105 protein-coding genes, 1 tRNA gene, 1 pseudogene and 1 riboswitch (2 of these 108 cut by a window edge) are annotated in these 113,545 nt (G+C 59.1%); of the genes and pseudogenes, 58 read left to right on the top strand and 49 right to left on the bottom strand.

Annotated elements, in window-relative coordinates; all coding sequences use genetic code 11:
- From glyS to def, 6 genes are all read right to left on the bottom strand, one after another.
- Positions 1 to 1,069, bottom strand: partial view of a glycine--tRNA ligase subunit beta gene (gene glyS / locus CFB02_RS14700; RefSeq protein WP_088558583.1) — the 5' portion only. The gene continues 1,013 nt to the left of window position 1, outside the view; the window shows 1,069 of its 2,082 coding nt (coding positions 1-1,069); the start codon lies at positions 1,067 to 1,069; its stop codon lies off the left edge, out of view.
- Between the two features lie 2 nt (positions 1,070 to 1,071).
- Positions 1,072 to 2,097 carry a glycine--tRNA ligase subunit alpha gene (gene glyQ / locus CFB02_RS14695; RefSeq protein ID WP_088558582.1) on the bottom strand — a complete coding sequence of 342 codons (1,026 nt, stop codon included), beginning with the start codon at positions 2,095 to 2,097 and terminating at the stop codon, positions 1,072 to 1,074.
- Positions 2,098 to 2,201: 104 nt separating this feature from the next.
- Positions 2,202 to 3,605, bottom strand: coding sequence for a Trk system potassium transporter TrkA (gene trkA, locus CFB02_RS14690; protein ID WP_088558581.1), 1,404 nt, complete (start codon positions 3,603 to 3,605; stop codon positions 2,202 to 2,204).
- Positions 3,602 to 4,903 carry a 16S rRNA (cytosine(967)-C(5))-methyltransferase RsmB gene (gene rsmB / locus CFB02_RS14685; protein ID WP_088558580.1) on the bottom strand — a complete coding sequence of 434 codons (1,302 nt, stop codon included), beginning with the start codon at positions 4,901 to 4,903 and terminating at the stop codon, positions 3,602 to 3,604. The genes trkA and rsmB overlap by 4 nt, the downstream gene beginning before the upstream one ends.
- Position 4,904: 1 nt before the next feature.
- Positions 4,905 to 5,840 (bottom strand): methionyl-tRNA formyltransferase, encoded by a 936-nt coding sequence (fmt, locus tag CFB02_RS14680; protein WP_088558579.1) that lies wholly within the window; start codon positions 5,838 to 5,840, stop codon positions 4,905 to 4,907.
- Between the two features lie 92 nt (positions 5,841 to 5,932).
- On the bottom strand, positions 5,933 to 6,436 hold the full coding sequence (def, locus tag CFB02_RS14675; protein WP_088558578.1) for a peptide deformylase: 504 nt from the start codon (positions 6,434 to 6,436) through the stop codon (positions 5,933 to 5,935).
- Positions 6,437 to 6,854: 418 nt separating this feature from the next.
- Here def and CFB02_RS14670 point away from each other — a divergent pair, with 418 nt between their 5' ends.
- The 8 genes from CFB02_RS14670 to CFB02_RS14635 all read left to right on the top strand — a co-directional run bounded on the left by CFB02_RS14670 (position 6,855) and on the right by CFB02_RS14635 (position 13,554).
- Positions 6,855 to 7,871: a LysM peptidoglycan-binding domain-containing protein gene (locus tag CFB02_RS14670; RefSeq protein WP_088558577.1), complete on the top strand. Its 1,017-nt coding sequence runs from the start codon at positions 6,855 to 6,857 to the stop codon at positions 7,869 to 7,871.
- Positions 7,872 to 7,942: 71 nt separating this feature from the next.
- Positions 7,943 to 9,085 carry a DNA-processing protein DprA gene (dprA, locus tag CFB02_RS14665; RefSeq protein WP_088559261.1) on the top strand — a complete coding sequence of 381 codons (1,143 nt, stop codon included), beginning with the start codon at positions 7,943 to 7,945 and terminating at the stop codon, positions 9,083 to 9,085.
- Positions 9,086 to 9,130: 45 nt separating this feature from the next.
- Positions 9,131 to 9,703, top strand: a complete 573-nt coding sequence (locus CFB02_RS14660; protein WP_088558576.1) for an L-threonylcarbamoyladenylate synthase — start codon at positions 9,131 to 9,133, stop codon at positions 9,701 to 9,703.
- A gap of 8 nt (positions 9,704 to 9,711) precedes the next feature.
- Positions 9,712 to 10,638, top strand: a complete 927-nt coding sequence (hemF, locus tag CFB02_RS14655) for an oxygen-dependent coproporphyrinogen oxidase (RefSeq protein ID WP_088558575.1) — start codon at positions 9,712 to 9,714, stop codon at positions 10,636 to 10,638.
- Positions 10,631 to 11,458, top strand: coding sequence for a shikimate dehydrogenase (gene aroE, locus CFB02_RS14650; protein WP_088558574.1), 828 nt, complete (start codon positions 10,631 to 10,633; stop codon positions 11,456 to 11,458). Before hemF ends, aroE begins: the two co-directional genes overlap by 8 nt.
- A 54-nt stretch (positions 11,459 to 11,512) precedes the next feature.
- Positions 11,513 to 12,286, top strand: a complete 774-nt coding sequence (locus CFB02_RS14645; RefSeq protein ID WP_088558573.1) for a motility protein A — start codon at positions 11,513 to 11,515, stop codon at positions 12,284 to 12,286.
- Between the two features lie 4 nt (positions 12,287 to 12,290).
- Positions 12,291 to 13,124, top strand: a complete 834-nt coding sequence (locus tag CFB02_RS14640; RefSeq protein WP_088558572.1) for a flagellar motor protein MotB — start codon at positions 12,291 to 12,293, stop codon at positions 13,122 to 13,124.
- Between the two features lie 112 nt (positions 13,125 to 13,236).
- The gene (locus CFB02_RS14635; RefSeq protein ID WP_088558571.1) at positions 13,237 to 13,554 is read left to right on the top strand and encodes a PA4642 family protein; all 318 of its coding nucleotides are present in this window, start codon (positions 13,237 to 13,239) and stop codon (positions 13,552 to 13,554) included.
- Positions 13,555 to 13,561: 7 nt separating this feature from the next.
- On the opposite strand, the gene CFB02_RS14630 is transcribed toward CFB02_RS14635, so the two are convergent.
- The 4 genes from CFB02_RS14630 to CFB02_RS14615 form a co-directional block, all read right to left on the bottom strand.
- On the bottom strand, positions 13,562 to 15,112 hold the full coding sequence (locus tag CFB02_RS14630; RefSeq protein ID WP_088558570.1) for a sulfatase: 1,551 nt from the start codon (positions 15,110 to 15,112) through the stop codon (positions 13,562 to 13,564).
- Positions 15,109 to 17,214, bottom strand: coding sequence for a glucans biosynthesis glucosyltransferase MdoH (gene mdoH / locus CFB02_RS14625; RefSeq protein WP_227519234.1), 2,106 nt, complete (start codon positions 17,212 to 17,214; stop codon positions 15,109 to 15,111). Before mdoH ends, CFB02_RS14630 begins: the two co-directional genes overlap by 4 nt.
- Positions 17,207 to 17,452 (bottom strand): hypothetical protein, encoded by a 246-nt coding sequence (locus CFB02_RS14620; RefSeq protein WP_088558569.1) that lies wholly within the window; start codon positions 17,450 to 17,452, stop codon positions 17,207 to 17,209. Before CFB02_RS14620 ends, mdoH begins: the two co-directional genes overlap by 8 nt.
- Positions 17,453 to 17,518: 66 nt before the next feature.
- Complete coding sequence (locus CFB02_RS14615; protein WP_088558568.1) at positions 17,519 to 18,055, bottom strand: gamma carbonic anhydrase family protein; 537 nt, start codon at positions 18,053 to 18,055, stop codon at positions 17,519 to 17,521.
- Between the two features lie 225 nt (positions 18,056 to 18,280).
- On the opposite strand from CFB02_RS14615, the gene prlC reads away from it, so the two are divergent.
- Complete coding sequence (gene prlC, locus CFB02_RS14610; RefSeq protein ID WP_088558567.1) at positions 18,281 to 20,326, top strand: oligopeptidase A; 2,046 nt, start codon at positions 18,281 to 18,283, stop codon at positions 20,324 to 20,326.
- A 57-nt stretch (positions 20,327 to 20,383) separates the two neighbouring features.
- Positions 20,384 to 20,638 (top strand): YheV family putative zinc ribbon protein, encoded by a 255-nt coding sequence (locus tag CFB02_RS14605; protein WP_041645867.1) that lies wholly within the window; start codon positions 20,384 to 20,386, stop codon positions 20,636 to 20,638.
- Between the two features lie 320 nt (positions 20,639 to 20,958).
- Here CFB02_RS14605 and CFB02_RS14600 read toward each other — a convergent pair whose 3' ends face one another.
- Together CFB02_RS14600 and CFB02_RS14595 are read right to left on the bottom strand one after the other, a co-directional pair.
- On the bottom strand, positions 20,959 to 22,281 hold the full coding sequence (locus CFB02_RS14600; protein ID WP_088558566.1) for a Na+/H+ antiporter family protein: 1,323 nt from the start codon (positions 22,279 to 22,281) through the stop codon (positions 20,959 to 20,961).
- A 116-nt stretch (positions 22,282 to 22,397) separates the two neighbouring features.
- Entirely contained in the window at positions 22,398 to 22,628 is a 231-nt protein-coding gene (locus CFB02_RS14595; RefSeq protein WP_014578892.1) for a DUF1653 domain-containing protein, read from the bottom strand.
- 158 nt (positions 22,629 to 22,786) lie between these two features.
- On the opposite strand from CFB02_RS14595, the gene CFB02_RS14590 reads away from it, so the two are divergent.
- A complete protein-coding gene (locus CFB02_RS14590) occupies positions 22,787 to 24,583 on the top strand; it encodes a diguanylate cyclase (protein ID WP_172835834.1) in 1,797 nt (598 codons plus the stop codon).
- 14 nt (positions 24,584 to 24,597) lie between these two features.
- Here CFB02_RS14590 and CFB02_RS14585 read toward each other — a convergent pair whose 3' ends face one another.
- From CFB02_RS14585 to CFB02_RS14555, 7 genes are all read right to left on the bottom strand, one after another.
- The gene (locus CFB02_RS14585) at positions 24,598 to 24,984 is read right to left on the bottom strand and encodes a DoxX family protein (protein ID WP_062783591.1); all 387 of its coding nucleotides are present in this window, start codon (positions 24,982 to 24,984) and stop codon (positions 24,598 to 24,600) included.
- Between the two features lie 16 nt (positions 24,985 to 25,000).
- The gene (locus CFB02_RS14580; RefSeq protein WP_088558565.1) at positions 25,001 to 25,450 is read right to left on the bottom strand and encodes a group I truncated hemoglobin; all 450 of its coding nucleotides are present in this window, start codon (positions 25,448 to 25,450) and stop codon (positions 25,001 to 25,003) included.
- A gap of 2 nt (positions 25,451 to 25,452) precedes the next feature.
- Positions 25,453 to 26,328: a DUF3034 family protein gene (locus CFB02_RS14575; RefSeq protein ID WP_088558564.1), complete on the bottom strand. Its 876-nt coding sequence runs from the start codon at positions 26,326 to 26,328 to the stop codon at positions 25,453 to 25,455.
- On the bottom strand, positions 26,325 to 28,679 hold the full coding sequence (locus CFB02_RS14570; RefSeq protein ID WP_088558563.1) for a putative bifunctional diguanylate cyclase/phosphodiesterase: 2,355 nt from the start codon (positions 28,677 to 28,679) through the stop codon (positions 26,325 to 26,327). Before CFB02_RS14570 ends, CFB02_RS14575 begins: the two co-directional genes overlap by 4 nt.
- Positions 28,679 to 29,344: a methylamine utilization protein gene (locus CFB02_RS14565; RefSeq protein WP_088558562.1), complete on the bottom strand. Its 666-nt coding sequence runs from the start codon at positions 29,342 to 29,344 to the stop codon at positions 28,679 to 28,681. Before CFB02_RS14565 ends, CFB02_RS14570 begins: the two co-directional genes overlap by 1 nt.
- Before the next feature lie 16 nt (positions 29,345 to 29,360).
- Positions 29,361 to 30,011, bottom strand: a complete 651-nt coding sequence (locus tag CFB02_RS14560) for a hypothetical protein (RefSeq protein WP_088558561.1) — start codon at positions 30,009 to 30,011, stop codon at positions 29,361 to 29,363.
- Positions 30,012 to 30,217: 206 nt separating this feature from the next.
- Positions 30,218 to 31,546 carry an MATE family efflux transporter gene (locus tag CFB02_RS14555; protein ID WP_088558560.1) on the bottom strand — a complete coding sequence of 443 codons (1,329 nt, stop codon included), beginning with the start codon at positions 31,544 to 31,546 and terminating at the stop codon, positions 30,218 to 30,220.
- 202 nt (positions 31,547 to 31,748) lie between these two features.
- On the opposite strand from CFB02_RS14555, the gene coxB reads away from it, so the two are divergent.
- Genes coxB through CFB02_RS14535 form a run of 4 tightly spaced genes read left to right on the top strand, consistent with a single transcriptional unit; the run spans position 31,749 to position 36,035 of the window.
- Positions 31,749 to 32,873: a cytochrome c oxidase subunit II gene (gene coxB / locus CFB02_RS14550; RefSeq protein ID WP_008176717.1), complete on the top strand. Its 1,125-nt coding sequence runs from the start codon at positions 31,749 to 31,751 to the stop codon at positions 32,871 to 32,873.
- Between the two features lie 57 nt (positions 32,874 to 32,930).
- Positions 32,931 to 34,514, top strand: a complete 1,584-nt coding sequence (gene ctaD, locus CFB02_RS14545; protein WP_088558559.1) for a cytochrome c oxidase subunit I — start codon at positions 32,931 to 32,933, stop codon at positions 34,512 to 34,514.
- A 14-nt stretch (positions 34,515 to 34,528) separates the two neighbouring features.
- On the top strand, positions 34,529 to 35,131 hold the full coding sequence (locus tag CFB02_RS14540) for a cytochrome c oxidase assembly protein (protein WP_088558558.1): 603 nt from the start codon (positions 34,529 to 34,531) through the stop codon (positions 35,129 to 35,131).
- A 16-nt stretch (positions 35,132 to 35,147) separates the two neighbouring features.
- Positions 35,148 to 36,035 (top strand): cytochrome c oxidase subunit 3, encoded by an 888-nt coding sequence (locus tag CFB02_RS14535; protein WP_088558557.1) that lies wholly within the window; start codon positions 35,148 to 35,150, stop codon positions 36,033 to 36,035.
- Between the two features lie 9 nt (positions 36,036 to 36,044).
- Here the strand turns inward: CFB02_RS14535 and CFB02_RS14530 are convergent, their stop codons facing one another.
- Positions 36,045 to 36,248 (bottom strand): twin transmembrane helix small protein, encoded by a 204-nt coding sequence (locus CFB02_RS14530; RefSeq protein WP_088558556.1) that lies wholly within the window; start codon positions 36,246 to 36,248, stop codon positions 36,045 to 36,047.
- 80 nt (positions 36,249 to 36,328) lie between these two features.
- Here CFB02_RS14530 and CFB02_RS14525 point away from each other — a divergent pair, with 80 nt between their 5' ends.
- The 6 genes from CFB02_RS14525 (at position 36,329) to hrpB (ending at position 43,063) form a co-directional block, all read left to right on the top strand.
- Positions 36,329 to 37,066 (top strand): SURF1 family protein, encoded by a 738-nt coding sequence (locus tag CFB02_RS14525; protein WP_088558555.1) that lies wholly within the window; start codon positions 36,329 to 36,331, stop codon positions 37,064 to 37,066.
- Entirely contained in the window at positions 37,059 to 37,697 is a 639-nt protein-coding gene (locus CFB02_RS14520) for a hypothetical protein (RefSeq protein WP_088558554.1), read from the top strand. The genes CFB02_RS14525 and CFB02_RS14520 overlap by 8 nt, the downstream gene beginning before the upstream one ends.
- A 64-nt stretch (positions 37,698 to 37,761) precedes the next feature.
- A complete protein-coding gene (locus tag CFB02_RS14515) occupies positions 37,762 to 38,823 on the top strand; it encodes a COX15/CtaA family protein (RefSeq protein ID WP_088558553.1) in 1,062 nt (353 codons plus the stop codon).
- The gene (gene cyoE, locus CFB02_RS14510; protein WP_088558552.1) at positions 38,820 to 39,740 is read left to right on the top strand and encodes a heme o synthase; all 921 of its coding nucleotides are present in this window, start codon (positions 38,820 to 38,822) and stop codon (positions 39,738 to 39,740) included. Before CFB02_RS14515 ends, cyoE begins: the two co-directional genes overlap by 4 nt.
- A gap of 148 nt (positions 39,741 to 39,888) precedes the next feature.
- Positions 39,889 to 40,560, top strand: coding sequence for an SCO family protein (locus tag CFB02_RS14505; RefSeq protein WP_088558551.1), 672 nt, complete (start codon positions 39,889 to 39,891; stop codon positions 40,558 to 40,560).
- Between the two features lie 22 nt (positions 40,561 to 40,582).
- On the top strand, positions 40,583 to 43,063 hold the full coding sequence (gene hrpB / locus CFB02_RS14500; protein ID WP_088558550.1) for an ATP-dependent helicase HrpB: 2,481 nt from the start codon (positions 40,583 to 40,585) through the stop codon (positions 43,061 to 43,063).
- Here hrpB and CFB02_RS14495 read toward each other — a convergent pair.
- Positions 43,017 to 43,337, bottom strand: a complete 321-nt coding sequence (locus tag CFB02_RS14495; protein WP_227519231.1) for a hypothetical protein — start codon at positions 43,335 to 43,337, stop codon at positions 43,017 to 43,019. The genes hrpB and CFB02_RS14495 overlap by 47 nt on opposite strands.
- A 141-nt stretch (positions 43,338 to 43,478) precedes the next feature.
- On the opposite strand from CFB02_RS14495, the gene CFB02_RS14490 reads away from it, so the two are divergent.
- Entirely contained in the window at positions 43,479 to 44,297 is an 819-nt protein-coding gene (locus CFB02_RS14490) for a hypothetical protein (protein ID WP_088558549.1), read from the top strand.
- Between the two features lie 3 nt (positions 44,298 to 44,300).
- On the opposite strand, the gene CFB02_RS14485 is transcribed toward CFB02_RS14490, so the two are convergent.
- The gene (locus CFB02_RS14485) at positions 44,301 to 44,513 is read right to left on the bottom strand and encodes a YjfB family protein (RefSeq protein WP_088558548.1); all 213 of its coding nucleotides are present in this window, start codon (positions 44,511 to 44,513) and stop codon (positions 44,301 to 44,303) included.
- 225 nt (positions 44,514 to 44,738) lie between these two features.
- Here CFB02_RS14485 and CFB02_RS14480 point away from each other — a divergent pair, with 225 nt between their 5' ends.
- A complete protein-coding gene (locus CFB02_RS14480; protein WP_088558547.1) occupies positions 44,739 to 45,914 on the top strand; it encodes a type III PLP-dependent enzyme in 1,176 nt (391 codons plus the stop codon).
- A gap of 166 nt (positions 45,915 to 46,080) precedes the next feature.
- Here CFB02_RS14480 and CFB02_RS14475 read toward each other — a convergent pair whose 3' ends face one another.
- The 4 genes from CFB02_RS14475 to CFB02_RS14460 are packed head-to-tail and all read right to left on the bottom strand — an operon-like array spanning position 46,081 to position 50,578.
- Entirely contained in the window at positions 46,081 to 47,283 is a 1,203-nt protein-coding gene (locus CFB02_RS14475) for a CynX/NimT family MFS transporter (protein WP_088559258.1), read from the bottom strand.
- Positions 47,284 to 47,295: 12 nt separating this feature from the next.
- The gene (locus tag CFB02_RS14470) at positions 47,296 to 47,691 is read right to left on the bottom strand and encodes an ectoine synthase (protein ID WP_008176749.1); all 396 of its coding nucleotides are present in this window, start codon (positions 47,689 to 47,691) and stop codon (positions 47,296 to 47,298) included.
- A gap of 50 nt (positions 47,692 to 47,741) precedes the next feature.
- On the bottom strand, positions 47,742 to 49,172 hold the full coding sequence (locus tag CFB02_RS14465; RefSeq protein ID WP_088558546.1) for a GTPase/DUF3482 domain-containing protein: 1,431 nt from the start codon (positions 49,170 to 49,172) through the stop codon (positions 47,742 to 47,744).
- The gene (locus CFB02_RS14460) at positions 49,169 to 50,578 is read right to left on the bottom strand and encodes a DUF2868 domain-containing protein (RefSeq protein WP_088558545.1); all 1,410 of its coding nucleotides are present in this window, start codon (positions 50,576 to 50,578) and stop codon (positions 49,169 to 49,171) included. The genes CFB02_RS14465 and CFB02_RS14460 overlap by 4 nt, the downstream gene beginning before the upstream one ends.
- 97 nt (positions 50,579 to 50,675) lie before the next feature.
- On the opposite strand from CFB02_RS14460, the gene CFB02_RS14455 reads away from it, so the two are divergent.
- Positions 50,676 to 51,038 carry a DUF6164 family protein gene (locus CFB02_RS14455; protein ID WP_088558544.1) on the top strand — a complete coding sequence of 121 codons (363 nt, stop codon included), beginning with the start codon at positions 50,676 to 50,678 and terminating at the stop codon, positions 51,036 to 51,038.
- Positions 51,039 to 51,049: 11 nt separating this feature from the next.
- Here CFB02_RS14455 and CFB02_RS14450 read toward each other — a convergent pair whose 3' ends face one another.
- Entirely contained in the window at positions 51,050 to 51,961 is a 912-nt protein-coding gene (locus CFB02_RS14450; protein WP_088558543.1) for an alpha/beta hydrolase, read from the bottom strand.
- A gap of 219 nt (positions 51,962 to 52,180) precedes the next feature.
- Here CFB02_RS14450 and CFB02_RS14445 point away from each other — a divergent pair, with 219 nt between their 5' ends.
- The 7 genes from CFB02_RS14445 (at position 52,181) to CFB02_RS14415 (ending at position 62,561) form a co-directional block, all read left to right on the top strand.
- Positions 52,181 to 53,593 carry a sigma-54 interaction domain-containing protein gene (locus tag CFB02_RS14445; RefSeq protein ID WP_088559257.1) on the top strand — a complete coding sequence of 471 codons (1,413 nt, stop codon included), beginning with the start codon at positions 52,181 to 52,183 and terminating at the stop codon, positions 53,591 to 53,593.
- Between the two features lie 327 nt (positions 53,594 to 53,920).
- Positions 53,921 to 54,973 carry a TRAP transporter substrate-binding protein gene (locus tag CFB02_RS14440; RefSeq protein WP_088558542.1) on the top strand — a complete coding sequence of 351 codons (1,053 nt, stop codon included), beginning with the start codon at positions 53,921 to 53,923 and terminating at the stop codon, positions 54,971 to 54,973.
- Between the two features lie 116 nt (positions 54,974 to 55,089).
- Positions 55,090 to 55,728, top strand: a complete 639-nt coding sequence (locus CFB02_RS14435; RefSeq protein ID WP_088558541.1) for a TRAP transporter small permease subunit — start codon at positions 55,090 to 55,092, stop codon at positions 55,726 to 55,728.
- Positions 55,728 to 57,092, top strand: coding sequence for a TRAP transporter large permease (locus CFB02_RS14430; RefSeq protein ID WP_088558540.1), 1,365 nt, complete (start codon positions 55,728 to 55,730; stop codon positions 57,090 to 57,092). The genes CFB02_RS14435 and CFB02_RS14430 overlap by 1 nt, the downstream gene beginning before the upstream one ends.
- 13 nt (positions 57,093 to 57,105) lie before the next feature.
- Positions 57,106 to 57,885, top strand: coding sequence for a 3-hydroxybutyrate dehydrogenase (locus tag CFB02_RS14425; RefSeq protein ID WP_088558539.1), 780 nt, complete (start codon positions 57,106 to 57,108; stop codon positions 57,883 to 57,885).
- A gap of 16 nt (positions 57,886 to 57,901) precedes the next feature.
- On the top strand, positions 57,902 to 59,890 hold the full coding sequence (locus tag CFB02_RS14420; RefSeq protein WP_088558538.1) for an acetoacetate--CoA ligase: 1,989 nt from the start codon (positions 57,902 to 57,904) through the stop codon (positions 59,888 to 59,890).
- A gap of 427 nt (positions 59,891 to 60,317) precedes the next feature.
- Positions 60,318 to 62,561, top strand: a complete 2,244-nt coding sequence (locus CFB02_RS14415; RefSeq protein ID WP_088558537.1) for an NADP-dependent isocitrate dehydrogenase — start codon at positions 60,318 to 60,320, stop codon at positions 62,559 to 62,561.
- A gap of 87 nt (positions 62,562 to 62,648) precedes the next feature.
- On the opposite strand, the gene CFB02_RS14410 is transcribed toward CFB02_RS14415, so the two are convergent.
- Entirely contained in the window at positions 62,649 to 63,842 is a 1,194-nt protein-coding gene (locus CFB02_RS14410; protein ID WP_088558536.1) for a cation:proton antiporter, read from the bottom strand.
- Between the two features lie 3 nt (positions 63,843 to 63,845).
- Complete coding sequence (gene ybaK, locus CFB02_RS14405) at positions 63,846 to 64,316, bottom strand: Cys-tRNA(Pro) deacylase (protein ID WP_088558535.1); 471 nt, start codon at positions 64,314 to 64,316, stop codon at positions 63,846 to 63,848.
- Positions 64,317 to 64,538: 222 nt separating this feature from the next.
- Between ybaK and CFB02_RS14400 the strand changes: the two genes are divergently transcribed.
- Both CFB02_RS14400 and CFB02_RS14395 read left to right on the top strand, forming a co-directional pair.
- Positions 64,539 to 65,726, top strand: coding sequence for a GGDEF domain-containing protein (locus tag CFB02_RS14400; protein ID WP_172835832.1), 1,188 nt, complete (start codon positions 64,539 to 64,541; stop codon positions 65,724 to 65,726).
- Between the two features lie 124 nt (positions 65,727 to 65,850).
- Positions 65,851 to 67,137 (top strand): serine hydrolase domain-containing protein, encoded by a 1,287-nt coding sequence (locus tag CFB02_RS14395; protein ID WP_088558533.1) that lies wholly within the window; start codon positions 65,851 to 65,853, stop codon positions 67,135 to 67,137.
- Between the two features lie 10 nt (positions 67,138 to 67,147).
- Here the strand turns inward: CFB02_RS14395 and CFB02_RS14390 are convergent, their stop codons facing one another.
- Positions 67,148 to 67,492 carry a hypothetical protein gene (locus tag CFB02_RS14390; RefSeq protein WP_008176786.1) on the bottom strand — a complete coding sequence of 115 codons (345 nt, stop codon included), beginning with the start codon at positions 67,490 to 67,492 and terminating at the stop codon, positions 67,148 to 67,150.
- 196 nt (positions 67,493 to 67,688) lie between these two features.
- Between CFB02_RS14390 and CFB02_RS14385 the strand changes: the two genes are divergently transcribed.
- Complete coding sequence (locus CFB02_RS14385) at positions 67,689 to 67,940, top strand: hypothetical protein (RefSeq protein ID WP_088558532.1); 252 nt, start codon at positions 67,689 to 67,691, stop codon at positions 67,938 to 67,940.
- Here CFB02_RS14385 and CFB02_RS14380 read toward each other — a convergent pair.
- A complete protein-coding gene (locus CFB02_RS14380; protein ID WP_088558531.1) occupies positions 67,937 to 69,007 on the bottom strand; it encodes a hypothetical protein in 1,071 nt (356 codons plus the stop codon). The genes CFB02_RS14385 and CFB02_RS14380 overlap by 4 nt on opposite strands.
- Before the next feature lie 202 nt (positions 69,008 to 69,209).
- On the opposite strand from CFB02_RS14380, the gene CFB02_RS14375 reads away from it, so the two are divergent.
- Genes CFB02_RS14375 through CFB02_RS14365 form a run of 3 tightly spaced genes read left to right on the top strand, consistent with a single transcriptional unit; the run spans position 69,210 to position 73,686 of the window.
- On the top strand, positions 69,210 to 72,668 hold the full coding sequence (locus CFB02_RS14375) for a response regulator (protein ID WP_264753968.1): 3,459 nt from the start codon (positions 69,210 to 69,212) through the stop codon (positions 72,666 to 72,668).
- 32 nt (positions 72,669 to 72,700) lie between these two features.
- A complete protein-coding gene (locus CFB02_RS14370) occupies positions 72,701 to 73,258 on the top strand; it encodes a hypothetical protein (protein WP_008176794.1) in 558 nt (185 codons plus the stop codon).
- A gap of 14 nt (positions 73,259 to 73,272) precedes the next feature.
- Positions 73,273 to 73,686: a response regulator gene (locus tag CFB02_RS14365; RefSeq protein ID WP_008176796.1), complete on the top strand. Its 414-nt coding sequence runs from the start codon at positions 73,273 to 73,275 to the stop codon at positions 73,684 to 73,686.
- Positions 73,687 to 73,711: 25 nt separating this feature from the next.
- Here CFB02_RS14365 and CFB02_RS14360 read toward each other — a convergent pair whose 3' ends face one another.
- Positions 73,712 to 73,984 carry a hypothetical protein gene (locus tag CFB02_RS14360; RefSeq protein WP_041645887.1) on the bottom strand — a complete coding sequence of 91 codons (273 nt, stop codon included), beginning with the start codon at positions 73,982 to 73,984 and terminating at the stop codon, positions 73,712 to 73,714.
- A 546-nt stretch (positions 73,985 to 74,530) separates the two neighbouring features.
- Between CFB02_RS14360 and CFB02_RS14355 the strand changes: the two genes are divergently transcribed.
- Positions 74,531 to 74,770: a hypothetical protein gene (locus CFB02_RS14355; protein ID WP_008176800.1), complete on the top strand. Its 240-nt coding sequence runs from the start codon at positions 74,531 to 74,533 to the stop codon at positions 74,768 to 74,770.
- A gap of 15 nt (positions 74,771 to 74,785) precedes the next feature.
- On the opposite strand, the gene CFB02_RS14350 is transcribed toward CFB02_RS14355, so the two are convergent.
- Positions 74,786 to 75,319, bottom strand: a complete 534-nt coding sequence (locus CFB02_RS14350) for a hypothetical protein (protein WP_014578938.1) — start codon at positions 75,317 to 75,319, stop codon at positions 74,786 to 74,788.
- A 185-nt stretch (positions 75,320 to 75,504) separates the two neighbouring features.
- Between CFB02_RS14350 and queC the strand changes: the two genes are divergently transcribed.
- Together queC and queE are read left to right on the top strand one after the other, a co-directional pair.
- Positions 75,505 to 76,170: a 7-cyano-7-deazaguanine synthase QueC gene (queC, locus tag CFB02_RS14345; RefSeq protein WP_008176806.1), complete on the top strand. Its 666-nt coding sequence runs from the start codon at positions 75,505 to 75,507 to the stop codon at positions 76,168 to 76,170.
- Complete coding sequence (gene queE / locus CFB02_RS14340; protein ID WP_088558530.1) at positions 76,170 to 76,826, top strand: 7-carboxy-7-deazaguanine synthase; 657 nt, start codon at positions 76,170 to 76,172, stop codon at positions 76,824 to 76,826. Before queC ends, queE begins: the two co-directional genes overlap by 1 nt.
- On the opposite strand, the gene CFB02_RS14335 is transcribed toward queE, so the two are convergent.
- The 4 genes from CFB02_RS14335 to CFB02_RS14320 form a co-directional block, all read right to left on the bottom strand.
- Positions 76,827 to 77,894, bottom strand: coding sequence for an AraC family transcriptional regulator (locus tag CFB02_RS14335; RefSeq protein ID WP_088558529.1), 1,068 nt, complete (start codon positions 77,892 to 77,894; stop codon positions 76,827 to 76,829). It lies immediately after the preceding gene.
- Between the two features lie 156 nt (positions 77,895 to 78,050).
- Positions 78,051 to 78,938 (bottom strand): alpha/beta fold hydrolase, encoded by an 888-nt coding sequence (locus tag CFB02_RS14330; protein WP_088558528.1) that lies wholly within the window; start codon positions 78,936 to 78,938, stop codon positions 78,051 to 78,053.
- Positions 78,939 to 79,066: 128 nt separating this feature from the next.
- Positions 79,067 to 80,686 (bottom strand): ExeM/NucH family extracellular endonuclease, encoded by a 1,620-nt coding sequence (locus CFB02_RS14325; protein ID WP_264753967.1) that lies wholly within the window; start codon positions 80,684 to 80,686, stop codon positions 79,067 to 79,069.
- Positions 80,687 to 80,836: 150 nt separating this feature from the next.
- Positions 80,837 to 81,778, bottom strand: coding sequence for a helix-turn-helix transcriptional regulator (locus CFB02_RS14320; protein ID WP_088558526.1), 942 nt, complete (start codon positions 81,776 to 81,778; stop codon positions 80,837 to 80,839).
- Between the two features lie 232 nt (positions 81,779 to 82,010).
- On the opposite strand from CFB02_RS14320, the gene CFB02_RS14315 reads away from it, so the two are divergent.
- The 7 genes from CFB02_RS14315 to CFB02_RS14285 all read left to right on the top strand — a co-directional run bounded on the left by CFB02_RS14315 (position 82,011) and on the right by CFB02_RS14285 (position 89,618).
- Positions 82,011 to 83,294, top strand: a complete 1,284-nt coding sequence (locus tag CFB02_RS14315; protein WP_014578944.1) for an MFS transporter — start codon at positions 82,011 to 82,013, stop codon at positions 83,292 to 83,294.
- A 162-nt stretch (positions 83,295 to 83,456) separates the two neighbouring features.
- Positions 83,457 to 83,882 carry a MarR family transcriptional regulator gene (locus CFB02_RS14310; protein WP_008176821.1) on the top strand — a complete coding sequence of 142 codons (426 nt, stop codon included), beginning with the start codon at positions 83,457 to 83,459 and terminating at the stop codon, positions 83,880 to 83,882.
- 3 nt (positions 83,883 to 83,885) lie between these two features.
- Positions 83,886 to 85,277 carry a DHA2 family efflux MFS transporter permease subunit gene (locus CFB02_RS14305; RefSeq protein ID WP_088558525.1) on the top strand — a complete coding sequence of 464 codons (1,392 nt, stop codon included), beginning with the start codon at positions 83,886 to 83,888 and terminating at the stop codon, positions 85,275 to 85,277.
- 46 nt (positions 85,278 to 85,323) lie between these two features.
- Positions 85,324 to 85,511, top strand: a riboswitch (yybP-ykoY riboswitch).
- Between the two features lie 4 nt (positions 85,512 to 85,515).
- Positions 85,516 to 86,085 carry a TMEM165/GDT1 family protein gene (locus tag CFB02_RS14300; protein WP_014578946.1) on the top strand — a complete coding sequence of 190 codons (570 nt, stop codon included), beginning with the start codon at positions 85,516 to 85,518 and terminating at the stop codon, positions 86,083 to 86,085.
- A 52-nt stretch (positions 86,086 to 86,137) separates the two neighbouring features.
- A complete protein-coding gene (locus tag CFB02_RS14295) occupies positions 86,138 to 87,184 on the top strand; it encodes a L,D-transpeptidase family protein (RefSeq protein WP_088558524.1) in 1,047 nt (348 codons plus the stop codon).
- 105 nt (positions 87,185 to 87,289) lie between these two features.
- Positions 87,290 to 88,777, top strand: a complete 1,488-nt coding sequence (locus CFB02_RS14290; RefSeq protein WP_088558523.1) for an NfeD family protein — start codon at positions 87,290 to 87,292, stop codon at positions 88,775 to 88,777.
- 37 nt (positions 88,778 to 88,814) lie between these two features.
- Entirely contained in the window at positions 88,815 to 89,618 is an 804-nt protein-coding gene (locus CFB02_RS14285; protein WP_088558522.1) for a slipin family protein, read from the top strand.
- Between the two features lie 41 nt (positions 89,619 to 89,659).
- Here CFB02_RS14285 and CFB02_RS14280 read toward each other — a convergent pair whose 3' ends face one another.
- The 3 genes from CFB02_RS14280 to CFB02_RS14270 all read right to left on the bottom strand — a co-directional run bounded on the left by CFB02_RS14280 (position 89,660) and on the right by CFB02_RS14270 (position 92,544).
- A complete protein-coding gene (locus CFB02_RS14280) occupies positions 89,660 to 89,941 on the bottom strand; it encodes an Lpp/OprI family alanine-zipper lipoprotein (protein ID WP_088558521.1) in 282 nt (93 codons plus the stop codon).
- A 207-nt stretch (positions 89,942 to 90,148) separates the two neighbouring features.
- Entirely contained in the window at positions 90,149 to 90,712 is a 564-nt protein-coding gene (locus CFB02_RS14275; RefSeq protein ID WP_062783497.1) for a L,D-transpeptidase family protein, read from the bottom strand.
- A 107-nt stretch (positions 90,713 to 90,819) separates the two neighbouring features.
- Positions 90,820 to 92,544 (bottom strand): potassium/proton antiporter, encoded by a 1,725-nt coding sequence (locus tag CFB02_RS14270; RefSeq protein WP_088558520.1) that lies wholly within the window; start codon positions 92,542 to 92,544, stop codon positions 90,820 to 90,822.
- Positions 92,545 to 92,614: 70 nt separating this feature from the next.
- Between CFB02_RS14270 and CFB02_RS14265 the strand changes: the two genes are divergently transcribed.
- Positions 92,615 to 92,688: transfer RNA gene (locus CFB02_RS14265), tRNA-Gly, on the top strand.
- 24 nt (positions 92,689 to 92,712) lie between these two features.
- Here the strand turns inward: CFB02_RS14265 and CFB02_RS14260 are convergent.
- From CFB02_RS14260 to CFB02_RS14250, 3 genes and pseudogenes are all read right to left on the bottom strand, one after another.
- Positions 92,713 to 94,023, bottom strand: a complete 1,311-nt coding sequence (locus CFB02_RS14260) for an NAD(P)/FAD-dependent oxidoreductase (RefSeq protein ID WP_088558519.1) — start codon at positions 94,021 to 94,023, stop codon at positions 92,713 to 92,715.
- 177 nt (positions 94,024 to 94,200) lie between these two features.
- Positions 94,201 to 94,806 (bottom strand): TetR/AcrR family transcriptional regulator, encoded by a 606-nt coding sequence (locus tag CFB02_RS14255; protein WP_088558518.1) that lies wholly within the window; start codon positions 94,804 to 94,806, stop codon positions 94,201 to 94,203.
- Between the two features lie 180 nt (positions 94,807 to 94,986).
- Positions 94,987 to 97,095, bottom strand: a pseudogene (locus tag CFB02_RS14250) (4Fe-4S binding protein).
- Between the two features lie 109 nt (positions 97,096 to 97,204).
- Here CFB02_RS14250 and yghU point away from each other — a divergent pair.
- Positions 97,205 to 98,077: a glutathione-dependent disulfide-bond oxidoreductase gene (gene yghU, locus CFB02_RS14245; protein ID WP_088558517.1), complete on the top strand. Its 873-nt coding sequence runs from the start codon at positions 97,205 to 97,207 to the stop codon at positions 98,075 to 98,077.
- A complete protein-coding gene (locus tag CFB02_RS14240; RefSeq protein ID WP_088558516.1) occupies positions 98,074 to 98,634 on the top strand; it encodes a TIGR00730 family Rossman fold protein in 561 nt (186 codons plus the stop codon). The genes yghU and CFB02_RS14240 overlap by 4 nt, the downstream gene beginning before the upstream one ends.
- A gap of 27 nt (positions 98,635 to 98,661) precedes the next feature.
- On the opposite strand, the gene CFB02_RS18195 is transcribed toward CFB02_RS14240, so the two are convergent.
- The 3 genes from CFB02_RS18195 to CFB02_RS14230 all read right to left on the bottom strand — a co-directional run bounded on the left by CFB02_RS18195 (position 98,662) and on the right by CFB02_RS14230 (position 100,023).
- Positions 98,662 to 98,838 (bottom strand): hypothetical protein, encoded by a 177-nt coding sequence (locus CFB02_RS18195; RefSeq protein ID WP_172835831.1) that lies wholly within the window; start codon positions 98,836 to 98,838, stop codon positions 98,662 to 98,664.
- 102 nt (positions 98,839 to 98,940) lie between these two features.
- Positions 98,941 to 99,684: a spermidine synthase gene (locus tag CFB02_RS14235; protein WP_088558515.1), complete on the bottom strand. Its 744-nt coding sequence runs from the start codon at positions 99,682 to 99,684 to the stop codon at positions 98,941 to 98,943.
- Positions 99,685 to 99,690: 6 nt separating this feature from the next.
- Complete coding sequence (locus tag CFB02_RS14230) at positions 99,691 to 100,023, bottom strand: ankyrin repeat domain-containing protein (protein ID WP_008176856.1); 333 nt, start codon at positions 100,021 to 100,023, stop codon at positions 99,691 to 99,693.
- Between the two features lie 114 nt (positions 100,024 to 100,137).
- Here CFB02_RS14230 and CFB02_RS14225 point away from each other — a divergent pair, with 114 nt between their 5' ends.
- From CFB02_RS14225 to CFB02_RS14215, 3 genes are all read left to right on the top strand, one after another.
- A complete protein-coding gene (locus CFB02_RS14225; protein WP_088558514.1) occupies positions 100,138 to 100,761 on the top strand; it encodes a YbhB/YbcL family Raf kinase inhibitor-like protein in 624 nt (207 codons plus the stop codon).
- A gap of 177 nt (positions 100,762 to 100,938) precedes the next feature.
- Positions 100,939 to 101,790: a UDP-2,3-diacylglucosamine diphosphatase gene (locus tag CFB02_RS14220; RefSeq protein ID WP_088558513.1), complete on the top strand. Its 852-nt coding sequence runs from the start codon at positions 100,939 to 100,941 to the stop codon at positions 101,788 to 101,790.
- Between the two features lie 148 nt (positions 101,791 to 101,938).
- Positions 101,939 to 103,651: an ABC transporter permease gene (locus tag CFB02_RS14215; RefSeq protein WP_088558512.1), complete on the top strand. Its 1,713-nt coding sequence runs from the start codon at positions 101,939 to 101,941 to the stop codon at positions 103,649 to 103,651.
- A 7-nt stretch (positions 103,652 to 103,658) separates the two neighbouring features.
- Here CFB02_RS14215 and CFB02_RS14210 read toward each other — a convergent pair whose 3' ends face one another.
- The gene (locus CFB02_RS14210; protein WP_088558511.1) at positions 103,659 to 104,774 is read right to left on the bottom strand and encodes an ABC transporter ATP-binding protein; all 1,116 of its coding nucleotides are present in this window, start codon (positions 104,772 to 104,774) and stop codon (positions 103,659 to 103,661) included.
- A gap of 193 nt (positions 104,775 to 104,967) precedes the next feature.
- On the opposite strand from CFB02_RS14210, the gene CFB02_RS14205 reads away from it, so the two are divergent.
- Both CFB02_RS14205 and CFB02_RS14200 read left to right on the top strand, forming a co-directional pair.
- Entirely contained in the window at positions 104,968 to 105,990 is a 1,023-nt protein-coding gene (locus CFB02_RS14205) for a Fe(3+) ABC transporter substrate-binding protein (protein WP_088558510.1), read from the top strand.
- Between the two features lie 142 nt (positions 105,991 to 106,132).
- Positions 106,133 to 106,825 (top strand): TVP38/TMEM64 family protein, encoded by a 693-nt coding sequence (locus CFB02_RS14200; RefSeq protein WP_088558509.1) that lies wholly within the window; start codon positions 106,133 to 106,135, stop codon positions 106,823 to 106,825.
- A gap of 16 nt (positions 106,826 to 106,841) precedes the next feature.
- Here CFB02_RS14200 and CFB02_RS14195 read toward each other — a convergent pair whose 3' ends face one another.
- A complete protein-coding gene (locus CFB02_RS14195) occupies positions 106,842 to 108,014 on the bottom strand; it encodes an ADP-ribosylglycohydrolase family protein (RefSeq protein ID WP_088558508.1) in 1,173 nt (390 codons plus the stop codon).
- A 43-nt stretch (positions 108,015 to 108,057) separates the two neighbouring features.
- Positions 108,058 to 108,369 carry an EthD family reductase gene (locus CFB02_RS14190; RefSeq protein ID WP_088558507.1) on the bottom strand — a complete coding sequence of 104 codons (312 nt, stop codon included), beginning with the start codon at positions 108,367 to 108,369 and terminating at the stop codon, positions 108,058 to 108,060.
- Between the two features lie 366 nt (positions 108,370 to 108,735).
- On the opposite strand from CFB02_RS14190, the gene CFB02_RS14185 reads away from it, so the two are divergent.
- The 3 genes from CFB02_RS14185 to CFB02_RS14175 all read left to right on the top strand — a co-directional run.
- The gene (locus tag CFB02_RS14185) at positions 108,736 to 110,925 is read left to right on the top strand and encodes an FAD-dependent oxidoreductase (protein WP_088558506.1); all 2,190 of its coding nucleotides are present in this window, start codon (positions 108,736 to 108,738) and stop codon (positions 110,923 to 110,925) included.
- Positions 110,912 to 111,883: a radical SAM protein gene (locus CFB02_RS14180; protein ID WP_088558505.1), complete on the top strand. Its 972-nt coding sequence runs from the start codon at positions 110,912 to 110,914 to the stop codon at positions 111,881 to 111,883. The genes CFB02_RS14185 and CFB02_RS14180 overlap by 14 nt, the downstream gene beginning before the upstream one ends.
- 436 nt (positions 111,884 to 112,319) lie before the next feature.
- Positions 112,320 to 113,545, top strand: the 5' portion of a protein-coding gene (locus CFB02_RS14175) for a sodium:solute symporter family transporter (protein WP_088558504.1). It continues 178 nt past the right edge of the window; the window shows 1,226 of its 1,404 coding nt (coding positions 1-1,226); it begins with the start codon at positions 112,320 to 112,322; its stop codon lies beyond the right edge, outside the window.

Here is a 113,545-nt window from a genome sequence, read left to right as displayed (position 1 = left end):
CCTGGAACACGATGGGCTTGAGGGCGTCGATGCGATCCTCGAGCTTGGTCTTCCGGTCGGTTTCGTAGAAGAACGCGGCATCGGACAGCCGGGGCCGGATCACTTTCTCGTTACCGGAAACAACCTGTGACGGGTCCTTGCTTTCGATGTTTGCCACGGTGATGAACAGCGGCAGCATTTCCCCGTCGGCGGCCACCACGTGGAAGTACTTCTGGTGTTCCTTCATGGAGGAAATCAGGGCCTCCGCCGGAACCTCGAGGAACCGTTCCTCGAAGCGACCCATCAACGGCACTGGCCACTCGTTGAGCGCGGTGACTTCGTCCAGCAGGTCCTCATCAATAACGGCCTTGCCACCGGCTTCCTTCTCGGCCAGCTCGGTGACGCCGGCACGAATCTGTTCCCGGCGCTCGGCGAAATCGGCAATCACATAGCCTTCCTGCTTGAGGACGACTTCGTAATCGTTCGGCGTGGGTACGATCAGGGATTTCGGGCAATGGAAGCGGTGACCGCGGGTCTTGTTGCCCGGAGTCAGGCCCATGATGGGCGCCTCGATCACCTTGTTGCCGAACAGCATTACTACCCAGTGGACCGGGCGCACGAACTCGGTGCGATGGGCACCCCAGCGCATGCGCTTGGGAATCGGCAGGCCAGCCAGGGATTGCTCTACCAGTTCCGGCATCAGCTCTACGGTGGGCTTGCCCTGCTCGACCGTGCGGTAGACCACCCAGGCACCCTTGTCGGTTTCCAGGGTGTCGAGCTGGTCCGGAGTTACACCCAGAGAGGTGGCAAAGCCGGTCAGCGCGCGGGTCGGATTGCCAGCGTCGTCGAATGCCGCCTTGACGGCAGGGCCACGTTTTTCAACCGACTTGTCCGGCTGGGAGTCAGCCAGATCCCGGATGCGCACGGCCAAGCGGCGCGGAGCGGCAAAGGCTTCAACTTTGCCGAATTCGATGCCCGCTTCTTCCAGGCCCCGGGCAATGCCCTGGGTAAAGGCGTCAGACAGCGGCTTGAGGGCCTTGGGGGGCAGCTCTTCGGTGCCCAGTTCGACCAGAAAATCCTGTGTTGCCATGGTTATGCGTTCCCCTGTTCCTGCTGTGCCTTCTTCGCTTTCTTGCCCTTCTTGCTTTTCGCCTTGTCGTCGGCGGCCTCAGCGGCGGCAAGGACTTCCTTGCGCAACGCTTCTGGCGCGAGCGGGAAGCCAAGCGAGCGACGGCTGTCGAAGTACGCCTGGGCAACGGCACGAGCCAGGGTGCGAACCCTCAGGATGAAGCGCTGACGCTCGGTAACCGAGATGGCGTGGCGGGCGTCCAGCAGGTTAAAAGTATGGGAGGCCTTGAGAACCTGTTCATAGGCTGGCAGGGCCAGGCCGGCTTCAATCAGCCGGGCGCTCTCCCGCTCGTGAACATCGAAGCTGTGGAACAGGAATTCGGTGTCGGCGTGCTCGAAGTTGTAGGTGGACATCTCCACTTCCTGCTGGTGGAACACGTCACCGTAGGTAACCACACCGTCAGGGCCTTCGGTCCAGACCAGATCGTAGACGCTGTCCACGCCCTGCAGGTACATGGCGATCCGCTCAAGGCCGTAGGTAAGCTCGCCGGTGACCGGAAAGCATTCCAGGCCACCCACTTGCTGGAAGTAGGTAAACTGGGTGACTTCCATACCATTCAGCCAGATTTCCCAACCCAGCCCCCAGGCACCGAGTGTCGGAGATTCCCAGTTGTCTTCCACGAACCGGATGTCGTGCACCAGTGGATCCAGACCCAGGGCTTTCAGGGAATCCAGGTACAGTTCCTGGATGTTGTCCGGGGACGGCTTGAGCACCACCTGGAACTGATAATAATGCTGCAGGCGGTTGGGGTTTTCACCGTAGCGGCCGTCCGTAGGGCGGCGGCTGGGCTGAACGTAGGCGGCGTTCCAGGTTTCCGGCCCGATGGCACGCAGGAAGGTGGCCGGGTGGAACGTGCCGGCACCCACTTCCATGTCCAGTGGCTGGAGGACCACGCAGCCTTGCTGCGCCCAGAAATTCTGCAGAGCCAGGATAAGGCCTTGAAAGGTCCCGATATCCGGAGTTGTCTGTTTTGTTGCCTTGTCTGTCACGACGGTTGCCTGCTGATCAGTCTGTGTGTGGCGCCCCGGTTGTCCTTCGGGCACTCCGAAAAAAGAAAGGCGCATTATACGCGTGCTGGCTGTGTATTTCTAAGTCAGAAGAAGGTAAGACCCACCTGGAAGAGTTTTTCCACATCCCGGATGCGGGTTTTGTCCACCAGGAACAGGATAACGTGGTCGTCCGGCTGGATCCGGAGGTGATCGTGGGCGATCAGAACTTCATTGCGACGCACGATGGCGCCGATGGTGGTGCCTTCTGGCAGGTTGATTTCATCAAGCCTTTTACCGACCACTTTCGAAGACCGGTGATCCCCGTGGGCAATCGCTTCAATTGCCTCTGCCGCGCCCCTGCGGAGTGAGTGAACGTTCACAACATCGCCCCGGCGAACGTGGGTCAGAAGGCTGCCAATAGTGGTCTGCTGGGGTGAGATGGCCACGTCGATGTCGCCACCCTGAATCAGGTCCACGTAGTCCGGATTGTTGATCAGGGTCAAGACCTTGCGGGCGCCCAGGCGCTTGGCCAGAAGCGACGCCATGATGTTGGCTTCATCATCGTTGGTCACTGCGCAGAACACATCAGTACTCTCGATGTTCTCTTCCAGCAGGATATCCTTGTTGGCGGCGTTACCCTCCAGAACCACGGTCTTACGCAGGTTCTCCGAGAGCATGACGCAGCGCTCGTGGTCCCGCTCCAGCAGTTTGACCTGATACCGGTTCTCGAGGGTATGGGCAAGCCGCTGACCGATATTGCCGCCTCCGCAGATGAAGATGCGCTTGTAGGGTTTGACCAGGGGTTGGAGCTCGCTCATCACCGACTTGATGTGGTCGCCGGCGGCGATAAAGAACACCTCATCCCCGTCTTCGATCACGGTGTCGCCCTCGGGCATGATCGCCCGGTCTTTACGGAAGATGGCCGCCACCCGGGTATCGATCTTGGGCATGTGGGTGCGCAGGTAAGACAGCTCATGGCCCACCAGCGGCCCACCCTTGGTGGCGCGGATGGCCACAAGGCGGGTCAGGCCCTTGGAGAACTCCAGTACCTGGAGGGCGCCGGGGTTCTCGATCAGCCGGGTGATGTGTTTGGTCACCAGATGTTCGGGGCTGATCAGAACATCAATGGGAAAGCCCCGCAGGCTGTCGAGGTCCTTGGTCTGGTCGCGCTGGTAGAAAAGTTCGGATTTCGCCAGATAGGCGTTGGCTCGTACCCGGCATATGGTGGTCGGGGTCTTGTACAGCAGTTTTGCCACCTGGCAGGCGACCATGTTGGTCTCGTCGCTGTTGGTGACGGCAATCAGCATGTCGGCGTCTTCGGCCCCGGCCTGTCGCAGTGCCGTGGGATAGGACGCCGCGCCCTGGACGGTGCGGATGTCGAGCCTGTCCTGCAATTCGCGCAATCGGGCACCATCGCTGTCGATGATGGTGATGTCGTTGGCTTCGTTGGCAAGGTTTTCGGCAAGGGTACCGCCGACCTGGCCGGCACCGAGAATCAGGATTTTCATGGTTCGGGTTTCTCCAGCACGGCGTAGAAGAAGCCGTCATGGCTGTCCGGATCCGGGAGCAGTTGCCGCCCCGCACCCATATCGCGTCCCCATTGAGCCTCCGGCTCAACGAGAATGGCATCGGTCTGCTGCTTGCAAAACCGCCGAATTATACGGTGGTTTTCCTGCGGGAACACCGAGCAGGTGGCATACACCAGCCGGCCTCCGGGTTTCAGGATAGCCCACATTGCGTCCAGCAACCCGAGCTGTATGGCCGCCAGGGGGGTAATGTCCGATTCACGGCGCAATAACTTGATATCAGGGTGGCGGCGAATCACGCCGCTGGCGCTGCAGGGCACGTCCAGCAGAATGCGATCGAATGCCTCGCCGTCCCACCATTGTTCGGTCGCAGCCGCATCCGCCTGTTTCAGGGTGGCGTTGAGGTCAAGTCGATCCAGATTCTCCTGAACCCTGGGCAGGCGATCAGCGGATTCGTCGATGGCGACCACTTCCGCCAGCTCGCCACAGCCCTCCAGAATCGCGCAGGTTTTGCCGCCGGGAGCGGCACAGGCATCCAGAACCCTCTGGCCAGGCGCCAGGTCCATCAGGGTGGTACACAATTGTGCGGCCTCATCCTGCACGCTGACAGCGCCATCGGCGAACCAGGGCAGCCGGTCGACAGGAACCGGAGTGGCCAGTTGAATGCCGTGGGGTGCGAAGCGCGTCGCGTTTGCTTCGATGCCGGCCTCGGCCAGCAGGCCAAGATACTCATCCCGGGCAAAACGGAGGGCATTTACCCGCAGGGTCATGGGGGCCTGAGCATTGTTCGCGTCGAGAATGTGTTGCCAGTCTTCCGGCCAGTTGTGGCGGAGCTTTTCCACCATCCACACCGGGTGGCTGAACCTGGCGGCATCGCCTGCCGGTTCTGGCGCGCCTTCCCGCTCCGCGGCCCTGAGGACACCATTCACCAGCCCGGTCAGGTGGGGTTTGTCCAGGGCCCTGCAGGCTTCAACGGTTTCATTGAGAACGGCGTAATTGGCCTGCTGGCTGAAGCGCAACTGGAACAGGGCAACCAGCATCAGGTGATGGATGATGCGGTCGGGCTTGCGCAGAGGTTTTTTCAACCGGCTGTTGAGCTCGCCGTCGAGGCGGTGAAACCAGCGGCAGGTGCCGTAACAGAGCGCCTGGAGAACCGGGCGTTCATTGGCGGGCAGGCGGTTCAGAGCCGGCGGTAGGCACTGGGACAGGGACTGGCCATTCTCCACGGAAAGCATCACACCCGCGGCGATGGCGCGCATGGGGTGTTGTCGGTCGCCCATCTCAGCGCAGCTCCTGGCCGGGCATGAGCAGTTCCTTGCCGCCATTGATCAGGTCGTTCACGCTCTGGGCGCGGGAGCCCGGCAGCTGGAGACGGGTGATGCGCAGAGTGCCGTTGCCGCAGGCGATGTCGATCCCGTCCCGGTCCCGTTGTACTACGGTGCCGGGGAAAGCGTCGCTGGCGGTAACCAGGGCCTGGGCTTCGTGAATCCGGATACGTTGGTCACCCAGATCGGTGTAGGTTCCGGGCCAGGGGTTAAAGGCGCGAACCAGCCGTTCAATCGCTTTGGCATCTGCGGCCCAGTCAATATGGCCTTCGGTCTTGCTCAGTTTGCTGGCGTAGCAGGCCAGCTGATCGTTCTGGGGTTCCCCGGTGAGTTCGCCCTTCTGAAGAAGCTCCAGGGCCTTGATGATGGCCTGGCCACCGAGTTCAGCCAGGCGGTCGTGGAGACTGCCGCCGGTGTCGTTGTCCTCGATGGTGGTCAGGGATTTCAACAGCATGGCGCCGGTATCCAGGCCCTCGTCCATCTGCATGATGGTGATGCCGGTTTCCGCATCGCCTGCCGCTATGGCCCGCTGAATAGGTGCGGCGCCGCGCCAGCGTGGCAGCAGCGAGGCGTGGATGTTCAGGCAACCGTGGGTTGGAATGTCCAGGACCGCCTTCGGCAGGATCAGACCATAGGCCGCGACAATCATCACGTCCGGATTCAGATCGGCCAATTGCTTCTGGGCGTCGGGCGTTTTCAGTGTTTCGGGCTGGAAGACCGGGATCCCGTGGTCCAGCGCTACCTGCTTGACCGGGCTGGGCTGCAGCTTCCGGCCACGGCCGGCGGGACGATCCGGCTGGGAGTAAACGCCAACGATAGTGTGGCCGGCTGCAATCAGGGCGCGGAGCGCGGTTGCCGCAAAATCCGGTGTACCAGCAAAAACAAGTCGCACGGTGTAGTGATCTCTGTTCCGTTGTATACGAAAAGACCGGGTCGTGACCCGGTCCGGAATAGTGTCTGGTTTTGGGCCAGGCCAAAGCCTGCTCAGGCACTCTTCTTGTGCTGCTTCTCCAGCTTTTTGCGAATGCGGTTACGCTTGAGAGAGCTGAGGTAGTCAACGAACAATCTGCCGTTCAGGTGATCCATCTCATGCTGGATACAGACAGCCAACAGGCCTTTCGCTTCCAGTTCAAACGGTTTGCCGTCCCGGTCCATTGCACGGATCATGCAGTGTTCGATCCGTTCGACGTCTTCGTAGAATCCAGGTACCGACAGGCAACCTTCCTGCATGTATTCCCGTTCACCGTCCAGCACTTCGACCTCGGGATTGATGAACACCCGCGGCTCACTCTTGTCCTCGGACAGATCCATAACGATGATCTGTTTATGCACATTCACTTGGGTGGCCGCAAGGCCAATGCCGGGCGCATCGTACATGGTCTCGAACATGTCGTCGATCAGCTTGCGGTCGGCGTCTGTCACCTCTTCTACCGGTTTGGCAATGGTGCGTAGACGGGGATCCGGGTATTCGAGAATCTCTAGTATCATAGGTCGGTCTTTTAGCCTGTATGTCGGGATGCCCGCGGTATTGTGCCGGCATGCCTTTTGACTTTGCTGCTCTTTGTAACAGTGTGAAACTGATCTCCGAAATGCGACAGCGTACTGCGCAAATTTTCACCTTGCCTCTACTATTATCGGGGCAAGGCCCCAGCTTTCAACGGCTGGAGGGGTTCTCAAGCTTTATACGACTATTATCCAACAATTCGTCGATTGAGTACAAACTGATCAGTTAATAGTTAAAATCTTTCAACGACGGGATAGAATTTACTGGAAGAACAAAAGATAACATCACAATTTGCGAGACTTCTTCTATAGTAACTGGAATAACAACGTAATAAGCTGCAGGTAACTGACTGCATCCCAACAGAATGCAAAGAATCAAGGCACGCGATCAAGGACTTACACAATGAGGAAACTGCTGTACGCTCTGGCAGCAACTACGCTGCTTATAACCTCCTGGGCTCATGCTGCACCGGAGCTGCGGTCCGATCATCCCGAGCGTTACACCGTAGTTAAGGGTGACACCCTCTGGGACATTTCGGCCCGTTTTCTGAACAACCCCTGGTACTGGCCGGAAATATGGCATGTAAACCCGCAGGTCGCCAACCCTCACCTGATTTATCCCGGTGATCGCCTTGCCCTGGTTTATATTGATGGCAAGCCCCGTATTACCAAGGTTGCCAGCAACGATGTCGTAAAGCTGTCGCCCAAGGTACGTTCCGAGCCCATCGATACGCCCATCCCGGCGATCCCGCTTGATGCCATTGGCAGTTTCCTGACGGATACCCGTATTGTCAGCCCGGAAGAAATCAACGGTGCTCCGTATGTTCTCGAAGGTGAAGACGGCCGGATTATCACCGGTGCCGGCGACAAGCTATATGCTCGCGGAGAAAAGCCTGCAGACAAGGTGGGTGTATTCCGTCGCAGCAAGGAGTTCAGGGACCCAGATACTGGCGAGTTCCTCGGTCTTGAGGCGCGCAGTATCGCCCGTGGTGATGTGGCACGTGAAAATGGCGATGTGCTGACCGTAAACCTGACCAGCTCCAACGAAGAGGTTCGCATTGGCGACCGGCTTCTGGTGAGTGAGGACCGTCGCCTGACCACCAGTTTCGTGCCCAGCGCGCCCAGCGGGGACGTTGAAGGTGAGATGATTTCGGTTGACGGTGGCGTAAGCCAGATCGGTCAGTACGATGTGGTTGCCATTAACCGCGGCACCCGGGAAGGTCTGGAAGCTGGCAACGTGATGGCCGTACTGAAAAGTGGCAACCTGGTTCGCGATCCGGTGACCGGAGAAACCATCGAGCTGCCCTCCGAGCGTGCCGGGTTGCTGATGGTGTTCCAGGCCTACGAAAAAATGAGCTACGGTCTGGTGCTGCAGGCCAGCCGCGTGTTGACGGTGGGTGACAAGGTTACCAACCCCTGATTGACTGACTACCGATAGAAGCAATGGCCGGACCAGGAAGGTCCGGCCTCGCTGTTTTCAAGGATGATGCCGTGTTTTCCTCTGCCACAGCCCGATGGCTGTTCCTGACTTGCCTGCCCGGCCTCGGCCGTACCCGTCGGCGTGAACTGCTGGCGGAATTTCCTGACTTGCCCCAAATGCTTTCCTTGAATGCTGCTACCCTGCGGGCCGTGGGCATAACTGCAGACGCCATGGCCGCAATCCAGGCCTGGCAAACGCAGGATGATGCGCATCCGGCGATTCGTGAGGTGCGGACCATAATGCACGATTGCCAGAAGCATGCCGTCGGTATTCTGACCTGGGGAGATACCCACTACCCCGAGCAGCTCCGGCACATTCACGACGCGCCACTGGTGCTCTTTACCCGAGGTGACACGGAGCTCCTGGCACGGGACCAGATCGGCATCATCGGTAGCCGCAAGGCTACGCCCGCCGGTCTGGATCATGCCCGGCGTTTTGCCGCCGAACTGAGCGCCCGCGAGCTGATAGTGACCAGCGGTCTGGCGCTCGGGGTCGATGGCGCTGCCCATGCGGGGGCACTGGATGCGGGGTATCCCACCGTAGCGGTGATTGGCTGTGGCCTGGACCGAGTTTACCCTCACCAGCATCGCCGCCTGGGCGAGCGAGTCGTTGCCGACGGACTTATGATTTCCGAGTATCCTCCTGGCACGCCGGCGAGAGCTGCGCACTTTCCCCAACGCAACCGGATTATCAGTGGCCTGAGCCGTGGCGTGCTGGTGGTCGAGGCGGGCCTGCGCAGTGGCTCCCTGATTACCGCGAGGATGGCGCTGGAACAGGGGCGGGAAGTATTCGCCATTCCCGGCTCGGTGCACAGCCCTGTTGCCCGGGGGTGTCATCACCTGATCAAACAGGGTGCCCGCCTGGTGGAAACGGTGGAGGATATCCTGGAGGAGCTTGGTGCCTGGTGGTCCCCGCCACTGGCAACCGAAGCGGCTGGCACCCCGGAGCCAAAGCCCGGAGGCAAGGGCCCGCTGGCCGGCCTCAACGGCCGTGAAATCGCGGTGTTTGAGGCTTTAGGGTATGATCCACAGTCAACCGATGCACTAAGTTCAGCAACCGGCCTTCCTGCCGATCAGCTTATGCAGTCCCTGTTGCTTCTGGAGTTGCAGGGGCTGGTCAGCTCGGCACCGGGAGGCTTTCAGAAAATCGCCTGAACCCCGTGTGATCATCTAACCGGATCAACGTCTGACACAAGCAGTATGGCCCATTCCCACCCCCTATCTGACTGGCAATTGCACTGCGCTCGCCGCACGGTTCTCGGAGGCGGCGTTATTGCCTATCCCACCGAGGCTGTCTGGGGCCTGGGTTGTGATCCTTGGGACCAGGAAGCGGTGGAGAAGGTTCTGGAGCTGAAGCAGCGCCCGGTCCAGAAAGGCGTGATTCTGGTGGCTTCTTCCCTTGACCAGGTTCGCTTCCTGCTGGATCCCCTTCCCCCTCTGCTGCGGGCCGAGGCAGAGCGTCACTGGCCCGGCCCCGTGACCTGTCTGCTGCCAGACCCGGAGCGACAGGTGCCGGAATGGGTGCGCGGAAAGCACAGTTCCATCGCGGTTCGGGTCAGCGAGCACCCGGTGGTGCGGGCGCTCTGTGAAGCGACGGGCATGCCCCTGGTCTCCACGTCCTGTAATCCGGCGGGGCGACAGCCCGCCCGCCATATCTGGCAGGTGCGCGGGTATTTTGGCGATCAGTTGGACTGGATCGTTCCGGGAGCACTGGGCGGAAATCGCAAACCCAGCCGTATTATTGATATTGTCAGCGGTCAGCAACTTCGTTAGGAGCGTTTATGGCACAGCAACCCGATAGCCAGGCGGTCAAGCAGTATCTGCTGGGCCTGCAGGAGTCCATCTGCAACCGTCTGGAGGCCCTCGATGATGGTGCATCGTTCATCAAGGATGCCTGGGATCGGCCCGAAGGTGGTGGTGGCGTCAGCCGGGTGATCACCGAAGGCCGGGTGTTCGAGAAAGGTGGTGTTAATTTCTCTCACGTCATGGGCGATACCATGCCAGCTTCGGCCACCGCCCATCGCCCCCATCTGGCCGGTGCACCCTGGCAGGCCATGGGTGTGTCCCTGGTAATCCACCCCAACAACCCTTACGTGCCGACCTCCCACGCCAACGTGCGGTTTTTTATTGCCACGCCGCAGAACAGCGAGCCGGTTTACTGGTTTGGCGGCGGCTACGACCTCACGCCTTACTACGGTTTTGAGGAAGACTGTGTGCACTGGCACCGCACAGCCCGCGATGCCTGCGAGCCGTTCGGAGAGGGCACCTACAAGCGCTTCAAGGATTGGTGCGATGATTACTTTTATCTGAAACACCGGGATGAACCCCGGGGTGTTGGAGGTCTGTTTTTTGATGACCATAACACCGGTGACTTTGAGCAGGATTTCGGCCTGATGAAAGCGGTGGGCAACAGCTACATAGACGCCTACGAGCCTATCGTCCGTCGCCGAATGGATCATCCGTTTGGTGACCGTGAGCGGGATTTCCAGCTTTACCGCCGGGGGCGTTATGTGGAATTCAACCTGGTCTATGACCGCGGCACCCTGTTTGGCCTGCAATCCGGCGGTCGCACCGAATCCATACTGATGTCCCTGCCGCCCCTAGTGCGCTGGGACTACAACCGGACCGCCGAGCCCGGTTCGGAAGAAGCCCGGCTGACAGACTATTTTCTGACCGGGCGGAACTGGCTGGAGACCCAACATGACTAACGATCTCTACGCGGTAGTTGGCAACCCCATCAGCCACAGCAAATCGCCGAGGATCCACAGCCTTTTTGCCAGCGAGACCGGTGAGCCGGTTGAGTACACGGCCATCCAGGGGCCGCTGGATGATTTTGCCGGCACGGTGAGGCAATTCTTTGAACGGGGTGGCAAGGGCCTGAACGTAACCGTGCCCTTCAAGGAGGAAGCCTGGAAGCTGGCGGACCGTCGTACCGAGCGAGCCCAGAATGCCGGGGCCGCCAATACCCTGTATCTGGATGACGAGGGCCGGCTCACCGCTGACAACACTGACGGGTGCGGTATTGTGCGAGATCTGGTTGTGAACCACGGTGTTGTCCTCGGGCAGGCACGCATCCTGGTGCTGGGCGCCGGTGGCGCGGTTCGCGGTGTTCTGGGGCCGATCCTGGCGGAGCATCCTGCCGCCATTACCATTGCCAACCGGACGGTTGCCAAGGCTGACGCTCTGGTTAACCTGTTTAAACCCGTGGCGGGCGAGACCGCGCTTTCTGCCTGCGGATTCGAACAGCCCGGGGAGCCCTTTGACGTGATCATCAACGGCACCAGTGCCAGCCTCCAGGGCGATTTGCCACCGCTGTCACCGGAGGTGCTCGGAGAGCAAACGGTGGTCTACGACATGATGTATTCTCTGCAAACCACGACGTTCAATCAGTGGGCGCTGGAACAGGGTGCACAGAACGTTCATGACGGGCTTGGTATGCTGGTGGAGCAGGCGGCGGAATCCTTCCGTATCTGGCGCGGCGTGAACCCTGCCACCGGTCCTGTCATTGAGGAATTGCGTAACGACTGAGCCGCTGCCCCCGGATTGGGCTATGCTCAGGGTCAACTTCCGTAGGGATTTTCGATGGATATTCTTACCCTTGTAGGGCTTGTGGCAGGTGTCCTGATCGTCATCATGGCGATGCTCGCCAATGCCTCTTTCCTGACGTTCCTGAACCTTCCGGGGCTTGCCATTGTGCTGGGCGGAACCTTCGCCGTTACTCTGATCAAATTCCGAATGGCGTCAGTCATGAGCGCCTTCCGCCTGGCCATGTCGGCCGCCTTCACCGACCGTATGGCACGGCCGGCGGAGTTGATCCGGGAAGTCGGTTCGCTGGCCATGGTGGTGCGTAAGGAGGGCATTCTGGGTCTGGAAAACCACCAGACTGACAACGAATTCCTCCAGAAAGCCATCAATCTGTGTGTCGACGGCCACCCGCCGGAACTGGTGGAGGAGGCGCTGGCACAGGAAACCCAGCAGACCGCCGAACGTTACGAAGTGGCCGAGCGGGTGTTCCGGGGCATCGGCGAATCGGCTCCGGCCATTGGCATGCTGGGCACCCTGGTAGGCCTGGTGCAGATGCTCAACACCCTCGACGATCCGTCCTCCATCGGCCCGGCCATGGCCATCGCCCTGCTCACCACCTTGTACGGTGCGTTTATTGCCCAACTGGTTGCCCTGCCCCTGGCCGACAAGCTGCAGCTGAAAGCCGAGGACGAGGCCCGGAACCAGATGCTGATCATCACGTCTATCAAAAACATCATGCGCGGTGAGAATCCCCGGGTAATGACCGAGCTGCTGTCGTCGTTTGTCCACCCGGAGCAGCGCAACGGCCTGGCGCCGGAGCGGGAGGCCTGAGGGTTTGGAACTGGTCCAGAAGAAAAACAGGAAGCGTTTACAGAACCAGACGCCGGCCTGGATCGTCACATTTGCCGATCTGGCCACCCTTCTGCTGACCTTTTTCATACTCCTGCTGTCGTTTGCCGAGATGGACGTGGAGAAGTACCGGGCCATGGCCAATTCCATGGCAGTCGCTTTTGGCTCCAGTAATGTCCTGGCCGATGATATCGGCGGTTCCCCGCTGACCATGATTGAATCCGAGACGGTATCGCTCCCTGAGCCAACGGAGTCCCAGACCAGGGAGCCCGAATTTATTGATGAGCGTGCCGAGGGTGTTGCGCCCACACAGATCCCAGGCGGCGTGATTGATCTGGCCAGCCGAATGATCCGGGAACTGGAGCAGGAAGTGGCGTCAGGAGCGGTCAGTGTCAATTACGACCAGGATCAAGTGGTAATCCGCTTTTCCGAGGAAGCGACCTTCCGGTCCGGCGAGGCGGCGATCAAGCCTGAGATGATTCCGAAGATTGAACGGGTGGTCAATGTGTTGTCGGTTTGTACCGGGGATGTCCTGGTGTCCGGCTACACCGATGACCGGCCCATCTCCAGCGGTCGCTACCGTTCGAACTGGGATCTTTCGGCGGCCCGAGCCGTGTCCGTGGTGCACGAGCTGGTGATGAACCGCCAGGTACCCGCCGACCGCGTGGTGGCGGCCGGTCGTGCCGAGACCAATCCTCTGGCGCCCAACGATTCGCCGGAGAATCGGGCCCTTAACCGTCGGGTGGAGATCGCGATTCGTAATCCCGAGTGCAACGATGACGTCCCGACCGGCGACCTTCCGGTCGAAATCATGCCCTGAGTCTTATATCCGGCGTGAAGCTTCTCATTCGTAATCCATATAACTGTCGTGCTTTCAGGGCTTTATACTGTGCGCCGTTTATTGACTGGCACAGCGGAGCGAGAGAGTAACCATGAGTGGACCGGACAAGCCAAAAGTGATTGGCGAAGAATGGAGTGATGAGCGGGTCAGAAGTTTTCTGGCTATCCAGCCCTGGGATGCTGCCGAGAACCCTGACTTCAACGCCCTGTTGAAAGCCTATCAGGCCATGCGGGCCGAAGATTTCGAGCGCTTTATCGGCTTTTTTGTTGCCGAGGGTCGGGATCTGGATGCCGCAGGCCCAGACGGGGAGACCATTCTTGACCTGATTTCCCGTCATCGCCGCAGTGTCGATTATGCCCGGGCGCTGGAGAACGCCGGCGCCAAGAAAGCGGCCGCCGCCAGGGATTGATCGGGCTTCAGAGTTCCCCGAAATGCCGGTGTAAAAACGGGCGGAATTGGCTCATGGTGGCGCCTGCAGTCTCCGGATCGGGCCGGATACCGGGTTGGAATCCCGGAAGCTCGCCGGACAGGAAAGGTTCCACCAGCGATGGGTCGGCGCTGATGACATGAACCACCACATCCCGGCTAGCATCTTCGCCGGTGATCAGTGGCGCTGGCTGATGGTCGCCCAGAATGATCATCAGGGCGTCCTGGCGCAGGTAGTGGGCGGCGAAGCCTCCGGCAACTTCCAGGGCATAGGCAATCGCCTGACCGTAATGTTCCCGGACCCGGTCCGGATCGCGCCACAGCGAAACCGGCGCCTCGCCAGCACCCTCCCAGCGCCGGAACACTTCACCGTTGCCGATGCTTTGCCAGTCATCAAGCACCGGCAGGATCGGCACCCAGGGGGCGTGGCTGCTGATCAGCGCCAGCTCAGCAAAGAGCGGCCCCTCATTCGCATTGCGAATGTCCTGAAACCGGTGCCAGGTGTACTGGTCGGGCATGGTGACCCAGTTGAATGGCGGCCCCTGATAACCCAGATCATCGTGATCGTAAATCCGATCGTAGCGGAAAAGCCGGCCCTCGGGCCAGGCCCGGGTGATAGCCGGCATCACGGCGACAGTGCTGTGCCCTGTACTGCGGAAGTCATCGATCAGCGTGGCGTAACCGGAGCTGAGGAGGGTTTCGTAGGCAAGCTGGTTGTGGATCCACTGGCCACTCAATACGGATAGATGACCAAGCCAGGATTGGCCACCCTGGATGGGTGATTGCAGCCGGCCAGTCACCACCGACAGCCCGGCCGCGTCGATCGACCGGCCCAGGGCCTCAAGGCCCGGATTGACGAGTGACCGGTAGCGCTCGTCCGTGACCGTCGACACCCCGTAGGATTCGATAAAACCCAGAATGACATCGGTATCTGCCAGCCTTGGCAGGGGCGTTGCCAGGCCTTCCCGGCCTGGCTGCGCACTCAATTCGTTGGCAAAGTCCCGGGTTGTCTGGTGAGTGTGGGTGATCAGGGAGGCCTGATTGGCAACGAAGGCCAGCGCCGGGCTGCCAATCCAGGGCGTGATGGCCCCGGCCAGAAACAGGCCGACCACAAACCAGAGCGGTTTGCCCAGGTGTGCCGGCGAGTGGTGCGCCAGCCGTTCCAGGCCATGGCGAAACAGCCAGCCCACGCCTGCAAGCAAACCCAGCAGAGCGGTGAGGGCCGCAACCGCCAGAAGCGCTCCCAGGTTTGTGTTGAGCAGATTCCAGGCCGCATCCAACAGGCCAATTTCAAGATACAGGTTCAGGCCGCGGCCAAGACTCTCCCGAACCAGGGCATCTGCCAGAACAAGCAGGAACAGAAACGCGTAGGCGACGGCCAGCAAACGAGCGACGCGGTATCTCCGCTGAGGATCCCTGAGCCCGCAAATGATGGCCCACAAGATCAGGGCCTCCAGAGAAAGCCAGGGGGTGTTACCCGGCAATGCCAGGGACGGAAACAGGAACAGCCCGTTCAGCAGAAAAAGCCAGACCAGTATCACGAAGCGACCTCAACCCAGGCGATCTGTTCCTGCCGACGGGGCAGGGGCACCGGTATCGGCGAGTCTCCCTCAACCGATTGTGCCATACGAGTCAGTGTTTCCCGCCAGGGTGATTCATGGGAGGCATGCCAGACGCGCCAATGCAGGGCGGCTAACGCCTCCGGATGTTTGCAGATCAGGCTGAGCTCCCGGTGAGTCAGGCCCTGCTTGCCTTCCGTGGCGCAGCGATCCACCAGAGACGCCAGGGCCCGCGCTTTCTTGCCCCGTAATGGTGAGGCACTTCGCCTGTGGTCCCGGGCGGAAACGGGAGACAGAACCATCTGTTCGAACCAGTCCAGGCCGCCCGGTGTCCGATGACCCATAGGTGCGGGACCGGCAAGATCAATCACCCTCGTTGTCCGGTAATCTTCGGGCACCGCCAACCATTGCCCTTCCCCCGGTTTTCGGCTCAGCCACCAGGCCAGAGCAGGTGAAAACAATACCGGTGCCAATACGGGCAGGGCCCAGGGTGTCAGCGACGGCGCGTGCCATTGGATCAGGCTGAGCGCCGCAACGGCGGAAGCCAGCAGGAGGGCAAAGTGCCGAAGGCTGAGCCCCGGCTTGGCACCGCCGGACCGGTTCTGTCCCTGCCAGCCAACTCTGAGATTCGACAGCGCGCTCCCAACATGGAAGGTGTGAATCAACATCCGGATGGGGGCCAGCGCCAGTGCTGCGAGCGTCTCCATCAGCGTGTTCCCCGAGAGCCTGAGCAGCCCGCCAAACCTGGAAGTCCGCTTTGCCAGCGCGTGGTCCGTTATCGCAAGCAGCCGGGGGCCGAACAGCAGCACCGAGGTCACCAGGACCAGCAGAAAGCCCGGACCAGAGTCGGTGTCCGTGGTAGCCATGACGCCCGGCAAAGCCGGCGTCGAATCGGCCAGCGCCACATAGCCTGACAAGCCCAGGAAAACCAGCCAGAGCGGAGAGGCCAGGTACGAGAAAATTCCGGTTAACAGCGCCATCCGGTGGGCGAGCCGGATCTTCCCCAGGGTTGCCAGTAGCCAAAGATGCTGGAGGTTGCCACGGCACCAGCGCCGGTCCCGGATCAGGTCATCCTCGAGGGTCGGCGGTGATTCCTCAAAACTGCCGGCGATGGCCGGTTCCAGCCAGACCTCGTAGCCGGCCCGTCCCATCAGTGCCGCTTCGATAAAATCATGGCTGAGTACCGGCCCCCGGAACAGACCGGGCCCGCGAAGCTTGCGAAGACCACAGTGGGCCATGAACGGCGCTACCCGGATGATTGCATTGTGGCCCCAATAGGTGGCCTCTCCCAGCTGAATGGCGGCCAGTCCGGCTCCGTAGAGCCTGCCATAACAGCGGTTGGCGAACTGTTGCAGACGCGCAAACCGGGTTTCTGCCCGGGCAAGGCGGGGTGTGGTCTGGATAATCCCCGCTTCGGGCCGGGCCTCCATGAGCTGTATCAGGCGGGTAATGCAGTTGGCACTGAGCAGGCTGTCGGCATCCAGAACCACCATGTAGCGGTAGCGACGACCCCATCGACGCAGAAAATCGGCGATGTTGCCGCTCTTGTAGTTTAGATTGAGGTTGCGTCGCCGGTAAAACAATTGCTGACCGGGCGCCAGTTCTGAGCGTATCCGGTCGCAGGTCGCCTGTTCCTCGAGCCAGATTTCTGGGTCCCGGCTGTCCGAGAGCACATAGAAATCAACGGAATCCTGTTGTCCCGTTCGTTCGAGATCCCGGATGATTGCTTTAAGACCGCCGAGGGTGCGCTGCACCGGTTCATTGCAGACAGGCATCACGACGGCGGTAGGCGCGACCGTTGCGTTTTCGGGCGTAGACTGGTCAACGCGGCTCGACAGGCTCCAGGGGTCGCCGCCAAAGCGGAGCGCAAAAAAGCCAAAAACGGCGGTCCAGAAGCCCACGCCGATCCACGCAAAGAGGAGCCCGAAGACGGCCAGCAACGTGGCAGTCGTTCCGCTATTCGCCTGCTCCGGCACTGTCTGGGCAAACAAATAGACGCCGGCCAGGGTTTGAGCGGCCACCAGGAAAACAAGCAGAAGGCGACGCCGGAACGCGACCGGCCGCCAGCAAGCGGGGCTATTCACGCGGGTAACCGATACTGGCCCGGGTAATGGGTGGCAGAGGGCGTCCCTGGCATGGCCCGGGCAGGGTAAACCACTCCGGCATCCGCGCCAGCAACTGCCCGTTGCTCAAGGCCGGGTTTTCAGCGGCGTGCACTTGCAACAGGTTGTGTAACCGCGCCCGGGTTTCGGGACCGGTATCGTGGCCTGCCGCGCGCAGGTAGAGCAACGCTCGATCAAACGGTTGGTCCGGTGTGTCCACAGTGGTCTCCGGGATGAAAGGTTACGTCGAAAGATACGGCCACGGCGGTGACTTCAGACCACTGGCTTACTGATCGTTAAGATACTCATTCTTCAGGCGGACATAGTTGGTGGCGGTGTATTTGAAGAACCCGCGCTCCTTCTCCGTCAGCACCCGGCCTTTCTTGCAGGGCGACCCCACGTAGAGATGCCCGGATTCGAGTGTCTTGCCGGGCGGAACCAGACAGCCTGCGGCAACAATTACCTCATCCTCCACCACGGCGCCATCCATGATGATGCAGCCCATGCCAACTAGAACCCGGCTGCCAATGGTGCAGCCGTGTAGCAGTGCCTTGTGGCCCACCGTTACATCGTCGCCAAGCGTGAGCGGATAACCGCCGGGGTTGTAGTCACTGGCGTGGGTGATGTGCAGAACCGATCCATCCTGGATGCTGCATCGATGTCCGATACGGATTTTGTGCATATCGCCACGAACAACGGTCATCGGCCAGATGGAAACATCATCGCCGGTTTCCACATCGCCAATCACCACGGCACTTGGATCGACCCATGCCCGTTCCCCAAAATGTGGCGTGATACCCTTGTGTGAACGTATATTCGTCATTACATAGTACCTGTTCGAGTGAAATTGAACGCGTATACCCGGAGGCCCGGGGCGCCTGTGGGAGAGGTCCTTCCAAAACTGTCTGTCGCCATGGATGGCGACAGTCAAGCGTCACATGGACGTGCCGCCAGGAGCGTGTTTTGGAAGGACCTCTCCCACAGGTGCCAGCCCCATAGAATTAAGAAACCAAACTACCCAAGATTCGACGAACTGAGAAGGGGACCTATGAATAACCCGTTACTGACCGACGACCTGTTGCCGAAATTTGACCATGTCCGCACCGAACACATGGAAACGGCAATTGACCAGATTCTCAGTGAAAACCGGATGAAAATCAGCCAAATCGCGGAGCAGGACGATCCCACCTGGGAAACTCTGGCGCAGCCGATGCAGTCGCTGGATGACAAGCTGAGCAACGCCTGGTCGGTGATTTCGCACCTGAACGGCGTGATGAACAACGACGAGCTGCGAAAGGTGTACAAGAACTGCCTCGAGAAGCTCACCGAGTACAGCACCGAGGTGAGCCAGAACGCAGCCCTGTGTGACGCCTACAAGAAGCTGGCCGACCGGGACGATTTCAAGAACCTGAACGAGGCCCAGCGCAAGTCCGTGCAGAACACGCTCCGGGATTTCCATCTGGGCGGCGTTGATCTGCCGGAAGACAAGAAAAAGCAGTATGCCGACTTGTCCCGGGAGCTGTCCGAGCTGTCCAACAAGTTCAGCGATAATGTGCTGGATGCTACCCAACACTGGTTCAAACATATCACCGATGTCGATGAACTCGCCGGCGTCCCCGAGACCGCTATTGAAAGCGCCAAACAGGCCGCACGCCAGAAAGACCTGGACGGCTATGTCATCACCCTGGATTTTCCCAGTTTCTTCCCGGTCATGACCTACTGCGACAACCGGGATCTGCGTCGGGAAGTCTATGAAGCCTTTGTGACCCGCGCTTCCGACCAGGGCCCGGATGCTGGCCAGTGGGACAATACCCCGGTGATGGCGGAAATCCTCAAGCGCCGCCACGCCCAGGCCAAGCTGCTGGGCTTTGACAACTATGCCGAGCGCTCCCTGGCCACCAAGATGGCCCGTAGCAGCGACGAAGTGCTGGACTTTCTGAACCAGCTGGCGGCCAAGTCCAAGCCTCAGGCCGAGAAAGAATTTGCCGAGCTCAAGGCGTTCGCGAAAGACGAGTACGGCGCCGAGGAACTGCAGGCCTGGGATATCGGCTATTACAGTGAAAAGCTTCGCCAGAAGCGCTACGACATCTCGCCGGAAACCCTGCGTCCCTGGTTCCCGGTGAACAAGGTGGTGCCCGGATTGTTCCGTGTGGCTGAAAAGCTGTTCGATGTCCAGATTGAAGCGAAGCCAGAAGTGGAAACCTGGCACGAGGATGCGACGGCCTACTGCATAAGTCGCAACGGCGAGCCCCTGGCCTGGTTCTATCTCGACCTCTATGCCCGCCAGGGCAAGCGAGGCGGTGCCTGGATGGCCGATTGCCGGGTGCGCTGGCGCAACCTGCGTGGCCAGCTCCAGTTGCCGGTAGCCTTCCTGACCTGCAACTTCACCCCGCCGGTGAATGGCAAGCCGTCACTGCTGACCCACGACGAAGTGACCACCCTGTTCCACGAATTCGGCCACGGCCTGCATCACATGCTGACCCAGGTCGATGTGCTGGACGTCTCGGGTATCAATGGTGTGGCCTGGGATGCGGTGGAACTGCCCAGCCAGTTCCTGGAAAACTGGTGCTGGAATCCGGAATCGTTGGGGCTGATCGCCTCGCACCACGAGACCGGTGAACCGCTTCCGGAGGATCTGCTGCAGAAACTGCTGGCGGCCAAGAACTTCCAGTCCGGCATGGGCATGGTGCGCCAGCTCGAATTTTCCCTGTTCGACTTCCGCCTGCACGCTGAATTCACCGACGAAGCGCCCACCAACCCGCTGGATATGCATCGCAAGGTGCGCAGCGAGATTGCCGTGGTGGAAGCCCCGCAATTCAACCGCTTCCCCAACTCCTTCTCGCACATCTTTGCTGGTGGCTATGCGGCTGGCTACTACAGCTACAAGTGGGCGGAAGTGCTGGCGGCCGATGCCTTCTCCCTGTTCGAAGAGAAAGGCATCTTCGACCCGGAAACCGGCAAGGCCTTCCTCCATAACATTCTGGAGAAAGGCGGCTCACAGGAGCCTATGGAACTGTTCAAGGCTTTCCGGGGTCGCGAACCGCAGGTGGATGCGCTTTTGAAACAAACCGGCATCACGGACGAAGCTGCCTGACCCAATTTGAGCCGGCAGTCGTAAAGGCTGCCGGTTGTTCCAAACGGGAGTATTTTTATGGCGAGTCCAAAACGTTTTATCGCCGGCGCCGTCTGTCCCCGCTGTGCGGAGATGGATAAGATCATGATGTTCACCACCGACGACGATGACCAGGTTCGCGAGTGCGTGGCCTGCGGCTTCACCGATGCGGTGTCTGACGCCGAACAGCCGTCCAATCCGGAGCTCGAGACGCGGGTGAACAAGCGCAAGAATGAGGACGATCACACGGTCAAGCAGGTCGTGTTCTTCAAATCTTCTGCCGACGACGAGTAAGCTGTTCTTCCTAGCATGCAGGTTTGCGGGCGGAGAGGCCATGGGAATGCTTTTCTTCTGGGGAAAAGCAACTCGCTTCGCTCAGACATCTTTTCCCCGCCAGAAAAGCACACCCACACCCTCTCGGTTTTACTCAAAAGATATCTCTTTAAGACAAAATCTTTTCTGCGATATCTGTTGCTTCCTATGTGAGGGGGCCGGGATATTTTCCCCGCCGGAAATTGATGTCTGAGCGCAGCGAGTTGCCATTTCCAAGGGGAAAATATCCCGGCCCCCTCGCAACTCCCCTCAACAAGCAGGCTACAGAAAAACCTCCCAGCTCAAAGAACCATAGCCGCCAACCACCCAAAGCCAAGCAACGGCAAGTTGTAGTGCAGGAACGTCGGCACCACGGTATCCCAGATGTGGTTGTGCTGGCCGTCGGCGTTCAGGCCGGCGGTGGGGCCGAGGGTGGAATCGGAGGCTGGGGAGCCGGCATCGCCCAGGGCGCCGGCGGTGCCGACCAGGGCCACGATGGCCAGGGGGCTGAAGCCGAGTTGCAGGGCCAGGGGCACGTATAAGGCCGCGATGATCGGGATGGTGGAGAAGGACGAGCCGATACCCATGGTAATCAGCAGACCTACCACCAGCATCAGCAGTGCGGCCATGGCCTTGTTCTCGCCGATCACGCCCACGGAGCTGTCCACCAGGCTGGTGATTTCCCCGGTTTCACGCATCACTTCGGCAAAACCCGACGCGGCGATCATGATAAAGCCGATCATGGCCAGCATCTTCATGCCCTCGGTGAACAGATCGTCGGCCTCCTTCCAGCGAACCACACCGGACAGGTTGAAGAGCACGAAACCGGCCAGGGCGCCCAGGATCATGGAGCCCAGCCAGAGCTGCACCACGAAGGCGGTAACGATGGCCAGCAAGGCCATAACCAGGGTGCGCGGGCTATAGCTGGTGTCTACCCGCTCGGCCTTGGTGATGGTTTCCAGGTTATAGGTGCGACCACTGCGGTAGCTGAAAAAGACCGAGATCAGCAAGCCGCACAGCATGCCCAGTGCCGGCAGCGCCATGGCTTTCATGACGCTCAGACCGGAGGCGTCGACGCCGTTGGCGTTGATCTTGGCGATCAGGATTTCATTCAGGTAGATGCCGCCGAAGCCGACGGGCAGGAACATGTAGGGTGTGATGAGGCCGAAAGTCAGCACGCACGCCACCAGGCGGCGGTCCATGTTCAGTTTGGCCATCACGTAGAGCAGCGGCGGTACCACCAGGGGGATGAAGGCGATGTGGATCGGCAGGATGTTCTGGGACGAGATGGCAATGGCCAGCAGCAGGCCGATGATCAGAAAGCGGATGCCGTGTACGGCGGCGCCTTCCTCCTGACGGCCCACGAGGGCCACCGCCCGGTCGGCCAGGGCGTGAGCGAGGCCGGATTTGCCGATGGCAACGGCGAAGGCACCGAGCGTGGCGTAGGACAGTGCCACGGTGGCACCGCCGCCGAGGCCGCTATTGAAGGCTTCGATGGTGGCTTCCAGGGACATTCCTGCAATCAGGCCACCGGATACGGCACCGATGATCAGGGCAACAACAACGTGGATGCGGCACAAACTCAGGACGAGCATAATCGCGACCGCGGCGACGACGGCATTCATGGCAAAACTCCGGGTAGGAATTAATGGTTGTCCCGGCCCCTTGTGGGGGCCGGCATCATGAAAAGCGCGGTAATGTGCAGGAAATGGTCGCGGTAGTCAAAGCGGTTGTGTAACGGTCAGGCTTCATCAAGGCGGGCAAAGCGGGGCACCTGTTCGCCGGCAACTTCCACGGTTTCCCGGAACATGGACAGAGGGCGCACCCAGAGGCTGTAGTCACCGTAAAGGCAGCGGTAGACCACCATCTGCTCTTCGGTCTCGCTGTGCCGGGCAACGCCGATGACTTCGTAATCCTTGCCCTTGTAGTGTCGGTATTTACCCGGACGTATCTCGTTCTTGCGCTCGGTCATTATTGGCCTCAATGGATTCGGGCTATGCTGGCCCTGTCGTTACGGAGGACGTATCACGCGCAACAGTCTAAACTGGAAACAATTGCAGGGATGCGTACGACTCAGTCAGGGCCTGAAAGTGTAGATCACCCGGACGGGCCCGGAAACCGGAAACAGCTATGATGCGGCAGTTAAACTGCATCCTCCTCGTTTTATTGTCACTGGCGTGTCTGGTCAGCGCGCCTGTTCAGGCTGCTCCTGTCGCATTTGACTGGCTGGAGACGCCCGAGGATGAATTGGCGCTGGAAGACGTTCGCGCCCTGCCCCCGGGCGACTGGCAGACATCCGGCTCCAGTGAGGTGTTCAATCGTGGCTTCAGCGATGGCAGTTTCTGGCTGAAAGTCGAGATTCCGCCTGACCCGGCGAACCGGGTGATGGAAATCGGTTATCCATTGCTGGATGAGGTCTCTGTTTACTGGGTCCTGAACGGTGAGCTGATCCAGACTCACCACACCGGCGATACCCTGCCCTTCAGCAGTCGCCCGATTCACCATCGTAATTTTGTTTTCCTGGTGCCCTCGAACGCCGAGCCGGTCACCGCCTTTGTGCGGGTGAAAACGCTGGGTTCGGTGCAGATTCCTCTGGAAGTTATTCCGTCGGCGGAATTCCTCGCCAATGAGCAGTTGTCCTACGGCTGGCAGACGATGTTCCTGGGCATCATCGTTGCCATGGCGCTGTACAATCTCTTCCTGTTCGTTATCGTGCGCCATTCCACCTACCTATGGTACGTGCTGACGGTTGTGTTTACCGGGCTGGTTCAGCTCAATTTCAATGGCCTGCTGTTCCAGTGGCTGTGGCCCGATGCTCCCGGTATCAACCGATATTTCGCTATTCCGGTTATCTGTTTCGCCCTTTTCTCCGCGATTATTTTCGCAATCCGCTTTCTGCACATTCAGCACTACAGTCTGAGAAGCTATCGGTTCCTCCAGTGGGTTCTGACCGCAATTTTCGCTTGCTTCTTGTTCGGCCTGTTTGGCAGTTATCAGACTGGCATTGTGCTGGTCAGTGGTATTGCCACAGTGGTTACTCCGGCGGTTTGGTTCATCGGTTTTCTGGTGTGGCGCAAGGGCCAGATCCTGGGGGGGTTTTATGTGCTGGCCTGGACGCCCCTGTTAATTGGCCACTTGATTCTGGCCGTCAGCAAGCTCGGGATGATGCCGCGCAGTTTCCTGACCGAGTTCATGCCGCAGATCGGCGTGGCCCTGGAAGTTGTCCTGCTGTCCTTCGCACTTGCCTACCGGATCAATCTGGAGCGTCGCAAGCGCCACGAGGCCCAGGAGCAGGCGCTGGCGATCCAGCAGCAGGCCAACCTGACCCTGGAGATGCGGGTTCAGGAGCGCACCGACGAACTGGAGCGCGCCAATGAACAGCTCAGGGCGATCAGTCTCACCGATGGACTGACCCACGTCGCCAACCGGCGCCGGTTCGATGAGAAGCTGCAGGACGAATGGAAACGGGCCCAGCGACACGGCCACTCGTTGAGCCTGTTACTGCTGGATATTGATCACTTCAAACGGGTAAATGACGAGCTCGGCCATCTGGTCGGCGACGACTGCCTGACCGAAGTGGCCGCCCTGTGTGCGGCCGAAGTCCAGCGTTCCGGCGACTTGCTGGCCCGCTATGGCGGCGAGGAGTTCATCATTCTGTTACCGGCAACACCGGAAGAAGGCGCGGTTCGCGTGGCCGAGAGAGTGCGTCAGGCTGTTGCCCGGTCGCCGGTCTATTCCAACGAGCGGGTCGCCCCGGTCAGCCTCACTATCAGCGTGGGTGTTGCCTGCGTGGTTCCGGATCCGGATATGGAACCCCAGGAGCTGATCCGTCAGGCCGACGAAGCCCTGTACTCGGCCAAGGAGTCCGGCCGAAACCGGGTCATGGTGGCCCGTGATTTCAGGGCGGCGACTTTACCCGGCGCCTGAGGTGTCCCTGAGCTTCAGTTCTTCAGCTTGTAACGCCCCGGCCCGAGGAAGATCACTGCCACGGCGGTAAACAGGAAGAACCCCTGCAGCTCAAGTGCCCAGCCGCCGCCGCGTCCAAGGCTCAGAAGTTCGTTGCCATGTACCAGGATAATGGCAAACAGCATGTTGAAGATGATCAGCAGGGCTCCGATCCGGGTCTGATAGCCCAGAACCACCATCAGCGGTGCGATGATTTCGCCGACAAATACGCCGTAGGCAAGAAAGGTAGGCAGGCCGTGGCTGGCCAGTTCGCCTTCGATAAAACCAACACCGTTAAGCAGTTTGGCAATTCCGTGGAACAGCATCAGCCCGCCCAGGGTCAGGCGGATAATCAGTTTTCCCAGATCAGCGTTTTCGAGCAAGGTACGGGTCTCCGTTCTACAGGTTGCGAATGTCAGGATACAGCGGCAGAAGCTGTTTGATCAGCCGGTTCTGGGCGCCGGTGGGAATATCGTTCTTCTCCATGGCCAGGATCAGGTTTTCCGCCAGGGCATTGAACTGGGTGTCGGTGATGGCCATGTCGGAATGCAGCTCGCGCATCTCCCGACCGGTATAGGCACAGGGCCCGCCACTGAGCTCGCACAACTGATCCGTGAGGTTGCGGTGGAACTGGGCAACATCCATGCCTTTGAACTGCTGGTTGATGCGCTCATCCTCGACGATCAGGTAAAGCAGGTCTTCCACCACGTTTGCGATGCCTTCCCGCTCACCCAGCTGCTGATACAGACTGTTTTCGGGTTCGGTATTCAGGCTCTGGCAGCCACCGAGTAGCAGTGCCAGCATCATCAACAGTGCGGAAAGCGTGGCGTAGCGGTTGGTAAGGCCCATGTTCAGAAACTCCCCTGCAGCGACAGATACAGACCTTGCTGGTCTTCCAGTGTGGCAACGTCACCCAGGTTGACCAGAGCGCCTGTAATCGCCAGGCGACGGTCCGGAACCCAGGCGACAAACAGATCCCACCAGTCGTCTTCGGTGGCAAAGCTCAGGTTGTCCGGCTTCTGCCGGTATTCGGCACCTACCAGCCACTGACGATTCAGGAAAAGCCCGACGCTGCCCTCCATCATCAGTTCGTGACTGTTGTTACGGTCACCGCCAAATCCCAAAAGCCCGCCCTGGTTGGCCCGGGTTGCCCGCGCGGTCAGGTTTACCAGCAGGTTGCGTTCCATCACGGCGGCGAAGAACAGTTTGCTGCCACTGACATACACATCGGTGCCACTGTCGTCCCGGGCACCGATTGCCGACGGCACGGTGAAATCACGCTGGCGCTTGTACTGCAGGCCCGCAGACCACTGGCCCCAGGGGCTGTACAGCACATCACCGGCAAGCCGTACCTTGGCGCCAAAAATATCCTGGTTCAGCTCGTCCTGTTCCAGACCGAAGCCGTCTTTGAGGGTAAACACGAGGCTGTCCAGATCCAGGGTCTGCCGGGCCACGGTGAGCTCCAGCCGGTTATTCCAGTTCAGGCCGGCACCGGTCACCGAGAGGGAGTAATCGTCCACTTCGGCCCGGCTGAGTGCAAGGGTGCCGCCCCACTCCTCGTCGCTGGCGTAGCTTCCAAGCAGTGCCCAGGGCACCAGGCCGCCGCCGGCACTGCCCTCGATGGTGGTAACGCCTCCGGTCGCCCAGATCCGGCTGCCAATGTCGGCGCCGGCCACCGGTGCGATCAGGAGCGCCACGGCCATTGTTACCAGGCATCTTGCTGTCATTCTGAATACTCCGGGTTGGTATGGGTCAATTCCTCCCGGCGGCCAGCCAGGGCACGGGCGGTCTCAGGCAGATCCTCCGGTGCGACGGGACGGCTCAGGTAGAAGCCCTGGGCCAGGTTGCAGCCCCAATGCTGCAGAAGACGCCATGCCTCCAGGTTCTCGATGCCTTCGGCCACGACCTTCAGCCCGAGGCCATGGGCCATATCAATGGTGGAACGCACAATCAGCTGGTCCTGGGGCTCGGTATCCAGCCTGAGCACGAACGACTTGTCGATTTTCAGCTCCTGTACCGGGAGCTTGCGCAACTGGGACAGCGAGGAATAACCGGTACCGAAGTCGTCTACCGACAGGGTCACACCCAGTTCCCGGAGCCGGATCAGTGTCGCCATCGCCTCTTCCGGGTCTTCCATCAGGGCGCTTTCGGTCACTTCCAGAGTGACCCGCTCCAGATCGTGGTGCCAGCCCTGGAAGGTGTCGCCAATGTGTTGGATAAGGGCGGGCCACGTCAGGTCCATTGCGGACAGGTTGATGGCGACGCCCGCATCAACACCCTGTTCGTGCCAACGCCGGGCATCGCTGGCGACCCGTTGCAGGATATGGGCTGTCAGATCGTGGATTTGTCCCGACTGCTCGGCAAGAAAGATGAACTCCTCCGGGGATATGAAGCCCAGCTCCGGGTGAATCCAGCGTACCAGGGCCTCCACCTGAACAAGCTCACCGGTCTGGCTGTTCAGTTTTGGCTGATAGTTCATGTGCAACCCGTTGTTCAGGATGGCGGTGTGCAGATCGGTAACCAGTTTCAGTTCCCGGAGATGACTTTCATCCTGTCCGGGCTTGTAGCGGGTGAAGGCTTCGGGATGAGCCTCGGCCTGCTCGAAGGTGAGATTGAGCCGGCGACGCAGGGCGTCGGTATCCGAGGCATCTTCCGGCAGTTCCATGGTGACGATGGTGACCCTGAGGGAGAAGGGGGTCTGGTCTACCTGCAAGGGAGATTCGATGAGCGCGTGCAGTTGCCGGATTCTGTCACTGCCTGGCTCCGGGGGCAGTGAAGGGATCATGGCCAGGAATTCGCCGCCACCGGTGCGGGCGAGGATATGGGCGTCCGGGAGTTCCTGCTGCAGGCGCTTGGCAATACCGATCAGGACCTTGTCGCCGAATTCCAGCCCCAGGGTGTCGTTGATATCGGAGAGATCGTTGAGCCGGATCCCGACCAGTGAACCCGTGCCACGGTTCTCAAACAGCTCGGCGGCCTCCTGCATCAGGGCGTTGCGGTTTTTCAGTCCGGTGACGTCATCGTGGGTCGCCGCATAGCGGATCTGGGCTTCCCGCTCCCGAAGGCCAGACAGCATGTCCCGCAGGGCGTTGCGTAGCTGGGTCAGTTCGCCGCCGGCCCGGATGGCCGGTGCCTCGGGTGTGGTGCCCTCACCGATAGCCCGCGCGTAGCTTGCCAGCTGCAACACCGGGCGCCCGAGGTTCCGGGCAATGACCAGCGCCAGCAGAATGGCGAAAATCAGGATGGCGGTCACCAACAGGGCAATTTCCACCGCTCGCTGGTAGTAATTCTGGAGCGTGGCATCACGGCTGATCAGCAGCACGGCCTGGACAGCGGCGGGGTCTGATTCGCCCAGGTTGATTATCCGGGTGAAATAACCGGCACTTTCAATGAAATTGGCGTTGGCGGATGCGCCTGCAAGCTCCTGTTCCAGCTTGGCATCGATGCTGGTGGTGGCGGCATAACTGTTCAGGCTGTCGTTCTGGTTCGATCTCGCCCGCAAGATCACCGAGGTGCCACTGAGCCTGGCGATGACCTCCGCCAGGGACTGGTCCATGGCAAAGCCGCTGACCAGCGAGGCCCGAAGCCCCGGGGCCTCTATCGGTATGATGAGAATCTGGTAGCCCCTGCCATCAATGGCCCGCAGTGACCGGGTAAACCCATTACGACGGGTGCTTGTCAGTTGCTCCTGGCTGACGGCAGGAAAAGGGTTTTGCAGGGTCGAGGCCAGGGGCTCTCCCTGACTGTCCAGCAAGAGCGCGAAGTCGGCTCCTACCCTGCCGCTGTGGTTTTCCAGGGCACTGTCGATGGTTGCCGGATCGCGGCTGGCAATGGCGGAGCGAAAGCCGAAATCCTGCACTACAACACTGAGCCGGGACAGTTCCAGCTCAGTCCGGCGGTCAATGACCTCGTTGGTCAGCCGCTCTCCGATGGCCAGCTGTTCAAGTGCCCGGCTTTTCTCATCCTCGAACAGGTACACCATCAGCAGGGCGACGATCACCAGGCTGACCAGCGCCACCAGCGAGATCATGGCGGCAATAAGCCGGCCCCGGAATCCGAGACGAGATGCCAGGCCCATCAAAGCTCCCGAAAGCGCTGCTGGAGACGGTCCAGCGAGCCTTCCGCGGCGGGCTCGGGCTCAAGATTGAGGGTGACGATTGCGGACTCACTGTCACGTTCGATTTCACGGGTGACCGGGCGGGTATTATCCGGCAGTCGTGGGTGCCAGATCTCAAGTGTCACCGTCTCCTGGCTGCCCTCGCTGGCCAGACTATCGAGCGACAGGGTGACCTTGCCGGAGGCATCTGTCCGGCCGGTGGCAGCGGTGTCGGTGACTACTACAAAGCCCTGCATGTGGTCGTGAATGTTGCAGCCCAGTTCAACGATGCCTGGCTTGTCGAAAACAATGGGAGCCGCCGGGCGGTCGGCGTAAAGCTCGATGTTGAAGGTTTTTGCCGGCGAGAAGGAATACACGTGGTGCTGGGTATTGTCGCGATTCGGGAAATCCACGCTGGAGCCGACTGGCACCACCAGTACATGGGGATGGAAGGCGCGATCCTTCTGATAAATTTCGGCAGAAACCGGTGTTGCCGGACGGGCACTGTCTACAGAAACCACGGCATTGGCCACGGGTTCGGTGTTGCCTTCCAGGGTGACGGTGACGAACAGCTCGTAGGCGTTGGCTGTCGATGCCAGGGCAGAAATCAACGGTCCCGCCAGCACTGCAATCGCTGATACTTTCATTAAACCTCTGAACCTGTCAGGCCAGGCCGGACCCGAGAGAAAATCGAATGTGGTTCCTTACCAGCAGATTTTCCCAGTAATGCCGCATCCAGTCCCAGGCGGCGTTGTTCACCTGCTCGACAAATGGGTCGAGGTTGAGTTCGTAGTAGTCCGGCGTGCCTGCTATCTGCAACACGGTTACGGTGATGGAGTCGTCCAGCTCGTTGGCAAAGGGCTCGCCAATAAGCTGATGAGCCAGAAGGTTAGCACGAGTTGCTTCCATATCCACGATTTCGCTGGCCCGGGTACACCGGTTGTTCTCGTACATTTCTTCCATCAACCGGTGGCAAAGGTAGGCGCGGATCAGCAGGCCATCGAGACCGTCGTAGCGAACCAGAAGCGCCGATGGCTGGGTGAAATACCGGATGGCGGCATTCACGAAGGGCTCAAACAGATCGGCTTTCCCGGCTTCCCGGGCACAGGCTTCAACGCATTCGATCAGCCTTGGTGCCATTTCGATGTACTCAACCACGAACTGGAACAGGCAGGTGGCGGGCTGATACCCCTCGATGGTAACGGCAGACGGCAGCGCGGCGGCCTTCTCGTGAAGCTGTCGGAGGAAGGTCCCGGAGCGCGCTTCCTTGCGCCGCGCCTGGTCAATAATCTCAAGGACTACCTGTGGTGTCATTTCAGGAGAAGCCGATGTCTGAACGAATTGAGGTCGCAAGGCGCCTCCCGCTGTTAGCAACTGATAGCAACGAGTTCCGGGGCAGGAGAAGAGGGCTGGCTACCACATCGTGCCTGCCTGTTCAGACAAGTGTAGCCGAGTTTTTTGCAACTGCTTTTCCGCTGTGGTGAAAATACCCGGCTGTAATGTTACGGATTGAATCTGCGTTACTGGCTCTGAAACCAACGATCGTTCCTGGTGTGGGACCAGCAAAGCCATCCCATGCTCAGGGCCCGCGCCACCATCAGGGAGATCAACGCAAACCAGAGCCCGTGGTTGCCCCATCCGGTTGTCAGCCACCAGACCGGTGCAAACACGGCCAGGGCCGAAAACAGCATGGTGTTCTGCATGTCCCGGGTCCGGGTTGCTCCGATAAAAATCCCATCAAGAAGAAAGCCCCAGACTGCGGCAAACGGTAGCAGCCAGAGCCAGGGCAGGTAGCGCCAGGCGGTGGCTCTCACTTCATCGATACCGGTCAGCAGTGCAATAAGCCAATGCCCGCCCGCAACGAACAAAATGGTGAGCAACAGGGCTCCCCAGAGTGACCATCGCAAGGCACTTCGAAAGACTACCCGGAAGCGCCGCCGGCTGCCTTTGCCGATGGCCTCGCCAATCAGTGCTTCGGCGGCATTGGCAAAACCATCCAGGGCGTTGGAAATCAACAACAGAAAGGTGATCAGGACCGCATTGGCCGCGAGGATGGTGTCTCCCTGGCGCGCACCCTGGGCGGTAAAGAACGCCAGCACCAGCAACAGCGCGATGGTGCGAACCATGATGTAGCGGTTCACCCGGAGGATCTTCAGGTAATCCTCCAGCTTGCCGAACAGGGCCCGGGTGAGTGTCTGACCTTCAGGCATCCGGCTTAACACGATCATGAATCCGATAGTCGCCGCACCATACTCGGCGATCACCGTGGCGATGGCCACGCCGCGGCTGTTCCAGCCAAGCACGGTGACAAACAGTATGTCCAGAACGATGTTCACGCCGTTGGCTGCAATCAGCATGATCATCGGGCCCCTGGGAAACTGGGTTCCGATCAGCCAGCCAACCAGGGTGTACTGACACAACACCGCCGGCGCGCTCCAGATCCGGATAGCCGCATACTCGGCCGCCAGTTCGGTAACGCTTTCACTGGGGTTCATCAGGGTCAACCCCGTCTGGATCAGCGGCTGGTGAACCAGAATCAGTAGCAGACCGATACCGATTGCCAGCAGCACCGACCGCAGCAGCAATGCCACCTGGCTGAAGTTGTCCCGTTTGCCCCAGGCCTGAGCGGCCAGGCCGGTTGTGCCCATCCGCATGAAGCCAAAGGTCCAGTACAGGATGCTGAACAGATTGGCGCCGACAGCAACGGCCCCCAAAAACTCGGGACTTTCCAGGTGGCCGAGCACAGCGGTATCCACCAGTCCCAGGAGAGGAACTGTGAGGTTGGTGAGCATCAGTGGCCAGGCCAGAGCCCAGAGACGCCGGTCGGTTGCCGGCAGACGAAAAGTCATATTCTTTTTGATTCTTAAAATTCCGCTGTTAGCTTTTTTGGGTTTAGCCGATTTTTTAGTCTTTTTTTGATCTGTGTCTATACTCGAATTTGAGGTATCCGTAAGTAGGCTTCCCCTCTGGTTTTTCCGGTGTATGCGAGCGCCGGTGTTCCAGCGGGATGACGCAAAATCCGACAAGAATAACACTCTGTGGAGACACAGTATGCGCGTGCACGCTCAGCGGGCAGGTGCCCTTTTAGGCGGTCTGATGTTCCCCGCCTGGTCCATGGCGGACTGGACACTGAACATGACCCCCGGGGTGACCGGCACCAGTAACGATATTTTCAGCCTTCACATGACCATACTCTGGATCTGCGTCGTCATCGGCGTCGTGGTTTTCGGTGTCATGTTCTGGTCTATCTTCGCCCACCGAAAATCCCAGGGCGCCAAACCGGCGAATTTCCACGAGAACACCCTGGTCGAGATTCTCTGGACCATCATACCTTTTGCCATTCTGGTTGTTATGGCGATTCCTGCCACGGCGACTCTGGTCGACATGTACGACACCTCCGAATCGGAAGTGGACATCAAGGTCACCGGCTATCAGTGGAAGTGGCAATACGAATACATCAATGAAGATTTTGGCTATTTCTCGAATCTGTCTACGCCCCGTGATCAGATCGAGAATCGCCAGGCCAAAGGAGAGAACTACCTTCTCGAAGTGGATAACCCGCTGGTAATTCCTGTCGGGAAAAAGGTTCGCTTTTTGTTAACGGCCAACGATGTCATCCATTCCTGGTGGGTTCCGGATTTCGGCGTCAAGAAAGACGCCATCCCGGGCTTTATCAACGAGACCTGGACTCGGGTCGACAAGCCCGGCATCTATCGCGGCCAGTGTACCGAGCTTTGCGGCAAGGACCACGGCTTCATGCCGGTCGTTGTCGAGGCGGTGCCCGAGGAAGAATACAACGCCTGGGTCGCCGAGAAGAAAGAGGCCGCCGAGCGCGAGCGTCAGCTGACCCAGAAAGACTGGACCATGGCCGAGTTGATGGAACGGGGTGAGAAAGCCTATCAGACCGCCTGCGCCGCCTGTCACCAGCCGAACGGTCAGGGCGCGCCACCAGCCTTCCCGTCCCTGGTCGGAACCCAGGTCGTCACGGAAGACATGGCAGCCCATATCGACATTGTTGTGAATGGTGTCTCGGGAAGCGCCATGCAGGCTTTCGGCAATCAGCTGAGTGAAGTGGACCTGGCAGCCGTGATTACCTATGAGCGTAATGCCTGGGGTAACAACACCGGCGAAATGGTCACTCCGAAAGAAATATTTGATTACAAGAACCAGCAGTAATCATCGCCAGATAACAGATATCACCAGCCACAATAAATGGCGGTAACGGGGGTTTTCATGAGTGCGGTTGCAGATACCCACGCCCAGGATCATCATCACGGCCCGGCCAAAGGCATAAGCCGATGGCTGTTGACCACAAACCACAAGGATATCGGGTCCATGTACCTGATATTCAGTTTCACCATGTTCCTGCTCGGCGGGGCCATGGCAATGGTCATCCGGGCGGAGCTTTTCCAGCCGGGGCTGCAGATTGTCCAGCCGGAATTCTTTAACCAGATGACCACCATGCACGGCCTGATTATGGTGTTTGGTGCGGTCATGCCGGCGTTTGTCGGGCTCGCCAACTGGATGCTGCCGCTGATGATCGGGGCACCCGATATGGCATTGCCTCGGATGAATAACTGGAGCTTCTGGCTCCTTCCGTGCGCTTTCCTGATCCTGGTGTCCACTCTGTTCATGGAAGGGGGCGCGCCCAACTTCGGCTGGACCTTCTATGCTCCCCTTTCGACGACCTACGGGCCGCCGAGTACTACCTTCTTTATCTTCGCGGTGCACATAATGGGTGTCTCGTCGATCATGGGTGCGATTAATGTGATCGCGACGATCCTTAATATGCGGGCACCGGGCATGACCCTGATGAAAATGCCCCTGTTTGTCTGGACCTGGTTGATTACCGCGTTCCTGCTGATTGCAGTCATGCCGGTACTGGCCGGCGTCGTCACCATGATGCTGATGGATATCAACTTTGGCACCAGCTTCTTCGATGCTTCCGGCGGCGGTGATCCGGTGCTGTTCCAGCACGTGTTCTGGTTCTTCGGGCATCCCGAGGTTTACATTATGATCCTGCCGGCCTTCGGGGCGGTCTCACACATCATTCCTGCGTTCTCCCGCAAACCGCTGTTTGGCTATGCCTCCATGGTCTACGCGGTCGGTGCCATTGCCCTGCTCTCGTTTGTGGTCTGGGCGCACCACATGTTTACGGTGGGTATTCCCATTGTTGGCCAGCTGTTCTTCATGTACGCCACCATGCTCATCGCCGTGCCCACTGGGGTGAAGGTTTTCAACTGGGTGGCCACGATGTTCAGGGGCTCACTGACCTTCGAGGCGCCGATGCTGTTCTCTGTCGCCTTCGTCATCCTGTTCACTATCGGCGGGTTCTCCGGCCTTATGCTGGCTATTGCCCCGGCTGACTTCCAGTACCACGACACCTACTTCGTGGTTGCCCACTTCCACTACGTGCTGGTGCCCGGCGCGATCTTCGGTATCTTTGCCTCCGCCTACTTCTGGCTGCCCAAATGGACCGGCCACATGTATGACGAAACCCTGGCCAAGACCCACTTCTGGCTGTCCTTTGTCGGTATGAACCTGGCGTTCTTCCCGATGCACTTCCTGGGTCTGGCGGGCATGCCAAGACGGATTCCGGACTACGCCCTGCAGTTTGCCGATTTCAACATGGTTTCCAGTATCGGGGCGTTCATGTTCGGCGCGACGCAACTTCTGTTCCTGTTGATTGTGGTCAAGTGCGTCAAGGGTGGCAAAGAGGCTCCGGCCAAGCCCTGGGATGGTGCTGAAGGTCTCGAATGGACTGTGCCCTCACCGGCGCCATACCACACCTTCGCAACGCCGCCGGTAGTGAAGTAGGGGAGGCACTGGCCATGGCAGAACAACAGGCAAACAATGCCGGAGCCCGCAGGGGCAATGCTCGAGTGGTGGGCTGGTGCATGGCCGGCGTGGTCGGCATGTTTGCCTTTGGGTTTGCCATGGTGCCTCTGTACGACGTGTTCTGCGAAATTACCGGGATTAACGGTAAGACCGGGGGGCGGTACGAATCCACCGAGGTGGCAGAGGCGGACGTGACCCGAACGGTCAAGGTTCAGTTTCTCGCCTCCAACGGACCGGGGATGACCTGGAAATTCCGCCCGGTTGTGCGGTCGGTGGATGTTCACCCCGGTGAGCCGACCACGGTGAATTTCTATGCCGAAAACCCGACAAGTGAGCCAATGGTAGGCCAGGCGGTTCCGAGCCTCGCGCCTTCGGAGGGGACGCTGTATTTTCATAAGACCGAGTGCTTCTGCTTTAACCAACAGCCACTTGAAGCGGGTGAAAGTACTGAAATGCCTCTGATCTTTATCGTCGACAAGGACTTGCCGGCGCATATCACCAAACTTACTCTGTCTTACACGCTCTACGATCAGGGTAAACAGGTGTCGGCAGCACAAAACTCCCGGAAAGAAACAACAACAAACGACAACGGATAAGCCATCGGAGACTGTCATGGCGGATAACCAGACCTATTACGTTCCGGAACAGAGCAAGTGGCCTATTGTCGCCACGATTGGCCTTGGGGTAACCCTTTACGGGGTGGCCTCAATCATGGTGAATGGCAAACAGGGGGACAGCACAACCGGTGCCTGGATCATGTTCTGGATTGGTGCCCTGATTATGGCCTACATGCTGTTCGGGTGGTTTGGAGCCGTCATCAAAGAGAGTCGGGCGGGACTCTACAGTGATCAGATGGATCGCTCGTTCCGCTGGGGGATGAGTTGGTTCATTTTCTCAGAGGTGATGTTTTTCGCTGCGTTTTTCGGTGCTTTGTTCTACATCAGGGTGTTTGCGGTGCCTTGGCTTGGTGGAGAGGGTGACCGCGGTTCCTCGAACATGTTGTGGGAGGGCTTTCAGTCGACCTGGCCTCTTATCAACAATCCCAGCCCGGAAGCTTATCCTGGACCCAAGGAGGTTATCAGCGCCTGGGGCCTGCCTTTGATGAACACTATCTTGCTGGTGACGTCGTCATTTACGGTAACTGTGGCGCACCATGCATTGAAGGCAGGTAATCGGGCGAAAACCAAACTGTGGCTGGCTGCAACCATCGCTCTTGCCGTGGTCTTCATGTTTGTTCAGGGCTATGAATACCTCCATGCCTACCGTGATCTCGACCTGACCCTGCAATCCGGCATCTATGGCAGTACGTTCTTTATGTTGACTGGCTTCCACGGTGCCCATGTGATGCTTGGCACATTGATGCTCGCCATTATGCTGGTGCGAATCAGCAAGGGCCATTTCACGGCCGACAATCATTTTGGTTTCGAGGCGACCGCGTGGTATTGGCATTTTGTGGACGTGGTCTGGCTGGGCTTGTTCGTGTTCGTTTACATCATCTGATATGGGTAGTCAGGGAGTCGGATTAAGAGTCAGGCTCCCGTTCCACAGAGCAATCAGTACCACAGCCAGGAGCAGTATGCTGAGCGTCACCCGGACGGCCAGAGAGTTAACAACCCGATTGGTCTTGCCGCCGTCTTTAATGAGAAAAAACAGGCCACTGAAAAGGCTCACAACCACAGAAAGCATCAGGAAAACAATAAGCGCTTTGAGCATGGGACTTCCTGTTTTTATTGGTATGGTGAATGTACGGACCGGAAACGGTTCCGGACTCGCTGAGGTCACTATAGCAGAGCATGTCTGATTCGCAGGGCAAACACCGCCAATGGCAGTTTGACTGGCGGCTGCTGGTGTTCAGTGGGGTCTTCCTTCCGGTGTTGGTAAGCCTGGGTGTCTGGCAGCTGAACAGGGCCGCCGAAAAACAGCTTATGCTGGACCAATGGCAGGAGGAAGCTGAAAACCTGGCATGGCCAGACATGGTATCCGGCAATCTGACCAGCGGCCGGCCTGTGACATTGACCGGAATGTACGGGGGCAGAAACTGGCTTCTGGATAACCGGACTCGCGAGGGCGCACCCGGCTATGAAATTCTTACCGAGTTTCGCCCTCTTGACGGGCCACCGGTGCTGATCAATCGCGGTTGGGTTCAGGCGCCTCGTACACGTAACCAGCTCCCGGAAATAGCCACGCCAGAAGGCATTTTCACCCTGCAAGGGCGGATCAGCGATTACCCGGTGCCTCCGGTACTGGTGGATCAGCCGGCTGCAGACGGACAATGGCCTCGCCGAGTGCAAAGTCTTTCCGAGCAGGCCGCGCGGCAGGAGATCCCGGAACTTACGGGCAAAATCGTGCGACTTTCCGGAGAGCGCCAGCCCGGTGCATACCGTGCGGATTGGCAACCGGACCTGATGGGGCCGCAAACTCATTACGGATATGCCACGCAATGGTTTGCGCTGGCCGTGGCGCTGACTATATTGACTGTAGTGGCGAGTTACCGAAAGACAGGAGCCAATAATGACAATGACAATGGCTAACCGGATATCCGACCAGGAACAGAACGAAGGGCCAACCCCGGAGCAGGCCCGTCGAGGCCGCCGCACGGCGTTCCTGCTGTTCGCGTTGGGCTTTGGCCCGATGATTGTTGCAACTATCATGTTTTACACTGGCTGGCTGAATCCTGTCGGGCACACCAACAACGGTGTTCTGCTTCAACCGGTGGTGCCGGTATCGACGCTCAACGTCGAAACGGTCTCCGGTGTTCCGTTGGCTGAGCGCTTTGGGCCGGATAAAACCGACCCGGATTGGCTGATGGTTGTGGCTGCCGGCCAGTGCGGCAGCCAGTGCGAGGAGCTGCTCTATCTGGCCAGACAGGTCAACATAGCCCTTGGCAAGAACGCCAATCGCGTCTCCCGGGCGGCCGCATTGGGGAGTGTGCCTGACGATCTGCAGGGGCGGTGGGCTTCCGAATACAGCTCCATGGAACGTCTTGTGCCTGCGGCGGGATCCCAACCTACTTGGCCATCCGGTATCAATCCGGCAGTCGAGCCCCGCATCCTGCTGGTCGATCCCTTTGGGAACGTGATGATGCATTACGGCTCCGAACATACGGGAAAAGATATGCTGGAGGATCTCAAGCATCTGCTCAAACTGTCGCAGATCGGTTAATGGCCAGAGCGGAGAGTCAGCCTTGAATAAGTCGTTCCCTTCATCATCCCTGGCGGCCCAGAAGATGGCCAAATGGGCCACTTTCGCTGTTCTGTTGGCGGTTGTTGTCATCATGTTGGGTGCCTGGACCCGTCTTGTGCATGCCGGGTTGGGGTGTCCGGACTGGCCCGGATGCTATGGCTTCCTGACCGTACCCCAGAGCGAATCCAGCATTGCCATTGCGAATGCCCGTTTCCCGGATACGCCCGTGGACGTGCGAAAAGGCTGGCCCGAAATGATTCACCGCTATGCTGCCGGGATTCTGGGGCTTGTTGTTTTTGGTATGGCGGCCTATGCGGTTCGTAACCGGCGCCAGGGTGTTCCGGTAAAGTTGCCTTTGTTTATCGCCGGTTTCATCATTCTTCAGGGCGCTTTCGGCATGTGGACAGTGACCCTGAAACTGTGGCCCCAGGTGGTGGCGCTGCACCTGCTTGGCGGATTTACCACCCTGAGTCTGCTGGCGCTGCTGGCATTCAGGTTGCGACGTCAGGCCAGGCAGACGCAGGATCGGGAACCACCGCCATCAACTGCCCTGTCGGGTTTCCGGCCCTGGCTTTATGGCGGGCTCCTGTTAGTGGTGATGCAGATTGCCCTGGGGGCCTGGACAGCGGCCAACTACGCGGCCGTTGCCTGTACCGATCTGCCAACCTGCCAGGGACAGTGGTGGCCTGAGGGTATGGATTTCAAGCATGGTTTCGACGTAACCCAGCACGTGGGCCCCAACTATCTGGGAGGCCAGCTTACCGCGGACGGGCGGGTGGCGATCCATGTTACCCACAGGCTTGGTGCCGTGGTGGTACTGTTTTATTTCACGGCATTGCTGGCGTTGATGTGGCGGCGACGAGGGGAGTCCTGGCTCGACAACGCCATTAAGCTGGTGGCGGTTCTGCTAGGTGTCCAGATCCTGCTGGGTCTGGCCAATGTGATTTTCCATATTCCCCTGTCCATCGCCGTGGCCCATAACGCCATGGGCGCAGGACTCCTTCTTTCAGTCATTCACCTGATCTGGCGGCATCAGCTATTACTCGAACCACATAGCGTCCCGGCAACACACACAACAACAATGAATCAGGAGGTTACGGCATGAGCGAGCAAGTGGAAGCACTGCCGGCCCAGGCAATTGCGAGCGACTCCAGAACAACCATTTCCTGGCGTGACTATCTGGAGCTGACCAAGCCCAGGGTTGTCGCGCTGATGATCCTTACCTCTGTGATCGGCATGTTGCTGGCGGCGCCAGGCGTGCCCGGTTGGGGCGTGTTGGTCTGGGGCAATCTGGGTATTGCCCTGCTTGCCGGCGCGGCTGCGGTGGTCAACCATGTGGTAGACCAGAAAATTGACACCGTCATGGCTCGCACCCGCAAGCGCCCGGTGGCCACAGGCAAGATCTCACCTCTGGATGCGATCCTGTTCGCAACGATACTCGCGTGTGTTGGTATGGCCGTGCTGATGTGGCAGGTGAACCACCTCACTGCCTGGCTGACCCTCGCCTCCCTGGTGGGTTACGCCGGTGTCTATACCCTGTTCCTCAAGCGGGCTACGCCCCAGAACATCACCATCGGTGGCCTTGCCGGGGCCATGCCACCGCTGTTGGGCTGGACCGCTGTGACCGGCCAGGTTGAGGGCCACGCTCTGCTGCTGGTGCTGATCATTTTTGCCTGGACCCCGCCGCATTTCTGGGCTCTGGCTATCCATCGCAAGGAAGAGTACGCCAAGGCGGGCATTCCCATGCTGCCGGTCACCCATGGCAACAAGTTCACCGAGCTGCACATCCTGCTCTACACCCTGATGTTGCTGGCAGTCAGTCTGCTACCTTTTGTCACAGGCATGTCCGGCGGTATCTACCTGGTGGGCGCCCTGGCCCTTGGCCTGCGCTTTCTGCAGTATGCGGTAAGGCTGTTGAAGGGTGATGATCGGCGGGTGGCCCTGAATACCTTCAAGTATTCCATCACTTACCTCATGGCCCTGTTTGTGGTATTGCTTGTGGATCATTTTGTATTTTTCTAAGTCAGACATTGTGCTGACGCAGGCGGGGATGGCTTTCCGAAACACGCTGTAAATACGTCCGTGTACGCTCGGCTACGCCATCCCTGGCTCCGCACGGTTTCGGAAAGCCATCCCCGCCTGCTTATCTGATCAACGAAGTGGACCACGCATGAAAAGCTCAAGCTCTATTCGCCTTACCCTGTTCTGCCTTCTGCTAATCGTTGTTCTGATCTTTGGGCTGGTTGTTGGACGGCAGGTATTTCTGGTGGGTAACCAGGAACCGATTCCGGCGCCGGAGCTGACGGAGTTCAATACGTATGTCTATGATCAGCCTCGTCAATTGGCAGAGTTCACGCTGACGGATGAGAACGGTGAAACCGTCACCCGGGAGAGCCTGAGGGGGCGCTGGACCATCGCATTCGTAGGCTACACCAATTGCCCGGATATCTGCCCGGCGGCCATGGCCAATTTGCGCCAGACCGACAAGCTGCTGTCGAAGGAATTGCCCCAGCCTGACTATCTGCTGGTCAGCGCTGACCCGGAGCACGACACGCCGGAGAAACTCAAAGCCTACACGGACTTCTTCGGTGAAAATTTCCATGGTCTGACCGGAGATCTGGACACCCTGCGGGAACTGGCCAAAAGCCTGAACGCGGTGTTTGTCCATCGTGAGGTCGATGGTGAGCTGCTGGTGGATCACAGCGGCCATTTTGCGCTGCTGAACCCCGACGGCGAACTTGCCGCTGTGATCCAGCCGCCCCATAATCCGCACAACCTGGCCGAGGCCTTTGAGCGGATTTACCAGTGGGCAAAGGCCAATCGTGAACGGGTGAGCTCCTGACGCTTCAGAAACCCGGAATCCGATGCTCCCTATTGATGCCATTCTTCCAGACCTGAAAGCGGCCCTGGAACGCGCGACTACCTTACTTCTGCAGGCCCCGCCCGGTGCCGGTAAAACCACCCGTGTGCCTGTTGCCCTTCTGGATGCGCCCTGGCGCAGTGACGGCAAGATCCTGATGCTGGAGCCCCGTCGGCTTGCAGCTCGCTCTGCCGCCCGGTTCATGGCCCGGCAACTCAATGAACAGCCCGGCCAGACGGTAGGCTATCGCACAAGGCTGGATACCCGTGTGTCCGCGGCCACCCGGATCGAAGTCGTGACCGAAGGCATCCTGACCCGGCTGATCCAGGCGGATCCGATGCTGGAGGAGTACGCGGCGGTCATCTTTGATGAGTTCCATGAGCGCTCTCTGCAAGCGGATCTGGGCCTGGCCCTGGTGCGGGAATCGCAGCACGCGTTGCGGGAGGATCTGCGGTTGCTGGTGATGTCCGCAACTCTGGATACCGGGCCGATTGCGCAAGTGCTTGGAGACGTTCCCGTAATAACCAGTGAAGGACGTGCGTTTCCGGTCGATGTTCATTACCGGCCATTGCCGCGCAATGGCCGCATGGTGGATCAGGTTACCGCTGTGGTTCGGGAGGCATTGGCTGATCAAAGCGGATCACTGCTGGTGTTTCTGCCCGGTGTGGGTGAGATACGTCGGGTTGAGCAACAGCTCCGTGCAAACCTGCCGGACCGGGTGATGCTTGCTCCGCTATACGGCAATCTGAAATCGGAGCAGCAGGACCAGGCAATCTCGCCGTCTTCCGAAGGCCAGCGCAAGGTGGTGTTGGCTACGGCTATTGCCGAAACCAGCCTGACCATTGAAGGGGTTCGGGTTGTTATCGATTGCGGTCAGCAGCGTCGGGCCGTGTTTGATCCCAACAGTGGCATGACCCGCCTGGTCACTGGCCGGGTATCCAGGGCCTCTGCGGAACAGCGTAAAGGCCGGGCCGGCCGGATGGAGCCCGGGGTCTGTTATCGATTGTGGAGCGAATCGGAACAGTTCGGATTGGCCGATTACACGCCGCCCGAAATTCTGGAGGCCGATCTGGCACCCTTGGTGCTGGAATTGGCCCAGTGGGGCGCGCGGGAAGCCGATGCCGTCGCCTGGATTGATAAGCCCCCTGCCGCCCATTGGAGGCAGGCTGTGGCTCTCCTGCAGTGGCTCGATCTGCTCGATTCAGGCGGAGCTATTACGGACCACGGCAAAGCGGCCCGGGAGCTGGGCATACACCCGCGACTGGCGCATATGGTGCTGAAAGGCCGTTCTATAGGGCTTGGAGGCGCGGCTGCGGCCGTAGCCGCCCTGCTGGAAGAGCGCGATCTCCTGGGCTCCGGAGCTGGTGCGGACATGCACGAGCGGGTTCGGGTGTTCTTCGGGGAACGGCGGGATCGCACGCTGGATGTCGCTCGCCTGAAGGCTGTACGCCAGTCGGCACGGCGCCTTTCCGGGCCCGGGGCGACTGAGGCAACACCGCCCACGGAGGCCGAGATCGGCCGATTGCTTTCCCTGGCCTATCCGGACCGTATTGCCAGGCGGCGATCGGATAAGGCGGCAAGGTATCAGCTCAGTAATGGCAAAGGTGCGGTACTGAGAGAGGGTGATCCCCTGGCCCGGCACGAGTGGCTGGTGGCGGCCGAGTTGGATGGCCAGGCCCGCGAAGCCACGATTTACCTGGCCGCGCCGGTGGACATTCCGGACCTGGAACTCGACCTGGCTGACCACATACAGGAGATCGAAGAGGCGCTGTGGGACGATAGCCAGGGTAAAATTCTGGCGCGGCGTGCGCGAAAACTGGGTGAACTCGTGCTTGAGGAAAAGCCCCTCGGCCGGGTGGATCCGGAACTGGTCCGGCAGGGGCTGCTCAGTGCGATTCGGAAGAAGGGCCTGGAAAGCCTGCCCTGGAGTGATGGCAGTCGCCAGTGGCGTGCCCGAATGAGGTTGCTCGCCAGAACCTTCCCGGATTCCGGCTGGCCGGACACCGATGACGCGGCGTTACTGGATAATCTCGAGGTTTGGCTGGGCCCGTTTCTGGTCGGCATGACCCGATGGTCCGATCTGGCCCGGATAGACCTGCTGGCGGCCCTTAACAGCCTGATTGATTACCCGGCCCAGCAGCAGCTTCAGAGTCTGGCGCCAACACGCCTGACCATACCGACCGGCCAGCAGGTGAGTCTGGATTACACCGCCGACAATGGACCGGTTCTGGCGGCCAAGCTCCAGGCGCTGTTTGGCTGGAAAGAAACCCCTGCCGTTGCCGGTGGGCGGGTACCGGTGGTGCTTCATCTGTTGTCCCCCGCACAACGGCCTCTGGCGGTCACCGCGGATCTGGCCAGTTTCTGGCGTAACGCCTACCCCGAGGTGCGCAAGGACATGCATGGACGGTATCCCAAGCATCCCTGGCCGGAAGATCCGTTTACCGCCGAGGCTCAGCAGGGCACGAAAAAACGCCCAACTCGCTGATGCGTTTGCTGACCAGCGCGTGTGGCACCCGCTCAAAATAGATATTCCGTGGCGTTATCCACTCTCCCGCCGGTGCGTTGAGTTCTTCCGCGGGCACTTCCTCGAGTTCAACCGACCCGGGGTCGGCGTCGCTGTTCCGGAAGCTGTCGGCAAGAACCCAGAGGGGCTTCCCGGCCGCATGGGCCGCCAGAGCCAACAAGTGTGTACCGCCTGACCGGGAGTCCGCTTTCAGTGCGGCCAGAAGAGACTTTGCCCTCGCATCAAGTTCCTGCATTCCGCCCTCCGGTGCTTCTGTGCTGCTTCAAGGGTAGCACCTGTACGGTCTTTTCCTGATGTCCGGACGTGAAAATAGCACTTGCCTGAATGTCAGCCCTGTATAAAATACGCGCAACTCAACCCCGAGTGCGCAGTATCCATGCACCTTGTTTCCTTCGATATTTTCCGAACCCTGGGTTTTCCCGACACCACCGTCCTCAAGCCGGAGCAGTTTCTGCGCCATAAAGAACTGTTGCGGGAAGCGGATTGGGTCCTGTTCCCAGAATACTGGCAGTTAAATGCCCTGGTTCACGGTCTCAAGTGCCGGGTGTTTCCCAGCGAAGCCAGCTACCGCATCGGCCACGACAAGGTGGAGATGACCCGGGCATTCCAGGCGGTGGCCCCGGAGCACACGCCCTGGACGATGATTGAGGCCAACGGCCCGGTGGAACGTGACATGATCTGGGATGCCATGGTGCATCCGTTCGTGGCAAAGCTCCCCAAGGCCAGCATGGGCGAAGGCGTCTGGCTGATTGAATCCCGTGAGGACTGGCGCCGCTACTGCGAACGCACTGATGTGCTCTATGCTCAGGAATACCTGCCTCTGGACCGGGATGCACGAGTTGTTGTGGTTGGCGATCAGGTGCTGACGGCTTACTGGCGAACCCAGGCCGATCAGGGCTTCTACAACAATGTGGCCCAAGGTGGCCGCATCGACAACAGCCCGGTTCCCCCGGCGATGACGGCGCTGGCATTGCGGCTGGCCCGGGATCTGGGTGTTGATCACGCCGGCTTTGATATTGCGCTGGTGGATGGCCACCCTTACGTACTGGAATTCAACCGGCTGTTCGGAAACAAGGGATTGGGCCAGGGCACGGAGCTCCAGGAAGCGATTCTCGGCTATCTACGGGAACAGACTGAACCGGAAGACCCGGACGGGCCTACCGAACCACCACCGATATGGCCGGTGGCGGTCTGAGGGCTACGCGCGAACGTCGATCATAGTGCCGACGTTGTCAGACGGATTAGCGCCGGCGGTCGCTACTGCCGTTTCCGTTACGCCTTCAAGCAGCTGCAGGGCGCCCTGCTGGGCCATATCGAGGGAGGCTTTCAGGACAGAAAGCTGTGCCTGCTCCTGAACGCGTTGCTGATTCAGTTGAGTGCTGGCGGCGGCAATTGAGCTGATGTCCGACATATAAAAACCACTTGGCTCTGATCAAATAATGCTCAGTTTAACACGAGCGGAATAGCCCTCAACGCCCCTTTTCATTCGGTAACAAATTCCCTTCGTTTTATGGGTAAAAGTGCTCATATCCGGGCCCTCAAAAAAGCCCGATGATCGCGCTATCTAACGGGTGCTGCAGCGTTGCTGTAGTGCCTTTTTTTATGCCTGTTTGCCCTGTGGAGGGACACACCACCCATGACCGAAGCCGCTAACGCCAATATCGCCGATTACTACGAAGCCGACACGTTCAAGCGCATCAAGGACTTTGCCGACGGCAAGGAAACTCCGTTTGTGGTGATCGATACCGCAACGATTGACCGTCAGTACGACGAGCTGGTCGAGGGTTTCCCCTACGCCAAGGTTTACTACGCAGTGAAAGCCAACCCGGCTCCGCAAGTTCTGACCATGCTGCGCGACAAGGGTGCCTCTTTCGATATCGCGTCGGTGTACGAGCTGGAAAAGGTGATGGCCCTGGGTGTGACCGGTGAGCGGATCAGCTACGGCAATACCATCAAGAAGGCGAAGGACATTCGCACCTTCTACGAGAAAGGCGTTCGTATGTTTGCCACCGACTCGGAGGCAGACCTTCGCAACATCGCCAAGGCGGCCCCGGGCTCGAAAGTGTATGTGCGTATCCTGACCGAAGGTACCCTGACGGCAGACTGGCCGCTGTCCCGCAAGTTCGGCTGCCAGACCGACATGGCCATGGACCTGCTGATCCTTGCCCGTGACCTGGGCCTGGTGCCCTACGGCGTGTCGTTTCACGTCGGTTCCCAGCAGCGCGAGATTGGCGCCTGGGATGCGGCCCTGAGCAAGGTGAAGGTGATTTTCGAGCGTCTGAAGGAAGAAGACGGTATCGAGCTGAAGATGATCAACATGGGCGGTGGTTTCCCGGCCAACTACATCACTCGCACCAATGAGCTGAAGGTGTACGCGGAGGAGATTGCCCGCTTCCTGCACGAGGATTTTGGTGCGGAGCTGCCGGAGATCATCATCGAGCCGGGCCGATCGCTGATTTCCAACGCCGGTGTTCTGGTGAGCGAGGTGGTTCTGATTTCCCGGAAATCCCGTACTGCCCTGCATCGCTGGGTGTTTACCGATGTGGGCAAGTTTTCAGGCCTGATCGAGACGCTGGATGAGGCGATCAAGTTTCCGATCTGGACGGAAAAGGTGGGCGAGGGCGAGGACTGTGTGATTGCCGGGCCGACCTGTGACAGTGCCGATATCATGTATGAGCATCATAAGTATCCGTTGCCGTTGAATCTGGCGATCGGGGATCGGATGTACTGGCTGTCTACCGGAGCCTATACGACGACCTACAGTGCCATTGAGTTTAATGGGTTTCCTCCGTTGAAGGACTATTACATCTGACCCTGTTTTAGTTCGGAGTCTGGCCGTGGGGCGGGGAGTCTTTTCCTCTGGGAAAAACAACTCGCTTCGCTCAGACATTTTTTCCCGGCGGAAAAGACTCCCCGCCCCACGGCCTTCCGGCTGAATTAGTGGAGTCCGCGAGGGAAAATTGGTATTCAGAAAAGGATCAGCTTTCGGGCTGATCCTTTTTTCGTTCCAGGTTCAGGGTAAAGGCCAGGGGCAAGACCAGCAGGCCGTAGGTGATCATCAGCATCAGGGCGTGGCGGGCATCGCCGGTCCAGTCGGCGACGACACCGCCAAGCATGGGCACGCAAAAAGCGACGGTGTAACCGACCAGGAAGGTGCCGGCGGAGAGGCGGCCAGTTTCGGCGGAGGAGACCACCAGCGGGGGTATCGCTACGAGCAGGATCAGGAGCATGCCGGCGACCAGGCTCATGAGGGTGGCACTGACGATGGACCACCAGCCGGTAAGCATGACCGCGCCAATGGCGCCGAGCAGGCTGATGCTGGCCAGGGTGGCGATGGCGCCACGCCGGCCGACCCAGTAGCGCGCCATTTTCAGCATGATCAGGGAGGCGAAGACCTGGGCAAGGTTGTACCAGAATAGGGCGTCCGGCAGTTTGTCGAACTGGCCCTGATGCTGCAGCAGGTTGCCCATGTACGCGTTGAGGCCAAAAAACAGCGAGCCGGAGAGGCCGAGCAGTAGACCGATTCTCAGGGTCAAGGGGTTATGCCAGTCCGGTAGCCAGGCCACTTTTCGCACCGGTTTGGCCCGGTCACGTTTGGGCAGGAACAGGGCTGCGGCAACCAGCAGTGCCGGGAGTGACCAGGCCACCAGGGTGGCGCGCCAGCTGTTGTCTAGCAGGGGCATGAGCACAGGCAGCGTGATGCCGGCACCGATGAACTCTCCCATCAGCATGCCGTTCATGTAGATCGCCGAGCCTAACGCGAGGTGGTGGGGTTCCAGCCACCGGGGCAGCAGTGCCGGCAGTGACGGTTGCATCATGGAGACGCCGATGCCCATGACGGCACTCGCAATCATCAGGGTCAGGGTGTCGGGCATCAGGCCGCGCCCGGCGGAGCCGATCACCATGATCACCATGGCCAGAGCCAGGGTATTGCGGGGGCCAATCCGGGCAATGGCCAGTGAGCCGGGCATGGAGCCAATGGCCAGCATCAGGATGGGTAGGGTGGTCAGGGCGCCGGTGAGTGCCTGGGTCAATGCCAGTTCGTCGCTGATGAACGGCGCCAGGGGTGGTGCTACCAGCACCGGAATCCGAAGATAAACGCCGGCCAGCCAAAGCAACACCGCCACCGGCAGCAGCTTCGCTGGCGGTGGCGGTGAGGTTGCGGCCTGGTTTTCAGCCACGGTCAAAAGCAATCAGTCTTCGCTGGTGTCCGGCAGATAGGCACCGTCTTCGTCGTGGACTTCACGGCCGGTAACCGGTGGATTGAAGGCACAGATCAGTCTCATGTCTTCCGTGCCACCGTACAGGGTGTGCTGGTCATGCTTGTCGAGTGCGTACAGGGTTCCGTCGGTGATCTCGTGGGTTTCACCAGTGGCTTTGTCAAGGATCTTGCCGTTGCCGGCAACACAGTAGACCGCTTCCAGGTGATGCTTGTACCAGAGGTTCAACTCGGCCCCGGCAGGGATGATGGTCTCGTGGAAGGAAAAGCCCATGCCGTCTTTCTTGAGCAGCATGCGGCGGCTTGTCCACCCCGGGCCGGTGACTTCCCGCTCGGTACCGATAATGTCTTGCACTCGTACGATTTTCATGAGCATTCCTCATTGTGTGATGGAATAGCCTTTTAGTATAAACATCCCTTTCAGGTGCGGTTCAACCGCCAATCGTCGTAAACGGCCATGGCCTTTTCGATCGAAATGGCGAATCTTTCCCGCTGGCGGTCATCCAGGGGGCGCCTTTTCCGGCACTTGTCGTAGGCTTTCTGAATCTCCTGCCGGCTCGATTTTTCAAGTCGCTCGAGCCAGTGATGGTCTGCTGGCTCAAGGTCCAGCAGGTCGCGGCCAGCGTGATTTCGATGGGAGATATGCCACCAATGATCCACTGCCCGTCCCAATACAACATAGCCGAACTGGCTGTCCTGTACAGGTCCGAAGGTAGCCGTTTTCAATCCGTCCCGGAGCACGCCGATGTTCAGGGCCGGCAGGGCCAGCCGGTCTCCGTAAAAATAACTGCCGGCAGCACCGATCAAACCGCCCACCAGAGCACCGGTTCCAAGGGATGAGCCGAAAGTCAGCGCGTCGATTCCGGCGCCACTGACGGCGCCCGCGCCGAAGCCGGCGGTGGCCAGGTAGCGTTTGCTGACGGCCCAGGCTTTGCGGCTGTCTTCCGAGAAAAGATCATGTTCACTGTGCCACTCGAGTTCGGCTTCCTGGCGGCGGATGCGCTGGTGTTGGTACAGGTGCTCGATATCCACGCGCAGGGTCTGTTCACGCTTGCGCTGGTGGCGATACCAGTGCTCCCTCAGCTGTTTGGCCAGAGGGCCGTCGCTGGTTTCGGCTGCCTGGCCGGCGGTGAGGGTACGTTTCTCCTGGTAGGACATCATGTCCTCCAGCGCCCTGGCGATCAGTACTGCGGCCAGTTGCCGGCGCTGCTGGCGCTGGCCGGACAGGTAGTGGGTGGCCTGCTCCAGAGGCACTTCCCAGTCAGACTCCAGCTGTCCGAAAGCCCGTAGGAGGCTCAGATGTTGCTCAAAAGTAGCGCGAACAGCGTCGAAACGGCGAACAACCTGAAAGAACTGGCCCAACGCGGCCTGCCAGGTATCACTGTAGTCGTCGGCACCGATGCTGTTGATCAGGGCCAGGCTCGGGCGGCCAGTCCAGCGCAGGATGGTCATTTCTGCCTCGTGCTCTGCGCTGTAGGGCACCGAGCCGTCCACCACGTAGATGATCCCGGCGCCCTCAATCAGCGGTCTGAGAAGCTCACATTCATCGGTGAATCGGCCGTCCCCCTCATGCTGTGCCACAAAGGCTTTGACGGTGTCTGCATGATCCGAGGCGGAGACACTGTGGGCTTCCAGCCACTCCATTACCCGTCTCGGCCGCTGGAATCCGGGCGTGTCGACCAGAGTGTAGAGGATCTGGCCGTCCACCTTCAGCGGGTAAGCCTGATGCCTGCGCGTGGTGCCGGGTTCCAGGGCAATGGCAATGGCATCGTTCTGGGACAGGGTCGCCACTACGCTGGATTTACCTTTGTTCGGGTGTCCGACGACCGCAAACGTGGGTATCTGAGTCATGACCCGTCCCCTATGGCTGTGTAGGGATCCCGCATCAGGAGCGGGGGCAGAGACACCTGGACGAACTCGCTGCCCACCCTTTCGGCAAATCGCAGCCAGGGCTGGATCTGGTGGGCATCGGGTTTCTGATTGCTGTCCGTGGCCAGTGGCACCAGCGCGACCCTGGCGTCGTCGGGCCAGATGTCCCGGGCGGCCGCCAGGAAGTCCTGAAGCTCGCCGGTAGGGGGTTGCCAGCAGCGAACCAGCAGGATGACTGCCTTGGCGCGGTTTTTCAGATGCTCGGCGATCCGGTGCAGGGCCTGATCATCGTCCGAAAGGCTGGCGCTGCCGCCGGCCTCAAGCACGAGCTGCTTGCCTGACCGAAGCGACTCAGGTAATTCCGGTTCACCGGCGCCGGCCCAACACAACAGAATGTCGCTGTCGGGCAGTGGTAGCAGGTTGCCTCGAGTGTCGGTGTCCGGCAGATCGTCGGCATCATGATGGCTGTTGCCAGTGTCCAGGGCGGGTGTTTCCATGCGATACAGCAGGGCGTGCATGGCCGGATGGCTGGTGAGCAGGCGCCGGGCTTTTTGCCGGGCCTGCACGGACGCACAAGCCCAGAGAATTACCCTTGGCAGAAGAACCCAGGTCGACCACATCATGGCCACAAACGGCCACCAAAGGCCCCAGAGGGCCGGGTCAGGACTTGCCGTTGGGTCACCGGCCCGGAAAAAACGCGTTGCCTCGACCAGCGCTAGATCCGGGGCCGCGGCAGGCCAGAGCCAGGCCCAGGGCATCGCAATGGCATTTACCAATCCGTGATAGCTGGTGGCGGCAGTATCCAGCGTGGTGCTCCAGCCGAAGGCGAGGTCCTGCAAGACGACCATGGCCAGCAAGGTAAACAGCCCTGCGATGGCGAACGCAATGCCGCCCAGGTGAGCTGCTCTGGCCATCAGGACAGGCTGAAGCCTGGTGAAGGCGCCATCTCCCGGGTTGACCCCCAACCGGTGCGCCAACCAGCGCCAGGGCTGCCATCCGGCCATGGCTTGCACGGTGGTGAACAGGGCAAATATCAGGTGCAGCAACACGAACGCCAGGAAAACCGTTATGTTGATGCGCTGGCCGCCGTCATAGACCAGCAGCCCGGCCATCGCCAGCGTGCCCGCGACCGCGCCTGACACTGCAAAACCACCGTTGATCCGGCGCCACGATGCCAGCGTCCGATTCGCGGATGTCGGGGTTGTCCGGGGACCGCTGAGGCGGTTCAGGTGGGCGAGCCAGCGGGCCGCGTTCGGGGTCTCGCCCTGCTTTTGGCAGACGAGAGCGAACTTGCGGTCCCGTCGATGCAGGAAGGTAGGCGGCTGTGATCTGTCCCGTTGCGCCTGGCTGTCAAACTCCAGCAACAATCGGAGTGGGTTGTCGGTCATTCACGGTTCCGGTGTCGAATTCGGGCTGTCGGGCCCCGTCGGGCTTTAGTGCTAGGATATAGGGATACCCGCACCTGATACCAGACAACGAGAGTCCATGCCCCACCATCTGATGAACCTGCGCCATGTACCCGATGACGAGGCCGAGGAAATCCGGGCCCTGTTTGATTCCCATGAGGTAGCCTATTACGAGACGCCACCAAGCCGCTGGGGCATCAGCATGGGCGGTTTCTGGGTGCACGACGACGATGAGGCGGCCAGGGCCAGGGCGCTGCTGGATGAGTATCAAAGGCAACGCTATGAAACCCAGCGACAGGCCTACGAGGAGCATCTGGCCCGGGGAGAATCCGGCGGTTTCTGGTTCATGCTCAGGCAAAGGCCAGTCCGGACTCTGGCGGCCTGCATTGCCATTCTGGTAATCATGGGCCTGAGCCTGCTGCCGTTTATCCGGATCGGATAGCGACCCGGCAATCAGTTACCTTTCTCTCGGTCGAGGAATGCAATTGCCTCGTCAACCGCATCGCCGGCTGTGAGAAAGCTGGTGACATGTCCTCGCAGATGCATTTCATAGAGTTCGCTGTATACCTGATGACTTGCGAGAGCGTCCCGGAAACGTTCGGCCTGGCTGAAGGGCACAAGCATGTCCACGGCGCCGTGAAACAGGAAAAAGGGCGGTGCGTTGGCCGTCACGTGACTGATCGGTGAGGCACTGCGATAGGTGTCCGGCATCTCCTGCTGCTCGCCACCGAGGAACTGTCGGATCAGCTTGCCTGAACCGAACGCCATGAGGTCAGACGGCAAGCCGCCGGCGACAACAGCGTGCAGCCGGGACTCCGGCCCGCCGTAGGGCTGGTTCAGCTCGCTGTCGGAGCTTGCCACCAGGGCCAGCAGGGCAATCAGATGGGCGCCGGATGAAAACCCGAAACCGCTGACTTGCTTGTGGTCGAGGCGGTATTTGTCGGCATGCTCGTTCAACCACTGTCGGGCGAGCTGGAGATCATGCAGCTGCGCCGGGAAGGTGTATTCCGGTGCAAACCGGTAGTCGATGTTCAGCACCGCGAAACCGTGGCTGGCCACTTCTTCCGCGATCCAGGCCATGTCTTCACGGGACCGTCGTTGCCAGCCACCCCCGTGAACCATCAGGACCACCGGATGGCGATGCTCTGAGGCCCTGTTCTCGGGCAGGTAAAGGTCGGCGAACAGTCGTTGTGGCCAGTTATCGGGGGAGAACTGTAAATTGCGCTCTAACTGAAAGGATTGTTCTCCCGGCAAGGCCGCGTTCTCTGGTCCATTGTGGTGGGTCGCACATCCGGCCAGCAACAGCAGGCTGCCAATCACGCCGACCAACCCACCCCGTCTGCCCCCTGTTCGGTAACCGGGCACTGGGCTCTCCTTTTTCAAGCGAATTGAGGTTTCACACCAAAGTTACGATGGACTGATATTGATGGATGCCGGAATGAGTGTGATACACGCCGGCCCGTTGCGGGGCCGGCTTCGTTTGCCCCCGGTCCGGGGGCCCCATATACTTCCGTCACTGCACCCGGTCTGTCGGGTGCGAGGGTTATCCAGATGAATGACATTCGACCCGTTGGTGCGCGGTACATGACACAGCTGTTTTCTGACAACAATAAAAGTGGCCTGACCAGAGACCTGATCGAAGCCCTGTTTCCCATGTTCGAGGAAGCCAGCGCCGGTGCCATCGCCGTGGACTGCGATGCACGGATTACCTGGATTAACAGCAGCTATTCCTATCTTCTTGGCCTGGGCGATCCGTCCACAATCATCGGTAAACCGGTGCGCCAGCTGATCCCTCACACCCGAATGCCCGAAGTGGTTGAAACCGGTAAACCCCTGCTGCTGGACATCATGGAGCACAACCAGCAACAGTTGGTGGTAACGCGCTTGCCGTACTACGACGACAACGGAAAAATCGTCGGTGCTGTGGCCTTTGTACTTTACGACGACCTTCAGCCCCTGACGCCATTGGTGTCGAAATACCGGCGGCTCCACCAGGATCTGGCGGCCGCGCGCAAGGCGTTGGCGAAAAAAGCACGAGGTACTCGCTACAGCCTCGGTGATTTCGTTGGTGCCAGCCCGGCAGCGCTGGAGGTCAAGCGTCGTGCGCGTTTGGCGGCCGGTCGCGACATGCCGGTGCTATTGCTTGGTGAGACAGGCACCGGCAAGGAAGTGCTCGCCCAGGCGATTCATACGGTCTCGGGACGTGCGGAGAAACCGTTCGTGGGAGTGAACGTGGCCGCCATTCCGGACAACCTCCTTGAGGCCGAGTTCTTTGGCGTCGCACCCGGCGCCTACACCGGTGCCGATCGCCGCACCCGGGAAGGCAAGTTTCAGCTGGCTAACGGTGGCACCCTGTTTCTCGACGAAGTCGGTGACATGCCGTTGCCGCTTCAGGCCAAGCTGCTGCGGGCCTTGCAAGAGGGAGAGATTGAACCGCTGGGCTCCAACAAGGTGGTTTCGGTGGATGTTCGGGTTATTGCCGCCACCAGCAGAAATCTTGAGGTCATGATCTCCGAAGGTACTTTCCGCTCGGATCTTTATTACCGCCTCAATGTATTGGAAATTCCCATCCCGCCTCTGAGGGATCGCCTGGCCGATCTTGGTGTGCTCTGCGAAGCGCTTCTTGAAGAGATCTGCGAGGGTCTGGAGTTGCGTGGAGAAATCACGGATGCGGGCGTGTCGGCCCTGGGTAGTTATGACTGGCCGGGCAACATCCGCGAGTTGCGCAACGTGCTCGAGCGGGCAATGACCATGGGCGAGGAAGGTGGCTTGCTTGATGCCGATGCGATTTTCAAGGTATTGCCTCGCGGAGGGAGCCGTCCTGTGTCTTCGCTCGCACCGCAACTGGTTAGACCGTTGTCCCAGACTCTTGCTGAGGCAGAAGCCCAGGCCATCGAAGAGGCTCTGGTGGCTAGCCGTGGCAACCGAACCCGAGCTGCCAAGCTGTTGGGTATATCTCGATCTGTTCTGTACGAGAAATTGGCCAAGTTGTCCTGAAATCCGGACGACTGTCTGCTCATCCGTACAATCCCTTACGACTGACGTCTAATGATGTCCTAAATTCCGGACACTTTTCTCCGTGCCGGCCCCGGCCGTATTTTATAACTAACTGAATTATATGCATAAAATTAAGATGGCATAGTGTCTGCTATATCCGAGGCGCAGGACGTCAGAACAATGCACAGAACAAGACTGGCGCTAACTGTTGGACCCCAAACATCACCCTGTCCGTCTGTTCCTGCATTCTCTGACTATACTCAGTTCAGGCCTTTTTGGTTGAAAGCCGCCAGGCCAGACAAAACAACAAAGTTAGGAGACTTGCCAATGAAACTTCTCAAGGCTCTCACCGGTGTGGCCGGTGCGATCGCTCTTACCACGGGCTCCGCGTTCGCAGACGATCTGCGCTGGAAAATGCCCGTAGCCTTCGCAACCAACCTTCCTGGCCTCGGTTCTCCCGCTGCCTGGGTTGCAGACAACCTCACTACCGCTTCTGATGGCAGCATCCAGGTCCGTGTTTATGAGCCCGGCAAGCTGGTTCCGCCGTTCGATATCCTGCAGTCTGTTTCAGACGGCAAGGTTTCCGCCGGGTACACCTGGATCGGTTACGACCAGGGTAAAGTGCCTGCCATTCCCCTGTTTGCCGCTGTTCCCTTCGGCATGAAGCCCCCTGCCTACATTGGCTGGTATTACTTCGGTGGCGGCCATGAGATGCTGCAGGAAACCTATGCCAACAAGGGATTCAACGTTCACGCACAGCTGTGCGGCATCATTGGGCCCGAAACAGCAGGCTGGTACTCCGAGCCCATCGAAACACTGGAAGACTACAAAGGCCTGAAGATCCGCTTCGCCGGCCTCGGTGGTAAGGTTCTCGAGAAACTGGGCGCCTCTGTCACCATGATGCCCGGCGGCGAGCTCTACCAGGCGCTGGAAAAGGGCACCATCGATGCCACCGAATTCTCCATGCCCGCCATCGACCAGATCCTCGGCTTTAACCAAGTGGTCAAGTACAACCTGTTCCCGGGCTGGCACCAGCAGTTCACAGCCCAGTACATGCTGATCAACAAGGACGAGTGGGCACGTGCCACCGAAGCCCAGAAGGCGCTGGTTGAGGCTTCCTGCACCGCGGCAACCACCCGTGGTCTGGCCGAGGGTGAGTACAAGAACGGCAAGGTTCTGGCCGAGTTCCAGGACAAGGGCGTTCAGGCCGACCAGATTCCCCGCGAGGTTCTGCTCAAGCTGAGGGAAGTAACCGAGGAAGTTCTTGAAGAAGAAGCCTCCAAGGATGCCGACTTCAAGCGTGTCTATGAAAGCCAGCAGGAGTTCATGGAATCCTACAAGATCTGGGATACCCGCGCTTATGTGCCGGCGGACCTCTAAGGTTCGGGGCTGACTCTGAGCACCGGGCGCAATTCCGGTGCTCGTCGATTTAGTCTGGATGGCCCTGCGGGGCCATCCTCGTTTCACGGCAGGCTTTCTGAACGAGGAACTGTTGTATGACAGTGTCTGATAAAGGCTCACCACCCGATGTGCATGCATCGGCGTCGGACGCCGGTCAATTTATTCATCATCACACCGAGTTTCCAACCACCTGGCTAAGCCGGGCTTTGGACGCCGTGATTTCTGCAATAGGCAAGAGCGCTTCCTGGCTCTGGATTGTGGTCACGGGCGTGATTATCTACGCAGTGGTGGGGCGCTATGCCTTTGGCATGGGGTCGGTCACCCTGGAGGAAGTTCAATGGCATCTGGCCGGGGCGGGCTGGTTGTTGGGGCTAGGCTATACCCTGGTAACCGATGACCATGTCAGGGTGGATGTGATCCATGAGCGCCTGTCGCTCAAAGGCCAGGCCTGGGTTGAACTGTTTGGTCTGGTGTTTCTCTTATTGCCGTTCTTGGTGTTGGCGGTGTACGAAATGATTCCCTATGCCTTGAGCTCCTGGCAACAGGGCGAGACCAGCCAGGCACCGGCGGGCCTGCCTTACCGCTGGATTCTCAAGGGCGTTCTGGCGCTGTCGTTTGGGCTGCTGATCGTCGCGGCCCTGTCCCGTCTGCTGAAAGTGACCGCTTTGCTTTTCGGCTTTCCGAAGCCAATCCGGATCCAGTCCGGTGAGACCAAGAAAGAGGATGCGTCCTGATGGAGCTTGAAACCCTATTTGTCATCGGCATGTTCCTCACCTTCGGGACGCTGTTGATGACCGGCTATCCGGTTGCGTGGGTACTGGGCGGCACCGCGGTTATCTGGACCGTTGTTGGTGTCGTCGCCGTTGAGAATTTTGGAGCCAATCTGTGGTTCGATTATCAATCTTCCATGGGGCTTGTGCCCGAGCGAATCTGGAAGGTGGTCAGTAGCGAAACCCTTGTGGCACTGCCCATGTTTATATTCATGGGCATCATGCTTGATCAGTCCGGCGTTGCCGAGCGACTGATGAACAGCATGGTCAAATTGTTTGGAGCCGTTCGCGGCGGCTATGCGGTGACCGTCATCGTTATTGGCGTTCTGTTGGCCGCGACCACCGGTATCATCGGGGCGTCCGTAGTGCTCCTCGGCATGTTGTCCCTGCCGGTAATGATGGAGAACAAGTACGACAAGGGCTTTGCGGTGGGTACGGCATGTGCCACCGGGACCCTGGGTATTCTGATTCCGCCCTCCATTATGCTGGTTCTGATGGCCGACCGCCTGGCGGTTCCCGAGGCATCAGTTGGTGACCTGTTCATGGGCGCCTTCTTCCCCGGCCTTATGCTGGGTGCCATGTACGTCGCCTACGCGATTATCCGTCCGATGCTGCAGCCGAACATTGCGCCGGTGCCGGAAGGTACCGAAAAAGTAAGCTGGGCCATCGTCTGGGAAGTGGCAAAAGCCGTAGTGCCAACCGCCGCGTTGATTCTGGGCGTATTGGGTTCCATTTTTGCCGGCATAGCGACTCCAACGGAGGCTTCCGGTGTGGGCGCCCTGGGTGCTCTTCTGCTGGCACTGATGTCTGGCCGATTGAACCTGAACGTGCTGAACTCATCCATGCAGCAGACGACGCGCACGGCCGCGTTCATCTTTGCCATCTTCCTGGGTGCCACCGCGTTCTCCGTGGTCCTGCGGGGTCTGGGCGGCGACCAGGTGATCGAAGACGCACTGTTGGGTCTGCCGTTCGGTCCTTATGGCGTGATTCTGACCATTCTGTTCGGTGTATTCCTGCTCGGCTTCTTCCTGGACTGGGTGGAAATCACCCTGATCATCCTGCCGCTGGTTGCCCCGGTTGTGCAAAGCCTCGGCTTTGATCTGGTCTGGTTTACCATCCTGTTTGCCATGTGCCTGCAGACCTCTTTCCTGACGCCACCGGTCGGATTCGCGCTGTTCTATATCAAGGGTGTAGCGCCGCCGGAGATCGCCGTTACCGACATCTACCGTGGCGTTATACCGTTCATCATTATTCAGCTGGTAGCGCTGGCTATTGTGTTCGTGGTACCGGAAATCGCGACCTGGCTGCCCAGCGTGGCTTACGACTAAGGAGAAAATAACCATGCGTCTGGAAAACCGGATTGCTTTGATTACCGGTGCCGGTCGCGGCATCGGCCGGGCCATTGCCGAGGCCTACGGCCGCGAAGGCGCCAAGGTCGCTGTGGCTGACCTGACACTCGAGGCGGCACAGGACACCGTAGCTGTCATCGAGCAGGCCGGCGGCACGGCCATCGCCCTTGAAATGGATGTGACTGATGAAGGCGCAGTTGACGTAAACGTTAACTTTGTGGTTAAACAGTGGGGTGGTCTGGACATCGCCATTGCGAACGCCGGCATCCAGCACATTGATCCGGTGCACAAGCTGGCTTATTCCGATTGGCGCAAAGTTATGAATGTGCATCTTGATGGCGCTTTCCTGGTGACTCGCGCGGCACTCAAGCACATGTACGAGAGCGGCGGTGGCACCATGCTCTACATGGGTTCGGTGCATTCTCTGGAGGCTTCTCCCCTGAAAGCCCCTTATGTGGCGGCCAAGCACGGCATGCTGGGGCTGTGTCGGGCGGTGGCGAAGGAAGGTGCGGAACACGGGGTGCGGAGCAACATCATCTGCCCCGGGTTTGTGCGCACACCCCTGGTGGACAAGCAGATTCCGGAACAGGCCAAGGAGCTGGGCATTTCCGAAGAGGAAGTGATCAGCAAAGTTATGCTCAAAAACACTGTGGATGGGGAATTCACCACCCTGGAAGACGTGGCAGAGTTGGCCGTTCATCTGGCTGCATTCCCCTCTGCGGCTTTGACTGGCCAGTCCATCGTGGTCAGTCACGGCTGGCATATGCAGTAACATTCAGGAGATATGGATGAGCAATGAAGAACAATCACCGGTAGTCTGGTCTCCGTCGGAAGACACCCTGGCCAATTCCCGTATGGGCCAGTTCAGGACATGGCTTGAGCAGCTGGGCTTCGGCCCGTTTGCTGATTACCACGCTCTGCACCAGTGGTCCATTGATGAGCTGGAAACCTTCTGGCAAAAAGTCTGGGATTACTGTGGTCTTGTCTGCGATACACCGGCTGAAAAAGTACTGGGCAAGCATGAAATGCCGGGCGCCGAATGGTTCCCCGGGATGAAGCTGAACTTTGCCGCCAACCTGCTGAGGCTCGCAGATGGTGAGCACCACGACCGCGAAGCGGTCGTTGCGTACTGCGAAACCCGTCCGGTGCTGCGTCGCACCTATGCCGAACTGAAAGCCGATGCAGGTGCCCTGGAAGCCTTCCTGCGCAGCAAAGGCATCAAACAGGGTGACCGGGTAGCCGGTGTAGTTACCAACGGCTATGAAGCCCTGGTGGGGATGCTGGCCGCTACAAGTCTTGGGGCCATCTGGAGTTCTGCGTCACCGGATTTCGGCATCGGCGCGATTCTTGACCGCTTTGGCCAGATCGAACCTTCGGCTCTGATCGTCGTGAACGGGTACGGTTACGGCGGCAAAGTGTTTGCGCGCCAGCAGGATTTTGCCGAGCTCATTGCCGGCCTGCCAACGCTCAAGGCGGTTGTCAGTGTCCAGCAACTGCCAGACGAGGCTCCGATTTCCGGCGATCTGGTGACTACCTGGGAAAACGCCCTCGCCGCTGGCGAAGGAACGGCACCTTCCTTTACGCCTCTGCCGCCGAAACATCCGGTGTATATTCTGTATTCCTCCGGCACCACGGGCAAACCCAAGTGCATCGTGCACGGCAATGCTGGCCTGCTGGTCAATCATGCCAAGGAGCTGATGCTGCACGGCGACGTTGGCCCTGATGACCGGTTCCTGTACTTCACCACCTGTGGCTGGATGATGTGGAACTGGCAGGCCTCCGCCCTGATGACCGGCGCCGCTGTGATCACCGTTGATGGCTCTCCGGGTTACCCGAGCCTGAACTTCCTGTGGGACACCGTGGCGGAAGAGAAGGTCACCCACTTCGGAACCAGCGCCCGGTTCATTGCCGGCTGCCGCAAAGGCGAACTCAAGCCCGCAAAAACCCTGGATCAGAGCAAGCTGCGAGTGGTGTTTTCCACCGGCTCACCACTGTTGCCGGAAGACTATGACTGGGTCTACAGCGATGGCGCCCCCGACGCCCTGCTTGGCTCCATTGCCGGTGGCACGGACATCTGCGGCTGCTTCGTGGGTTCAACGCCGCTGCTGCCTGTTCGCCGCGGCGAAATCCAGTGCCGTTTCCTGGGTGTCGACGCGGTTGCCTACGGCGACGATGGCCAGCCGGTCAGTGAAGGTCGTGGCGAACTGGTCTGCCGCCAGCCGCTGCCATCCATGCCCGTCAGCTTCTGGCAGGATCCGGACGGCGAGCGCTACCGCGACGCCTACTTCAACACCTTCCCGGGCGTATGGGCCCACGGTGATTTCATCGAGTTCACCGAACACGGCGGCGCTATCATCTATGGTCGCTCTGACGCCACCCTGAACCCGGGCGGCGTTCGAATCGGTACCGCGGAAATCTACCGCCAGGTCGAAACCGTGGCCGAGGTCAAAGACAGCCTCGTCGTCGGCCGCCAGATCGACGGCGACGTGGAAGTGGTTCTGTTGGTGGTTCCGGCCGACGGCCAGGAAATCACCGACGACCTGCTGAAACAGCTCAAGAGCCGAATCCGCGAAGGCGCCAGCCCACGGCACGTGCCCAAGCACATTGTGGAGGTGAACGACATTCCTTACACCCGCAGTGGCAAGAAGGTTGAACTGGCGGTGGCCCGGTTAATCAACGGCTCGAAAAAGGCCGACAACCGGGATGCCCTGGGCAACCCCGAGGCCCTGGACCATATTCGGGAGCGGTTGTCTGCGGTCGGGTTGTTGCCGGAATAAGGCCGGTTTTGTTGACAATAAGTCGCTGAAAACGGGCGAGATTCTTGCTGTAGAACTCGCCTGAACAGCCCAACAGCGGGGCGGGTGGCGCCTCCCAAAACTGTGCGGAGCCATGAATGGCGGAGCCCAAGCGCCACAGGGATGTGCCGCAAGGAGCGTGTTTTGGGAGGCGCCACCCGCCCTGCGTCCACTCCAAGGTCGATGTTAGAAAGTTTCGTAAATTCCCGCCATTTCATCGTCTTGTAACCGAAGATCAGGCATTTTTAGTCCGTTCTTATACTAAGATCGTAACCAAAATTAACGAAAAAATGGTATCTTAGTAGCCCTATCAAAAGTTCCTAATCAGTCATTGCTCAGGTCGGACGTTCAAAAGACGCCTGACCCCGCCATGACCGTCCTGAACCCACCCATTAGCCTGAGGACGAAAATGACATCATCCAAAGCCAAGATTGTCTACACACTGACCGACGAGGCACCAGCCCTCGCAACACGGTCGCTTCTTCCCATCCTGGAAACCTACGCCAAGCCGGCTGGTATTGAATTCGAAACCAGCGACATCTCTCTCGCGGCGCGTATTCTGGCGAACTTCCCGGATTATCTGGAGGAAGATCAGCGGGTTCCGGATGCCCTGGCCGAACTGGGTGAATACACCAAGGACCCAGATGCGAACATCATTAAACTGCCTAACATCTCAGCGTCTATTCCGCAGCTACGGGCGGCTATCACAGAGCTGAACGAGCAGGGATACAAGCTTCCCGAATACAAAGAGAATCCTGAGACAGACGAAGAGAAAGAAATCCAGTCCCGTTACGCCAAGGCTCTGGGCAGTGCCGTTAACCCGGTGCTCCGTGAAGGCAACTCCGATCGTCGCGCCCCGGCTGCGGTAAAAGCGTTTGCCCGGAAATACCCGCACACCATGGGTGAATGGAGCCCGGCATCGCGTACCCACGTGGCCCACATGCGTGGCGGCGACTTCTACTCCAGTGAGCAGTCCGTAACTCTCGACAAGGCGACCAAAGCCAACATCGTGTTCGAGAACAAGCAGGGTAAGCAGACGGTTCTGAAATCCGACCTGCCGCTGCAGGAAGGCGAAGTTCTGGACGGCATGTTCATGAGCAAGAAGGCGCTGGTGAAGTTCTTCGAGGACGCCATTGCCGATTGTGAAAACACCGGTGTCATGTTCTCCCTGCATGTGAAAGCCACCATGATGAAAATCTCCCACCCGATCGTGTTCGGTCACGCGGTGAAGGTTTTCTACAAGGATCTGTTCGACAAGTACGGTGAGCTGTTCGACGAGATCGGCGTGAACCCGAACAACGGTCTGTCCAGCGTGGTCGAGAAGATCAAGCAACTGCCGGAATCCAAGCAGGAGCAAATCCAGGAAGACCTGCACGCCTGTTACGAGCACCGTCCGGAAATCGCCATGGTCGATTCCGTCAAGGGCATCACCAACCTTCATGTTCCGAGCGACGTCATTGTTGATGCCTCCATGCCGGCGATGATCCGTAACTCCGGCAAGATGTGGGCCCGTGACAACAAGCTCAAGGACACCAAGGCGGTTATGCCCGAGTCCACCTACGCCACCATCTACCAGGAAGTGATCAACTTCTGTAAGACCCACGGTGCCTTCGATCCCACCACCATGGGGACCGTACCGAACGTTGGTCTGATGGCGCAGAAAGCCGAAGAGTACGGCTCCCACGACAAGACCTTTGAAATCAAGGAAGAGGGTGTTGTTCGCGTTGTTGCCGAAGACGGCACCGTGCTGACCGAGCACAACGTCGAGAAAGGCGACATCTGGCGCGCATGCCAGACCAAGGACCTGCCTATCCGTGACTGGGTCAAGCTGGCGGTCAACCGTGCCCGTGCCACCGGCATGCCGGCGGTGTTCTGGCTGGACGACGAGCGCGCCCACGACGCCCAGCTGATCAAAAAGGTGAACACCTACCTGAAGGATCACGATACTGAGGGTCTGGATATCCGTATCATGTCTCCGGTTCGCGCGATTCGCTGGACGATGGAGCGCCTGATTCGCGGCCTCGACACCATCTCCGTGACCGGTAACGTACTGCGTGACTACCTCACCGACCTGTTCCCGATCCTCGAGCTGGGTACCAGTGCCAAGATGCTGTCCATCGTTCCGCTGCTCAACGGCGGTGGCCTGTACGAGACCGGTGCCGGCGGTTCCGCGCCCAAGCACGTGCAGCAGCTGATCCAGGAAAACCACCTGCGCTGGGACTCCCTGGGTGAGTTCCTGGCCACTGCGGTCTCCCTGGACGAGCTGGGCGAGAAGCAGAACAACGAGCGTGCACGTCTGCTGGGTCAGACCCTGGACAAGGCCACTGAGCGTCTGCTGGAAAACAACCAGTCTCCGTCCCGGGTTACCGGCGAGCTCGACAACCGTGGTTCCCACTTCCACCTCGCCCGTTACTGGGCAGAAGAGCTGGCCAATCAGGACAGCGACAAGGAGCTGAAGGAGTTCTTCACCAAGCTGTCTGCACAGCTGGAAGAGAACAAGGACAAGATCCTGGAAGAGATGACGGTGGTTCAGGGCAACCCGGCGGATATCGGTGGCTACTACCACCCGCCGATGGAGAAGGTCTGCGAAGTGATGCAGCCGAGCGCCACGCTGAACCGGATTCTCGAAGAAGCTCGTGCATCCGTGAAGTAAGTCAGCCTGTGAGCATCCGGTTTAACAGCCGGATGCCCTAAAAAAACCGGACAACCCTGGCGGGTTCTCCGGTTTTTTGTGCCGGCCTCAGTCGTCGTCGGCGGGCTCCTCGTAACCTCTCCCGGTTTCGCCGGCGCGCTTGAGGTTGTACATCGTGATGGGTGGGCCAATCAGCTCGAAGAAAACGGTGGACCCGATGATCAGAGGCAGAATAAAGGCGACCTCCGGCAGCCGGTCTGTGGCCACCAGTGCCAGGCCCATGGCCACGCCGGCCTGGGGCAGAAGGCAGGCACCGTTGCGCAGTTTTACCGCGTGTCTCGAATGGGCAAGCTGACCACCCATGGCGCCACCGAGTATCCTTCCGGCGATCCGTGCGGTCACGTACGCACCACCAAGAAGGCCCAGCGTCGGCAGCAGGTCCCACTCAAGGCTGAAGCCGGCAAGAAAAAAGAACGTTGCCAGAAACGGCTCGATGATCCCCTCGATAGAGCGGAAAGGCCGCACGTGGTGGTGGGCGCGGTTTGCAACGGTCACGCCCAACGCCATACAGGTGAGCAGGTAGGACAGTTCCAGCGCCCCGGCTATGCCCGCCGCGAGAAAAACAAAGCCGGCGGATTCCAGCAGCATGGGTTCCCCTGGCTTGAGCCGGCCAGTCATCCAGGCCATGGGCAGGCCAAGGAGAACCCCCAGAATCATGGCACCCAGCACCTCATAGACACCGAACCCGATCGACTCGATAACTGCGGACCCATTACCGGAGACCAGTTCCGCGAAAACCAGCAGGATACTGAACAGGATGGCCCCCCAGGCATCGTCGATGGCGACCACCTGCGCGACAACGCGGGTCAGTGGCCCCCTGGACCCAGCCTCACGCATCACATCCAGTGTCGCCGCCGGATCCGTTGCGGTGGCGATGGCAGCCAGCAACAGGGACGCTGTCAGATTTCGGGTGACCAGCCAGACAACTACGAAAATGATTAACGCGGTGACCAGGGTGACCGCGAGGCTCACGATAATCGCTTCCCTACCGTCCTTCAGATCGCGCACCGACATCCGCTCGCCCAGCAGAAATCCGACCATGGCGAGGGTGAGTTCGGTGACCAGCGGGAAGTTGTCACTGACTCGAACCGGAATGATATCCAGGAGTGAGGGGCCGGCCAGCGCTCCCACAAGCAAAAGCAGGGTTACCCTGGGGACATGGACCCTCTGGCCCACCGTGTGAGCGCCGAGTGCGAGGAGCATGATCCCGCCGATCAGAAGAAGGTCGATGGCGTGATTCAAGGCTTACTCCTGATGGAGTGGGAAAAAGCCGCCGTTTACCAGTGTTGCCAGGTCCCGGGGCGCGAGTTCAATCTCCAGGCCTCGTCGCCCGGCACTCACGAATATGGTCTCGAAGCCCAGGGCTGAGTCGTCGATGAAGGTTTTCAGCTTTTTCTTCTGTCCAAGGGGGCTGACTCCGCCCAGGACATAGCCGGTTGTTCGTTCAACCGCCTGTTTGTCAGCCATGGCGGCTTTTTTACCCTGAGCGGCCCGGGCAATGAGTTTCATGTTGAGCATAGTGGTCACCGGGACAATGGCAACTACCAGCTCCTTGCCGTCGATGGCTACAACCAGTGTCTTGAAGACCCGGGCGGGATCCACGCCGGTTTTCTCGGCGGCCTCGGTGCCATAATTCTCGTTCGCCGGATCGTGCTCGTACTCATGGATAGTGTGAGGCACAGCGGCTTTGCGCGCAGCGTTGATGCCAGGCGTCATGCTCGGCTCCTGAAAGACGGCAGAAACCGGGAATTAAAGCAGCTAAGCGGCATCACAACAACTGTCTGGCGTGGACGCAAAACCCGATTCCCGGGTGGATTTTACCGGGCATGACATTTGACGCTCGACTTAAAGCGCCATTATGACTATTTTCCGTACATTATAATTATTCAAACATCGATGGCAGTGTTCATGGAGCCTTCGTCGTCGAAATCTCAGGGAATGAAAAGCTTGAACGATAACCGCACACCCCTGCGGCGCGCTGGCTGGGCTGCCCTGGTCTACCTGATCGCCGGCTTTGCCTGGATTGCGTTTTCGGACACTCTCGCGGAAACTTGGTTTCCCGATCCGAAAACCCTCTCCGTCATCCAGACCTGGAAAGGCTCTTTCTTTGTGCTGATAACGGGGGTGATTCTCTTTTCTGTGTTGCTTCGCCAACTCACCAAGGATCGGGTTCTGCTCAACCTCCAGCACCGACAACGGCAAGCACTCCGCGAGCGCGAGCGTCAGCTCCAGATCCTGATGGACAATCTCCCGGGCATGGCTTATCGATGCCTGTATGATCCGGACTGGACGATGAAATTTGTCTCCCAGGGATGTACCAAGTTAACTGGTTATGAGCCCGATGAGTTGGTCAACAACCGAGTCACCAGTTATGCGGCTCTGGTCAGCGAAGCTTCTAATCAGCAATGTTCCGAGCAAGTTAAAGTGGCCCTGGAAAAAGAAGAATCGTTTTCTCTGGAATATGAGATCACCCGAAAAGACGGCTGTCGTATCTGGGTCTGGGAGCGGGGACGAGGCGTTCAGGAGGAAGATGGCTCGCTCCACCTTGAAGGCATCATTCTGGACATTTCTGACCGCAAAGTGCTGGAGACAGAGCTTGAACAAATGGCCACCCGGGATCCCCTGACGGGACTTTTGAACAGACGGGAAATGTCCCGGGTGCTCGATGAGGAGCTTCAGCGATCCCGACGTTACCAGCGACCCATGGCAGTGCTCTGGGTGGATTTCGACCATTTCAAGGATGTGAATGACACCTACGGCCATGCTGCAGGTGACTCGGTTCTCAGGTCTATCAGCCGCCTGTTGCTGGCCAGCGTCCGTAGCGTCGATTCCATCGGTCGGTTTGGCGGCGAGGAGTTCGTGATTGTTTTGCCTGAAATGGATCTGGAGGAGGCCCAGGAAACGGCCGAGCGTTTGCGGCGCAAAGTGGCGGAAGAGCCACAGCCGTTGGGGAATGGTGAGGCGGTGCCCCTGACCATCAGCGTGGGCGTTGCGGTCTACCCGGATCACGGGCAGACTGCTTCGACACTCTGTGCCGCCGCCGACAAAGCCATGTATCTGGCAAAGGATAGGGGCCGCAACTGTGTGGCCATGGCGCACCTGCACGACCAGGTCCATAATCAGTAGTGGGACTCGTGTCCCGGCAGGTGGAGGAGGTGACGTCCGCCTTGCTGCGGCCCGGCCAATGTGGCCCGGGCCGGTTCTGTTGAACATAGAAGAACAACAATCGTACTGAAAAAGGTTTGAGCCGATGAACCGACTTGCCCGCCGTGCCCTCCATAGCAGCCAGATTCCCGAGGATCTCGAATCCGTCACCTTTCGGGATGATGCCGGTGAAAATCCGGCTGCTGCCGGTGTCAGTCAGGAAGCGGTTGATGCCCTGTGGCGCAGCGTCCAGAGCCTTTACCGGACCGGCGTGCACCCGGGTATCCAGATTTCCATCCGCCACAAGGGTGAGCAGGTCCTGCACCGTGCGATTGGCCATGCCAGTGGCAATGGCCCCCATGACCCGCGCGACGCCTCCAAGGTTCCGATGACGACTGATACCCCCATCTGCTACTTCTCCGCCTCCAAGGCGGTGACGGCACTGCTTATGCACATGCTGGCGGAACAGGGCCTGGTCAACCTGATGGATCCCGTGTCCTACTACTGCCCGGAGTTCGGGGTTAATGGGAAAAGGACCATCACCGTTCACCAGATTCTTTCTCACCGCGGGGGCATCCCTGCCATTCCGCGGGAAACGCCGATTGATGTGCTGTGGGATAACGATGAAATCTGGCGTCTGCTCTGTGCTGCACGACCGGTGGAAGTGGACGGCGCCAAGGTGGCCTATCACGCCATCACCGGCGGTTTTGTCCTGCAGCGGGTATTGGAACGCGTCACGGGCGACACCATTGAAAAATACCTCGACAAGCATTTGCGTCGGCCCATGGGCATGAAATGGTTTACCTATGGCATTGCCCCGGAGCATCTTGATGAGCTGGCCTGTAATTACGCCACCGGACCAACGCCGCGTTTCCCCGTTTCCTGGGTTGTTAACCGCGCGCTGGGTGGCGATATCCGGACCGTCGAGCGGGTTACCAATGACCCGAGGTTCCAGGAAGCGGTGATTCCGGCGGGCAATCTGTGCGGCACGGCCGAGGAAATGGGCCGCTTCTTCCAGATGATGCTGAATGGCGGGCTCTGGAACGGCCGTCGTATCTGCAGCGAAATCACCATCCGCCGGGCTATTCAACAGTTCGGTTCGCTACAGATAGACCGCACCATGATGATACCCATGCGCTTCAGTGCCGGCATGATGCTGGGTGGCAACCCGGTGGGCCTCTGGGGTCAGAACAGCCGGTTTGCTTTCGGTCACGTGGGTCTGATCAACAAGCTGTGTTGGGCGGATGCCGCCCGTGATATTTCGGTCAGTCTGCTGAACACCGGCATTCCGATCGTCGGTCATCACCTGCCGGCACTGGCGAAGTTCGTGTATACCGTGGGCAATCGTTTTCCGCTGATACCCGAGCACCGGCGACCGCTGATCGCCGCCTGAGGCGCAGGGTTCAGAGCGTCCTGAGCTGGGCTTCGAGTATGCCCAGCACGGAGGACAGAATGTCCCTGAAATCCGTCAGAGTCTGTGTGCGCTGGATGACGTCTTCCCGGTTTTCATCAAGTCGCTCAAGCTTGGGCACAACCCGGCGTATGCCTTCTGTAATTACCTCATAGGGGTAATGGTGGTCCTGGATACTGAGCTTGTTTATCTCGGCCACTTCCTGGCTGAAGATGCTGATGATGTCGTACAGCATATCCTTGTGGTGAATGCTGCTGGCTTCCCAGTAGGCATCGTCCAGCAGTTCCAGCAGCGACAGATATTCACGGAGGGTATCCGCCACGGATGTCTGGGTCATGGGAGCTCCTGTCGGTGGGCAATGTGGTCTCTACAGGGAACTATAGCAGGGGTTCTGTCGTCTGAATGACAGGAGGTCCGGCAGAGCTGAAAATAAAAATGAAACTCTATTCATTTTTATTGCACTATGTCGGACAGTTGTGCAGACTTGCGTGATGGGAAAAGGATCTATCACGACTCATTGGACGAGAAGCCGAATGGACAAGCCCACACCCCCCAGTAACCAATCCGCCTCCCGCGAGGTCAAGCTGGACCATCACGACAGCGTTCGCAATCATGTGCACCAGCAGGTGCGCTCTGAAGTTGAACGGCTGGAGCGCCGAATAGAAACCCTGCGTCTTGTCAAAGCACCCCACGCGGCCATCATGATCTCCACCTATGAACGCATGATCGACCGCAAGAAAGGCTTCCTGCAGAACTGGGACCTCAGGGATGGCGGCGCCGGCTAGCGGCCGGCGACAGGCACTGTTGTCCAGCTGGTAATCGCTTCGGCATCTTCCTGGTAGGTGCAATTGGCCGGATTCGGAATGGTGTCCTGTCCGTCCGTTGAGTCAGGGTCGTCAATGCGCGCTGGCTCGCCGTTCGAGGCAAAAATCCTCACCAGATCCATGTTGTAATCCAGCTCGACTCTCAGGCAGTCCGGGCTGTTGTCTTCCAGGCCATAACCTGGATAGCGATCGAGTGTGATCACCTCGGATTCGTCATTCTTTATAAACAGCGTGTCGGTGTTTTCGTCAATGAAATCCTGGCGCAGTTCAATGCTGCCATGGTTCCGGCTCAGGTAGTCGGCGGTGGCGAATTCGGTGGGGCTATAGCCCAGTGTCATGAAACTGTTGGCATCAAACCGGCTGCCTGCCAGCACGCTGACCAGTTCCGGCTGGGCGGCCTGCTCCTCTTCTTCAACACTGCGGCTGACATACTGGATCGTGCGATATACCTTGTTGTCGAGATCCGAGCCTTCCGGGCCATCCGGCAGGTAACGCCAGTCAAGCGTCGGGTAGATCCAGAGCTGGCCGTTCAGCGGCAGATTGGCAATCACCGCCGACTGGTCTGTGAACCGGATCTGCGCGCCGTTGCCCCGGCTGTTGTAGGTGCCTGCGACACCATCTGCAATCCTCTGGCTGATGTATCGTTTGCCTTCCTGGAAATTGGTGACTTCGCCGGAAGCCAGCACCTGGTTCATCAGGTCCAGCGGGTTGCGCACGCTGTCATAGCTGGTGCCGGCGTCCGTTGGCGTGGCGCGGATGAAAACCTCGATGTGGCTGCGTATTTCGCTGGTGGTTTGCAGGTCGTCGGCGTCGTCTGCTGCCGGCTGGATGCCCCGGTAAAAGTCCCAGAAACGGGTATTGCCGAGGTTGTCCGGTGCCACCTCCGTGTTTTCCAGGTTGAAGCTCGAGAACGTCAGATCCACATTGGTCGCCGGATTGAACGCGGAAGGGCCGGTATCCTCAAGTCCGCAGCCACTCAGGACAAGTGTGGTCATGGAAACAGCGGCGAAAATGCAGGAATGTCTCATTTCAGATGGCCCCGGGATGCGAAAAACGGTGTAAACGGCTAGAGTGAGTCACCGGGACGGTATAGCCCCGGCGTGGCTACTGACAGTAAAACAAAAAACCGGTATCTACCCTCGCGGAGATCACATTTTGCGGCAACGGCTTGAATTGGCGCTTCCAGCGGTGACGTCTTTGGTAGCGGTCCTGCTGTTCCTGGTCACGGCCATGATGCCGGCGTCGGCCAGTGCGGCCGGGCCCTGCCATGATGGCGAGATTGTCCTGGACGGCGGTATCGAGAGTATCCGTGATCTGGGTGGCTGCATCTGGTATCTCGAGGACCCGGGGCAGGAACTGACCCTCGATGAGGTTCGCGCTCTCGAATCGGGTGCCTTTACCCGCCACGAAGGCGGCGTGTTGAACTTCGGCTACACGGAATCCGCATACTGGGTGCGCCTGGATCTGCTCTCGGCGGGCAGTCTGGACCAGAACGGATGGATCCTTGAGCTTGCCCTGCCTCTGGTGGATGAAGTCACCCTGTTCATGGTCCGCGACGGGGATCTGGTCGATCAGCGACAGGCGGGTTATGAGGACAACTGGGTCGAACGGGACCTGGCTGTCCCCAACCCGACATTCCGCCTTTCACTGGCACCGGATTCCCTGAGCCACGTCTACTTGCGGGTGGTCAACACCAATACTTTCCGTCTGCCGATCAGCCTCTGGCACCCGGACAGCTACATTGAAAAAGTCTCGGTGGATGAGCTGGTGCGGGGCATCCTGCTTGGTTCGGTGCTGGCCATTCTTGCCTACAACCTGTTCGTCGCGGTCTCGGTTCGCGAGCGGAGCAGCATCTATTACGTGCTCTACCTGGTCTTTGCGGCCATCTTTATCTTCACCGAACAGGTTCACGGTATCCAGCTTCTCGACAGCCGGCCCGCTCTGTTCGACAAGCAGTTCCTGCACTTCCAGATCATTCTGACCTGGTTCTGGGGCCTGCTGATGGCAAGGTCGCTGCTTGAAACCCGGGAACGGTCGGCCGATCTTGATCAGGTCATCCGCCTGTGCCTGTATTCGGTGGTTGCCACTTTCGTGCTGTCGCTGTTCCTGCCCTACCACGTCGCCATGGAATGGATTGTGGTTGGCTCCATTCTGCTGAGCCTGATTCTGATCGTGGTCAGTTACCTGTCCTGGCGCTATTACAATCCGGCGGCCCGTTCCTATTTTTTCGCCTGGACACTGGCGCTGGTGGGCTTCGGTATCTATGCCCTGACGGTGATGGGCATACTGCCATTGAACACCTTCACCGCTTACTCACCCCAGTTTGGTCTGACCGCCCAGATTATCCTGTTTTCTTTTGCCCTCGCAGACAGGATCAAGCAGGTCCAGGGCGAGGCCCTGGGCTGGAGCCAGCGGGCGTTGTCGAACCTTCAGCGTTACCAGTCGCTGTTCGATAACGCCATCGAGGGCGTGTTCCAGATGTCACCGGACCGGCGATTTGTCACGGCCAATCCCGCCATGGCGCGGCTGCTGGGCTACAACAGCAGCCGCGAGTTGCTCAAGCGGAACCCGGACGTACTGGAAACCTGTATTGCCGACGACCGGTTGCGGCGGCTGGTGATCGAGCAGTTGGAGGCCCGGGGCACGGTCAAGGGCATTGAGGCCCGATACCTGACCCGGGATGGTGACGAGCGCTGGGCGACCATCTCACTGCATACGGTTTATGACGCCGACGGCGAGCCCACTCACCTGGAAGGCACCTGCATCGACGCCACCGAAAGTCACAATCGCTTGAGAATCGAGAGGGAGCGTGAGCAGGAGCGTCTCGAGAAGGAGCTTGCCCGCAATTCCGCGGAGGCGAAAAGCCAGTTCCTGGCCAATATGAGCCATGAGATCCGCACACCGCTGGCAGCCATCATCGGTTACGGAGAAACGCTGCTTGATCCGGATCTCAGTGAACCGGAGAAAAGAAGCAGTGCCGAGACGGTGGTGCGCAGCGGCCGACATCTGCTGGATCTGGTCAACGACATCCTCGACCACTCGAAAATCGACGCGAACAAACTGGATGTGGACATCGTATCGGTCAATCTGGCGGAACTTCTTGATGAGATTCGCGCCTTCTTCGCGCCAAGAGCCCGGGAAAAAGGACTGGATTTCAGCATCATCTGCGAATACCCGTTGCCGGAGCAGGTACGCACCGACCCCACCCGACTGCGCCAGATCATCATCAACCTGTGTGGTAATGCCCTTAAATTTACCGATAAGGGGTCCATTTCCCTGGTGGTCCGTTGTGATCGCGATCAGGAATTGCTCGTGGCCCGGGTCGTGGATACCGGCATTGGTATGAAGCCGGAGCAATTGGGGCGGCTGTTCGATCCCTTTGCACAGGGCAGCGCCGCCATTTCCAGGCAATATGGTGGCACCGGCCTCGGGCTCAGCATTTCCCGGCGTCTGGCGGAAATGCTTGGCGGCAGTATCCGGGTGAACAGCACCTATGGCGAGGGCAGCGAGTTTGAGCTTTCGATCCGGACCGGGCCACTGGATGAGGTGCATTTCCTGCGCGATGCCTCGGAGCTGAGCCAGCGCCGCCGGACCATCCCCATGGTTGTCGCGCCGCGATTGTCAGGGCGTATCCTGTGTGCCGAGGACAACGAGGTGAACCGGCGGCTTGTTTCCCTGCTGGTGTCTCGAACCGGAGCCGAGCTTGTCCATGTGAGCAACGGAGCGGAAGCCCTGGAAATGGCGATTCGCGAACCCTTTGATCTGATCCTGATGGACATACAGATGCCGGTGATGAACGGCCGTGACGCGACGGCGGCACTTCGCGAAGCCGGGGTGAATACGCCGGTCATCGCGCTCACCGCCAATGTGATGTCCGAGGACATTGCCGACTATCGCCTGGCCGGCTGCAATGAACACCTGGCGAAGCCCATCGACAAGCAGCGCTTCTATGAAACACTGGGACGATACCTGTCGGTGACGCCGGCCTCCGCTGATGAACGAACCTCACGCTATCAGGGCAAGGTGCTGGTTGCCGAAGACAACACGGAAAACCGGCAGCTGGTAGAGCGTATGCTGCGCCGGGAAGGTCTGGACGTCGTGGCAGTGACCGGCGGCGAGGACGCGGTTCGGACTGCATTGTCCGATACGGTTCATCTGGTGCTGATGGACCGTCACATGCCGGGAATGGATGGTGTTGACGCCACCAGGTTGCTGCGCCAGGCCGGGTTCCGCCGGCCGGTGATTGCCTTTACAGCCGGCGATCAGCAGGAAACCGATGCGTTGCTTGAGGCCGGTTGTGACGGCGTGCTGAACAAGCCCATTGATCAGTCCCACCTGACGGCCCTGCTGGATCGGCTGCTGGGCACGGGCCCCGTTTTCGCCGCAGATACCGGCGAAGACGCTGAAATTGCCCACCTGGTGGCACAGTTTCTTGACGGGCTTGCCGCGCGGCGGACCCGAATGGATGCCGCGCTGGCGGACGCAGATCGTGAAGCAATGAAAACCGAAGCCCACCAGATCAAGGGCACGGCGGGTGCCATGGGCTATCCGCTGATGACCCGACAGGCGGGTATACTGGAAGAGCTGCTGAAAGTCACTGAGCCGGACTGGGAACGTGTTCGCAGCGAACTGAAGGAACTCGGTGAAATGATAGACCGTGCCCTCGCCGCTGCAAAAACGCCAGGCTGACGTGTGTGAGTATGACCAACAGGAAGAACCCGATGAGTGAGCTGCCGGAACGCCGAGAACACCATTCCCTGAGCATGATGTATGGTACCTATGCCGACATCCTGTTTGTGTTGTTTCCCTTTCTGATTATCGGTATGCAACGGTTATGGGAAGGCCGGCTTTACGAAACCCTGCTGCGACCGGACCTGAGCATCGCCGCCGCTATTCTTGCCGGTCTGGCTATCGGCAAGTTCGTGCTCGGTCTCGTGACCAACCGGGAGCTCGGGCGCTACAAGGAGCGGATTGTTTTCTTCATTGCCCTGACGCTTTTCGTGGTGCTGGGGCCGGCAATCATTCTGATCCTGAGTATACTGGGAAGCGCGGATGTACCCGGTTTTGTAACCTTTGTTCAGCCGATCCTTCTGATTATTGCGATATCCCTCTACACAACCGCTGTGAGCATCAGCAATATACTGACACGGTTTGGCATGGAGGACGGGACGACGGCCAATCCGGAGACCTCGCCACGCTCTGACTACAGTGACATGAGCGAGCCCCGACCAGCGCCGCTGGACCTGCCACGGCGCACAGGCAACGACCCGACAGTTTGAGAGGAGCAACCCACATGACGGATCTGAAAGTGCTGGTAGTGGAAGATGAGCCTGTGATGCGAGAGCGGCTCGTGGATATGCTCTACAACGCTGGCGCAACCAAGGTGATCGAGTGTATTGACGCAGCTTCCGCCAGGACGGCTTTCAAGGCCGGGGAATTTCACATCATCCTGCTGGATCTGGGGTTGCCGGACGGCGATGGGCACGAACTGATGCTGGAATTCAAGGACGCCCGTGAGGAGCAGCACATTGTGCTGGTGACGGCGGACGATTCGATCGAGAGTATTCAGCGTGCGATCAGTGCCGGTGCTAACGGCTACGTGGTCAAGCCTTACTCCCAGGAAAAAATACACGATGTGGTCAACAATTACGCCATGGTTCACGGCGGCGATATGGCGATGATGCAGGGTCTGAACCGGCGCCACTGACCGGTTCAGACACGCGGCTTCTGAATCAGGCGACCTGCCGGGCGATCCAGGAATTGTAACGGGTCGCCAATGCTCTGACGTACCTTGCCTCAGCGTCGTTCATATTGCCCAGGACGCCCTTGAAGATCCAGCCCCGCTCATACACTCCCAGCACCCGCTGTTCGTCATCCAGATTGACGCGCTGATTAAGTTTTTTGCAGATGGCATCCAGCAGCGGCAGCTTCTCCGGACGCTTGATCGGGCCCTGGCGATTGTTCATGGGCTGGTTTGCTGCGCGAGTTGTCGGATGTCTTTTCATGATGTTCTCCTTGTCGTTTTGCGGCTGCAAAAACAAAACCCCGGTGCCTGAAGCGACCGGGGTTTCGCGGAGAAGCTGACCCGGTCGCTACATAGGCTCCCGGGACTGACCGAAAGCCGTTAGATGTCTTTCACCATCGCGCGAACAGACTGCCCTGCATGGCAACCTGCTGCTGTGTAAGCGCTGAACTGTGGAATCATTCTGGTCATACCGGCTCTTATGTTTCGGTTCGACTACCAGTGTATAGGCTAATGGGCCGTTTGCAATAGCCCGGCTTCTTCGGCAAACCCCTACAGACGGCCTCCAGGGGCGCTTGGCATAATTCTCTCCGTCACGTGTTTTACGTTGTGCAATCCCGACTGCCTGCCGCGCCAGGTAGTCGATGGATCTCTCCTTTCTACGCAGCCTCTATGGCTGCGTTTTTTTTGGGTAGTGGAATCTTCGTAGCCATTACTTCTTACAGATTTTGCGGCCTGTCCCGGCGATAATTCGCACACTAATAGTCGATTAATCGCCATCAACAGACAGAGGTTGAAACCTAGCAAAATGTCCGACGAAGCCGGATCTGCCAGTAAAAAGTTCCGTTCCCACGCATTGATTGAACTCGCCCTGATTATTGCACTTGGTCTTTACCTGCTGGTCGCGCAGGAGCAGGTCGTGGGTGAGAATCTGGTGTTTACCGTGACGGGAGCCGCGCTCATGGCCCTGGTGACCTACTGGACGCTGAATACCCTTCGGGATGGTCTCGAGGTCATCGCACTGCGTGTCCGTCACGCCAGGCACTGATCAACCGGGAATGCGTCAGGCCTGCCGGGTTTGACCCGTTAACGGCGCCAGTTCGTCCTGATTCGGCGCAATCCGTTCCCAGGTTTTGTGGAGAATCAGGGCATCGTTTGCGGCCCGATGCACAGGCAGGCCAAGCTCTGTAATCACCTGCTGGCGAAGTGCTGACCATTCGCGCACCTGCCTCGTGTCCAACAGCGCTGAAATGGATTCAAGCTGAAACGTTGGCGTTATGCGGGCGGCCTTGAACAAACGGTGCAGCCAGAAACTGTCGAAGGTCCAGGCATCGCAAAACACCTGTTCCGGCAGCAGTTCGTTGAGGGCACTGGCGACTTCGCTCACCGCAATACCATCCGCTTCCAGGGTCTCGCGGGAAATGCCGTGAATCTGCTCAGCGCTTTGTGACCAGTCCTGCCACAGCACGTGGGGGCTGATCAGCCAGCTGTGGAGAGTGCCATCCGGCATGCAGATTCCCACCTCAATGGGGTAGCTCGCGATCAGATCAAGGCTTGATGCCTCGAAATCGATGAATGCCGGCTGGATAGTGGTCATGGAGTCAGTGTAGCTGATGAGTTGTTTTTCGCTGAGTTTACCCGCCCCGCAAGCGAGACGCGAACCCAACCTGTTCCTGCACTGTTACAATATGTCCATTCATTGTAAAAGCCCGATGACAGCAACAGGCCTCGGGCGCGACAGTAAACCAGCCAAATCCGAACCGCACCATACGGGGAGCCCGAATGACAGACACCGTAGTCGTTATCTATTCCGGAGGCATGGACTCCTACACCCTGCTGCATCTGGCCCGGGAGCGCGGCTACCAGGTTCATGCCCTGTCCTTCAACTACGGGCAGCGCCATGTCCGGGAGCTTGAGTGCGCGCGTTCGGTCTGTGAAGCGCTGGGTGTGCCCCACAAAGTGATCGATATCCGCGCCATGAGTGAGGTGATGGCCGGCTCATCGCTGACCTCGGATATCGATGTGCCGGAAGGCCACTATGAAGAAGACAGCATGAAAGCGACCGTGGTGCCCAACCGAAACATGATTCTCCTGTCCCTGGCGACCGGTTACGCCGTGACCGCAGGTGCTGGCGCCGTCTGGTACGGAGCTCATGGTGGCGACCACGCTATCTACCCGGACTGTCGCCCGGAGTTTGTGGATAAAATGGACGCGGTCTGCCGCGTGGCCAACTACGAGCCGGTCGGCATTGAGGCGCCTTTCATGACCATGGACAAGGGTCAGATCCTGGCTGAAGGCCTGCGCCTGGGACTGGACTATGCACAGACCTGGACCTGCTACAACGGCCGGGAGCGGGCTTGTGGACGCTGCGGCTCCTGTGTTGAACGACTGGAAGCCTTCGCTGCCAATGGTGTCAAAGATCCCCTGGACTATGAGGCGGCAAGCTGATGTATCGGGTCAAGGAAGCCTTTTACACGTTGCAGGGTGAAGGTGCCCAGGCCGGGCGTGCTGCCGTGTTCTGTCGTTTCAGCAAGTGCAACCTTTGGACCGGTCGCGAGAAGGACCGCGCCACTGCCGTGTGCAATTTCTGTGATACCGATTTTGTCGGCACTGATGGTCAGAATGGTGGCCGCTTTGAAACCCCGGAGGAACTGGCCCGTCACATACGCAATCTTTGGCCGGAGGCACCCGGCAAGCCCTACGTGGTCTGCACCGGTGGCGAGCCCCTGCTGCAGCTGGATGCTCCCCTGATCGAGGCTCTGCACCGGGAAGGGTTCGAGGTAGGGGTAGAGACCAACGGTACCCTGCCCGCGCCCGACGGCATCGACTGGCTCTGCGTCAGTCCGAAAGCCGATGCCCCGGTGGTGCTTGAGGCCTGTGACGAGCTGAAGCTGGTCTATCCCCAGCCCCTGGCGATGCCGGAGCGATTCCTGGGCATTCGCGCAAGCCATTATTTCCTGTCGCCGATGGCCTCTCCCTCGATACCGGAAACGGCCGTGGATCAGATCAAACAAAGCAATACCCGTCGCGCCACCGATTATTGTCTCGCGCATCCCCAGTGGCGCCTGACCCTGCAAATGCACAAGATCATCGGCATCGACTGATTACCCCGTGGCCAGTGCCCGCCTGGCGTTAATCAGCCCGGGGCCGGGCGGCGAAATTCGGTAATGGCTGGGGCTGCTGCCGGTCCAGCGCTTGAAAGCCCGAGTGAAATTCGCCGCGTCGGCGTAACCGAGGGCATCGGCAATCTGGCTCAGATTCATGGTGGTACTGCGGAGCAGATCCTGTGCCCGTTCCAGGCGGACCTGATCTACCAGCTGCTGGAAACTGGCGTCTTCTTCCTGCAGCCGCCGTTTGAGCGTTCTCTCGGACACAAACAGGGTGGCTGCTACCCTGGCCAGTTTTGGCGGGAAGGGGTGGCTGGTCTCGATCACCCGTCGGACGCGACAGGCAAATCCGGCGTCTTCGGTCAGCTGCCGCAGCGCTTCCTCACACTGGGCTTTGGACGAGGCCGCCAGTTGATCATCGGTGAAGCGCACGGGCAGGCTCAGACGGCTAACGGGAATCACGAGGGCATTCTCCGTAGCTCCGAATTCCACCGGCACCGGGATCTGTGAGCGAAAACGCTGGAAATAGGCCGGCTCCGTTCCCCGGCGAACAATCCGCAAACCGTCAATGACCGAGCCCGTCAACTGTGCCCCCATGGAAACGCAACCGAACAGCATGGCATCCATGATAAAGCCGTGCAGAGGCCCCAGGTCGATATCACAATTCACAACGTACCAGGCCAGGTTGCCGGTCTCCCGTTTGCAGACCCGAAGGTGGGGCACCCTTAGCGTCAGGTATCGGGTCATCAGCTCCATGGCATCGCCCAGGGTACGGCTGCTCATGACGGCCGTACCCAGGGCGCCGTGCAGGGGCAGCTTCAGCTCCCTGGCGAGCATGATGCCGAGTCCCGGTTCGCCGCTCTCGATAATGGCCCGGGTGACGAATTCGCTGGCCTGGGTCTGGCTCACCCGCCGATCGGTGGATTGCAGGCGGACCGGGTCAAGACCGACCCGGAGGAGGAGGTCCTGTTCGTCAACACCGATGGTGTTCAGCAGTTCGGCCAGAAGATGCAGGTATATGGCCGGCATGCCCAGGTCCTGTGCCGTTGAAACGGAGGCGCGCATGGGATTTCCTCGTCTGATTCTGTTCTTGTTATGTCGCAGAACGCTTGGTTTCGACGATTATGGCGCCTCGCGGCTCGTTGCCCCATGACTTCGGTGACGGAATAAATGGCCTGAAAGGCCAATCATCGGCCGGATGGCAGGGAGCATCCGGATCGATCACTGGCCATGACGGCGGACGAAGTGTTCCAGAGCTGCGGCAGATCGCCCGGGCGTTTCCAGCATCGGAAGATGCCCGACACCCCGGAACATGTGGATTTCTGCCTGAGGCGTGGCCGAGCTGAACCAGTCAACGCAGCGGGTCGGGGTAATCACGTCACGGTCGCCCCACTGAACCTGCAGTGGCGGTGTCTCGGGGCCCAGGTAGCGGGCCGGTGCCAGCGCGTCTGCCACCATGTCACTGAAGATATGCCGGAGGGCCTCGGTGCGGCCGAGGAGGTCCGGTCCGAGAAGGCCGGCCATAGCAAGCCCGGAGACCGTGGGTTTGCCCGTGCCGACACTGTTGAACATGCGGTAGACCCCTTTCCAGTCCCGTGGAATCAGGATGCCGTCCCGGTCAGACTTCAGGGGGGCGTGAATGTCGACCCCCTTGTGTTCCGGTATGCCGGCGCTGTTGAGCAACGTCACCGAGCGGGGCGCCGGATCCAGTGTGTGGGCAAGGACCGCGGCAATCGCGCCACCCATGGAGCTGCCGGCCAGATGTATGTTGTCCGTGTCAAAGCCCGCAAGCCACTGAGCCAGTCGGCCGGCCTGGGTTTCATAGCGGTAGCAGGCCTCAGACTGATAATCACTTTCCCCGAACCCCGGAAGATCAGGTGCCAGAAGATGCCAGTGCCTTGGCAGCTTTTGCAGCCAAAGCCCCCAGTTTTCTTTCATGGCCGCAAAGCCATGAATCAGTACGATCGTGGGTTTGCCGTCGCCGGGCGATCCCCGTTCCAGGAAAACCATCTTGTGCCCATCGACCAGGGCTTCACGGCGGCGGGCCTGAAGAAGAAATCGTTGTCCTGTGCGGGCAGCGGGCCAGAAGTTGGGGGCAGGAATTCTCATGGTTGTCAGCGATCACCGGTTTTGGGTCAGACCACCAGTCTACCGGGACTAGTATCCGGAGCTTTGGCCACAGTGCCCATGGACGTCGGCGAATGGGCAACAGGCTGCCCGTGACGGGGCGTCGAAAGTCAGAGACTCAGGTCGACAATCACCGGATTATGGTCGCTGGATCGCCAGGGTCCCCGGCCGGATGCCGGGTGATCGCTCCGGTAGTCGAGTACCCGGGGCTCATCGGCGTTCACCAGCCAGCTCCAGGCGCCCGTAACACTTGGTTTTAAGGTCTCGGAGGCGAGTGCGAAATCCAGCGAGCCCTTCTGACCACGGTAACGGTAGGTGTAGTGACCACAGGTCTTTTCGGTGCAGGGATGGAAATGGTGCACCATGCTGGTAAACCCTGCCTGCTCCAGCGCCGTGATGGGATGTTCGCGGGCATAGCTGTTGAGGTCACCGATTATCAGGGTGCCGATTGAATGGTGCCTGCGGGTATCGCTGCCGGACCAGGCCGCCAGTGTTTTCGCTTCGTTGGTCCGTCGGTTCGCGTAGCAGCCCTGGCCATCGGCCTGGTCCTGATCATCGCCACGGGCGCCCCCACAGGATTTCGATTTCAGGTGAGGAACAATGACCCGGACGGTGGCATCACCCCCTGTTCGGCCGAAATCCTGGGCCAGGGGAGGCCGGCCTCCCGATTCAAATGGCCCTTTGGCAAGCCGTTCTGGCGGGCCAACGGCGGTAATCCGGTCGCTGCGGTAGAGCAAGCCGGTCCGGATCTCGTCATCGCCGTCCTGGCCGGGAGTGCTGACGAACCGCCAGGTGCTGCCCAGGGCGTCCGCAAGTCCGGCAATGGAACTCTGCGGTCCATAGCCGTCGTTCTCAAGTTCTGTCAGCGCAAGAATGTCCGGATCGGGGGCCAGAAGTGTGTTCACCAGTTGTTGTTGCTGGCGCCGGAATTCCGCCGGTGTCCCGGCCCCGCGACTCGTTGGAAAATCGCCGCCTCGGCCATCTCCGTTAAAGAAATTACCAAGGTTCAGAGCCATGATCCGCACCGAAGCCTCATGCCGCGGCCCGGGTGCGGTTTCTCTGGGATTGGTGGCGAGGAAAGCCGGATCCTGAGAGGGCTGAAGCCGCCAGGCATCGAAGCGGAAATCCAGCACACCGATGAGCCCTTTAATCTGATCCCCGGCCCTTACGGTTGCCGAAGACAGGCCGCCCGGGGGCCAGGGTACCGGGCGGGGGTCTCTCCTGGACCGGTTGTCATCAAGCAGAACGCGGTTTGCCCCGTTCCGGGTGAATGCCCGGTGTGCTTCTTTGCCGGGGGGCAGGTATTCCGTAGGCTGGACCTGGTCTGAGGCCGCCATCCCAAGCTCGCCGTAGCGAGCCAGGTTGTAGTTGTCCACCACCGTCAGGGGCTGGCGAAAGGTAACTCTCATGTTCTCCAGATGTTCCGGATCGACGGTCCAGGGCAGGGTGATGGCAATGGGCGCTGGAAGCGGCCCACGCCCGCACGCCCGGATGCTCCGAACCGACACCAGTTCGGTCAGCCCGTGGTATTCCTTCACCTTCCCAGTGACCCGCACTCGCATGCCGACATCGGCGATTTCACGATCGGTGTAAATAAACAGCGCTTCGGAAGTGGCGGGATTCCCGTCAGTCTGATGGTCGGCCTGCTGCAGGTAAAAACCACCAAAGCCGCCCTTTGCCCGGGAATCATGGGTCAGGATGCCCTCAACGGTGACGATAGCTCCTGCCATGGGCGAGGCCGGTCCAGTGCCCTGGACCCGGGAAATGGGCGTTGCGGGATCACCACAGACCGATTCTGCCGTCGCTGCAGTGGGCAGAAACGACAGAATCAGAACGCCGAGAAAAAAATACCGCCAGGTCTTAGAGCTCACACTGGCAGTTTAGCTGAGGCCGGCAACAGCTTTGAGGGCCTGTTCGCGTTTGCTGCCAAATCCCAACTGGTCCGGATTGGCCAGCTCAAGCTGCTGCACCAGAGGATCCGGGTGCTGATTGTCGAAGGTAATACCGAGCCGTGACAGCACGTAGGGGGCAAGCGCGGCACGGGTAGCAACTTCCAGGCGGCCATGCTCCATGCCGTAGTCCCGGGCAATGATCTCTTGCTGGGCTTGGGTCAGGCGCTGATCCGGGGTGACCACGAGGGTAACCTGCCGGTTCCAGTGCTCGTCCTTTTCTTGCCCGTGCCTGGCGCGCTGCCGGAGGGCCTCCGGTGAGGTCCGGAATCGGCTCAGGGCGAAATCCCGGAATTCCCGGTTTGAGTCGCACCAGGCCCGCAAGTGCCAGCTATCGCCGGCACAAACCAGAGTATGCGGCTCAAGTATGCTTTCCACCGCTTCCGGTCGGCTGAGGGAGGCATAGCTGGCCCGCAGCTGTCTACCCTGGCGTGTTGCCGTCACCACCGCACGCATGGTTTCCGGCGCGATGACGCGATTTGGGCCCTGAACCACGGTGCTGTCCGGCAGGCCAATGTTCAGGGATTCAAACGTGGTGCTCAGGTTTTGCTGGCGGGCAAGCAGGTCAAGATATTCATTGACCACGCCTCGAGTGACCACCGGCCGAAATCTATCGGCGGGGACATAGCCTTTCAGATGACGGTCATAGACCAGATTGCCGGGCGCCAGTTCGCGCAGATAGGTGTTGATATCCTTGGACGCCTGCTGACGACCGATCCCGAAACTGTGGCAGATGTGGTTGGTGGTCAGACGACCTTCCCACAAGGCAATTGTTTCGATAAGTCGGTAGCGAAGCAGCAGATCCCAGCGGATGGGCCAGTCCGTTTTTTTCATAACCAGGCGCTCACGGTCCAATGAATAGCTCGTTTTCATGTTACCTGCTCCGGCACTCATGGTCTGTTACGGCACATTAATGTAAAACCCTGTTAAACCGCTTCATGCCAGCCTTTGCGGGTTTTTGTGATGCAGTTAACAGGTTTCGGGAAGTGCCTAGTGGTTTCACTTCCCGCTCCTGATCTAATACGTCGCCGGCAAAGTCCGGGACTTGCTGCTATTTTGTCTGTCATTCAATCCAGAATACCCTGTAACGCCCGGAGCCGCTGCAATGACCCGAATGGTCACCTCCCTCTCTGCCCTGATTCTAAGCATTATTCTGCTGGTCAGCGGCAATGCATTCCTGATGACACTACTGGGCATCCGTCTGAGTATCGAGGCGATATCGCCGGATATTATCGGCTGGATTCTGGTCTGCTATTCCATCGGTTTTGTGTTGGGTACGCTCTACGTTCACCGGATTATCGGCCGGGTTGGTCATATCCGGGCGTTCGCGGTGTTTGCCGCCGCTGCCGCTGTCACGTCGCTACTCTATCCGATGGCCGTTTCCGAGATTTTCTGGGCCGTTCTGCGGGTACTCTCCGGGTTCAGTATTGCCGGTGTGCTGGTGGTCATCGAGAGCTGGTTCTCCAGCCGGGCCACGAATGCCAACCGCGGCGCGTTGTTTGCGGTTTATCAGATCGTTTTTTACCTGTCCGCCGCCGGCGGCCAGCTCATCGTAAATATCGGCGACCCCGCCAATTTCATGCCTTTCTCGATTGCCGCGATCCTGTTGGCGCTGGCCCTGATGCCGCTTGCACTGACCAAAATGGAAGCGCCCGTTATTGAGCAGGTTCAGCGCATCTCTATTTTCACTTTGGCACGGGAATCCTTTTCCGGTGTTGCCGGCGCCCTGATCTGTGGCGTCATGATTGGCGGCTTTTATGCGCTTGGGCCGGTGTACGCAACCCTGGTCGGGCTGGACGTTGCACGGACATCCACGTTTATGGCCAGTGCCATTGTTGCTGCCATGATCCTTGCGTGGCCGCTGGGCCGGCTCTGCGACCGTTTCGACCGTCGCCGCGTGATGTTCTGGATCGCTCTGGTAGCGGCTTCAGCCGCGGGCGGTGTCGGAGTTCTCGGGGCCGAGAATGCATGGCTTTTGACCCTTCTGGTTGGCGTGTTCACGGGGCTTTCAGCCGCTTTGTACCCCGTGGCCGTGGCCATCACCAATGACCGTATGGAGAGCACCCGTATCGTGGCGGCCAGTGCCACGCTGTTGCTCAGTTACGGGGTTGGCAGTGTCATCGGGCCGGTTGTCATGGCTGAGCTGATCAATCTCCTGGGGCCGAAAGGCCTGTTCTTCGGCAATGCCGGCTTCCTGCTGCTGTTGGCCGTGATTACCAGTTACCGGATCAGTCATACCGAGGACGTTGCCGTTGCAGATCAGGAGCACTTCGTGCCTGCCATGCCGGAAGCGTCGCCGGTTCTCGCCGAAATCGATCCGCGGAACAGCGAGTTCCACGAGTCTCCCGAAGTCGAGGAGATGCACGAAGAGCAGCGTCAGGCGAGCTGACGTTGCTTTCGGTTTTCCCCGATTTTGTTTTTACTTCCGTATCTGTTTTTATCACAATGGTTAGCATACTATTGGTGACTTTCCGATAATGTGATTAATTGGCCGAAGGCGTGGCAGCGCCCGGCCCGGGCCAAGCCCTCTTTTGATATGGAGTGACGACAAATGAGAGACCAGTTTCCTTTTGCGGTAGCGCGGGTTACCCGGCGCTGGAGAAAAATGCTCGATGAGCGCCTGAAGGATCTGGGCGTCACCCAGGCGCGCTGGAGCACCATGGTATATCTGGAAAAAGGCGGTGAAGGCCTTACCCAGCGTGAGCTGGCAAGCCTGATGGCGATCGAGAATCCGACCCTGGTGCGACTGCTGGACAGTCTCGAGCAACAGAATTTGATTGAGCGCCGGCCCTGCCCGAATGATCGCCGTGCGCGGCGGCTGCATCTGACCAACGCCGGCCGGGCGTTTATGGATGACCTTTCCGAGCGAGCCGAGGTGCTGCGCGAGGAAATGCTGGAAGGCATCAGCGACAAAGAGATCGAGTGCACCGTAAAGGTGTTCCACAAGATCCTGGAAAACGCCGAAAAGCAGAAATAACCCTTGGCTGATAACTCAGTTGCGGGCCTGAAAGCCCGCTACGGGGATCGCTGGCGCTGGCTGGCAGTGGCCACGGTGATGATAGGCACCATGGCCACCGTGCTCAGCGCCACCGTGGTGAACGTGGCGTTGCACGATATCATGGTGGAGTTCGGTATTCGCCAGGGCCAAGTTCACTGGCTGGCAACGGGCTTTATCGCCGCCATGACCACCACTATGCTGGCCTCCTCCTGGCTGCTGGATCACTTCGGGGTTCGCAAGACCCTTGCCGTAGCCATGTTTCTCTTTACCCTGATTTCCCTTGCCGGCGGTTTTGCCGAGACGCCGGGGCAGCTTATCGCCGCCCGGATCGGCCAGGGAGCCATGGCCGGCCTGATGCAGCCCATGGGCATGTATCTGGTGTTCCGGATTTTTCCCCGCGATCGCCGCGGCCAGGCCATGGGTATCTATGGTATGGGGGTGATTCTGGCCCCGGCCCTCGGTCCGGTGATGGGAGGCTTTCTGGTTGATCAGCTGGACTGGCGCTACGTGATGTTTGCACCGGCTCCGGTCACGTTGCTGGGTGTTTTCATGGCCTGGCGCTTCCTGCCCTTGCCGGTGTCCCGGCCAGCCCCCTATCGCTTTGACCTCCCCGGCCTTGTATTGCTCGGGTTTACCATCGCCCTGTCGCTCGATGCTCTGAACCGGTTGCAACAGGCGGCAGGCCAGAAGAGCTGGATCTTGATCGAAGGGCTACTGGCCCTCGGCGGGCTGCTGCTATTCATACTGCGTGAGCGACAAACTGCCCATCCTCTGGTGAACATTGCCCTGCTGCGCAAGCCGGTCTTTGTTTTCGCCTGCCTGGGTGCCATGGCACTGGGGCTGGCGCTGTTCGGATCCACCTACCTCATTCCATTGTTCGTACAGACAGCTCTGGGCTTCAGCGCAACGGAGGCAGGTTTGCTGATGCTGCCTGCGGGTATTGTCCTGGGTATGACGTTTCCGTTGGCCGGCCGCATGGCCGACAGGCACAGTGCCCGGGGTTTGGTGGTGTTCGGTATTGGTGCATTTGCCCTGTCCGCCGTGCTGTTCGCGCTGTCCGATCTCGAGCTCGCCTTTGGCTGGCTGGTGCTCTGGACAGTGCTGGGCCGCATCGGTATCGGTTTCATGCTCCCGGCCCTCTCGACCGGCGCCCTGAATCCGCTGGAGCCACAGGAGCTGGGGGCCGGCTCGAGCACGCTCAACTTCATGCGCCAGCTCGGCGGCGCCTTTGGCGTTAACCTGGTGGCACTGACCATTGAATTTGGCGAGCACACCTCCGGGATGCCCACGATCAACGCGTTCCACTCGGCCTGGTGGCTGGTAGCGGCATTCGTAGCGGTTGCGGCGATCCCGGTGTGGCGAATGCGGGTCTAGGAAAACCTGTGGTTGCTGCCCCGCGCCGGATTCATTATTATGCTTGCAACTCTTCAGGGGAGTAGCCTCCGCATCGGAATGTCCGAGCGGATGATAGTCAACACACTTGGGGCCAAATCCCCATGGCTATCATGTCTCACCACAACATCGGTGATATTGGCAAGACCTGAGGCGGTTTCACCTCCATTGGGCGGAAGGTGGGCTGCCTCATGTCTGGTTATCCGCCCCGGAGTTTTTCATGGACGCTTTTCTCGCCTCAACGGTTGCTGTTGCCATAGCGGAAATTGGTGACAAGACTCAGTTGCTCTCGCTTTTCCTGGTTGCCCGATACGCCACCCGCCTGCCTATTATTCTCGGCATTTTTGTCGCAACGGTTCTCAATCACGCCTTATCTGCCTGGCTCGGTGCCTGGGTCGCTTCCTTCATTCCGGAAGCCTGGCTGCCGTGGATTCTGGCCGGCAGTTTTGTTGCGATCGCGCTCTGGTTGCTGGTACCGGACAAGGACGACAGCGATGACTCAAAGTTCCTGGGCATGGGGGCGTTCATGGCCACCACCATCATGTTCTTTCTGGCGGAGATCGGCGACAAGACGCAGGTTGCGACCGTCGTTCTCGCTGCCAGGTTCACCGAGACTTTCTGGGTTATTCTGGGCACCACGGTGGGTATGCTGCTGGCCAATATACCGGTTATCATGGCAGGACGCTGGCTGATGGAGAGGTTGCCCCTCGCCACAGCGCGGATTGGTGCAAGTGTTTTATTTGTGGCGCTTGCCGTCGTAACAGTATGGGCGACCTATATGAACTCCTGAGGGTACTTGCTGTCACTGTACCCGGTTGCCTGATGCTTTCGGAACGTTTTCTATGTGGTTCAGATTTTTAACGGTTTTTTCTCTGGCACAGTTTCTGGTGTTCCCGACCGCCGTGTTTGCGGAGGCTCCGGATGCTGCCAGCGACCCGGAATCCCTCGAGGAGCCGGATCGAAGCCCTCGCGTGCCCACATTCCCGGTCCAGGGGGATCTGGCCGGAGAGCTCGGTGTTTTTGAGACCCGTTATGAGGACACCTTTGCCGGCATTGGTAACCGCTTGGCCATGGGGTACCTGGAGCTGGTCAAGGCCAATCCTGGCGTGGACCCCTGGCTACCCGGCGACGGCACCACCATCACCCTGCCGCGCCAGTACGTGTTGCCGGACGCCCGGCGGGAAGGCATCGTTATCAATCTTGCCGAGTACCGCCTGTATTACTTCACCGATGAGGGTGTTCAGGTGTACCCCGTGGGCGTTGGCACGGCAGAGAATCCGTCGCCTCTGACCGATGCCGAGGTCACCATGCCACTTGAGTCCCCGGCCTGGTACCCGCCTGCGAGCATTCGGGCAGAGTACGAGGCGTCCGGAGACTATCTGCCCAGGATGATTCCGCCCGGCCCCGGCAACCCGCTTGGCACCCACGCCCTGCTCCTGAGTGAAAAAGGCTATCTGATCCACGGTACCAACAAGAAATTTGGCGTAGGCATGCCGGTCAGCCACGGGTGTTTCCGGATGTACAACGAGGATATCTCGCGGTTCGTTTACCAGGTCGAGAAGGGCACGCCGGTCCAGGTTGTGCACGACGCCGTCAAGATCGGTTTTTCAGATGGCGAGGTCTGGTTGGAAGTCCACCGTCCACATGAGGACTACCCCCGTGAAGATCGAGAGCGCTTGTGGCAGCAAGTGTTCGCTGAAGTTGAAGCCTTCCGGAGCCGTCATCCGGACGTTGAGGTCAAACGCGGTGCCATTGAACTGGCCGTCGACCAGGCGGATGGCCTGCCGACCATGATTGGTGAGCGGGTGACCCGGATGGCCGCAGACAAGACCGTGGAAGATAAGTCGCCGGAATCGGCCAAGGAGCCGGAGCAGCGGCTATACTTCTGATGCGGTGGGCTTAACACGGTTGCCGTCCTGTGAAGGACAGAACCGCGGCCCCGCTGCCATCGTATCTGTATCAAGTTGAATTTCTTCCGGATCCGGGGAGGCTTTATGCAGGCACACCGTCCCATGCGATCACAGAATCCCGCCCGCCTCCGGGCCTGGGCTCTGGTATGCCTGACAGGTGTGCTGCTAGCGCTGGCGTCCCTGGCCCATCAGGTTTTTGCCCAGCAGAAATCTTCCGAAACTGCTCTGGTACTCACGGTTGAGGGGGCTATCGGTCCCGCGACCATGGACTACGTTACCCGGGGCATCCGCCGCGCGGAATCCGAGGGTGCCGGTCTGGTGATTATCGAAATGGATACGCCTGGCGGCCTGATGGATTCCATGCGGGACATCATCAAGGTGATCCTGGCCTCCGACGTTCCTGTCGCAACCTATGTTTCCCCCCAGGGCGCCCGGGCTGCCAGCGCAGGCACCTACATTCTCTATGGCAGTCACATTGCCGCCATGGCGCCTGCCACCAACCTGGGTTCGGCCACGCCGGTCCAGATGGGTGGGCTGCCGGGTAGCCCTGAACCCGAGAGCGATCCGGCCTCCGAAGCCCCGACATCCGAGGAAGGGTCGGATGCCGCCTCCGACTCTTCAACCGACAATGAGCGTCAAGCAGGCGACGACGAAGGCAAACGGCGCGGCGGTACCGCCATGGAGCGAAAGGTTCTGGAGGACGCGGTCAGTTACATCCGCGGCCTGGCCGAACGCCATGGCCGCAATGCCGACTGGGCTGAAGAGGCCGTCCGTGAGGCTGTAAATCTCGGTGCCGAAGAGGCGCTGGAGAAGAACGTCATTGACGTGGTCTCCCCCAACCTCCGGGATCTGTTGCAGCAAGTGGATGGGCGCACCGTTCGCATGGCGTCAGGCAACAGGATCCTGAACACGGCCAATATGGAAATCGTCAGATCCCAGCCGGACTGGCGGACCCGCCTGTTATCAGTGATTACCAATCCGAACGTCGCCTACTTTCTTATGATCATCGGCTTCTACGGCATCATCTTCGAGCTGGCCAACCCCGGTGCCGTGGTGCCCGGCGTGATTGGCGCGATTTCGCTGATCCTTGCGCTATTCGCCTTCCAGGTCCTGTCGGTGAATTACGCCGGCCTGGCTCTCATTCTGCTCGGGTTGGCGTTCATCGTGGGCGAGGCTTTTGTGCCCAGTTTCGGGATACTGGGGGTTGGCGGGATTGTCGCCTTCGTGACCGGCTCGATCATATTGATGGACGGCAGTCACCGGGATATTTCCCTGCCGACCATTGGCGGCACGGCCGTCGTGGCTGCCGGTTTTATCCTGTGGACGGTGACACGGTTTATCGGGCTGCGCCGACGGCATCCGGTCAGTGGTGCTGAACAGATTACCCATGAGGAAGGCGTCGCACTGGACGACTTTGCCGGAGAGCATGGCCATTTTCGTGGCCACATCCGTCTGAGCGGTGAGCGTTGGAATGCCATCAGCGAAGGACCGGTCAAAGAAGATGACCGAGTTCAGGTGACAGCAATCGAAGGTTTGACGGTAACGGTCAGGGTTATTCCGGACAACGGCTGACCCGGCAGATAAAGTAACGGCAATACAAGGAGGCCGTATGATTGGCGATCTGATTCCCTATTTGGCACCCACGGTGGTGTTACTGCTGATTCTCGCTTCGGCCATCAAGATCCTGCCGGAGTATGAGCGGGGCGTGGTGTTCTTTCTCGGTCGGTTCCAGGGAGTGAAAGGCCCGGGGCTGATCCTTGTGATCCCCGGCATTCAGCAGATAGTGCGGGTGGACCTGCGGGTCATCACTCTGGACGTGCCCAGCCAGGATGTCATTTCCCGGGATAACGTGACGGTGCGAGTGAATGCCGTGCTTTACTTCCGCGTCGTGGATCCGGAGCGGGCCATTATCCGCGTGGAGGATTTCAACTCCGCCACCAGCCAGCTCGCCCAGACAACTCTCCGCTCGGTACTGGGTAAGCACGACCTGGATGAAATGCTGTCAGAGCGGGACAAGCTGAACTCCGATATCCAGGAAATCATCGATGCCCAGACGGAGGAGTGGGGCATCAAGGTGGCCAACGTGGAAATCAAGCATGTTGATCTTAACGAATCGATGATTCGTGCCATTGCCCGTCAGGCGGAGGCAGAGCGTGAGCGGCGTGCCAAGGTTATCCACGCCGAGGGCGAATTGCAGGCGTCCAAAAAGCTGGTGGAAGCGGCGGATGTCATGTCTACCAATTCCGGTTCCATGCAGTTGCGTTACCTTCAGACCCTGGCGGATATGAGCAACACCAACTCGTCCACGATCGTGTTCCCTCTGCCCTTGGAACTTATGACCACGTTCCTGAAGGAGAACAAGCCCTTTACGCCGGATAAACCCGAACGGGAAAAGCCCGATTCCGGGGCATAAAAAAAGGCCGGCAATGCCGGCCTTTCCTTTACGTATCAGCCTTATTTCTGGCTGGCACGCTCGAGCATACGCTTGGCACGCTCGTTGGCTTCGTCAGCGGCTTTCTGGGCTGCCTTGGCAGCGGCCAGAGCTTCTTCTGCAGTCTGCTGGGCAGTACGTGCAGAGCTTGCAGCGCTGTTAGCGGTGTTCAGTGCATTTTCTGCAGTGCGCTCAGCGGAGCTGGCGGTTGCATTCGCTTCGTCGAGTGCGCCCTGGTCAGTGGTGGCACAACCTGCAGTCAGAGCAGTTGCCAGTGCAATCCCGGCGATCGTCAGTTTACGCATTGTAAATCCCCTTATTGGTCGAGTTATTTCCTGTGATCCGAAAGTCAGTATAGACGACTTCCTGTCAACCTGCGCAGCAACGTTTGGCAGGCAATGACTACCGGAGTCGTTAAACAGTGTAAAACACTGTAAGTGCGAATGTTAACTACAGATACGTAAATTTGCTAAGCATATGACAACAACTTAATGCGGCTGTCAGGTTTGGGCTCATGGGTGAATGCTGATGGGAGTTCCGTTGGACACCAGTTGCCAGATTTCGTCCATCTCTTCGTTGGTGACGGCGATGCAGCCATCGGTCCAGTCCAGGCCGGTATAGGCAAAAGCCATGTCGCCCACGTTATTGGGCAGGCCGTGGATCATGATGCTGCCACCGGGGTCCAGGCCCCAGGCGGATGCCAGTTCCCGATCTCGCTCACTGGGGTAGGAGATGTGGATGGACTTGTAGAAATCGCTCTCGGCATTGCGCCAGTCCAGGGTGTAATCGCCTTCCGGTGTGCGCTCGTCACCCTCGTACAGCTTGTGGCCTTCCGGATTGTCGCCCAGGGAAATGCGGTAGCTGCGAACCACGTCCTCGCCATCCATCAGGTACAGACGGCGCTCACCCTTGCGAACCACCACCCTACTGACGTTCTGAATGTCCGCGGGCTCATACATGGTGGCAACCGGCATCCGGGTGTCGGCCTTGGCCAGCAGCTCGGTTGCAAAGGCGGTTGGAGCAGCGGCCATGCAGAGCAGGGCGAGGCTGGATAATAGGGCGCGGAAAATGCTCATGTCCTTAACTTACCAATGATTAATCTTTGTACAGGCGATTTATACCATAGCCCGCAAGGGATCTGTTAAGGGGTTTTGTTAACTTTTTTGGCTATCTGGTTCGCTGATCAACCATTTTGTGAACTGTCCATCTTCAGTCCCACTTTGGTTACCTGATCTGCATTGGTGGCCCTGGCAACGAGCTTGACCGGTCCAAGAATGACAACATCGCCAACCACCGGGTGCCCCTTTGTCCGTTTGGCAAAGCATTCAGCGAGGGACAGTTCCGGAGGCAGGTCGTCAAATTCGATGCCATATACCTGCTCAACATCGCCCAGCAGGGCATCACCGTTGAGCACGAAGTCACCGAAGAATGCCCGCTCGGCAAGATATTGGGGCGCGTGCCTGCCGCTGAGGGCTTTGCCCAGTTCCGGCAATACGTCCGGGGTTGCGAACATGGCCACCATGTCGCCATTGGATACTTCCAGGTCTGCTTTCGGCTGAAGGCAAACCCGATTGCGGAATACCCCGGCTACCGCAGTGTTTTCCGGAAACCGCAGTTGACCGAGGCGGCGTGGTGTTTCCCAGCTCTCGCCACGGAGGGGAAAGAGCATCAACTCGTGGTCCCCCGCAGCGGCCGCGTCCAGTGGGAGCCTTCGATAAGGGTCCTCGCCGGCGGGCACCTCCAGGCGGAGCTTCCGGGCCAGTGGCGTCATGGTGGTGCCCTGAACCAGTAGCGAGACCAGCACGATAAAGAAAGCCGCGTGGAAGACCAGTTGGGCTTCCGGCAGGTCGGCGATGATCGGGAACAGGGCCAGTACAATCGGCACCGCACCCCTGAGGCCGACCCAGCTGATGAAACCAAGCTCGCGGCGATTGAAGGCAAACGGCCAGAGGGTGAGCATGACCGTCAGCGGGCGGATAATGAAGATCAGCGAGAGGGCCAGGATCAGCCCGCCGCCGGCCAGCGGAATCAGATCGGAGGGCGTTACCAGCAGTCCGAGCATCAGGAACAGGCACAGTTGGGCCAGCCATGCCAGACCATCGTGCACCTGCAGGATCATCGGCATCATCCGGACATGGCGGTTACCGATCACCACGCCGGTCAGATAAATGGCCAGAAACCCGCTGCCGCCGAGGGCGTTTGTGGCAGAAAACACCGAGATGCCAGCAGCAGCGACCAGAAGGGGATACAGCGAAGGCGTCAGGCGGATCCGGTTGGCCAGCTCAACCACGGCGAAGCCGCCAATAATCCCGGCAACGGCGCCGACACCGAACTGCTGCACCAGCATGGTCAAGACCGCCCAGCCCGCGTGGTCGCCATCGTTACCGATGAGCGTGACCAGCATCAGGGTCAGGAAAATCGCCATGGGGTCGTTACTGCCGGATTCGATCTCCAGGGTGGCACTGACCCGTTCGTTCAGGTGCAGGCCCCTCCCCTGAAGCAGTGAAAACACGGCGGCGGCATCGGTGGATGAGATGATGGCGCCAATCAGCAGGGCCGTCAGCCAGTGCAGGTCGAATACCCACCAGGCCACAACTGCGGCACCAGCGGCGGTCATCGCGACCCCGAGCGTAGCGAGCACCAGGGCGGGTTTCAGCCCCACGCGGAAGGTTTCGGCACGGGTGCGCATGCCGCCGTCCAGCAGGATCACGCCCAGCGCCAGATTGGCAATCAGAAACGCGAGCTCGAAATCGTCGAACTGGATGCCACCCGGGCCGTCCTCGCCCATCATCATGCCGACCACCAGAAAGATCAGCAGCACCGGCATGCCCACCCGGCTGGAAAGCGGGCTGAGCACAATACTGATGACCAGCATCAGGGCGCCAATCAGAGTCAGGGTGGGATCCATTGTTGCTCCAGACAGAATGCTTGCCCATTGCCGGGCGGACCGCTTATATTGCTTTCGCGGCCCTTTTTTTGCGGGTGTAGTTCAATGGTAGAACGGCAGCTTCCCAAGCTGCATACGAGGGTTCGATTCCCTTCACCCGCTCCACTTCATTGCCGCTCGACTGTATCTCTAGTGTAGTTTGAGTCGGGGTTGCATGGCACGACTGATTTTATCCATCAGCCAGATGATCCCGGTGCGGAACATGCCATGCAGGGCTACCTGATGCATCCGGTAGAGGGACAGGTAGAACATGCGGGCCACCTTGCCCTCGATGTACATGCTGCGGCCGGACAGGTTGCCCATCAGATTGCCGACGGTGGTGTAGCGGCTGAAATTGATCAGCGAACCGTGGTCGTTGTAGACGAAGGGCACAGCCTCGCCATTGTCCAGGCGGTTGCAGAGGGTCTTGAACAGGGTGTCTGCCTGCTGGTGCGCAGCCTGGGCCCGGGGGGGAACCGGCAGGTCGGAATCCGGTTGCGGACAGGCAGCGCAGTCGCCGAAGGCGAAGATATTGGCATCCTGGGTGGTTTGCAGGGTCTGTTCCACCACCAGCTGATTGCTCCGGTTCACCTCCAGACCTTCCAGCTCGGCCAGGAAGGCCGGGGCCTTGATGCCCGCTGCCCAGATGGTCATTTCCGAGGGTAATTCGGTGCCGTCTTTCATCACGACCGTACTGGGCCGTACCTCACTCACCGGCTGGCCGGTCAGTACTTTCACGCGCTGGTGTTCCAGCTCCCTGGTGGCCGCTGCAGACAGCCGGCCCGGCAAGGCCGGAAGAATACGGTCAGCGGCCTCGATCACGGAAATGGAAACGTCCGAGGGCTGAAGGTGGTTCATGCCGTATACCGGCAGCTCGCGGGACGCCAGTCGCAATTCTGCCGCCAGTTCCACACCGGTGGCACCCGCGCCGATGATGCTGATATTCAGGGTGTGCTCAGCACCCTGAAACGCCTCATGATTCTTGCGCAGAAAGGCGTTGAGCATCAGGTTGTGAAAGCGCCGGGCCTGTTTGAGGCTGTCCAGAAACAGGCAGTTGTCCTGGGCGCCGGGCGTGCCAAAGTCGTTGGCGGTGCTGCCCACGGCAATCACCAGTGTGTCGTAGGGGATATGGCGTTCGGGAACGACCTCTGTACCGTCGACATCGTGGAACGGGGCTATGACCACTTTCTTGCTATCGCGGTCCAGTCCGCTCATGCGGCCGAGCTGGAATTCGTAATGGTGTTTGCGGGCATGGGCGCGGTAGTTGATCTCGTTCGCGCTGGCATCCAGGGAACCGGAGGCAACTTCGTGCAGCAGGGGCTTCCAGACGTGGGTCAGACCGGAATCCACCAGCGTGATTCTGGCTTTTCTCTTTTTACCCAGTTTGTTGCCGAGGCTGGTAACAAGTTCGAGACCGCCGGCGCCACCGCCGACCACAACAATGTGATGAAGGTTATCCATACCAATCAGACCTGTAAGTGAAGAGAGCCAAGCACTCTTCAGGTGAGAATGCTTGGCTGTCCTCACTCGGAACCAGACGAGCAGCCGGAATTCGATCGGGAAACAGGGCGGGGTCTGAGCCGGGCAATAATGTTAACGCGCCCGGACCTGTGGGTACAATTCTACGGAAGTGCTGCTTCAATGCTGGATGCGATACCCGTCCAGGATGGCGGCCATATCGTCACCAAGGTCTTTCATGGCTTGCGGATCCAGATTGCGTTCACCCATGGATCTCAGGCCCATGATCTGCGCCTGCAGGAGTCGGGCAAGTCGACGGCTGTCCACGGATTGCGCCAGCTCGCCTTTTACCCGAGCCTGCTCTACCAGGTCTGCAAGAGATCCCTCGATCGCGGCAAGAATGCTGTTGGCCTGGTCCGCCAGGGCCGAGTGCGTATTGCTGGATTCCAGCAGCGTTTTCACGATCATGCAGGCACGTGAGGGTGCCGCGCTTCCGTCGCCGCAACTGCAGGCGATGCCGCGCAGATAGTCCTGAAGGCCGTCAACAATGGAATCAAAGCCCTTGAGGTGAACGGCCAACTCCCGGCCGCCCTGTTCCGCATAGGCGGCCAGTGCCTCTGAAAACAGACCGTCCTTGCTGCCAAACGTGGCGTAGATGCTGCCCGGCCGCATGTCGAGGGCCTGCTCGATCTGCTTCATGGAGCTGCCGTGATAGCCCTTCTCCCAGAACAGGCCAACGGCCCTTTCCAGAGCGGTTTTTCGGTCATAGCGTGCGTGTCTGGCCATAACAACAATTCACCATCGTAGTGATTTGAATGACCGCTCAATTATATCTTGAATGACCGCTCAATAACAGTTAGCCTGAAGTATCGGTTGAGTAAGCATTCAATAACTAAGTTAGCAATTACAGGTTGTTCCCTGCACAGCGAAGCCACAGCACCGGAGCAGCTGGCGGGCGGGTATGGCTCAGCCCGCGTCCGTTGCCAGTATGTTCGCCTGTCTTGATCGTTTTTTGGTCTTGAGCCGCTTGTCGATGCACCGGGTGTCGTCCTCGAGAATAACGACGCATTCCAGGCACTGAATACACTCGTCGTAATCGATCCGGCCATCCTTGCGAATGGCATTGATACCGCACTCATTCTTGCAGTGCTGGCAGGGGTTGCCACAGAGCTCAACCCGGCCCAGCCAGCTGAACAAGCGTAACCGGCCGAGCGCCGCGAGGCCTGCGCCCAGTGGGCACAGGTAGCGGCAGTAGAATTTGTGGATGAACATGCCGATCACAAGCAGGCCGACGGCTTAGAGAACGAAGGGCCAGGAGCGAACGAAGAACAGGGTTATGCTGGTTTTGAATGGTTCCACCTCCGCCATTTTTTCGGCGACGGTCAGGGAGTAGAAAGCGGTGCCCACCAGAGCGAGCAGGATCGGATATTTGAGTAGAATCAGGCGCCGGTGCCATTGCTCCGGCACTTTGATCTGGCGGAACTTCAGTTTCTCGCCAAGCCAGGCGGCCATTTCCTGCAGGGCCCCGAACGGGCAAAGCCAGCCACAGAAAAGGCCACGGCCCCAGATGAACAGGGTTATGAATGTGTAAACCCACAGAATAAAGATGATCGGATCCAGCAGGAAGACATTGAGAGAGAAACCGTCCCAGATCGCCAGGAACAGGGTGTAGATGTTAACCACCGAAAGCTGGCCCTGGGCGTAGAAGCCAATAAAGAACAGGGTGAAGAACAGAAATTCCCAGCGGAACCGGTGTACCAGCTTCGGGTTGCGGCTCAGGGTTTTCTGGCGGGCGAAGAACACGGTCAGAACGGTCAGGCCGATTACCAGCAGTGAAATCTGCCACCAGCGTTCTTTCCAAAGGCCGATCCAGACCGGTTGACGGGTGTTCTCTGGGTTGGGAGCAACCTCGACGGTTTCGAACAGTTCTTCGTTGAACCGAACCGGGATATTAAGGGACGTGCGGTCCACCATCAGGTGATTGCGGGCCAGTTCGACATTGAGCTTCAGATTGGCTTCCGCTCCAGGGTTGAAGCCGGCGTTACCGCCCACGCGGAACAGGTTTCCGGCATCGAAAGACGGGATGCCGGCCGCCCGGAAATCGAGATTCTGGTCCAGCAGGTTCAGGTCGCGCATTTCCACGGCAAGGTTGTTCTGGGTGAGCCCGATGCGGTCCGGAGAGCTGCCGGGCACGAACTCTCGGGAAACGTGGGGAAAGGCGCCCCGGGACATGACGGCCAGAACCTGTGCGCCGTCATCCAGCCTTTGCATGAGGCGCTGGTAGCCATCGTCTCCGAGCAGGTTCCGTCCCACCATGGGCGAATTGATGTAGGCGAAGAAAAGCTCGGTAAAAGGTTCGCCGTCTGCCGGTTCGATGTCCATGGGGTAGTCTGAAAGAGGCCGGCCCAGCTCGGCCTCGATGGATTCGGCAGCAATCTGCCAGAGTCCGATGTAACCGCGATCCACCAGTTGCTGCCAGGACATGGGCTGGTAGAAATCCGGTTTCGCCCGTGTGGGTGCGCTCTGGGCAAAGCCCTCGAGTTTCTTGCGGGCCACCTTGAGGGCTGAAGAGAGCACGGTGTCGTTGATGATCAGGACCGAAACCGTGGCCTTGCTGACACCGTCAAAGTGCACCACGTTGCCGTCACTGGTTCGTCCGGAACGGCTGGAGTTGGAGGTGCTGACAATAATCTGCTCTTGTAACGAATGCCCTTCGTATTGGTCTACAAACTCGAACAGGGGGCCTTCGCCCAGGCCATGGAGAAAGACCGGCTCGTGGTGATTCAGCACCTTGATGCCGGTGAAACGCCCTTTGCTGTCCAGGCCGATCAGCATGCTGATCGGTTTGCCGGCAAAGCCCTGGAGGCGGCTATGGTCTGCGGTTTCGTAGGCATAGCCGAGCAGTTCCTGGAGTTGATACACCGGGTACACGGGAAAATCGGGCAGCTTGTCTTCAATGACCGTTGCCGAGGGAAACAGCTCCTGAATCAGCGCCCGCTTGCTGTCCGACAGCTCGGCGTGAACCGGGGGCACTAAAAACAGACAGGCAAGAAGGAGCACGATGCGCCCTGCCATGGGGTACTCCTGTGGTTCTTTTTGTTTGATCTTCCATGCTAGAGTTTTCGGCCCCGGGCTCAATGCGACCTCGGAGCCAGCTGAATGCTACTTTGTGAGGAGAAATGCCATGACCGACGCTACCTACACGCCACCCAAAGTCTGGAAATGGGACTCTGAGAGCGGAGGTCGGTTTGCGAGCATTAACCGCCCCATCGCTGGTCCGACGCACGATAAGGAGCTGCCGGTTGGCAAACACCCGTTGCAGCTGTACTCACTGGCTACACCTAACGGGGTAAAAGTGACGGTGATGCTCGAAGAGCTGCTGGAACTGGGCATTAAAGAGGCCGAGTACGATGCCTGGCTTGTCAAAATCACCGAAGGCGATCAGTTTGGCAGCGGTTTTGTAGAGGTGAACCCCAACTCCAAGATTCCCGCCATGATGGACCACAGCGTCAGCCCCTCCATCCGCCTGTTCGAATCCGGGTCCATCCTGTTTTACCTGGCGGAAAAATTCGGGGCCTTCCTGCCGAGTGACATCGCGGGACGCGCGGAGACCATGAACTGGCTGTTCTGGCAGATGGGCAGTGCGCCCATGCTCGGTGGCGGCTTCGGTCATTTCTACGCCTACGCGCCGGAATACTACGAGTACCCGATCAATCGCTACACCATGGAGGTCAAGCGTCAGCTGGATGTGCTCGACCGGCAGCTGGCCAATAACCGCTACATCGCGGGCGATGAATACACCATCGCCGATATGGCGATCTGGCCCTGGTACGGCGCCCTGGTGAAAAACAAGGTGTATGACGCGGCCGAGTTCCTGGAAGCCCACACCTATACCAACGTCATTCGCTGGGCCGACGAGATTGCCCAGCGTCCGGCAGTCAGGCGTGGCCGCATGGTCAACCGGGCCTGGGGTGAGCCGAGCAGCCAGCTGCACGAACGCCATGATGCCAGCGATTTCGAGACCCAGACCCAGGACAAGATCGGGGATGGCGAATGAAGATTGCGGTCTATTGCGGCTCCCGGTCGGGCAATGATCCGCTATACGTCGACAAGGCTCGGGAGTTGGGTGACTATTTTGGCTGTAATGGCATTGAGCTGGTGTTTGGCGGTGGCCATGTCGGCCTGATGGGCATAGTTGCCGATGCGGTATTGGCCGCTGGCGGCAGGGTTCACGGGGTGATCCCCGAGCATCTGCGAGACCGGGAACTGGCCCACTCCGGTCTGACCGAGCTGCATGTGGTTAAAAACATGCACGAGCGCAAGGCCCTGATGGCGGATCTGGCCGACGGCTTTGTCGCATTGCCGGGTGGCATTGGCACGCTGGAAGAGCTGTTCGAAGCCTGGACTTGGGGCCAGTTGGGGCTGCACCAGAAGCCCTGTGCCATCTACAACGTCAACGGGTTTTTTGACCCGTTGCTGGCGATGGCAGAGAACATGGAGCGTGCCGGATTTTTGCAGCAGCAATACATCGACATGCTCATCAGGGCCGACCAGCCGGATGCGCTGCACCAGGCTTTCCGGGACTACCAGAGCCCCGGGGAAAAGTGGGCCTGATTTGCCAGGGCCTGGCGTAGCCGGGCCTTATTCCTTTTCTTCCTTCGCTTTCTCAATCGCTTCCAGCTGCTCGTGCAATAAACCTTCTAGCTTTATAAGCCGCTTCCGGTTCTCTTCATCAGGCCGATTGGTGTAAAGATCAATGTAGAACTGCGTGAAGCCACTCAGGTAAGGGTGTAATTTCTCATAGTCTTCGTCAGTCATGGTCGGTACTCCTCTCGAATACAGTGGATTCCATATCCGTAACTATGGATCATCCCCGGTAATCATCAAGGACGCAGATCAATTCTGAAACGGTTTTCCAGTTCACTCCATCCGGCTGACTTTCGCCATCAATCGACGCCAGTCTATTGGTAGCCGGTTCTCCAGTTCCGCCAGCACAGGGTCCTTCGGGTGTACCGACTGGAAGTGCTGTTTGCTGGCATAAACCACGGTGTTGTTACTTTTGCTTCGAAAGCCAAGAAGCACCGCAAAGTGCCTCTTGAGCCGCCGGAAGTAAGCCCCATGGACATCCGGAGTCCGGTGGTAATTCAGCACCAGCCAGCCGTCCTCCGTGAGCACCCGGGCGCACTCATCCACAAACTGTTTCTGGGCCTGTGCAGGGCTCATCCGGTCTGCGCTGTAAAGATCGGCCAGAATCATATCCGTGCTCGCCTCCGGCAGCTTTTCCAGGGCATCCCGGGCATCGGCAATGGTGACCTCAAGGCGTTCACTGCCGGGCAGGTCAAAAAATTCCCTGGCGGTGTCCAGCACCGCCTGACGCAGTTCGACGGCGTGTATCCGGCACTCGGGATAGAGATGGTGAAAAGCGCCGGCTATCACGCCGCCGCCCAGGCCCAGAATGGTGACGTGGCGGGGATTGGCAAAGACCGCTGGCAGCATCATGGCCCGGTTGTACTCGTGCACTGGCAGGTAGGGAAAGCGACGGTCGATCTTGCTCTGCTCGAACACCGAATTGAAGGTAAGCACCCGGTGTTTGCGGTAATCGACCACCAGGATGCTGCCCAGGGCATCCCGGGTGTGGTGGATAATCTCGCCTTTGTTGAACATGCCGGCTTACCGGCCGGATTCTTCGAACAGGCGCTTTACGCTGTCGGTTTTTGCCAGCGACAGAGCGGTATTGCCGTTGCTGTCCTTCGCTTCGCGATCGGCGCCTTTTTCCAGTAGCAGACGTACCGTTTCCGGGTGGCCGTGCTTGCTGGCCAGGATCAGCAGGGTCTCGCCCTCGCTGGTGCGCATGTTCACCGGGACGCCGGCATCAAGCATCACGCTCAGAGGTCCGGCACCGCCGTTGCGGGCCAGTTCGAAAATACCCTGGGCGAAGGCAACCGCATCCTCGTCTTTCTGGTTCGCGGGTTGTTGTGGCTTGCCGGGCTTCTGTTGGCTCATCGGGGCTCCGTGGTCAGTTCAATCGATTTTGTGTTAAAAACGTATTATCACAGAATGAGACTGTCCCAGACACAGTCAATGAGCCCAAGGCTAAAAACGACAGGAGGCAACGCCGTGAAACTAGAGGTTGAAGGCATCGAAGAAGGCCAGCCGATTCCGGAAAAGTTCGCATTCGGGGTATACAGCGAAGATGACCACATGAGCTTCGGTCCCAACCGGAACCCCGAAATTGTCTGGGACGGTGCGCCCGAGGGCACGAAAAGCTTCGTGGTGATGATGTTTGATCCGGATGTGCCCAGCGTTGCGGATGATGTGAACCAGGAAGGCAAGACGGTTTCCAGGGACATCCCGAGGGTCGATTTTTTCCACTGGCTGCTGGTGGATGTGCCTGCCGGCACCACCCGGATTCCGGAAGGCGAAGACAGCGATGGCGTGATTCCGAAGGGCAAGGAGCCGGGGCCCGGTCCCATCGGTATCCGCGGCGTGAACAATTACACCCAGTTCCTGGCGGGCAATCCCGACATGAACGGCACCTACGCCGGGTACGATGGTCCCTGTCCGCCCTGGAACGATGAGATCATCCATCACTACCACTTCGAGGTGCACGCACTGGATGTGGATACCCTTGCCCTGGATGGCGAGTTCGATGGTAACGATGTGCGCGAAGCAATGGCAGGTCACGTACTGGCCAGCGCCCGGGTGACGGGCACCTACACCCTGAATCCGGACCTGCGCTAACGGATTCAGACACCGAGCAGTAATATTCCGGTAACCCCATCGGTTACCGGATAGCCATCGTTCCCTCCCCCTGACTCCTTTCTGAACGTCACAGAAGTGTCTTGTTGTTGTCATGGCCCCGTCACCCGGTCTTGCCAAGGTGTCAGCATCCGGAATGGTTGAAAGACGGGAGGCAAGATGCGGAGCTACCGGAGCGTTTTCATTTCCGATGTGCACCTGGGCACGGCTGACTGCCAGGCCGAGTATCTGCTGGATTTCCTGAACCATGTCCGTTGCGAAACTCTGTATCTGGTGGGCGATATCATCGACCTGATTGCGATGCAGCGACGGGTTCACTTCCCGGATTCCCATCAGGCCGTCATTCACAAACTCATTGAGCTGGCGGCCAGTGGAACGCGGGTGGTCTATGTGCCCGGTAACCACGACGATTTCCTGCGCCGGTTCTGCGGCCAGACCATTGCCGGAATTGAACTGCAGTACAAAGCTGTGCATACCACGGCTGATGGTCGACGCTTCATGGTCTGCCACGGCGACCAGTTTGATCAGGTGGTGCGATGCAGCCCACTGATGCTTCTGGTCGGTGACCGTGCCCACGGTATCCTGCTCCGCCTGAACCGCTGGTTCAACGCCTGGCGCCGGCTCAAGGGCAAGCCCTACTGGTCGCTGGCAGCCTGGGTAAAGAGCAGAATCGGCAAGGCACGCACGTTCATCCGACGGTTTGAACTCGCGGCGCTGACGGTCGCGGAAAAGGGCAACTACGACGGTTTTATCTGTGGCCACATCCACTCCGCCGGCTTCCTGCGCAGCGAAGATGGTCTTTACTGCAATGACGGCGATTGGGTAGAACACTGCACGGCGCTGGTGGAGCAGGAGAACGGCACACTGGAGCTGCTGCATTGGTCGGAAAACCCCAATGTTCTGGCCAGAGAGCCTGACGCCCCGCATCCGGATGTGTGCGGAGAAGCCCGGCCGGTGATTGATACCTTGCCTGCGGCGTTCGTGGAGCAGGTCAACCGGCTCGCCAGCTGAGCAGCGGTGTGCGGCGACCACGGCCGCCTGCCCTGGCACTCGCTCAGGCCCCCTCGAGGCTTCAATACCTTTCCTTCAGGGTGGCTATTTTTCATAACGCCATCGTATCCCTTATACTCCGTGTCCCTACCAGCCCTTCATAGGCTTTATGGCTGAACATACGACATCACAGACAAGCGGTTTTGCTGGCTCTGGTCCCGGAACCGGCGCCGCCAGTCATCGCGCGCGTCGTCTCAACGCCTGGACGGTCAGCACCCTCGTGATCGCCCTGCTGGTTGCGATGCCAGTGCTGGTCATCCTTGCCCATGTGTTTTTCCCGTCCGGTGAAGTCTGGCAACACCTTGTCAACACGGTGCTTGGAAGATACCTCAGCAACACCGTGGTGCTCAGTGTCTCTGTGGCCGTAGGAACCACCCTGATTGGCACTGCCTGTGCCTGGCTGGTGGTTATGTGCCGGTTTCCCGGCAGGCGGCTGTTCGAGTGGGCTCTCCTGCTGCCGCTGGCGGTGCCAACCTACGTCATTGCCTATGCTTACACGGATTTCCTGCAGTTTGCGGGGCCACTGCAAAACGCGTTGCGCGAGTGGTTCGGCTGGGAGTTTGGCGACTATTACTTTCCGGATATCCGGTCCCTGGGCGGTGCTGCCCTGCTGATTACCATGGTGCTCTACCCCTATGTGTACCTGCTTGCCCGGGCGTCGTTCATGGAGCAGTCGGTAAGTGCACTTGATGTTGGCCGCACTCTGGGCCTGGGACCGTGGCGTATGTTCAAACGCATTGCTCTGCCGCTGTCCCGTCCTGCGATTATCGGCGGCGTTTCGCTGGTCCTGATGGAAACACTGAACGAGTTCGGGGCAGTCCAGTTCTTTGGCGTCGATACCTTCACCACCGGAATCTACCGGACCTGGTTTGGCCTGGGTGAGCCGGTTGCAGCGGCTCAGCTGGCAGCCTGCCTGCTGGTGTTCGTCGTTCTTGTTGTTGTCCTGGAGCGCGTTTCCCGCGGTGGCAAGCAATACCATACCTCGGCACGGTATCAGGCATTGCCCGAGTATTCGCTGAATTCAGGTCAGGCTGCGCTCGCCTTTGCAGTGTGTTTCCTGCCTGTTCTCATCGGTTTTATTGTTCCGGCCCTGATTCTGCTGGAAATGGCGATTACGACCGGCGACAGCCTTTTCGGGACGCGTTTTCTGGAATTCGCGTTCAACAGTCTGATACTCGCCTCAAGTGCGGCCCTGGTTGCCGTTACGCTTGCGGTAATGCTGAGTTACGGCGCACGGCTGAATCCCAGCTCCTGGGTCCGGAGTGCGAACCGGATTGCGGCCATGGGCTATGCCATCCCCGGGTCTGTCATTGCCGTTGGCATTATGATTCCGCTGGCCTGGCTGGATCAGAAGCTCAATCTCTTCCTGCGTGACAACTTTGGTTTCATGGTGGGTCTGGTGCTCAGTGGCAGCGCTTTTGTCCTGATCTACGCCTATACCGTGAGATTCCTGGCCGTATCCTTCAATACGGTTGAGGCCAGCCTGGGGAAGGTTACGCCCTCAATGGACGCAGCTGCGCGAACCCTCGGTCAAACCGCCGGTGGCACCTTGCGCAAGGTTCACACGCCGATCATGCGCAGTAGCCTGCTGGCGGCCGGCATACTGGTGTTTGTGGATGTGATGAAGGAGCTGCCGGCGACCATCATACTCAGGCCGTTCAACTTCGATACCCTGGCGGTCCGTGCCTACAGCCTGGCCTCTGACGAGCGATTGGCCGAGTCGGCCATGTCCTCCCTCGCCATTGTTGTGGTCGGGATCATTCCGGTGGTCATTCTGAGCCTGGCGATGCGTCGTTCCCGCCCGGGAAGTAAAACGGGGTAGTCACGGTTTACTCGCCGAACAGAAAAACCTGCGACATATCCAGCTCAAGCGAGACAGCCTGCCCCTCTTCCGGCAGGAACACCCCGGGCACCTTTGCATGCAGGTGCATTTCCTGTCCGTTTGGACCGTGAGCACAAATATGCAACAGACTGGTCGGGCCGAGCAGTCGGGACATCAGAACATGGCTGGTACGGTCGTCACCGGCTTGTCCTTCAAGTTGCCTGACTTTGACCGCCTCCGGGCGTATCAGAATTCGAACGCTGCTGCCGTCCCCGAAACCTTTAGCCTCCAGGTGGCCCAATGGCGTTGTTACCACGCCGTTGTGGACAACGCCGCGATGTTCGTTCACCTGCCCGAAAAAGTTGACCACGAACGGCTCGGCGGGATTGCAGTAGAGATCCGTAGGAGTTCCCGTTTGCACGATCTCTCCGTCTCGCATCAGTGCGATCCGATCCGCCATAAACATGGCTTCCTCCGGGTCATGAGTGACCAGAAGGGTGGCCGTGTTCAGCTCTTTCAGCACATGCAGAGTATCGTCCCGAATCTGGTCGCGCAGCCGGGCGTCAAGGCTGGAAAAGGGTTCGTCCAGCAGCATGACCCGTGGCGACGGAGCAAGGGCCCTGGCCAGGGCTACCCGCTGCTGCTGACCGCCTGAGAGGGTATGTGGGTAAACATTGGCGGCATCGGCCATGCCCAGGCGCCCCAACAGTTCGATTGCGCGGGAACGTTGCTGCTTTTTCGGCATGGAGCTGATGCCAAAGCAGACGTTCTCCAGCACCGTCAGATGGGGGAAGAGTGCAGATTCCTGGAATGCCAGGCCCACATTCCTCTTTTCCGGAGGTACCTGCACGCCACCGGGTGCCGAGACCAGGGAACTGCCGAGAAAGACTTTGCCGCGGGACGGCATCTGGAGGCCTGCAGCGATACGCAGCAGCGTTGTTTTGCCGCAGCCAGAAGGGCCGAGGAGGCAGACGACTTCACCTGCTTCGAGGTGCAGGTTGATGTCTTTGACAACGCTATCGCCATGGAATTGGCAATGCACGCGGTCAAGCATCAATGACGGGCCCGACAGGCCGTTCTCGAGTTGATCGCTGTAGGTTGGGCTTTCCTGATAAATACTCATGGTGCCGATCCAGCCTTCCGGTTCAAACTCCAGTGGAGATGCAATTGTAAGCGTGTTGCGTCTGATTGTGTATTGAATACGTAAAAGCGACTGATTCCTATTTATTGACTTCTATGCCAGGGTCCGTTTAAATCACATCTAAATACTAATCGTTTTCACCTCCAATAGTAATTAGCAACCAAGGAGAGATCCCGTGGTATCTCATAAAGCGAAGCTGGCAGCCACTGCCCTGGCAACAACACTGGCAGCAACGAGTGTCTCCGCGAGCGAAGTCAACCTCTACTCTGCGCGGCACTACGATTCGGACCAGGCAATTTATAACGCCTTCACCGAGGAGACCGGCATCAAGGTCAACCTGATTGAGGGCAAGTCCGATGCGTTGATCCAGCGAATCCAGCGAGAAGGTGTCGCCAGCCCGGCGGATATCCTGATTACCGTTGACGCGGGTAACCTCTGGCGAGCCGACCAGGAAGGCATTTTCCAGCCGGTGGATTCCGAAATTCTGAACAGCCGTCTGCCGGATTTCCTGCGTCATCCGGAAGGGCATTGGTTCGGCTTCAGTCAGCGTCTGCGCGCGATCTACTACGATCGTTCAGACTTTGATCCTTCCCGGATCAGTCAGTACGAGGACCTGGCCAAGCCGGAATTCAAGGGCGAGATCTGCATCCGGTCCTCCAGCAACATTTACAACCAGTCGCTGCTGGCAAGCCTGATTGAGTACCACGGCGAAGAAGGCGCTGAGGAGTGGGCGCAGGGCGTAGTCAATAACATGGCCCGTGATCCCCAGGGTGGTGACACCGATCAGATCCGCGCTGTGGCTGCCGGTGAATGCAACCTGGCGGTTGGCAACCATTACTACTACGCGCGCCTGCTGAACTCTGATGATGTTGCAGACCGTGAAGTGGCCCGGGAGGTTGGCATTATCTTTCCGAACCAGGATGGCCGCGGTGTTCACGCCAACATCGGTGGTGCGGGTGTGGTGGCTACCGCGCCTAACCGCGACAACGCTGTCCGGTTCCTGGAGTTCCTGTCTTCCGATACCGCCCAGCAGATTTTCGCTGAGAGCAATCACGAGTTCCCGGCTGTAGAAGGCGTACTGAAGAATCCGGTGCTGGATTCCTGGGGCAACCTGAACATTGATGACATCAATGTGAGCGTTCTGGGCACCAACAACCCGGAAGCGGTGAAAATCTTCGACCGTGTGGGCTGGCGTTAATCGAAGGATCACGAAATTGATCGCAGATCACGCTTGAGAGAGCGTGCTCAAGGGCCGGATGTTGGTGAGACATCCGGCCCTTTTATTTTATTGAGGCACCGGCTGTGCTTCCTGTTGCCGGATGAGCGGGTAGAATAGCCGGATGACCCGATCGCCGCTGGTTTTCCGTCTCTCCTTTCTTGCCATTGTCGCGTTTTTGATGGCCATGATCTGGCTTCTGCTGCGGCAACTGGGCATGCCTGCCAGCTTTGCACCAACGGTGCTGTCTGACTGGTTTGCCAATCAGGGGGCTCTGGGGCCGGTATTACTGATGCTCCTGATGGTTCTTGCGGTCGTGGTTGGGCCAATACCCACGTTGCCGATCAGTGCGGCGTCCGGCCTGGTTTATGGAATGTTTAACGGAACGGCAATCGCGGTAGCCGGTGCCCTGGCGGGTTCGCTGATTGCCTTTTATCTGGCGCGAGTGCTCGGGCGGGATGCTGTTCAGCAGAAGCTTGAAAACAACCCGGTATTCTCGGCCAGAGGGTCACAGCGGTTCCTGTTTATTGCCGTTCTTCTCACCCGTTTGATCCCGGTGTTTTCCTTCGCCCTGATCAGCTATGCCGCCGGCGTAACGGCGATCCATCTCTGGCGTTACGCCCTGGCAACGGTCATTGGAATGTTACCCATGACCTTTGTGTTTGCCGGCTTGGGGCATACCCTCGAGCTTAACCCCACCCTGACCGTTGTAGCGGCAGCCACGGTATTGCTGGTCATGAGCACGTTGCCCCTTTACCTGCGGCGTCGCCCACATTCCCGTCTGGCTCGCTGGCTGCAGCTTGATGGAAGGGTTTGATTCCCGCTGCAGATTCTCAATTTCCCAAAAGCGACTCGATATCCTGATAGACGGTCGCAGCATTCGTTACCCTGGCCAGCCAGCTCAGTGGAATGCCCTTCTCACCGCCAACACCGTGCATGGCCGCCATGGCCGGGCCAATCAGCCAGGCGCGGCCGCAGGAGTCGCCGCCACAATGAATATTCGCGCGGATGGCTTCGGTGTAGCTCCGGGCCGTGTTCAGAATGTGAAAGCTGACCGGCATGGCTTCCTGCAGGTAACAGGTACGGCCAAACGTGTCACCGGCAGCAACGCCGTTTAGTTCCGAGCTCTCAAGTGCCCGTTTGAGGGACGCCTGATCGGGTGCTTCGGCGATGGCCGAATTCATTGCCTTGGCAAGAGTCTCGCCCCTGAATAGCCCGTCCAGAAGCACCGCTGCACACTTTGCCCAGGCAACGGCCTCGACGTTGTTATTGGTAACACGCACGGCTGCTTCAACAACGTCCAGGAGGTTTGTGCTTCCGCTATGGGAGGCAACGAGTGGCGGCAGTTTGGAGACGGCAGGCAACTGCATGTCGTCGGCGCCACTCTCCGGTACCAGATTGCGGTCAATGGTTTCCGCCAGATGAACGCCGGCCTCCTGAATGGCCTTTTCCTTGTACGTCAGGCTGATGGCCTCCCGCACCGGCTGTGCAAGCGCGCTGCCGCTCAGACGGCGGGTGTAGGGCATGACCTTCTGCACCAGAATTCGCTTCTGTTTGTCGGAAAGATCATCGGGCATGCCGGACTGTGCCTCTTCGACCGCCCTGTGCTCGATAGCATTGAAATTTTCCAGCGTGATCCGCGTCGGGTTATCGATGAATCCTTGCCACTGGCCACCGGGGCCAAAGAATGAACGAAACCGGCGCTGGTAATCGCGGATGTCCAGATTGCCGTTGGTGGCCAGTAAACTGTCGGTCAGCACGCCGGTGGCAGCGCCGTAGTGACTCACATCCCCAACCTGTTTCCCCTCGTGAGCGAAATAACCGAATCCCTTTGTGTAGTACTCGGCTCGGGGAGGCAGGAATTCGGGCGACTGTCCACCCACCTCCAGAATGCGCTCGCTGTTGTAGAGCCAGTGCAAACCCAGGCTGGCTGCGTCTGCGACCCAGCCTCCTGCCAGAGCAGCGGTAATGGCAGCTTTTCTTTCGGGAGGGAGATTGCTGACCATGGGGGGATCCTTGATGTCCGGTTTGTGAGTCCGACCTGAAGGATTATTCGATAACGTCGCTGATCTGGACCGTTGGCTGAACGTTGGTGAAGTTTGGAATGTCGCCAAGGATTTCCTTGGCATGGGGGCCGAACGCGGTTTGGAAATCACCAACAGAGTCAAAATACATATGGCCCATGGCAATGTAAGTGGGGCCCTCTCCCGGGGCGCCGCCGGCCAACCCGGATTCGATGGCTGTGCGCTTGCAGGCATCGCCCAGCCTGTCGCGTACCAACGCCATATGCGTGTCTCGGTAGTAGGCGAGGTCAAAGTTGCTCTCGGCGGTTTTCGGATACATGACGCTGACTTTGATCATTTTGGGCCTCGGTTTGTGGAATCGCGGGAACCTTCTTTTAGCGCTCCTGCCACATTTTCGTCAATCCCCGGATCCGTTTGGTTGTTCTGTGGTGACGTAACAAGCCATGAAAACGTTTCCTTTTATGAGCAATTGTTCAAGAATAGGGGAAGCTCTGGAAGTCGGCAGATAAGTTCCCCGCGTACTTAGCATGGTATGCGTAATCAAATTGTTAGATATTCATGAGCAATCGTTGACACAATGCGTTGCCGAACGACGTAAAACAACGGTAAGCCGGTAACGAACACTGAGCCCAAGGTTTGATGTAACACTTCCGGGATTGGGGTGTCTCTTCGTTATCACGTTCAAGGTAGAAAGGATTATTTCATGACACTCAAGAAATGGATTCTGGTCGCGTTGATTGCGGCTGTGGTTGTCGGGTTTATTGCCAGTGGCGGTAGCGAGCTTCTGACTCTCGAGAACCTGAAGGAAAACCAACAGTCCCTCGGTAACTGGATTGACCAGAATCTGTTGGTTGCGGTGCTGGGCTTCGTTGTTGTTTATGTCGTGGTAACAGCCCTCTCTCTGCCAGGCGCTACCATCATGACGCTGGCCGGTGGTGCGTTTTTCGGCAATCTCTACGGTCTGGCAGCCGTCTCCGTTGCTTCAACTATCGGTGCGTCGCTTGCTTTCCTGGTGGCGCGGTTCCTGATGCGAGACACGCTTCGAAAACGGTATGGCGAAACCGTGGCGAAGATGGATCGCGGCATTGAGAAAGACGGCGCCTTCTACCTTGCAACCCTGCGGCTTGTGCCGGTGTTTCCCTTCTTCCTGATCAACCTGGCCATGGGCCTGACGGCCATGAAACTGCGCACCTATGCGCTGGTAAGCTGGATCGCCATGTTGCCTGGCACCTTTGTTTACGTGAACGCCGGCACCCAGTTGGGCCAGATCCAGTCCACCGGGGACATTGTCTCGGCCGATCTGCTGCTCTCCTTCGCGCTGCTGGGCCTGTTCCCGCTGATTGCCAAATTTGTGGTGGGCTTTATCCGCCGCCGCAAAGTGTACGCCGGCTGGCAGAAGCCCGAACATTTCGATTACAACCTGCTGGTGATTGGCGGTGGCTCCGCGGGTCTGGTCTCGGCCTATATTGCCGCAGCCGTGAAAGCCAAGGTGGCTCTGATAGAGAAGCACAAGATGGGTGGCGATTGCCTGAATACCGGCTGCGTGCCCTCCAAGGCTCTGATCCGCAGCGCCAAGGCCGCTGATACCCTGCGCCATGCCAATCGGTACGGGCTGGAATCGGTGCCGGTTAAAGGCTCGTTCAAGACCATCATGAATCGGGTCAAGGATGTTATCGCCAAAGTGGAGCCCCACGACTCCCCGGAGCGTTACCGAAAGCTGGGCGTGGAATGTATCGCCGGTGAAGCCAGCTTCGTGTCGCCCTGGGAGCTTGAGGTCCGGCACAACGATGGCCGCACCGAGCGCCTGACTGCCCGCAGTATCGTCGTTGCCACCGGCGGTAAGCCGGCCGTACCTCCGATCCCTGGTCTCAAGGACATGCAGCCGCTGACGTCCGACAACCTGTGGGAGCTGGAAGAGCAGCCGGAACGTCTGTTGGTGCTGGGCGGTGGTCCGATTGGCTCTGAACTGGCCCATGCCTTTGCCCGACTGGGCAGCAAGGTGACCCAGGTGGAGATGGGCGAGCGCCTGCTGGCCAGGGAGGATGAGGATGTCTCCGAACTGGTTCTGAAGCAGTTCCAGGCGGACGGTGTGGATGTCCGGCTGAAACATTCCGCCGCCGAGTTCCGTATAGAGGAAGGAGAGAAGGTTGCGTACTGCGAGCATGACGGTGAGCGGGTACGTATCCCCTTCGACCAGGTGCTCGTGGCCGTTGGCCGTGCGGCCAACACCGCCGGCCTGAACCTTGAGCGGATTGGTGTGGATACCCTGCCGAACGGAACCGTACCGGTGGAAGAAGACATGAGCCTGAGGTACCCGAATGTATTTGCCTGCGGCGATGTGGCTGGTCCTTACCAGTTTACCCACGCGGCGGCCCATCAGGCCTGGTACGCGGCGGTCAACGGTCTGTTCGGGCAGTTCAAGCGCTTCAAGGTAGACTACCGCGTAATGCCCTGGGTGACCTTTACCTCGCCGGAAGTGGCGCGGGTGGGACTCAGTGAAGCCGAGGCAACCGCGCAGGGCGTGGCCTACGAAGTGACCCGCTACGGGCTGGATGATCTGGATCGCGCCATTGCCGAGAGTGAGGATCATGGTTTTATCAAGGTGCTGACCCCGCCGGGCAAGGACAAGATCCTGGGCGCCGTTGTGGTTGGCAGCCACGCCGGGGAAATCCTGGCCGAATTCACCCTGGCCATGAAACACGGCCTGGGCCTGAACAAGATCCTGGGCACCATTCACCCGTACCCGACCTGGAACGAGTCGGCGAAATACGCTGCCGGTGAATGGAAGCGCGCTCATGCCCCCGAGGGCATTCTGAAGCTGCTTGAGAAACTGCACGGCTGGCGCCGTGGGAAAAACACGAATACACCGAGGAGCATCTATGCCCCTGACTGAAACCAGAACGGCCCGGAAACAACGCATCCCGGCCGTGGAAGTCCTCGAGCCCCGGGCCCGTGATAGCTGGACCCACACCCGCAATGGCGACCCGAGAGGGTACATTGATGCGGACAAGCTGAAAGAGCTGTGGATCCACACCGGCACCGCCTGCAACCTGGCCTGCCCCTTCTGCCTGGAAGGTTCCCATCCCGGCGATGGCCGCATTCCGGGCATGAAGCTCAGTGATGTAAAGCCGTTTATCCACGAAGCCATCGACATGGGCGTGGAGCAGTTTTCCTTCACCGGTGGTGAGCCCTTTGTGATCCGGGACTTCGTCAATATTCTGAATTACGCCAGCCAGCACCGGCCCTGCTTCGTGCTGACCAACGCCACCGAGCCGCTGCACAAGCGACAGCATCAGGTACTGCCTTTGCGGGACAACCCCTACCCGATTCATTTCCGGGTCAGCCTGGACTTCCCGGACAGGGCCCGTCACGACAAGGACCGCGGCGACGGCAGCTTCGATGAGGCCTTGCAGGGCATCCGCTGGCTGGTCGATCAGGGCTTCAAGGTGTCCATTGCCCGCCAGACCGATCCGGAGGAAATTCCGGCAGATGTCGAAGCCGCGTTCCATGACATCTTCCGGGAGTGGGGCATTCCGGAGAACCTGGCATTCACCGCATTTCCGGATCTGGGTACGCCAGGCTCGGAAGACGGCAGCCCGGAGATTACCGAGACCTGCATGGAGAAGTATCCGACCAAGGAGGCTCGCTCCCATTTCATGTGCACCTATACGCGGATGCTGGTGAAGAAGGGCGATGAGGTTCGGGTGTATGCCTGCACTTTGGTGGACGATGACCCGCAGTATGACCTGGGGGGGACGCTGGCCGAGAGTATGGATGAGCGCATTATGTTGCGGCATCACCGGTGTTTTTCCTGTTACCGCTTTGGGGCTAGTTGTTCGGCGCCTGCCTGAGTTTTGGTTCTTGGCCTCTCAGGACTGATGGCTGGTCATTGGCGGCCTGGGAGGTGAGGTTATTTTCCCTTGGGAAAAACAACTCGCTTCGCTCAGACATCTTTTTCCTGGCGGGAAAATAACCTCACCACCCAGACCGCGGGTACGGCTTTGCTATTCGGTTGTTGAGTGGGAAAGAAAAGAAAGAAGAAAGGTCCGTCAGAGTTCGTTGGAGCCTATTTCCGTTGCCGGGGATGCCAACACCGAGGTTAAACAAGGGATAGGCCGGTAGGGATTTCAAAAAATGTGGAGCGCCATGGACGGCGCGACCAAGCCCCCCATGGATGGGTTCACGGGCGTTTTTTTGAAATCCCTACCGGCCTGTCCCGAAAGGCACCCAAACCAGAAACCCCGGGAAAAACCCCGGACTAAACGACAAAGAACAAGGTAAGAAAACATGAACTTCACAGAGGCCTCCCTGTTCTGGGGATTCCTGCTGGTCTACGGCGTGGTGATGTATTGGCTGTCGCCCAGGAGCAAGAACGCGAATTCGTTCTATAAGGGTGCCGATGACCAGGGTAACCCGGTGGGGCAGTGGTCGCTGACGGCGAGTATTTTTATCAGCTGGATCTTTGCCAAGTCGGTGACCAATGCGGCGAACCTGGGTGCGGCTTATGGGGTGGTGGGCGGTCTGGCCTATGCCAGTTACTGGCTGTCGATTCCTGTGGCGGGGTATGTGATTTACCTGATCCGGACCCAGACCGGGGCCAGGAGCCTGCAGGATTTTCTGACTTCCCGGTTTGGCCGGCTGGCCAGTCTGGCGTTTGCGGCGGCGATTCTGATCCGGCTTTATAACGAAGTCTGGAGCAACACGGCGGTGGTGGGCGGCTATTTCGGGTTGCCCGGTGAGTGGGAGTATTACGCGGCGGCGATGCTGTTTACGGTGTTTACTCTGGCCTACAGCCTGAAGGGTGGGCTGCGGTCGTCGATTTTCACTGATGTGATTCAGGCCTTTGTGTTTGTGTTCTTTGTTGGGGCGGTGCTGTTCCTGATCATACCCGCCAACGATACCAGCGCCCTGCTGACCAACGGCGAGTTCCGGCTCAATGCCGGCTTTGATCTCTTGCTGGTGGCTTTGCTGCAGCTGTTCAGTTATCCGTTCCACGATCCGGTGCTGACCGACCGGGGCTTTGTGAACAGGGAAAAGACCATGCTCAAGAGTTTTGTGGTGGCCGGGCTACTGGGCTTCGTAGCGGTGTTTATCTTCAGTCTGGTGGGTGTTCACGCCCGGCTTAACGGCATTGAGGCCATGGGCAACGCGCCTGCTGCCGTGGGCCAGTCGCTGGGCCTGGCGGCGTTGTTCTTTATGAGCGTGGTGATGATGACCTCGGCGGGGTCCACTCTGGATTCCACTTTCACGTCGCTGGCCAAGTCGCTGGCGGTAGATCTGCCCAGGCTGGCGCAACGTGCCTCTGACAAGCTGCCGAGCATGCGGGTGGGTGCGGTCGTGATGGTTATCTTTGCCTTCCTGGGCAACCTGCCGATGTTCGCCGGCACCGATATCCTCAAGGCCACAACCATCTCCGGGACGATGGTCATGGGGCTGGCGCCGGTGTTCCTGTTCTACGGTTTCACCAAGTGGTCGCCCTGGAGTTTCCATCTGAGTTTCTGGACCGGTCTGGG

Origin of the sequence: Marinobacter sp. es.042, from assembly GCF_900188315.1 — a bacterium.
In the GTDB taxonomy this organism is placed as follows: domain Bacteria; phylum Pseudomonadota; class Gammaproteobacteria; order Pseudomonadales; family Oleiphilaceae; genus Marinobacter.
This window is presented reverse-complemented; position numbering and strand designations above follow the sequence as displayed.

Excerpts from the sequence above, each read along its gene's own strand:
- CFB02_RS14320 (WP_088558526.1), bottom strand. The coding sequence starts at position 81,778 with ATGAAAACGAGCTATTCATTGGACCGTGAGCGCCTGGTTATGAAAAAA.
- CFB02_RS14580 (WP_088558565.1), bottom strand. The coding sequence starts at position 25,450 with ATGGGCCTTACCAACCGCTACGCCACGCTTTCCGCACTGTTGATGATG.
- CFB02_RS14365 (WP_008176796.1), top strand. The coding sequence starts at position 73,273 with ATGACGGATCTGAAAGTGCTGGTAGTGGAAGATGAGCCTGTGATGCGA.
- CFB02_RS14600 (WP_088558566.1), bottom strand. The coding sequence starts at position 22,281 with ATGAATGCCGTCGTCGCCGCGGTCGCGATTATGCTCGTCCTGAGTTTG.
- CFB02_RS14220 (WP_088558513.1), top strand. The coding sequence starts at position 100,939 with ATGCGGAGCTACCGGAGCGTTTTCATTTCCGATGTGCACCTGGGCACG.
- cyoE (WP_088558552.1), top strand. The coding sequence starts at position 38,820 with ATGAGCGAGCAAGTGGAAGCACTGCCGGCCCAGGCAATTGCGAGCGAC.
- CFB02_RS14280 (WP_088558521.1), bottom strand. The coding sequence starts at position 89,941 with ATGCGTAAACTGACGATCGCCGGGATTGCACTGGCAACTGCTCTGACT.
- CFB02_RS14390 (WP_008176786.1), bottom strand. The coding sequence starts at position 67,492 with ATGACCCAGACATCCGTGGCGGATACCCTCCGTGAATATCTGTCGCTG.
- CFB02_RS14635 (WP_088558571.1), top strand. The coding sequence starts at position 13,237 with ATGAGTGGACCGGACAAGCCAAAAGTGATTGGCGAAGAATGGAGTGAT.
- CFB02_RS14560 (WP_088558561.1), bottom strand. The coding sequence starts at position 30,011 with ATGACACCACAGGTAGTCCTTGAGATTATTGACCAGGCGCGGCGCAAG.
- CFB02_RS14335 (WP_088558529.1), bottom strand. The coding sequence starts at position 77,894 with ATGCGCGCCTCCGTTTCAACGGCACAGGACCTGGGCATGCCGGCCATA.
- CFB02_RS14530 (WP_088558556.1), bottom strand. The coding sequence starts at position 36,248 with ATGCTCAAAGCGCTTATTGTTTTCCTGATGCTTTCTGTGGTTGTGAGC.
- hrpB (WP_088558550.1), top strand. The coding sequence starts at position 40,583 with ATGCTCCCTATTGATGCCATTCTTCCAGACCTGAAAGCGGCCCTGGAA.
- CFB02_RS14355 (WP_008176800.1), top strand. The coding sequence starts at position 74,531 with ATGTCCGACGAAGCCGGATCTGCCAGTAAAAAGTTCCGTTCCCACGCA.
- CFB02_RS14275 (WP_062783497.1), bottom strand. The coding sequence starts at position 90,712 with ATGAGCATTTTCCGCGCCCTATTATCCAGCCTCGCCCTGCTCTGCATG.
- CFB02_RS14295 (WP_088558524.1), top strand. The coding sequence starts at position 86,138 with ATGTGGTTCAGATTTTTAACGGTTTTTTCTCTGGCACAGTTTCTGGTG.
- CFB02_RS14380 (WP_088558531.1), bottom strand. The coding sequence starts at position 69,007 with ATGAGACATTCCTGCATTTTCGCCGCTGTTTCCATGACCACACTTGTC.
- CFB02_RS14430 (WP_088558540.1), top strand. The coding sequence starts at position 55,728 with ATGGAGCTTGAAACCCTATTTGTCATCGGCATGTTCCTCACCTTCGGG.
- CFB02_RS14525 (WP_088558555.1), top strand. The coding sequence starts at position 36,329 with ATGTCTGATTCGCAGGGCAAACACCGCCAATGGCAGTTTGACTGGCGG.
- CFB02_RS14260 (WP_088558519.1), bottom strand. The coding sequence starts at position 94,023 with ATGGATAACCTTCATCACATTGTTGTGGTCGGCGGTGGCGCCGGCGGT.
- CFB02_RS14425 (WP_088558539.1), top strand. The coding sequence starts at position 57,106 with ATGCGTCTGGAAAACCGGATTGCTTTGATTACCGGTGCCGGTCGCGGC.
- aroE (WP_088558574.1), top strand. The coding sequence starts at position 10,631 with ATGACTAACGATCTCTACGCGGTAGTTGGCAACCCCATCAGCCACAGC.
- CFB02_RS14215 (WP_088558512.1), top strand. The coding sequence starts at position 101,939 with ATGGCTGAACATACGACATCACAGACAAGCGGTTTTGCTGGCTCTGGT.
- CFB02_RS14420 (WP_088558538.1), top strand. The coding sequence starts at position 57,902 with ATGAGCAATGAAGAACAATCACCGGTAGTCTGGTCTCCGTCGGAAGAC.
- CFB02_RS14445 (WP_088559257.1), top strand. The coding sequence starts at position 52,181 with ATGACACAGCTGTTTTCTGACAACAATAAAAGTGGCCTGACCAGAGAC.
- CFB02_RS14325 (WP_264753967.1), bottom strand. The coding sequence starts at position 80,686 with ATGGCAGGAGCTATCGTCACCGTTGAGGGCATCCTGACCCATGATTCC.
- ctaD (WP_088558559.1), top strand. The coding sequence starts at position 32,931 with ATGAGTGCGGTTGCAGATACCCACGCCCAGGATCATCATCACGGCCCG.
- CFB02_RS14535 (WP_088558557.1), top strand. The coding sequence starts at position 35,148 with ATGGCGGATAACCAGACCTATTACGTTCCGGAACAGAGCAAGTGGCCT.
- CFB02_RS14590 (WP_172835834.1), top strand. The coding sequence starts at position 22,787 with ATGATGCGGCAGTTAAACTGCATCCTCCTCGTTTTATTGTCACTGGCG.
- CFB02_RS14255 (WP_088558518.1), bottom strand. The coding sequence starts at position 94,806 with ATGGCCAGACACGCACGCTATGACCGAAAAACCGCTCTGGAAAGGGCC.
- CFB02_RS14230 (WP_008176856.1), bottom strand. The coding sequence starts at position 100,023 with ATGAGCCAACAGAAGCCCGGCAAGCCACAACAACCCGCGAACCAGAAA.
- yghU (WP_088558517.1), top strand. The coding sequence starts at position 97,205 with ATGACCGACGCTACCTACACGCCACCCAAAGTCTGGAAATGGGACTCT.
- CFB02_RS14670 (WP_088558577.1), top strand. The coding sequence starts at position 6,855 with ATGAGGAAACTGCTGTACGCTCTGGCAGCAACTACGCTGCTTATAACC.
- CFB02_RS14455 (WP_088558544.1), top strand. The coding sequence starts at position 50,676 with ATGCCCCACCATCTGATGAACCTGCGCCATGTACCCGATGACGAGGCC.
- CFB02_RS14240 (WP_088558516.1), top strand. The coding sequence starts at position 98,074 with ATGAAGATTGCGGTCTATTGCGGCTCCCGGTCGGGCAATGATCCGCTA.
- CFB02_RS14435 (WP_088558541.1), top strand. The coding sequence starts at position 55,090 with ATGACAGTGTCTGATAAAGGCTCACCACCCGATGTGCATGCATCGGCG.
- queE (WP_088558530.1), top strand. The coding sequence starts at position 76,170 with ATGTATCGGGTCAAGGAAGCCTTTTACACGTTGCAGGGTGAAGGTGCC.
- CFB02_RS14540 (WP_088558558.1), top strand. The coding sequence starts at position 34,529 with ATGGCAGAACAACAGGCAAACAATGCCGGAGCCCGCAGGGGCAATGCT.
- CFB02_RS14310 (WP_008176821.1), top strand. The coding sequence starts at position 83,457 with ATGAGAGACCAGTTTCCTTTTGCGGTAGCGCGGGTTACCCGGCGCTGG.
- CFB02_RS14645 (WP_088558573.1), top strand. The coding sequence starts at position 11,513 with ATGGATATTCTTACCCTTGTAGGGCTTGTGGCAGGTGTCCTGATCGTC.
- CFB02_RS14375 (WP_264753968.1), top strand. The coding sequence starts at position 69,210 with ATGATGCCGGCGTCGGCCAGTGCGGCCGGGCCCTGCCATGATGGCGAG.
- CFB02_RS14200 (WP_088558509.1), top strand. The coding sequence starts at position 106,133 with ATGACCCGATCGCCGCTGGTTTTCCGTCTCTCCTTTCTTGCCATTGTC.
- CFB02_RS14660 (WP_088558576.1), top strand. The coding sequence starts at position 9,131 with ATGGCCCATTCCCACCCCCTATCTGACTGGCAATTGCACTGCGCTCGC.
- CFB02_RS14400 (WP_172835832.1), top strand. The coding sequence starts at position 64,539 with ATGAAAAGCTTGAACGATAACCGCACACCCCTGCGGCGCGCTGGCTGG.
- CFB02_RS14555 (WP_088558560.1), bottom strand. The coding sequence starts at position 31,546 with ATGACTTTTCGTCTGCCGGCAACCGACCGGCGTCTCTGGGCTCTGGCC.
- ybaK (WP_088558535.1), bottom strand. The coding sequence starts at position 64,316 with ATGACGCCTGGCATCAACGCTGCGCGCAAAGCCGCTGTGCCTCACACT.
- CFB02_RS14190 (WP_088558507.1), bottom strand. The coding sequence starts at position 108,369 with ATGATCAAAGTCAGCGTCATGTATCCGAAAACCGCCGAGAGCAACTTT.
- rsmB (WP_088558580.1), bottom strand. The coding sequence starts at position 4,903 with ATGGGCGACCGACAACACCCCATGCGCGCCATCGCCGCGGGTGTGATG.
- CFB02_RS14470 (WP_008176749.1), bottom strand. The coding sequence starts at position 47,691 with ATGAAAATCGTACGAGTGCAAGACATTATCGGTACCGAGCGGGAAGTC.
- CFB02_RS14370 (WP_008176794.1), top strand. The coding sequence starts at position 72,701 with ATGAGTGAGCTGCCGGAACGCCGAGAACACCATTCCCTGAGCATGATG.
- CFB02_RS14440 (WP_088558542.1), top strand. The coding sequence starts at position 53,921 with ATGAAACTTCTCAAGGCTCTCACCGGTGTGGCCGGTGCGATCGCTCTT.
- CFB02_RS14415 (WP_088558537.1), top strand. The coding sequence starts at position 60,318 with ATGACATCATCCAAAGCCAAGATTGTCTACACACTGACCGACGAGGCA.
- CFB02_RS14290 (WP_088558523.1), top strand. The coding sequence starts at position 87,290 with ATGCAGGCACACCGTCCCATGCGATCACAGAATCCCGCCCGCCTCCGG.
- CFB02_RS14315 (WP_014578944.1), top strand. The coding sequence starts at position 82,011 with ATGACCCGAATGGTCACCTCCCTCTCTGCCCTGATTCTAAGCATTATT.
- CFB02_RS14195 (WP_088558508.1), bottom strand. The coding sequence starts at position 108,014 with ATGGTCAGCAATCTCCCTCCCGAAAGAAAAGCTGCCATTACCGCTGCT.
- CFB02_RS14595 (WP_014578892.1), bottom strand. The coding sequence starts at position 22,628 with ATGACCGAGCGCAAGAACGAGATACGTCCGGGTAAATACCGACACTAC.
- CFB02_RS14465 (WP_088558546.1), bottom strand. The coding sequence starts at position 49,172 with ATGACTCAGATACCCACGTTTGCGGTCGTCGGACACCCGAACAAAGGT.
- CFB02_RS14180 (WP_088558505.1), top strand. The coding sequence starts at position 110,912 with ATGCCCCTGACTGAAACCAGAACGGCCCGGAAACAACGCATCCCGGCC.
- CFB02_RS14285 (WP_088558522.1), top strand. The coding sequence starts at position 88,815 with ATGATTGGCGATCTGATTCCCTATTTGGCACCCACGGTGGTGTTACTG.
- CFB02_RS14520 (WP_088558554.1), top strand. The coding sequence starts at position 37,059 with ATGGCTAACCGGATATCCGACCAGGAACAGAACGAAGGGCCAACCCCG.
- CFB02_RS14505 (WP_088558551.1), top strand. The coding sequence starts at position 39,889 with ATGAAAAGCTCAAGCTCTATTCGCCTTACCCTGTTCTGCCTTCTGCTA.
- hemF (WP_088558575.1), top strand. The coding sequence starts at position 9,712 with ATGGCACAGCAACCCGATAGCCAGGCGGTCAAGCAGTATCTGCTGGGC.
- CFB02_RS14495 (WP_227519231.1), bottom strand. The coding sequence starts at position 43,337 with ATGCAGGAACTTGATGCGAGGGCAAAGTCTCTTCTGGCCGCACTGAAA.
- trkA (WP_088558581.1), bottom strand. The coding sequence starts at position 3,605 with ATGAAAATCCTGATTCTCGGTGCCGGCCAGGTCGGCGGTACCCTTGCC.
- CFB02_RS14270 (WP_088558520.1), bottom strand. The coding sequence starts at position 92,544 with ATGGATCCCACCCTGACTCTGATTGGCGCCCTGATGCTGGTCATCAGT.
- CFB02_RS14605 (WP_041645867.1), top strand. The coding sequence starts at position 20,384 with ATGGCGAGTCCAAAACGTTTTATCGCCGGCGCCGTCTGTCCCCGCTGT.
- CFB02_RS14385 (WP_088558532.1), top strand. The coding sequence starts at position 67,689 with ATGGACAAGCCCACACCCCCCAGTAACCAATCCGCCTCCCGCGAGGTC.
- queC (WP_008176806.1), top strand. The coding sequence starts at position 75,505 with ATGACAGACACCGTAGTCGTTATCTATTCCGGAGGCATGGACTCCTAC.
- CFB02_RS14210 (WP_088558511.1), bottom strand. The coding sequence starts at position 104,774 with ATGAGTATTTATCAGGAAAGCCCAACCTACAGCGATCAACTCGAGAAC.
- CFB02_RS14235 (WP_088558515.1), bottom strand. The coding sequence starts at position 99,684 with ATGTTCAACAAAGGCGAGATTATCCACCACACCCGGGATGCCCTGGGC.
- CFB02_RS14480 (WP_088558547.1), top strand. The coding sequence starts at position 44,739 with ATGACCGAAGCCGCTAACGCCAATATCGCCGATTACTACGAAGCCGAC.
- CFB02_RS14490 (WP_088558549.1), top strand. The coding sequence starts at position 43,479 with ATGCACCTTGTTTCCTTCGATATTTTCCGAACCCTGGGTTTTCCCGAC.
- CFB02_RS14615 (WP_088558568.1), bottom strand. The coding sequence starts at position 18,055 with ATGACGAATATACGTTCACACAAGGGTATCACGCCACATTTTGGGGAA.
- CFB02_RS14460 (WP_088558545.1), bottom strand. The coding sequence starts at position 50,578 with ATGACCGACAACCCACTCCGATTGTTGCTGGAGTTTGACAGCCAGGCG.
- CFB02_RS14185 (WP_088558506.1), top strand. The coding sequence starts at position 108,736 with ATGACACTCAAGAAATGGATTCTGGTCGCGTTGATTGCGGCTGTGGTT.
- CFB02_RS14395 (WP_088558533.1), top strand. The coding sequence starts at position 65,851 with ATGAACCGACTTGCCCGCCGTGCCCTCCATAGCAGCCAGATTCCCGAG.
- CFB02_RS14570 (WP_088558563.1), bottom strand. The coding sequence starts at position 28,679 with ATGGGCCTGGCATCTCGTCTCGGATTCCGGGGCCGGCTTATTGCCGCC.
- prlC (WP_088558567.1), top strand. The coding sequence starts at position 18,281 with ATGAATAACCCGTTACTGACCGACGACCTGTTGCCGAAATTTGACCAT.
- CFB02_RS14485 (WP_088558548.1), bottom strand. The coding sequence starts at position 44,513 with ATGTCGGACATCAGCTCAATTGCCGCCGCCAGCACTCAACTGAATCAG.
- CFB02_RS14360 (WP_041645887.1), bottom strand. The coding sequence starts at position 73,984 with ATGAAAAGACATCCGACAACTCGCGCAGCAAACCAGCCCATGAACAAT.
- CFB02_RS14565 (WP_088558562.1), bottom strand. The coding sequence starts at position 29,344 with ATGAAAGTATCAGCGATTGCAGTGCTGGCGGGACCGTTGATTTCTGCC.
- CFB02_RS14515 (WP_088558553.1), top strand. The coding sequence starts at position 37,762 with ATGGCCAAATGGGCCACTTTCGCTGTTCTGTTGGCGGTTGTTGTCATC.
- def (WP_088558578.1), bottom strand. The coding sequence starts at position 6,436 with ATGATACTAGAGATTCTCGAATACCCGGATCCCCGTCTACGCACCATT.
- coxB (WP_008176717.1), top strand. The coding sequence starts at position 31,749 with ATGCGCGTGCACGCTCAGCGGGCAGGTGCCCTTTTAGGCGGTCTGATG.
- CFB02_RS14575 (WP_088558564.1), bottom strand. The coding sequence starts at position 26,328 with ATGACAGCAAGATGCCTGGTAACAATGGCCGTGGCGCTCCTGATCGCA.
- CFB02_RS14350 (WP_014578938.1), bottom strand. The coding sequence starts at position 75,319 with ATGACCACTATCCAGCCGGCATTCATCGATTTCGAGGCATCAAGCCTT.
- CFB02_RS18195 (WP_172835831.1), bottom strand. The coding sequence starts at position 98,838 with ATGACTGACGAAGACTATGAGAAATTACACCCTTACCTGAGTGGCTTC.
- CFB02_RS14330 (WP_088558528.1), bottom strand. The coding sequence starts at position 78,938 with ATGAGAATTCCTGCCCCCAACTTCTGGCCCGCTGCCCGCACAGGACAA.
- CFB02_RS14300 (WP_014578946.1), top strand. The coding sequence starts at position 85,516 with ATGGACGCTTTTCTCGCCTCAACGGTTGCTGTTGCCATAGCGGAAATT.